Consider the following 114,289-nt stretch of genomic DNA (forward strand, 5'->3'; position numbering starts at 1 on the left):
CCTTTTATAAACCTTTTGATAGCAATTTTTGGAACAATTACATGCTTTTTAGGGGCATCTATAGCTTTGACTCAAATGGATTTGAAAAAAGGCTTGGCTTATAGCACTGTTTCGCAGCTTGGTTACATGATGCTCGCCATGGGCTGTGGCGCTCCTATTGCAGGAATGTTCCACTTAGTTACACATGCATTTTTTAAAGCAATGTTGTTTCTTGGTTCAGGTTCTGTAATTCATGCTATGGAGGAGGTTGTTGGACATGAACCGATTCTTGCTCAAGACATGAGGTTAATGGGAGGTTTGAGAAAAAAGATGCCGATTACATCGATCACTTTTTTGATTGGATGCATAGCAATTAGTGGTATTCCACCATTAGCAGGTTTTTGGAGCAAAGATGAAATTCTGGGGCAAGCATTCAATACTTTCCCAATACTTTGGATTGTTGGTTTTTTAACCGCAGGCATGACTGCTTTTTATATGTTTAGACTCTATTTCTTGACATTTGAAGGCAGCTTTAGAGGTCATAATGAAGAACTTCAAAACATTTTATTAGCTTCAGCAGGTAAGGAGAAAGACGAAGAAGAAATTCATGGTTTAGGAGATATTCATGAATCCTCATGGTCTATGACTACACCATTAATAGTCTTAGCAGTACCTTCTGTTTTAATTGGGTTCTTAGGAACTCCTTGGAATAGCACCTTTGCAAATTTACTTAATTCTGAAGAAGCTAAAGAAATGGCCAGTCATTTTAGCTGGAGTGAATTTCTGCCATTGGCTTTAGCTTCAGTTGCTATCTCAGCATGTGGAATTTCTTTGGCATTTTTCTCTTATTACTCTAAAAAAATCGATATTAATGCTTTATTTGCAGGCAGATTTCCAGCTTTAAATGCTTTCTTTGCCAATAAATGGTATTTAGATGATATAAATGAAAAGCTATTTGTACGAGGTAGTAGGAAACTGGCTCGTGAAGTGCTCGAGGTTGATGCAAAGGTTGTGGATGGGGTTGTTAACTTGACAGGTCTTTTAACTTTAGGAAGTGGTGAAGGTTTGAAGTATTTTGAAACCGGTAGAGCTCAGTTTTATGCGCTTATTGTTTTTGGAGGAGTAATTGCATTGGTTGCTCTTTTTGGAGTTCTTGGAAATTAAGTTGAAAAAATCATTTCTGTTGTGTGTGTCATCCCCTATCGATTGAGTGCGAGAGCTCTAAGTATTTCTACACTCCAAAAAGATTAGGGAAAATCATTCAGTGTTTGATTGCGAGCCAGTGTCATTGTTGATAACTATTCCTGGTCAAGTCCCAGAACCAATTGCTGCCGATTTTCCTTGGCTTAGCCTTTCAATTCTTTTCCCAATTGCAGGATCTCTTTTAGTACCTTTTATCCCTGATGAAGGCGAAGGTAAGCAAGTTCGTTGGTATGCGTTGTTTATTGCGCTAACAACTTTTTTAATAACTGTAGGGGCCTATTTAAAAGGTTTTGAGCCTGCTGAAGAAGGACTGCAGTTATCAGAAAGAGTGCCTTGGCTGCCTGATTTAGGACTTACATGGGCTGTTGGAGCAGATGGACTGTCAATGCCATTAATACTTCTAACGAGTTTTATTACTGCTTTAGCAGTTCTTGCAGCATGGCCTGTAAGTTTTAAACCTAAATTATTTTTCTTCTTGATTTTGGCCATGGATGGTGGCCAGATAGCTGTTTTTGCAGTGCAAGATATGCTTCTTTTCTTTTTAGCATGGGAGCTGGAATTGCTCCCGGTCTATCTATTGCTGGCCATATGGGGAGGAAAGAAAAGGCAATATGCTGCAACAAAATTCATCATTTATACGGCTGGAAGTTCTTTATTTATTCTTCTTGCAGGATTAGCAATGGGATTCTTTGGAGGAGGTGCTCCTAATTTTGAATTTACTCATTTAGCAAATCAACAATTTGGTACAGGATTCCAATTACTTTGTTATGGAGGGCTACTGATTGCGTTTGGTGTAAAACTTCCAATAGTTCCATTACATACCTGGCTACCAGATGCCCATGGCGAGGCCACTGCACCTGTTCATATGCTCTTAGCAGGGATTTTGTTGAAGATGGGAGGTTATGCACTTTTAAGATTCAATGCGCAACTTCTTCCTGCAGCTCATGCACAATTTGCACCATTATTAATTGTTCTAGGAGTCGTTAACATTATTTATGCAGCTCTTACGTCTTTTGCTCAAAGGAATTTAAAAAGGAAAATTGCATATAGTTCAATTAGTCATATGGGATTTGTTCTGATTGGAATAGGAAGTTTTAGTACGTTGGGTACAAGTGGGGCAATGCTGCAAATGATTAGTCATGGCTTAATTGGAGCAAGTTTATTTTTCTTAGTAGGTGCTACTTATGATCGGACTCATACTCTCCAACTTAATGAAATGGGTGGGGTTGGCCAAAAGATGCGCATTATGTTTGCACTTTGGACAGTTTGCTCTTTAGCTTCCTTGGCTTTGCCAGGAATGAGTGGTTTTGTTTCAGAATTAATGGTCTTTGCTGGCTTAGTTACTGATGAGGTTTATACATTGCCTTTTAGGATTGTAATAGCTGGTTTGGCTGCAATAGGAGTTATCTTAACTCCTATTTATTTGCTTTCCATGCTTAGAGAGATATTTTTTGGTCAAGAAAATGTTGATCTTTTAGCTAAAAGAGAGCTTGTTGATGCTGAACCAAGAGAAATTTATATAATAGGAAGTCTTCTTGTTCCCATTATTGGCATTGGTTTATATCCACGTATCATGACTGAAACTTATACAGCTTCTATAGATGGTCTTGTTGCTAGAGATAAACTTTCAATAGAAAGAGTTATTAATACTTCTAGTTCAGAATTTTCTAATCAAAATATATCGATATCTAATGGTCAAGCACCAAATTTGAATATATATAGCTCTTCTAAATAATTGATAAATTAGATATTATGTTATTTATATCTAAAGATGATTATGTAGAAATTGATTAGTCCTATCTAGATTATTTATTTAACAAAGGCTATTTCACAAAATTATTAAAGCCCTTTTTGCTAGAACTGGTTTTTATTTGGATGTATTTAACTCACCTAGTTTTTATTTTATTTAATTCTTTGTGATGTTTTTATGGCATTAACTCATTAGTCCCGGTAACTTTCTTGAAGAAGCTTTTATTCATTGCCTGCAGAAGGGCTTAAAACTACATCTAATAGTGCAGGAGCAAGGCTTGCAATACGTTTATTGCAAGATGCTGCTGAAAATGGAGATATTGATCCTTGGGATATTGATGTAATTCCTGTAATAGATGGATTTTTGGATCAGTTGCGTCAGAGGATTGACTTGCCCAAGAGGTGTTTATCTAATTCAGGTGGTACTTTTGAGAATGATTTGGCTGATAGCAGTGAAGCTTTTTTAGCAGCTTCGGTATTGGTTAGTTTAAAAGCAGAAGTTTTAGAGACTGACACTTTCCCTCCTGAAGCTGAAGATGAAGACACGTTTGATTTAGATTTCTCAGAGCAAGGATGGTTAGATCCGAGGCTAAATATCCCTAGAAATCCAGAGAGACATCTTTATCGTCGGCCAGTTGCACCCCCTCCTCTGAGAAGAGCAGTTTCTTTAGGAGAGCTAATTGAGCAGCTTGAGTCGATTGCAGAAACAATAGAGGCAGATGAATTGCTCAGCCGTAGAAGACGAAGGGATAAAAGGTTTAGTGAAAAACAAATTATTGAACAAGTAACATCTCTTGCTCATAGGGAAAAGTTACCTGAGACCACAGCAGCTTTAGGGGTGTTTTTAAATAATTGGGAGCAAGCATTAAATTGGGTTGACTTTGATGCTTTGGTTATTAATTGGGAAGATGTTGCATCTTCTGATTTAGATAGAGATCGTGTTGGTGTCTTTTGGGCGTTACTTTTTTTATCTTCACAAGGAAAGATAGAGCTGAAACAGGAAGGTTTTCTTTATGCCCCACTGCGATTAAGAAGAATTCTTGAGCCTGGAATGATTGCGCAATTGCCGTTAAATACCTCTGACGTGACAGCTTCTTCTCCGGCCGCAGCGTAGAAAGTGTTATAAATACTCTTGATTTGGCCTACTAACGCCTATGAAGGCGATGATACTGGCTGCAGGCAAGGGGACTCGAGTCCAGCCAATCACGCATGTGATTCCAAAGCCCATGATTCCAATCCTTCAGAAACCAGTAATGGAATTTCTGTTGGAACTTTTAAAGGAGCATGGATTTAAGGAAATCATGGTGAATGTTTCTCATTTAGCTGAAGAGATTGAAAATTATTTTCGTGATGGCCAAAGATTTGGTGTAGAGATTGCTTATAGTTTTGAAGGACGTATTGAAGATGGAGAATTAGTAGGCGATGCTTTGGGATCTGCAGGAGGCTTGAAAAAGATTCAGGATTTTCAGGAATTTTTTGACGATACTTTTGTTGTTCTTTGTGGGGATGCGTTGATTGATCTAGATCTTTCTGAGGCTGTTAAACGACATAAAGAAAAAGGTGCTTTGGCTACTCTAATTACAAAGAGTGTACCTAAAGATCAAGTTAGCAGTTACGGTGTTGTAGTTACTGATGAAGGCGATAGAGTTAAAGCCTTTCAAGAGAAACCATCTATAGATGAAGCTCTTAGTAATAATATTAATACAGGTATCTACCTATTTGAACCAGAGATATTTAAATATATACCTTCTAATAAACCATTTGATATAGGAGCAGATTTGTTCCCTAAATTGGTGCAAGTGGGAGCACCTTTTTTTGCGTTATCTATGGATTTTGAATGGGTAGATATTGGTAAAGTGCCTGATTATTGGAAAGCTATTAGAAGTGTACTATTAGGGGATGTTAGACAAGTGGAAATTCCTGGTAAAGAAGTTATGCCAGGTGTATTTGCAGGTTTAAATGTTGCTGCTAATTGGGATAAAATTAATATTGAAGGCCCGATTTATGTAGGAGGAATGACAAGGATTGAGGACGGATCTACAATAATAGGGCCTTCAATGATTGGACCTAGTTGTTATATATGTGAGGGAGCAACAATTGATAATTCAATTATTTTTGATTATTCTCGTATTGGCCCTGGTGTTCAACTATTAGAAAAGCTTGTTTTCGGTCGTTATTGCGTTGATAAGAATGGGGATCACCTGGATTTACAAGAAGCAGCTTTGGATTGGTTGATCACTGATGCGCGTAGACAGGACTTAGGTGAGCCCTCCCCTCAACAAAAGGCAATGGCAGAATTTTTGGGAACCGATCTTATTGGCTCGGGAGGCTGATTTTGGCCTGATTAAGGATTGCTGGAATATTATGCTCTGCTTTTATTGCCATTATATGAATTCCTTTTGCGATTCCAACAAAGCTTCTAGCTTGTTCTGCAGCAATTGTTATTCCTTCCAAATCTTGTTCTTTAGCTTGTTCTAATCTATTTAAAATTGACATAGGTATAGATGCACCTGGAACGACTTTGTTTATAAAATGAGCATTTTTGGCTGATTTCAATAAGAAAACTCCTGCCAAGACAGGCAGCTCAAGTGGTTCAGCAATCTCTTTGCAGAATTTTTCTAGGGTCTTAGGGTCCATTACCATTTGAGTTTGTATGAAACGAGCTCCTGCATTCTTTTTTCTTTCTAGTCTTTTTCTAAGGCTTTTAAAATTAGTTGAATTAGGGTCTGCAGCTGTTCCAAGAAATAGTTTTGTTGGCCCATTTGGTAGCAATCCAGACACTGGGTCTTCCCCGAGATTCAAAGAAGTGATTTGTTTTAAAAGTTGAACAGATTCGTAGTCATGGACAGGACGAGCATTGGGTTGATCTCCAACACGAACTGGATCCCCTGTTAGGCATAGAACATTTTTAATCCCTAATGCATGCGCACCAAGAATCTCAGCTTGGAGCGCAATACGGTTTTTGTCTCTACATGCTATTTGTAATATTGGCTCAATATTAGATTCTAAAAGTAATTTACAAACAGCTAGACTGTGCATTTTCATTATTGCTCTGCTGCCATCAGTGACATTGATTGCGTGCACAAATCCACTTAAACTCTTTGCAGCAGCAATGGTTTTAGAGGGGTCACCTCCTCTTGGAGGCATTACTTCAGCAGTGATGGTTATTTCACTTGCTTCTAGAGATTGTTGCAGAATGGAATTCAATTTTCTTATTAGAAAATTACTATTACTTATCAATGACCCTAGCTTGCGTAATATGAATTAAATAGGTTGTGATGGAGGGCATGTTTTCAGGAGATTTCTCCAATTCGGTTCAAATGTCTCTCTCAGCAAGAGAGATGGAGATTATTGAGCTAGTGGCTAGTGGATTAACTAATCAGGAGATTGCTCAAAAGTTAACTATTAGTAAGCGCACCGTTGATAACCACGTTAGTAATATGTTTACAAAAACAGGATCCAAAAATCGCGTAGCTCTTTTGAACTGGGCAATGGATCATGGAAAGATTTGTCGAGATGGTTTTAATTGTTGTTCTTTGCCTGATGAAGATGACCCTGAGCCGGTTTAGCTCGACGCTTTATCTCTAATTGCTTTGAATCTGGTAAATCCATTAAACAATAGTCTCCTAATCCAATATCAAGGAGTTCCGCATATGCCATGCAGGACTCTCTGTCTGAGCCTGTAAAACGGAGTATTCCGTCTATGTCATACAAACCATACAAAGCCAATTCTCCTGAATTATTAAGTGTTTTAGAAGGCCATCCAACGACGGACTTAAATATAAAGAGAATCTAAAGCAAATTCGGTTTTTTATCTAGTGGATTTGGAAGGTCAGCCGTTCTTTTTGAGACCAATCTGTTATTGGATACTGAGCAAGTGAGGCATTACTTAATTTTTTAATTCCTGTTACTTCTTGGCTGCACCAACTAGGTTGTTCGAATAATACCTTCTCTGAATTCAATTCCACCTCTGCAAGTACTAGTGGAAAATTGCTTCCTTCAAAGCAATCAACTACCCATGATCCAGGTCCAAAATTCAGAAAATAACGTTTTTTCTTTAATTTTTTTGAGATTAGATTCCACATGAAAACAGCATCTTCTAATGGAATGGAGTATTCGAATTCATGGGTTGACATTTTTCCTGCTAGGGCTTTTAGAGTTATTTGAGATTTCTTGCGATCAATCATTCTCATTCGCACAATCCATTCTTCAAAATTTGTCGAGAAATAACCTTGCTCTAATTCTTGACTTTGTTTTATAAAAGCTTTCCATTCATTTCCTTTAATAATGAAACGTCGCTCGATTTCAAGAGCCATTATTTTGGGGCCATTTTATTTTGATTATCAACTAAGCTTCCAGCCCAATGAAGTTTTTGCGTAAGTGTTCTGAAGTAAGAAGGGCTTTGTTCAAGGATTAACATTTGAGCATGATTTCTTGCCTTTTCGATGACGCATTGTTCTCCTTTTTGCATCAAAGCACTACTTACTCCATCTTGCCAAATATTGACTCTTTGATTCTTATTCCCCACTGGCTTAATGATTAGCCTAGAGCCTGCAGGGACCACAATAGGGCGGCTGGATAGGCTCATTGGACAAATTGCGCTAACAATGATGGCTTCTATACCAGGGTGAAGAATAGGCCCACCTGTAGCCATAGAATATGCGGTGGATCCAGTAGGTGTAGATAAAATAACTCCATCACCTCTATATATATCTACATCTTCGTCATCAATTTTAAGTTCAAGAGTGCATGTTGGGGAAATATCTTCACTGCATGAACGAAAATAAATATCATTTAATGCCCAAAAAAAGTTTTCTTTCTTACCTACATCATTAGTATCTAAATATGATTCTACACGTCCTTTCAGCATCATACGACTTTCAATTGCAAATTGATCTTCCTGAATCCTTGACCAAAGACTTTCATCTTTTAATAATTGACGATCATGCGTTAAAAAACCCAGGTTGCCTCCAACATTAAAACTTAATATTGGAACTTCATACATTGCTAGGTGTCGAGCTGCACCAAGCACTGTCCCATCTCCTCCAAGAACAATAACTAGTGTAGGAATTTGCTTGTTTGGGTTTAGAATATTGTTGCAAGTATTTAATAAAGGACCACTTTCAGCAGTAATAACTTTTATTCCTAAAGATTCAATATTTCTTGAACATAATAAAGCTTCTTCTTTTGCAGATTTGCTACCTGACTTATATATTACCCATATTAATTCAAGCTTCATTATTTTCTTGGGTTGCTTACCACTTCAATAAATTAAAACTTTCCATATCGACTGTTGTTCTATTTCTATATAGTGAAAGTAAAATAGCAAGGCCTACAGCTGCTTCTGCAGCTGCTACAGTAATTACAAAAACTGTAAACACTTGACCACGGATTAGATTCCCATCTATATACGATGAAAATGCCATTAGATTTATATTTACAGCATTCAACATCAGTTCTATGCTCATCAAAACTCTAACAGCATTCCTGCTATTAATTAGACCCCAAACACCAATGCAAAAAAGCATAGATGCAATTAATAAGTAAGCTTCTAAAGGAATAGGAACTGTATTTGGATTCATAAATAATAATCAATTTTGAAAAAATTCATTGATCACTCAGTTGATTGATCAATAAGAATAGCCTTGCTTTTGTTGTCTATAATATTGCCTGCTCTTTCACCAAGCTTCTCCTCTTCTGTAAGAAATACATCTCTTCTAGCTAATACTATTGCACCTATCATTGCCATTAACAAAAGTACAGAGGCTAATTCGAAAGGTAGTAGATAATCAGTAAATAAATGCTCGCCAATACGTTCTGTCGCTTCCTCTCCTATAGCTTGGGGACCTGGTGTTGCCCACTTTGTAGTTAAATTTACTCTAAACAAAAGAGCAAGAAGGCCAGCACAAACACATCCAGAGAAAAATCTTCTTATTTGCAATCCTGCTATAGGCTTTAGCTCTTCTCGCTTATTGACTAACATTATTGCGAAAAGAATGAGCACATTTACAGCACCTACATAAACCAATACTTGTGCTGCTGCAACAAAGCTTGCATTTAATAGAAGGTATAAACCTGCAACTGACATAAATACGCCACCAAGTAAAAAAGCTGAATACACAATATTCTCTATTAATACAACTCCTAGGCTTCCACTAATAATTACACTTGCAAGAATAAGAAAGCATATTTGCTCTGTACTATTCGCTATATTCATTTTGAATCTTTCTCTACTTTTAAAGAGTTAATATTAATATCTAAGTTATTATCTTCGCTTTTATTTGATTCTTTATTTTTCATCCAATCCATTATTTCGATTGGTAACTTACCTGCTCGTGAGCTATCTTTTGGCAATTCGTGTGGGTCCATAACTCCTTCTGGGAGATATCCAAGCTCTCTTAACGGCATTACTGATGGATCTGAAGTAACACTTGTTGGAAGTCTCCCTAAAGCTACATTGTCAAAATTAAGACTATGCCTATCAAATGCAGCGAGTTCATATTCTTCTGTCATAGATAGACAATTAGTTGGGCAATACTCCACACAATTTCCACAAAAAATACATACCCCAAAATCAATAGAGTAATTGCGAAGCTCTTTCTTTTTTGTTTCTTTATTCATTACCCAATCAACTACAGGAAGATTAATTGGGCACACTCTTACGCATACTTCGCAGGCTATGCATTTGTCGAATTCATAATGAATCCTTCCTCTATATCTTTCTGAAGGAATTAATTTTTCATATGGATATTGGACAGTTATAGGTCTTCTACGCATATGGTCAAAAGTTACTGCTAAGCCTTGTAATAGGTATTTGCCTGCACTTACTGCATCTTTACTGTAGTCAGCTATTTTTTGAAAAAAGGTACCCATTGGTGTGTTATCTAATTACTTGGTAAACCTAATGGTCAAATCTTACAGGGGTTTTGAGAGAAATAAGCGCCTTTATTTTTAAAAATGTAAATTGTCTTCAATTGCTAATTCCTTAAATTGATCTTATCCACCAAAGGCAAAAGGGAAGACTAGTTTTAATGCAGCTGTAAATAGCAAATTGACTAGTGAAATTGGCAATAAGAATTTCCAGCCTAGATCTAGTAATTGATCAATTCGCACTCTAGGAGTTGTCCATCTAAGTAATATTGCTAAGAAAACTAAAAGATATGTCTTAAATACTGTCATTACTATTCCTAATGAAGCAGTAATGATTTGAATGACAGGCGAATTGATTGATTGATGCAGAGTATTAGCTATTAATTCAACTGGTATGGGAAAACCCCAACCTCCTAAATAAAGAACTGAGACTAATAATGATGATAAAACTAGGTTAATGTAGCTTCCTAAATAAAATAACGCGAATTTCATACCTGCATATTCAGTTTGATATCCAGCTACTAATTCTTCTTCTGCTTCAGGAAGATCAAAAGGCAATCTTTCGCATTCTGCTAGAGCACATATCCAAAAAATTAAAAAGCCTACTGGTTGTCTCCATATATTCCAGCTCAAGAAACCAAGAGTATTTTGTTGATTAACAATGTCAATAGTGCTTAGCGAGTTACTCATCATCACGATTGCTAGAACTGCTAAAGCAAGTGGGATTTCATAACTTATTGATTGTGCTGCAGCTCTTAATCCGCCTAGAAGTGAATACTTGTTATTTGATGCATATCCACTCATCAATAGTCCAATAGGCTGAATACTACTTAATGCAATCCATAAAAAAATTCCTATGCCGACATTACTAATAAGTAAGTTTTGGCCAAAAGGAATAATTAACCAAGAAAGTATTACTGGAATTAAGACTAAAACTGGCCCAAGAGTGAAGAGCAGGTTATCAGCCTTGTCAGGAATAATGTCTTCCTTGACCAATAATTTCAAGCCATCCGCCATTGGTTGAAGAATGCCTAAAGCTCCTGCATACTCTGGCCCAATTCTTTGTTGAGCTGCCGCTGAGATTTTTCTTTCGAGCCATACGGTTACAAGTACCCCTATTAACGCCGCAGTTAACACTAAAAGCATTGGTAATGGCAACCAAAGCAAATGAGAAATGGTTGAAGATAAGCCCATATCTTGCAGAAGATGGTTGAAACTCACTTCAAGATCCAAGCCTGTATTCACTTCAGCAACTAAAACTGTTTTAAGAGTAGTGAACATTGAGGTTAATTAGGTAATTTTAATTTACTCGTATTAGTTTTTATTCCGTTCTTCTAATGCGCACCAAGCTCTGGTTTTCTTGCCAGTGTAAATTTGTGTTGGTCTGAAAATACGATTAGCACTTAGTTGTTCACGCCAATGGGCTAGCCAGCCAGCCACGCGCGAAATGGCAAAAATTGGAGTAAATAAATCTCTTGGGATTCCTAACTTTCGATATACCAGACCTGAGTAAAAGTCAACATTTGGATATATACCTCTTGGCCCTAGTAATGGAGAGGCTTCTTCTTCCACTGATCTAGCTACGTCATACATTTCATCTTTCCCAAATCTTGCAAATAGGTCTTCTGCAAATCCTTGCAAAAGTGTCGCTCTAGGATCTTTGACTTTATATTCCCTATGCCCAAAACCCATTATTTTGCTTTTCTGATCAATTGCTTGTTTTAAATAATTCCTAGCATTTTCAGGTGCGCCAATCTCTTCAAGCATTGCAATTACATCCTCATTTGCACCACCATGCAAAGGCCCAGCAAGGGTGCCAACAGCTGAAGCAACAACTGCATAGGGGTCAGTCAAAGTGCTTGCTGTAACTCGGGCACTAAATGTACTTGCATTTAAACTGTGTTCTGCATGAAGTATTAAGCATCTATCGAATACTCTGGCTGCGAGGGGGTCAGGTTCCCTTTCAGTCAACATATAAAGAAAGTTCGCTGAATAAGGTAAATCGTCTCGAGGTTGTATGGGATCTTGTCCTTTTCTGATCAGCTGAAAAGCTGCAACCATTGTTGGGATTTTTGCAATTAGCCTTACTACTGCATCGTAAATATATTGAGGGTTGTCAATGGCTCTTCTTGAATAAAATAGGCCTAGCGATGCAGCGCTTGATTGCAGGGCATCCATAGGATGGCCAGTCGCAGGGAAGCACTTCATCATGTCTCGAACTCTGAAGCTCAGTCTGCGATGCATTTGTATTGCATCTTCGAATTCCCTTAGTTGCTTTGAGCTTGGGAGATCTCCCCAGATGAGAAGATAAGTGGTTTCTAAAAAGCTGCTTTTAGCCGCTAACTCCGCAATTGAATAACCCCTATATTTCAGCTCTCCTTTAAGGCCATTAATGTCACAGATAGCTGATTGTGTAACGGGTACACCTTCGAGACCAGGCTTTAAAACCATGTTGCAGGGATCATTTTGATTGTCTATAGCCTTTTGCTCCAACTCGTGCTATTCATAAACATAACCGCAAAAGCAGTTCATTAATTCTGCGCATAATTTAAGTCAAGAACAATCTCCTAATCAATAGACAGCATTCCACGAACCTTTAATATTGAGTCTTCTGCTTCTTCTTCCCCAAGGGCTAAATTTAATCTGTTTATATTTGGGAGTGATGATTTGCTTGCAACTGTTTTTAGCAGTTGCCAAGGTTTCCAATGGTTCAATATTTTTTGAGAGGACCTTTGTCCAAGAGATAATTGTTGTTTGACAGTTATAAAATTATTGAATTCTGAGTTTTTTAATATATTACTTCTTTCTACTATTGATTTGGAATTATTTTCTTTGTCAAGCGAAGACAATGTATTAGTCCATAATAGTTTATTGGAATCTTTAGATAAAATTATCCCTATTTTAGGAGATAAAATATAACCATCTCCCCTTTTAATTGTCTCTAGCTTATTCCAGACTGTAATGTCTTTATCTTTGATATTAAGTGTTGATTTAACAAAATTTTGACTGATAAGAATTTGATCAACTATTGGAATTAGAGAAAAGTCTAGTGATTTTATTAACCATCCACTTTCTTTGTTAATTAAGACTAATTGCCCTTTACTTAATTCGATTAAGTTTGTAGCTATAGGAGATTCTAGATTAATAAGATATTGTCGTAATGCTTTTCCAATCAATAGAGAGTAAATATCAGAACTATTGTCATTTAAGATCTGTTGAGTATTATTTATTATTGCAATATCATTAGAATTATAGATCTCTTCTCCGAATAAATTTATTTCATTTTTATTCACAATCTCTTTTGATTCTAATTGTTCTTTGAATTTAAACTTGCTATCTATGTAAATATTTTTTCCTTTAGGAATAATTGAAGCTACAAACCCATTTAAATCTACTTTTTGAGCAATATTTTGAGGAACTTCTAAGAATGATTCCAATGCATCAGGTGATGCTATTATTAAAGCAATACCATTTTTAAGATTTTTTATTAGATCTTTTTTCTGATAATCACCTAGTTGGTTTTTAGTTGAATCTATAGACACATCTATTGCTTCTTGTAATATTTTCTTGTTAGAAGATATTAAAATTAAATTATTATTAAGCATAGCCATTGAGAGTTTTCTTCCTTCTATTTCTGATCCTGCAGCTTTCTCGTATAGAATTTCTTGACCTTGGTAAGACTCGTGCTCTATTTCAGCACCATTTATATTTTGATTTTCCCAATATTCATTTAAGAAGTTACTTGATTCATTAATATTTATTCCTTCAAATATTAAAATCCAACCTTTATTGATTCTATTTTCTTTAGAGTTGAAAATAGAAAAGCTAAAATCATTACTGACCCACTCTGATAAATCTTTATTGAAGTCTAAGCCTATTAAAGCAAATAAACCATCTCTAATCTCAATGCCTTCTTTACGAGCTTGGCTTTTTGACTTTTTAGAGGCTTCTGCTTCTATGTAATCAGGTATTTTATTAGGATTAATATTGAAATGAATCGTTAGATATGCATTGCTTGGAATATATTGTGCAGATTCTGGTAAATCTAATTCTTTTGTATCAAGAATTAATGACTCCTTTTGCTGAGTTTGATTTACTAATGTAACTGCAACTAAGCTTAGTATGGTTAGAGTTATAATTAGGCTGATAACGAAGGAACGTACCTTCATGTTTGTCAAAGAATTTCTTGGATTACCTTCTTTATAAGCGTTTAAATCTGGTCTGGCTTATCTAAAATAACGAAATGAATCACAAACTCCCTCAGACTATTTCACCTAAAGAGCTAAATCAATGGCTAAATGAGGACTCATTGAAGCCAATATTGATTGATGTTAGGGAATTAGAGGAATTATCAATTGCTGCTTTTTCTGAGGAAGTCTTGCATTTGCCATTAAGTGAGTTTGTTTCATGGTCGCAGTCCTTTACCAAGACTTTGTCATTGGATAAACCTATAGTGGCCATTTGTCATTCAGGGGTTCGAAGTTTGAACTTTGGTATTTGGTTGCTTGAACAGGATGGTCGATATCAAGTTTGGAATTTGCAAGGAGGTATAGATTCTTGGAGCCTTGAAGTGGATAATTCAGTACCTAGGTATTGATTTTCAAAAAGCAAACAAATGTCAATTTTTTGTCTTTAGTTTCTCTGCCACTGTATTTACATCTTTATCACCACGACCAGAGCAATTAATTACGATCTCTTTCCCCGATGAAAGTGTTGGGCAAAGCTTTTCTAAAAATGCAAGAGCATGCGCTGTCTCCAGGGCTGGAATAATTCCTTCTTTTTCGCTGAGCAATTGAAGAGCTGATAATGCTTCTTGGTCAGTTACAGCGGCATATTCAGCTCGACCTATTTCTTTGAGATAACTATGCTCTGGTCCTACTCCTGGATAGTCAAGTCCTGCACTAATGGAATGTGCTTCTTGAACTTGTCCATTGGAGTCTTGGAGAAGCAAGCTCATTGCCCCATGTAAAACTCCTATTCGGCCTTCTGTAATAGTTGCTGCATGGCGCCCTGTATGAACACCATCTCCTGCAGCTTCGACACCAATCATTCTTACTGATCGATCTTCTATAAAAGGGTGGAATAAGCCCATGGCATTTGATCCCCCTCCAACGCATGCTAGAAGGACATCAGGCGAACGCCCAAATGCTTCTAGACATTGCTTTTTAGCTTCTTCACCAATAACTGCATGGAAATCCCTTACAAGCATTGGGTAAGGATGCGGCCCAGCAACAGATCCGAGAATATAGTGAGTAGTCTCTACATTGGTAACCCAATCTCGAATAGCTTCACTTGTTGCATCTTTCAACGTTGCTGTCCCAGCCGTTACAGGTCGAACTTTTGCTCCAAGTAATTTCATTCGAAAAACATTTAATGATTGTCTTCTCATGTCTTCTTGTCCCATATAAATGATGCATTCCAGTCCAAACCGTGCGCATACAGTCGCTGTTGCTACTCCGTGCTGACCTGCTCCAGTTTCGGCAATTATTCGTTTTTTACCCATTCTTATCGCTAAAAGTGCTTGTCCTAGTGCGTTATTTATTTTGTGAGCTCCAGTGTGATTCAAATCCTCTCTTTTTAACCAAATCCTTGGACCTACTGTTCCCCTTTCATAATGCTTAGTCAGTCTTGTGGCTTCATATAAAGGCGTTTCTCTTCCAACATATGTTTTTAATAATTGCGTTAGCTCTTTTGTAAATGATTCGTCTTTCCATGCTGTTGCAGCTGCTTGTTCGAGTTCTGTTAAAGCTGGGATAAGAGTTTCGGGTACATATTGGCCCCCAAAACGACCAAATCGCCCATGAGCTGAGGGTCTTGCACTTAGCACAAGATCAGGATCCTGAGAGTTGGATGGAATTGTGCCAGTCACCTTATAAAGAGGGAAGATATTTAATAGATTAGAGACTTAGACGAAAATGCCTAAAGGAAATTGGAGAGAATTTGCAGAATTTGCACAAAATAATAATTTTCTTGAGAATCCCAGTATTCAAAACAAAACTGATAGAACTGTTCGTGTGCAAAGAACAAGAGGGGGGAAGGCGGGCAAGACAGTAACAGTTATCAAAGGACTCGACTTGACTGTTTCTGAGGCAAAAATGCTCTTGAAGCAACTTAAAACTATATGCGGAACTGGCGGTACTTTAAAAGAAGGAATTATGGAATTACAAGGGGATCAAGTCAAAACATCAATGGAGTTTTTAGCAAAAGAAGGTTTCTCTCCAAGGCAATCTGGGGGATGAATGGTTTAAATTGAAATCCACCTGCATGCAAAAATTGTGGTGAAATATTTAAAACCACTTAGAACGAAATGACTGCACAAGCATCTAATATTGTCTGGCATAAAGCATCAGTTGATCGTGAATCGATTGAGAAAGAAAGAGGCCATAAGAGTGTAATTATTTGGTTTACAGGACTGTCAGGTTCAGGCAAAAGCACATTAGCCAATGCTCTAAATGTTGCTTTGTTCAAAAAAGGCTTAGCTACTTATGTACTTGATGGAGATAATATTCGTCATGGTTTGTGTAATGATTTAGGTTTTTCAGATTCTGATAGAGAAGAGAACATTCGCCGTATTGGCGAGGTGGCGAAACTATTTCTTGATGCTGGAGTAATCGTGCTAACCGCATTTGTATCTCCTTTTCGCAGTGATCGAGAGAAGGCTAGAAAGTTAGTTAAAGAAAACGATTTTTTGGAAATATATTGTGCTGCAAATTTAGATATATGTGAGACAAGAGATACAAAGGGGCTTTATGCAAAAGCAAGAGCAGGAGAAATTAAGGATTTTACAGGAATATCTAGTCCTTATGAAGAACCTGAAAACCCTGATCTAAAAATCGATACTGGTTTAAAAGATATAGATCAATGTGTGGAAGAGGTGATCAGTAAACTCATTGAATTAAACTTAGTTAAATAGGTGGTTTTACATTTCTTCTAAATACTTTGATGCACCTAATTCGATTAGCTTTTTGTCTTTATGTATAACTTGATTATGTAGTTCTTTTCTATATTGGGAAATTTTAATTTTTAATTCTGGCTGAATCGTGCTTAATATCTGAGCTGCTAATAGACCAGCATTTAATCCACCATTGATCGCTACTGTTGCTACTGGGATCCCTGCAGGCATCTGAACAATGGAATATAAAGAGTCAATGCCTTTTAAGCATTTGCTTTGTATAGGGACCCCAATTACTGGAAGACTTGTAAGTGAAGCAACCATCCCTGGAAGATGCGCCGATCCACCAGCTCCTGCAATAATGACTTTTAAACCTTTCCCTTCGGCTTCACGAGCAAACGAGACCATTTTTAGTGGTGTTCGATGTGCTGAAAGTACTCTTGTCTCTACTTGGAGGTTAAACCCCTCTAAAACTTTAATAGCTGGCTCAAGGAAAGGTAAATCGGAATCACTTCCCATTATTACCGCCACTAATGTGTTTTGTTCAGCGTTTGCTGAAGGCACGTTTTGTTAAGCGAGGTTCAGTATTAATAATGACGAGATTTTTGAATTCGGCATTAGCTACTGAAGTAATTTATTCACATGCGTCATCTAATTAATATCCGATTACCAAGTTCATTACCTTTTTCTCTTAAAGAGAGTTTGTGGTGGATCAAAGTTGACGAAGACGGAAAGATTTTATCTCTTAACCCAATGTCCGATACAACACCTGTTAAGGGAGAAGATTGGTCTGGTGATTGGATAAGCCCAAGAGCTGTTGATCTTCAAATTAATGGTGGACTTGGATTATCTTTTGTAGATCTTGATATTCAGCAATTACCTAAGCTCATTGAATTGTTGGATTTTCTTTGGGCTGAAGGAGTAGAGGCGATTTCACCAACATTAGTAAGTTGCAGTATTAAAGCTTTACGCAATTCCTTAGATGTTTTTCGATTAGCTCGTCAACAAAGTAGTAGTAGTAGATGCAAACTTCTTGGAGCTCATCTAGAAGGCCCTTTTTTATCAAAGGATTTTAAAGGTGCTCATGATTCGAAACATATTTGTTTGCCAAGTTTGCTTGCTTTAGAAGAAAGAATTAGAGGTTTTGAAAAAGAAATCACTTTGGTTACCCTTGCTCCTGAATTGCCAGGGTCTTTAGAAGTAATAAGTAAATTGAGAGAGCTTGGAATTATTATTTCTTTAGGTCATTCTGCAGCTGATTCAGAAACTTCTAATTTAGCTTTTAAGTCAGGAGTGAGCATGATCACTCATATTTTCAATGCAATGCCTGGCCTTCATCACAGATTCCCAGGACCTATAGGAGAGGCTTTGTCTCATGGAGAGATTTCTTTGGGTTTAATTGCTGACGGGGTTCATGTACATCCAAATATTGCATCAATATTGCAAAAGTTAGCGTCCGATCAGATCTTTTTAGTTAGTGATGCATTAGCTCCTTACGGTTTATCTAAAAATCAATTTGACTGGGACAAAAGAGTTTTGCTTATTGAAGAAGGAATCTGCAGATTAGAAGAAGGTACATTGGCAGGAACAACCTTGCCGCTTTTAGATGGCTGTAAGCGATTTGCAAGATGGACCAAGCAACCCTCTGCTGCTATTTGGGCTGCAACGGTATCGCCTAGAATATTTTTACAAAAACGCAAAAATATTCACGAATTTTTCATTGGCCAATCCTTGCAGAAATTGTTGAGATGGCATTGTAATTTTGATTCTAATTCTCTTAATTGGAATATTGCTGAGTAGTATCTAAACCTATGAACTCTTTAATTCAATGCAGGTAGAAGGTTTGCAAAAACTTAAGGAGTCTGAAAAGGCTGAAGTTGCAACTTATTTCAACGGTACTGGGTTTGAACGGTGGAATCGCATTTATAGCAAAAGTGATGAAGTTAATAAGGTGCAAAAGAATATACGCATTGGTCATCAAAAAACTGTAGATGATGTTTTGACGTGGATTAAAGAAATTGGTGAGATAAGCGACATGAGTTTTTGTGATGCAGGTTGTGGAGTCGGAAGTCTATGTTTGCCTCTTGTTGCTTTAGGAGCAGGCTCTGTTTCTGCCAGCGATATATCTGAAGCAATGGTTGAAGAAACACAACGTAGAGCAAAAATTGGTGGCCTTGACTTAAATCGATTGAACTTTAAAATCTCTGATTTAGAAAGTTTGAATGGCTCTTTTGATACGGTTATTTGCTTAGATGTTTTTATTCACTATCCACAAAAAGCAGCCGAAGAAATGGTCCATCACTTATGTGGATTGAGCAAAAAAAGTTTGATTGTGAGTTTTGCTCCATATACACCTTTGTTGGCTTTATTAAAAACAATTGGTCAATTCTTTCCAGGCCCAAGTAAAACTACTCGAGCATATATTCTTAGGGAAAAAGGAATAATAAATGCTGCTAGAGCTTGTGGTTTTGAAGTTAAAAGAAGAAAACTGAATCAAGCGCCTTTTTATTTTTCACAATTAATTGAATTCGTCAAGAAATAATTATTAATAAATCAGTTTTCTAAGCTTATGTCACCAGATGGTTCTCAAGTGCATATCTGACTAATTCGGTTCTACTTGAAGTACCAGTTTTAATAAATAAACGACTTACATATTTCTCAACGTTACGAATAGATGTTTCTAGCTGTCTTGCTATTTCCTTATTCATTAGTCCTTCTGCTACTAGTTGAAGGACACTGGCTTCTCTTGGAGTAAAACTTGGGATAACAAGATCTTTCCTAGAGGAATTGGAATCATTTTGTGTAAGCATTGATTTGATTTCTGTTATTTGTTTAGCCATTTGGCCAACATCGGTATCTGCAAAACGAGCTGCCTCTGCTAGTAATCGTTCTTGTCTCTTGACAACATTTTTGACCCTTGCAACTAATTCATCTGGATCAAATGGTTTTGGTATGTAGTCATCTACTCCAGCTTGATAACCTTGGGTACGATCTATTGTCATTCCTTTTGCGGTAAGAAAAATTACTGGAGTTCCACCAAGTCTCTCGTCTTCACGTAACTGTCTGAGTAATTCATATCCATCGCATTGAGGCATCATGACATCAGTAATTACAACGTCCGGCATAAATTGTTTCGCTTTCTGCAAGCCATCTTCGCCATCAATAGCAGTTAAAACATCAAAGCCTTCATCGTTTAAATAGGCTTGCACAGCAGTTCTAATACCAGGCTCATCATCAACTAATAAGATGCGAGCTTTTGGTTGATCTTCTAGAGTTGATAGTTGTTGGTCATCCATGAAATTTCGTATTGAGATGTTTTAAGGTCTGTTGAAGCAATATCACTCAGGATATTGATCTTTTGGTGAGTTTCATGAATGAGTTAATGAAGACAACTCCATTATATTTTGATTATCAATCAACCACACCATGTTTGGACAAGGTTGTGGATGCAATGGTTCCTTATTGGTCTGAGTTTTGGGGGAATCCTTCTAGCCGTCAGAATCGCCTTGGACTTCATGCTTCAGCAGCTATAAGTCTTGCAAGGGATAAATTGGGATCTTTGCTTCAAGTATCTCCTCAGAGATTGATTTTTACTAGCGGAGCAACAGAAGCTAATAATTTAGCTTTGCTTGGCTATTCTCGAGCGAAAGCTCAAGAAACTGGTTCTACTGGCCATTTAATAACTATTTCAACTGAACATCGCTCTGTAATTGAGCCACTTAGACAATTGCGAAGAGAAGGTTTTCGAGTGACAGAATTAACGCCTAATGTAGATGGAATTATTTCTTTAGACGGTCTAAGTAAATCTTTTGAAGATGATACTTTTTTAGTAAGTGTAATGCTTGCAAATAATGAAATAGGTGTTTTACAGCCTATTAAGGAAATAGCTTCTTTATGTAAATCACGTGGAGTTATTTTTCATAGCGATGCTTCGCAGGGTTTTGGAAATTTACCTATTGAAATTGATAAACTACAAGTTGACTTTCTAAGTATTAGTGGGCATAAAATTTATGGACCAAAAGGAATAGGCTTATTAGTTTTAGGGAGTAACTCTATCAAAATTAAACCTTTACAATGGGGTGGAGATCAAGAAAATGGTATAAGAGCTGGTACTCTCCCAGTTCCTTTAGTTATAGGAATGGCTAAGGCAGCAGAAATTGCTATTGAAGAAATAGATTTGCAAGTTCCTAGGATTAGAAAACTTAGAGACAAACTTTGGCAAGGCTTAAGAGATGAAATTCCTGAATTAATGCTTAATGGTTCTTTTGATAAGCGATTACCCAATAACCTTAATTTTACGGTTATTGGTGTAAATGGAAGTCGTTTACATAAGAAATTAAGACCGTTAATTTCATGTAGTAGCGGTTCTGCATGTAGCAATGGTTCTCCTTCTCATGTATTGATGTCATTAGGAAGAACTATTAACGAAGCTGAAGCTTCATTACGTCTCAGCTTAGGACGCGCAACAACTTTGAATGATGTAGAAATGGCTATTGATATTATTTCCAATACAGTTAATTATTTACGAAAATAGTTTATTCATTTGGATTTCTTTTTTTTGCTAATCGAAGTTTTGCACTTCTGCTGCGAGGATTATTTAATTTTTCATTTGAATCTGCTTGGATAGGTTTTCGAGTGATTCTCTCGAGGCGTTCATCTGTAAGGAATGATTTTTTAACTAATCGATCCTCAAGAGAGTGAAAACTAATAACAGCAAATACACCGCCCGGTAAAAGCCAATTTGGTGCTTTTTGAAGTAAATGTTGCAGTGCATCTAATTCATTGTTAATAGCTATACGCAATGCTTGAAAAGTTCTAGTTGCAGGATGAATGCGTCCATTGCGCATTTTAGGTGGATAGCATCCTGCTATTGCATAAGCAAGAGCTGATGTACCTTCATAAGGACCGTTTGCTGATAAATCTTGTTTGATTCGTCTAGCAATTCTTCTAGAAAATTTTTCTTCTCCATATTTATAAATTAAATCAGCGAGAGCTTTTTCTTCTGTCTTTTCTAATAACTCATCAGCTTTTAGACCTTTCTTGGGATTCATTCGCATATCTAGAGGACCATTTAAACGAAAACTAAACCCTCTTTTCGCTTCATCAATTTGTGGACTACTCACACCTAGATCAGCTAATACAAAAGCAACTTCTTCTTGAGGAACAAAATCTGCAAAATTTGATGAAATAATTTCCGCCCTTGAACCAAAATGGAGAAGTTGCTTTGATGCTGCATCGATGGCGCTTGGGTCTTGATCTAACCCTGTGATATGAAGACTTGGAAAACCCTTAAGAATCAAGGCAGAATGCCCTCCTCCTCCAATTGTTGCATCAATAAGTTTTCCTTTAATTAGTAATTCTGAAGGAAGTTTGGCAATAGCTTCAAGCACTTGATTAACCAAAACAGGTGTGTGTTTGAATTTCGATGTGACAATCTTGGATTCTTCTTTCATGACTAGTTCCTAATATCTAAGTATTCCTTTATATGTTTGGCCCCATGTCGCAGCTGGAAACGCGAACGGAGCCAATGGTGGTGAATTTCGGTCCCCATCATCCTTCGATGCATGGTGTGCTGCGCTTAGTAGTCACACTAGATGGTGAAGATGTAATTGATTGTGAGCCAGTTATTGGATACCTACATCGTGGGATGGAGAAAATTGCTGAAAATCGAACAAATGTAATGTTTGTTCCATATGTAAGCCGGATGGATTATGCAGCGGGAATGTTTTATGAAGCAATAGTTGTAAATGCTCCAGAGCGGTTGGCCAATATTTCTATACCTAAGCGAGCAAGCTATATACGTGTATTAATGCTTGAACTTAACAGGATTGCTAATCATCTTCTTTGGTTAGGACCTTTTTTGGCTGATGTTGGTGCTCAAACTCCATTTTTTTATATTTTTCGAGAGCGTGAAATGATTTATGACCTTTGGGAAGCAGCGACAGGTCAACGTTTGATAAATAATAATTTCTTTCGGATTGGTGGTGTGGCTTGTGATTTGCCATGGGGATGGCTGGAAAAATGCAAGGATTTTTGTGATTGGTTTGGACCAAAAATTGATGAATATGAAAAATTAATTACCAATAATCCAATTTTTCGACGTCGAATCGAAGGCCTTGGTTCTATCTCTAAAGAGAAAGCGATTAATTGGAGTCTTTCTGGACCAATGTTGAGAGCATCTGGAGTGCCTTGGGATTTGAGGAAGGTTGATCATTATGAATGTTATGACGATTTTGATTGGAATATAGCGATTGCTGAGGAAGGTGATTGTTATGCGAGATATCGAGTACGAATTGAAGAGATGCGTCAATCTCTAAGGATCTTAAGACAAGCTTGTGAAATGATACCTGGGGGACCTACCGAAAATTTAGAGGCTTCTAGAATCGCGGAAGGAAAAAATAGCCCTTTCGCAGGTTTTGATTTTCAATATGTTGCAAAGAAAGTCGCTCCTACGTTCAAAATTCCTAATGGAGAGCTTTATACACGTTTAGAATCAGGGAAGGGGGAAATAGGTGTGTTTATCCAAGGTAATAATGATGTTACTCCTTGGAGATTTAAAATACGTGCTGCTGATTTAAATAACTTGCAAATTCTTCCTCATATTTTAAAAGGTGCAAAAGTAGCTGACATAATGGCAATTCTTGGTTCAATAGACGTCATTATGGGTTCAGTGGACCGCTGATTATTTTGCAATCTAAAACCCTACAAAACTGGTTGCACTTGCAACGTATTGTTCGTTTTGGTGATACAGACGCAGCAGGTGTTATCCATTTTCATCAGTTGTTGAGATGGTCTCATGAAGCTTGGGAAGAAAGCTTAGATAGATATGGACTCAAAGCAGTAGATGTATTCCCTTCTTCATTAGGCATATCAACTTCAACTTCAGTAGCTTTACCAATAGTGCATTGTGAAGCCGATTTTTTCTTGCCTATTGGAATAGGAGATAAGTTGAATGTTCAACTTGTACCAGTTAGATTAAATATAGGAAGTTTTGAAGTTCAATTTACATTTCAAAGAAGAGAGCAGAATGTTGCTGTGGCTTTAGTACGACATCGATCAATTGACTCAGATTCACGTCGCTTATGTGATCTCCCTGAAGGAATTGATAGATGGTTAGAAGCATCTTCTTTACATAGAGGTGTTAGTGCGATTTAGCTTGATTACCCAGGACTTCCATTTATTTATTTCCCATTTTCCTAATATATTTGTAGAAAGAGCAGGGCAGTGATACCAAGCACTTGGTCTTTCTATGGAAGACCACTCTTTGACAATTTGCTTAAGACTTGCAAATGATTTTTTTAGATCATGATCGTTCTGGGAGTTTTTTAGTCTAACTAATGCTATTAAGCGTTCTCCCCATTCTTCATCTTTAATAGTTGTCAGTAAAATTGCTTCAATAGCTATTTTTCTTTTAATTGCAGCATCTAGCAATCTAACTTGCAATTTTTCTGGAAAAATTATTTCCCCTCCAGAATTAATAGCTGTATCTTGTCTACCAATAATTTTGAGTTGCTGTACATGATTTTGAATTAATAACTCTGCCACATCTCCTGATTCCCACCATCCTTCTTCATTAGCAATTGAACTTATAGTTCCATCTGCTTTTATACATTTAGCCAGTCTTTGTGTACGTATTTGTAATGTATTCCCCGTCCCAAGCCGTAATTCTATGTCGTTTAATGGCTCTCCTGAAGAATTTTGACCCGTCAGGAAATCTTCTGGCGTTTGGATAGTTACCATAGCAGTTGTTTCTGTTGTTCCATAACAAGGTGCCAAACGAAGATTTAATGCTCTTGAGGCTTTTGCCAAGGCTTTTGAGATAGGAGCTCCTCCGACCCAAATAATTGAACATGATTGCAGCCAACGTACTCCAGCAGGACTTTTAATTAGTCGAGTTAGTTGAGTTGGTACTAATGATGTAATCCTTATAGCCTGATGATGACCCTTTAGAGAATTGCATTTTTCTTCTAATTGGCTTGGATTATGCATTGTTTTTGCTTCTATCCAGATGTGTTTAGCACCCCAACAACGACTTCTCCACCATGGAAGAAGTCCGCTTACATGATGTAGTGGTAAGGCATTGAGAATTTGACAATCAACAGGGTTTAACCCTTGCCCTTTTAGCCACTGACTTGTTGCAATTGCGGATTGATTTAGATGGCTCACATGATGTAGACATTGTTGATAACTTCCCGTACTGCCACCTCCCCTAATAATTATGCCTGGTCCTGGGGGTAATTCGGAGCTTATAAACTGCTCTGATTGGTTTTTGGTTTTTAATATGACCCAAGAACCTTTTTCGAATTCATCGGCTACTCGATTAGCGCATTCTTCGTGATTATGATCATTACAAATTATTGAAAAAAGATTACTCATGCAGCCTCCCAGACCAGTTGAGGGTTCTGACAAAAAAGAGGACCTTTTGGGCACCAACCTGGAGCTAGGCCAGGTTGGGTAGGAGTTAGGCCTCTGAGTTGCAATGCTGCAAAATGTTCAATCCAACGTTTTCCTATGCCGGTTTCAAAGGATGTACTGATAGATATATAGCTATTTTTTTCCTTGAACTCTTTGAGCAAAATACGAGGATCTCCTTCTATTAATGGTCGACGTATTTGCCAACCTGTCCATGATTTGCGTAAAGATGGGTTATATATCAAAGATTCATCTAAGGCAATAGGGAGCATTTGAGCTAATTCATTCATGCCTTCAATATCATCAACAGCGAGTGGCTGTTCGAGCCATTCAATCCTTGCCTCATTTTGCAATGCTTGAGCCCATTCATGAGCTTGAATACGGTTTAAACCCCCATTTGCGTCAATCCTTAGACGTGTATTCTCTGGGAGTAGAAACAGTATCTTTTTAAGTAGGTTTAGATCTGAGTCGCTTGATGTATTTCTGATTTTCCATTTAAAAGTTAATTCTTTTTGAGTTTCTTTATGTTTATCTAAAACTGACTGAAGAGTATTTAGCAGGATTGATTCTTCATTAGGCAACAACAATGCAGATGAAGTAACTGAAAGCCACTTGTTTTTGGAATCATTACCAATTAAGTAGTCTATCTCTGCTAAAGCGGCACCAATGGCAAAGGCAAGTGAACCTGGCCAATTAGGTATGCCTTCTTCTAATGTTTGACGAGAAGGTGAATTCCCTAACTTCTCAAGTATCTTTCCACAGATATTTAGTTCACTTAGATTGAGCGGAGCAATTTCACCCCAACCTAACCTTCCAGTTTTATTTTCTAGTTTTATAAGCCACCCTTCCTTTTTTTTTATAATTCCTTGAGATGTTCTAAGTGATCTCAAAAGATGAAATGAAAATGGCTTAAATCCTAGTTTTAAAGTCATAGCTATATTTAGTGTTGCAATTCGATTCCCAAGAAAGGAGCGAGAGCTAAACCAATGCTTAAACCAATGCCATTGAGAGCTTGAAAACGTAAAGCTAAAAATTTACTTTCGCTAATCAACTTAGGATGGTTGTGATGATCTGTAAGCAAACGAATTAATTTAATGGCAGGAGGTATCCCAATGCCTCCAAGCAATGCTGTGACTGGCCATTGGCCATACACAATAGGTATCCATTCCAAGCCAAGGCATAGCAAGATAAACCAAGGAACAATGGCAGCAGCTCGCCCAGTTCCAAGTCGAACTAACAATGTTTTTTTTCCGTGGGCAGCATCTTCGGAAACTTGATGAAAATTTGCGCAGAACAGTACTAATGTTGTCGCTACAGCAGGACCTGCTCCCAGTGATATTGCTGCTTTCCAAGGAATTGGATTGGTATGATTTACGTTAGTGGATAGTACTAATAGAGATGCTGCTGTCGCTAAGGGGCCAAAGGCAAGCCAGCACAAAGGCTCTCCTAATCCTTGATATCCAAGTCTAAAAGGAGGTCCTTGATACAAATATCCCAAAGCACAGCTCCCTATGACTAAGAAAAAAACAGCTTGGTGACTTCTACTAGCAAGAATTAGGATTAATATAAGTCCTAAAAACAATATGAAATAAGCAAGGTTGCGAATTAAGCGCCTTCGTCCAGTTAACACAACTATTGAGTGAAGTTTAAATTCATCAACTCCAGTTGTTGAATCAAAAAGGTCATTCGTGAGGTTTTCCCAAATTAAAAGCAAAATTGAAGCGATAAGAAAACCAACTAGTTGATCTAAACGAATGATTTCACCAGCGCCTTGCTTCCATCCTGCTGCCAAAATCACTGGCATAATTGCGACTGAATATAAAGGCCATTTAATTGCCTTTTTCCATAATTTTTTTCTTGGAATGCTGGAAGAATGAAGTGATGCAACAGCATTTTTGTCTTTCATAGGTTTTTGGTCTCCCCCTCCTAGTCTGAGTTACGGTTTATACATATGTTTAGTCTCCTTGATCATTGCCTAATTGTGTATGAAGGCCAATCTCACTTTCAGTGAAATCCTCCAAGCTTCTTTAAGGGGCTGGAATTCAAGGCGAGCTGATGAGTGTGTGTTAAGCCTTGCGTTGCCAATAGATACTATTGACCCGCTTAAGCAATTGAGTGTAATTGCAGATCAGCAAGAATTTAGCTTCTTATGGGATCAATCTCCAGGCCTTTCAATAGCTGCTGCTGGAAGATGTCAAAATCTCGAATTAATTGGACAAAGGCGATTTGAATTAGCCCAAAGGTTTAGTGATGAGACTCTGGGAAGAATCGTTGATATATCAGTTTCTGCTCCAAAACAAGCTAAACCAAGAATTTTGTTTGCATTTACTTTCTTTGAACAGATATCTGATGAAAAACGATTTGTTAAGACAACACCTGCTGTACAAGCAGTTCTCCCTCGCTGGCAGCTAAGTCGTCAAGCAGGTGTTAGCTGGTTACGCTTTAACTCGGTAGTTGCTCATGAGGCTGATGTTCGTAGATTTGTGGAAGAGTGTTGGTTGATGCGGGAAAATGTCAACAAACCTTTATTAACAGAACTTTCTTCAAAAACGAATATAGGTTTTGCGAAATCTCCATCTCAAGAATGGCAAAATAGCTATCGTTTAACTCTGGAAAAAGGTATTGAATTAGTCAATACTGGAGAGTTGCAAAAATTGGTTCTTGCTGTTAGGCAATCATTTTTACTTAGTGAACCTTTAGATCCTCTCGGAATGCTTGAGAGTTTGAGAAGATATCAAAGAGGTAGTTGCCGTTTCCTTTGGAAGCGTTCTGAGGATGAATCTTTCTTTGGGGCATCACCAGAACGCTTGCTAAGCATTAATAAAGAGAATTTGCAGACTGATGCGCTTGCAGGCACTGCAGGAGCAGATGAAAATGGATTGGATTTGCTTAAGTCTGAAAAGAATTTGAGAGAGCATGAATTAGTTGTTTCTTCGATTCAAAATCAATTGATAAATAAAGGGTTAGATCCTAGTCGGATTAGATCTCCTCGATTAGCTAGGCACGGTCATTTGATTCATTTGCATACACCAATTAAATCTTCTTGTAAAGGTTTTTCTCCTCTCCAGTTAGTCGAAATATTGCATCCAACCCCAGCGGTGGCTGGCTTACCAAGAAATAAATCAATCCAATGGCTGCGTACTCTTGAACCTTTTGATAGAGAAGGTTATGCAGCACCTATTGGATGGGTTGATTCTTCTGGAGATGCCGAATTTAGAGTTGCTATTAGATGTGCGTATACGAGGGGTAATAATTTGCATTTGATGGCTGGTGCAGGCCTAGTAAAAGGGTCAACTATAGAGGGAGAGTTACAAGAAGTAGGTTTGAAATTTGCCGTCCTTGCCAATCAGTTGGATTTGAATTTTGAATCTCAAGAGAAATTTGCCAGAAGACGTTCGATTACTTGATCAGCAAGGGGAATATTCATTAATTTTTCTACTTCTCGTACCCCTGTTGGACTAGTTACATTAATTTCGCTCAACATCCCACCAATGACATCAATCCCAACAAAAAAAAGACCTTCACTTTTGAGAGAAGGACCTAGCTCTTCACAGATTTCTTTTTCTCGCTTAGAGAGATTAGTTGCTTCAGCTTGACCTCCTAAAGCAAGATTGCTTCTGAAATCACCACATTTTGGTAGGCGATTGATAGCACCTAATGGTTCACCATTTACTAATAAAATGCGCTTGTCTCCTTCAATTACTTTTGGTAAAAACTTTTGCATCATTACAGGCATTTGTTCTTGTGATGTGACAAGTTCCAGTAATGCATCTAGTCCTAGGGCAGCATCAGCCACTCTAATAACACCTTGACCACCTTTACCCCCTAGCGGTTTTAAAACCACTTCTCCTTGTTCTTTTGCAAACTCTTTTAATTCATTAACTCTGCTAGCAACAAGGGTAGGAGCCATTAATTTGCTAAACCTTAGTGCGCCAAGCTTTTCATTCCAGGCTCTTAGAGATGCTGGTTTATTCAGAACAAGTACTCCAGCACGTTCTGCTACTTCTAGTAAATGTGTGGCATATAAAAAAGCTTCGTCCACTGGTGGATCTTTGCGCATCCAGATGCAATGAAATTCATTTAGAGAAAGATTTTGCGCTTCCCCAAGACTTTTCCATGGTTCAGGAACAATAGTTTTGGCTACCACTCTAGCTTTTGCACCTTTTGCTTGAAGATCTGCAGGAGTGCATACCCAAATGTCAAGAGAGGCTCTATGAGCTGCTTGCATTAATGCTGCTGATGAATCTTTTGCAGGATTAATAAGCTCAATCGGGTCAAGGATAAATAATTGTTTCATGTTATTTATTTGTTTTGATTAATCAGATTATCTAATTGATTACTTTCTTCAAGTGCATAAAGCTCATCACAACCTCCCACACTTTGATTGTTGATAAAAATTTGAGGAACGGTTGTCTTTCCCTTTGCTCTGATTGACATCTTTTCACGCTCTGCTTGGTTCCCATCTATTGGATATTCGTCATAATCAATTTTCTTGAGATCTAGAAGTGCTTTTGCACGGATACAAAAAGGGCAGTATTGCCAAGTGTAGATCTCAACTTTTGCCATGAGCTTTAGTGTGTTTGATGAATATCTTAAGGATGCTTGGTATGCTGAATATTTTCCAGTTGTTTTTAGTTTCTGATTGTGCAGGATCTTACAGAATTTAAAAGAAGTCTTTCTTTGTTGAGTGATCGCCTGAGCAATGCTCAGGACTGTCTTTGACGTACCGGTTTTAAATGCGCTTCAAGTTGATCTTGAACAAATAGCTGCTCAACCTGACTTTTGGAATGACCAGCAAAAGGCAAGAAAACAAATGCGTCAACTTGATGAAGTGAAAGATCAATTAACGAAATTAGCTAATTGGAATGCTGCAATTGAAGATGCGAAAGTTTCTTTAGAGCTATATGAATTGGAACCTGACAATGAAATGATAGAAGAAGCTCAAATTGGACTTTGTCAGTTAAAAACAGAGCTTGATCTGTGGGAACTCGAAAGATTGTTAAGTGGACCTTATGATAAAGAAGGAGCAGTTTTAGCAATAAACGCTGGAGCTGGCGGGACAGATGCGCAAGATTGGGCCCAAATGCTACTAAGAATGTATATGCGATGGGCTGAATCTCATGGAATGAAAGTCATACTCAGTGAACTTTCAGAAGGAGAAGAGGCAGGTATCAAAAGTGCGACAATTGAAATTGAAGGACGATATGCTTATGGGTATTTGCAAAATGAGAAAGGTACACATCGTTTAGTTAGAATTTCTCCTTTCAATGCCAATGGTAAACGCCAGACAAGTTTTGCAGGCATTGAGGTTATGCCTCAGCTTGAAGAGGATGTTCATCTTGAGATACCAGAGAAAGATTTAGAAGTAACTACAAGTCGGTCTGGAGGAGCTGGTGGTCAAAATGTTAACAAGGTAGAAACTGCAGTTCGTATTCTTCATATTCCAACAGGACTTGCTGTGCGTTGTACTCAAGAGCGCTCTCAACTTCAGAATAAAGAGAAAGCAATGGCATTACTTAAAGCTAAATTGATGATTATTGCCCAAGAGCAGCGAGCAGCAGAAATTGCTGATATTCGTGGTGACATAGTCGAAGCTGCCTGGGGAAACCAAATCCGCAATTATGTATTTCATCCTTATCAGATGGTCAAAGACCTTAGATCAGGTACAGAATCTAATGATGTCGAAAGTGTAATGAATGGAGATTTGGATTTATTTATTCAATCTCTTTTGTTGCAAGGTCTAGAAAATCAAGATAATGAAAGAGATAGTTGAATTTTATGACACAAGAACCTACTCCTAAAGTTACTTCACAAAAAAGGACTCCGCCTTCAAGCTTTATTAAATTAGCAATGAGAAATATGGTCAGAAAAGGCAGTCAAAGTATTCTTCATTTTGGATTAACTGCTATTGGACTCCTGATATTCATTATTTTGATTGCAGTCCTAGGTAGACCAGTAGTACCTCATTAATGCAGAACTTAAATGATTCTTCAATCTCAGTAGATCTAACGATTGACCTTTCGTTAAGTGGATTTACTTTTGATTTAATGAAAGATAGTATTGACTCTAAAATGATAGATCTGATAATGGATTGTGATACTTGGCGTAACTCTATTGTAAGTTGGTTTGACTGTATACTTATGCAGCCAAATTTGACATGCCCTCAGATAGTAAGAAAGAATAGATTTTTTAGTATGGGTTTATTATTTACTAATGATTTGTCTATTAGGCAAATGAACAAGGAGTGGAGAAAAAAGGATGAATCAACTGATGTCCTTTCGTTTCCAGCAATAGATGAACATATTGTTCTTCCTCCAAACCAATTTTTAGAGTTAGGGGACATTATTGTGTCAGTGGAAACTGCCTTTAAACAAGCAAAAATTCACAACCATTCTCTGATGCACGAATTAAGATGGTTGGTGAGTCATGGTTTTCTGCATTTATTAGGCTGGGACCATCCTTCTTCAGCAAGTCTGAATGAAATGTTGAGCTTTCAAGAACTGCTTCTAAAAACACCTAACGGTTCTCCTTTGAGAAATTCTATGCGTGATTATTGATGATTATTCCTAATACTGAGAATTCAAATACAGAGAAAATAGCTGATTTTTCTGCTCATATAAATAAGCCTTTTAGGAGGGGTTCTTGGAAGATTGCAAAAGACTTACCTTCTAGTTTTAAATATGCTTCTCAGGGTCTTGGTTATGCATTTCTCAGTCAAAGAAATTTCCGTATCCATGTTTTTATAGGTTTTTCAATTAGCGCACTTGGAGTTTGGTTGAATTTACCATTTACTGATCTTGCAATACTAGTACTTACTATTTGCGCTGTTCTTGTTCTTGAATTACTTAATACCTCCATCGAAGCTGTTGTTGACCTTGCAATAGGGAGGCGTTTTCATCCTCTTGCTCGTATAGCTAAGGATTGTGCTGCAGCTTCGGTCTTAGTTTGTTCAATTAGTGCTTTTGTAATTGCTTTGCTTCTACTCTTGCCTTCAATCTTACTCAAATTAGGACTTTAAAAATTTACGTATATGCTTTTAGTTATTGACAATTACGATAGTTTTACTTTTAACCTTGTGCAGTATTTTGGTGAATTGGCGTCAAAGCACTCAATTGCAAAAAATATTTTAGTCGAGCGCAATGATGCGATTTCTATATCTCAAATTAAGGATTTAGATCCACAAGCGATTGTTCTTTCTCCAGGGCCCGGCAATCCAGATCAATCAGGTGTTTGCTTGGAAGTCCTATCTGAATTTGCTGGTATTAAGCCTATTTTAGGGGTTTGTTTAGGTCATCAAGCTATTGCTCAAACTTTTGGTGGCAAAATAGTTAGAGCGAAAGAGCTCATGCATGGGAAAACATCCAAAGTATTTCATACTGGGGATCACTTGTTTGCAGGCATCCCAGTACCTCTTGTAGCCACTAGGTATCACAGCCTTATTGCTGATAGAGAATCCCTCCCGCAATGCCTTGAGATTACGGCGTGGCTAAAAGATGGCACAATTATGGGGCTTCGTCATAAACAATTCTCACATTTATATGGAGTTCAGTTCCATCCCGAAAGCGTCCTTACTGAAGCTGGACATCATTTGCTGAGTAATTTCTTAGGCTTGGCAGAATCTTCAAAAAACTGATCCTTCCCTTATTTATGACCCTTAATTTGTTTTCTCTTCAATCGATTCTTCAGAAAGGAATTCTATCTTTTGCAGTTCTGATTTCTTTTATATCGCCTACTATTGCGGAGGCTTTGGAGATTACAAGTTTTGGACATAGTGCATTATTAATTAAAGGAGGAGGTCATGCAGTGTTATTGAATCCCTTTAAAGCAGTTGGTTGTGCTGCAGGTTTAATTGAACCAAATGTAAATCCAGATATTATTCTTGCTAGTTCTGAGTTAGTTGATGAGGGCTCTTGGAATAAACAAGGTGTCTTTTTTGTGAAACCAGGCTCATATAGGATTAATGGTTTGAGATTAGAAGGTTTTTCAGCTTCACATGATCGGGTGGGAGGTAGACGGTTGGGATATGGAACATTCTGGCAATGGATGCAAGGTGGCTTGAATTTTGTTCATTTAGGTGGGATAGCTGGTCCTCTGAATGACCAAGATAAGCTTTTTTTGGGTAGACCTGATGTTTTGGTTATTGGTGTTGGTGGTGGTTCAAAGGTTTATAACGGCAAGGAGGCTGCTCAATTAGTTAATGAATTAAACCCCAAAATTGTTATTCCTGTTCAATATGTAAGAGGTACGGCTCCTAATAGTTGTGATCAAACTGGAATTCAGCCGTTTTTAGATGCAACACAAGGTATTGAAAGTAGACAAGTTGGTAGTACATATACTATCCCTAATACCCTTCCAGAGACGACTACAATTAATTTAATGCCTTGAATTTGTCTACATTTTTGTAGGTCTCCCAAAAACTTTTCATTTGAAGAGTAGTACCAATACTTACTCTCAGTGAGCCATGGATTAAAGGTTTGTTTTTCATATTTCTAACTAAGATTCCAGCTGATTTAAGAGATGTTTCAACATCATTGTGAGATTGATGTGTTGGCCATAGCAAGAAATAATTCCCTGCATCCATGTGATGTCTGACTTTATTAGCGCATAATCTTTTTTGAATCCAAATTCTTGCTTGTAATACTTCTGCAACATAATTGTCGACATATTCTTGATCTGTAAGAGCAGCAAAGGCTGCTGTGACTGCAAAGCTATTGATATCATACGGGCCGGTCACACGAGTAATTCGATCAATTACACCAGGATGTCCTATAGCAAATCCAATACGTAATCCTGCTAAACCAGATGTCTTTGAGAGTGACCTGAGAACAACAAGATTTGGTGTTTTTCTAAAATCAACAACTGGTAGAACGCTATCTCCTAAGAATGCTTCGTACAACTCATCGACAACGACTAAAGTTTTTGGTGACAAGTGAGCTAATTCAAGTATTTTTGTTGCTGATAGAGTTGTACCTGTTGGATTATTAGGGTTGCATATAATTAAAATCGTCGGCTTTAGCTTAATTAGTGAATTGCGAATTGCTTGTAAAGGGAATTTAAAATCTGAACCTTCATAGGAGATCTCAATGGCTTTCATACCCTGCATAGATGCACAAGGTTTGTAGTAGCCAAAGGTTGGAAGTGTTGTTAGATATTGCTTATTTCTATCTCCATAGGCATAGAAAATAGAGTGAATTGCAGAATCTACGCCATTGAATAGTCCTATTTGGTTAGGCTTAAGAAGACTGACAAAATAGGGCGAGTTAAGGTTATTTACAACAGCTTTCTGAAGACCAAGGTATTCAGGATATATAGAGATTTGTTCAGAAGTGATCTTTTTAATTGCATTTAGGACTTTAGGACTAGGTCCAATAGTATTTTCATTAAAATCAAGTCTAAGAAGATCTCTTCGTCCTTCTAGGGGGGCTGAATAAGGAGTCATCTGTTCGACTTCCAAACGTGCTGGTGGTATTTTGTTTAATGGCTTATTTTTAGAAGACTCCATTACATTCTCTCCAAAGTTGAAATGCCTAGTAGGTTTAACCCTTTCTTTAGGGTATCTCCAGTAAGTTGACATAGTGCCAATCGACATGATCTTGAGGGCTCTTCTGCTTTTAATACAGGTATTTGATCATAGAAGCGATTAAAAACTTGGCTCAGTTCAAATAAATAATTACAAAGACGGTTAGGCAATAATTCCTCTTCAACGGCAATAATTACTTCATCAAACTTTAAGAGCTCTCTAATTAATCTCCACTCTTGAGGCTCGCTAAAATTTAATTTGTTAACTGAAGAATGCAGATCCCCTCCTTTTCTGTTAATGCCAGCAATACGAACTACAGCATATAAAAGATACGGTGCTGTATTACCTTGTAATGCAAGCATACGATCAAAACTAAATTGATAGTTTGTAATTCTGTTTTGACTAAGGTCTGCATATTTAACTGCTGCAATGCCAATCGTATTTGAAACCTTTTCAATAAAGGCCTGGCTTTCTTTGCGATTCTCTTCATTAAGACGCCTTTCAATATCAAGTTTGGCTCGAGAAATTGCTTCGTCTAGAAGGTCTTTAAGGCGTACTGTTTCGCCTGAACGTGTTTTTAATTTTTTACCATCTTCTCCTTGGACTAGACCAAATGGTACATGCTCTATTCGAGATGATGAGGGCAACCATTTAGCACGTTTAGCCACTTGAAAAACTCCTGCAAAATGGTTTGCTTGCCCAGAATCAGTTACATATATGATTCGACCAGCACCATCACCATCTGGCTGGTCTTTTAGTCGATATCTAATAGCAGCTAAATCTGTTGTTGCATAATTAAAACCACCATCAGCTTTCTGAATAATTAATGGTAGTGGGTTTCCATCCTTGCCATTAATACCATTTAAAAATACACATTTTGCACCGTCATCTTCCACTAATAATCCTGATCTTGTCAGGTCGTCTATTACACCTTGTAAAAAAGGATTGTAAAAGGATTCGCCTCTTTCGGAAATTTCAATTTTTAGGCGATCGTATATTTTATTGAACTCTTTGCGAGATTGCTCACATAAGAGTTCCCAAGCCTTGAGACTTTCTTTGTTACCCCGCTGTAAGTTAACTACTTCATTGCGTGAGCATTGTTGAAAGTATTCATCTTCGTCAAAGCGTTGTTTTGCTTTCTTATAAAACTCTACTAAGTTTCCAAGATTTATAACATTAGCAGTTGTAAGTGCTTTGGGAGCAACTTCCTTAAGATGTGTGATTAGCATGCCAAATTGTGTTCCCCAATCGCCAACATGATTGAGACGAATAACCTTATAACCACGATAATTTAGAATTCGGGCAATTGAATCACCAATGATTGTGGAGCGTAGATGTCCCACATGCATTTCCTTAGCGATGTTTGGACTAGAAAAATCAACTATTACTGGTTTGAGCTTTTTTGTAATCTCATCATCATTAACAAGAGGTACTCCAAGAAGATCATCATTTAGCCGAGAGGTGATCTCATTAATAAGACAAGTATTTTGAAGAGTTAAGTTGATGAACCCAGGACCAGCTATTTCAGGTGGCAGGCAGATAGCTTTAAATACTTCATTGCTTTCCAGTTGCTTTATAAGAATTTCAGCAATTTGTCGCGGTGATTTTTTGATTATTCTCGCTAGTGCTAATGCACCATTAATTTGAAAATCTCCAAATTCAGGTTTAGTAGCAGCTACTAATTGAGGGTTTAAAAAATCACCAGATTCTTTTACTTGAGACGCTGCTTCAGGGAAAGCAGTGTTTAATGCGCGCTGTACTTGCTGATTTAATGATTTGTAGATGTTATACATTATTAATTAATTCACCTCTTGCTTATTGAAGCGCATACTAAAATCGATCCAAGTGCTCTGAGTAATAGGAGAACTGGTTGAAATTATGTCTACTCCAGTTGATGCAAAATCAAGTATTTTATTAGGATCAATCCCTGAGGCTTCAATTATCAATTCTTTCGAATTTTGTTTTGCTAACTCTCTTAATTGAGGGATGAGATTAGTTATTTCGTTTGGAGACATTTCATCGAGAAGTATTCCATCAGCTCCAGCAGAGACAGCTTCTTTTGCTTCTTGTGTTGTTTCAGCTTCGACAATAATTTTAGTTGTCCATGGAATATTAGACCTAAGAGTGTGAATAGATTGTTTTATCCCATGACTCCAAGCAATATGGTTTTCTTTAAGCATTGCTGCATCATCGAGCCCTAAGCGATGATTGATACCACCACCACATCTCACGGCATATTTTTCTAGTTGACGAAGACCAGGAGTTGTTTTCCGAGTATCTGCTAAAAGAATTCCTGTACCTTGAAGCTTGGAAACTAGTCTTTTTGTAGCAGTTGCGACTCCAGAGAGATGCATTGCTAAGTTTAGGGCTGTGCGCTCACCGGCGAGGAGTGAAGCTACCGGGCCATTCAAATCCATAATTTTTTCGCCAACCATCAATTTTGCACCTTCTCCTTTTTGTAAAGTTATTTCGATGGATGGATCAAGTCGCTGAAAAAGACATTTCACTATTTCACCACCACAAAAGATCCCTTCTTGTTTACTTACCCAGTGTGCATGAGCACGGTAATTTTCAACAGCTGATTGACTAAGATCACCTCTACCTAGGTCTTCATTAAGCCAGGTGTCTAAAAGATGATGGATATTGGGTGTGATTATATTCAAGATTCAATAGTGAGGAGACAAAGTTGAAATGAGAGTTGTTACTCCCAGGCAATGAATTGCTTGGGGAGTCCTATTGAAAGGAAAGTGAAATTGGATTTCCCAATAATAAGTTGTTTTATTTACCAATACAAAATCTTGAGAAAATTCTATCAAGCAATGCTTCAGTTACTTCTTCTCCTGTTAACTCACCTAATTTGTAGATAGCTTCTCTTAAATCAATGGTCCAGAAATCCCAAGCCAAGCTCTCAGCCGCTACTTTTTCTATTTGATCTAAAGCATTCACTGCAACTTTGACTAGGTCTAATTGCCTTTGGTTAAGTGCAACTTCTATACCTTCGAGTTCATTAGCACCAGCTAGTTTTAATAATTCTTGAATCAATTCTTTTTCTCCTTCCCCAGTGATTGCAGTCATAGTTGCATGTGGTTGAATATTGGTGGATTGGGATTTAAGATCAGCTTTATTCCCTATGATTAGAGTTGGAGTCCCTTTTGGTATTTTTTCTAAAAGGTTTTGGTCGTTTTTGTTCCAACCTTTACTAAGATCAAAGATCAGTACAACAATATCAGCAGTAAATAAAGTTTTTTGGCTTAGCGAAACTCCTATTTTTTCGATTTCATTATTAGTTTCTCGAATCCCAGCTGTATCGATCAGCGTTATTGGAACGCCTTCCAAAATAATTTCACTTTCCAAGAGGTCCCTTGTTGTTCCTGGTAAGTCTGTGACTATGGCGCGCTCGTGTTTGCTAAGTAGGTTTAATATAGAACTTTTGCCGACATTTGGTAGGCCTACCAAGGCTACTTTTAGGCCATTACGAATTAAAGAGCCTTGTTTTGCGTCATTAATTAGTTGCTTAAGTTCTGCGCGGATCAACATTAAATCAGTTAATAATTTCTTGGAGTTAAGTTTTGGTAGATCCTCTTCAAAATCAATGCGGGCTTCTATTTCACTAAGTTGATCCAGTAGCTTTTCTCTTAAGTAATTTATTTTATTAGTAATATCACCATCAATCCCGGCAATTGCAAGTTGAGCAGCTTTTTGACTTCTTGCATGAATTAAGTCATTAATAGCTTCAGCTTGCGTTATATCAAGTCTTCCATTGAGAACAGCTCTTTGACTAAATTCACCTGGGAAGGCCCTTCTAGTTTTAGGCTGCTTTAAAATTGCATCAAGAACTTGTTGCACAACTATCAGTCCACCATGGCAGTGGATTTCCACGACATCTTCACCTGTAAAACTTCTAGGTCCATCCATTATTAATATTAAAACTTCATCGATATTTTTTTTAGTACTTTTGTCTATGACATGTCCGTAAAGAATTTTATGACTGCTCCAAATTTTGTTGCTTGGGGTCCGAACAACATTTTTTACGACTTCTTTCGCTGAAGCTCCAGAGACTTTGACAATTGCAATTGCTCCTTGCCCTGGTGCAACAGCTGATGCTATTGCTGCAATGTTTTCTTCGGTTGAGAAAGCTAGGTCCATAAACTAATGATCAGATTGTTTTCTCTACGATCGACTTCATTCTCATGCGTTAGTTTAGTGTCTAATAGGTTATGAAATGATTCGAATCCTCCGTAACATAATTAAAAGGGTTAGAAGCCTTTCTCATTGGATTTGGAAACAAGAAGGTACTCCAGCCAAGAGAGCCCGGGGTGTAGCAATTGGCATTTTTAGTGGGTGTTTTCCGTTTTTCGGATTTCAGTCTCTGATTGGGATTTGTCTTGCAAGCCTGTTTAAGGCTAATCATTTACTTGCAATCATGGGGACTTGGATAAGCAACCCTTTTACATATATACCTTTGTATTGGATGAATTACAAAGTTGGATCATACTTTTTAGGCAGTGACGCTACAGTTCAAGTTTTGAGTAATGTTAAAGATGTTCAAATATGGCATCAAGGCTGGAATATTACCATGAGAATATTATTTGGATCAACAATTGTAGGGTTTTCCTCAGGTATAGTAATGGGTAGTTTATTTTACTTTCTTTCAAAAATAGTCACTAAGAAAAATATTTAAATTTAGCTTTATTCTTTAGGATATAATGTAAAGATAAAAATAGAATTTAGTCAATTGATGTTTCATTGATCCAAGCATGAAATGGAACCCAATCATTCTTTTCATCAATTGATTTCCAGATAGCTTCGATTTTAGACTTTACAGGTGTATTTAAGAGATTCCATCTGTACAGTCTTGATTTGATTGCGTTGATTTCATTTGGGACAAGACTTATCAATCTCTCTTGATTGTAGTGCCAAATGTCTCTCCAATTATTCCATTGTTTTCTTGGCGGCAATGGAAGATAATTTGCTAAGGGTTCTAAGGATGAGGTGTTTCTAGGCAGCCCATTATCATTAATTAATTGAGCAAGTTGGTTGAAAAAATCTCCATATGAAATGTCCCAATTTGAGAGCAATTGTAATGTTGCTTCTATAAGATCTTCAGTGTTATTGTTATTTGACTTCGTTGGATTAATATCTATTATTTCTTCAAGGTTTGCCGGAAATCCGAGACGTCGATTTAGACAAGCACGATAGTGAGAAGCATAGATTGTGAAAAAGTTATCTAATGTCTCTGCCATGGCTTCACGAGATATCAACATTGCCAGTGGTTCTTGCAGTAATTTCAGATTTTCATAGCATATCCTTGGTTGACGACCAAAAGAATACATTCCAGTTTGATCAAAATATGCAGCTGTAAAATTTGGGTCCCAGTCTTCAATGAATGCAAAAGGACCATAGTCAAAACTTTCTCCTGCTAGGGACATATTATCAGTATTCAAAACTCCATGGGTGAAGCCTGCTGACATCCATCCAGCTGCTAGTTTTGCAACACGGCTCACTAATTCTCTATAGAAAGCGATTAATTGAGCATCAGTATTTGCAGAACAGTCTGTCATAGATGTTGAATTTATTATATCTATATTTGGATAGTGATTTTTAATCACATACTTTAAAAGCTTTTCTAACCCTTTTGGATCACGTAGATATAGGAATCTTTCGCATGTCCCAAAACGTAAATGTGTTTGTGCTATGCGCACCATGACAGAACTGCGAGTAGGTGATGGCTCATCTCCTCTCCACAATTTTTCACCTGTTTCAATTAAAGATAATGTTCTACTGGTAGTTACTCCGAGCTTATGCAGAGCTTCGCCGGCAATGATTTCACGTATACCTCCTTTTAAAGTTAAGCGTCCATCACCTCCTCGGCTCCAAGGGGTTTGTCCTGACCCTTTCGTTCCTAAGTCTTGCAGCTTGCCATAAGTATCTCTTGTTTGACCATATAAAAAGCCTCGTCCATCACCTAAGAATGGATTGTAATTACCAAATTGATATCCATGATATCTCAACGCTAAGAAAGGAGCCCTCCCTTGAAACTTCCCATAGGCTTCAATAAAATTTTCATTAGTAATTGTCTCTGAGTCGATACCTAGTTGCTGTAAAACATAGTCATTCCTATACTGTAATACGTGTTTTGGAAAGACCGCGGCTTCTACAACATCCCAGTAGTCAGAACCTAATCCCTCAATAGAAGATTCAAAATTTAGAGATAGCAATTTATTTTGCAAGAAGATCCTTTTCTAGATTTAATAAGAAGTTGACCTTACTTAGAAGTTCATCTAATTAATTTATGCCTGTACGAGCAATGTCCAAAACATCTGCCATTGCACGAATTTTGTTTATAGTCATTGTGAGTTGATTGGAATTTTTTACTTCAACTTTAAGGTCAATACAGGCTGGTTTCCCGTAGGCAGTTTGAACACGTGCATCACTTACGTTAATTCCGCTATCAGAAAGGCGCATCAAAATGTCTTTTAGAACACCTACTCGATCAATTACTTCTATTCTCAGCTTTGCAGAGAACTTGGTTTCTTGCTGAATTGACTTTTCATTCCATTTCACAGTTAACTGTCTAGCAATAGGTATATTTTCGACATTTATACAATCTTGTCTATGAATAGTAATTCCATGATTTCCAAGTGCAACAGTCCCAAGAATGTCTTCACCTGGGAGAGGGCTACAACATCCTCCTAAGCGATAATCAAGGCCTTCTAGACCCATGATAGGAGATGCTTTTGTAGAAGTTTTGTTTGGAGATAATGTATCTCGACGATCAGATATATCTTGAGCAACTTTCGCATTTGTTTCAGGAGATACCTGATTCATATTTTGAAGACGTATTTCTTCTTGGAGACGATTGAGTATTTGATGAAGAGTAACTGCTCCAAAACCTAGAGCTGCAAGCAAATCATCAGTAGATTTTAAATTACACCGTGTAGCTACTTTAGTCATTGCCTCACTGTTCAGCAATGTGTCAAATCCCTGCCTGCCTAAATCACGTTCTAAAAGGTCTTTGCCTCGTTGAATGGTTTCATCACGATGACTAACTTTGTACCATTGTCTTATACGATTACGTGCGGTAGGCGTAGCTACAAAATTGAGCCAATCAAGACTTGGGTGAGCAGTATTGCTAGTTACAACCTCAACAAAATCGCCATTATTTAATGCTGTTGCTAATGGACATAATTTGTCATTGATGCGTACACCATGGCAATGATTCCCTATTTCAGAATGAATGCGATAAGCAAAGTCTATAGCTGTTGACCCTTTCCTAAGACCAACGACATCACCTTTTGGCGTAAAAACAAATACCTCTTCATCGAACAAATCTTCTTTTATAGAGGAAAGGTAGTCATTATGATCTGAGCTACCCTCTTCTTGTTGCCAATCAACTAGTTGACGGAGCCAGTTAAATCGTTCTGTATTTCCAGAAGCTGGAGACCCGCCTTCTTTATATTTCCAGTGCGCGGCTATACCAAATTCAGCTACTTGGTGCATTTCTTGAGTCCTTATTTGGACTTCAATAGGTCTATGTCGACCAATTACCGCTGTATGAAGAGACTGATAGCCGTTCGGCTTAGGTAGCCCAATATAATCTTTAAAACGCCCTGGGATAGGTCGAAAAGTATCATGTACAACTGCAAGTGCTCTATAACAAGTCTCTAGGTTTGGGACAATGATACGTAGTGCTGCAACGTCATAGATTTCATGAAACTCCTTATCTTGTTTCTCCATTTTGCTCCATATGCCAAAGAGATGCTTAGGACGGCCATCAATATTGCAATCGTTAAGACCAGCATTAATAAGACGATTTTTAAGTAATTCAATTGTCAGATGTAATCGCTTTTCTCTTTCACTGCGTTTGGTAGCTACTTCTTGTTGTATTTTTTTGTAGGATTCTGGCTCAAGTAATTTAAATGCAAGGTCTTCTAATTCCCATTTAAATCTTCCTATGCCAAGTCTATTTGCTAAAGGAGCATAGATTTCCCTAGTTTCCAAAGCAATTCGTTGTTGCTTCGCAGGTTGAAGTACCTCAATTGTTCTCATGTTGTGCAACCTATCTGCCAATTTGACAAGAACAACGCGAATATCCCTAGCCATTGCTAAGAACATTTTACGTAAGTTTTCAGCTTGAGCTTCAGTTCTGTTCGTGAAATGAATGCCTCCTAATTTAGTAACACCTTCAACTAGTCCTCTAACTTCACTTCCAAAATAAGCTTCTAGTTCTGGAAGTGTAATGCTTGTATCTTCAACAACATCGTGAAGGAAACCAGCCGCTATGACTGTAGGACTTGCTCCTATATCTCTCAACAGATCTGCGACAGCAATAGGATGACTTATGTATGGATCTCCACTTACACGAAATTGTCCTTTGTGAAGTCGAAATGCTAAATCGAAAGCTGATGCTAACAATGTGTCTGAATCAGCAGGACAAGATTCACCTATTGCATTAGGGGCTTGATCTATACAATTTTTCAACCAAACTGGTAGTGGTATAGCATAATCATCAGAACTACTAACTATTTCAGGCCTAAGCTGAGGTTCATCAGGCATGTCCGCATTCCAGGCTAGAGAAGCCTGTGTTTCATTAGATGCAGACGTGGCTTTAAACATCTGACCAAGTGCGTTAATTCATTTTATTCGTGCTTGAGCAGCCTTGCTAAAATTTATGAATTGTTCTCAAAAGGATGTCTTAAATATTAAAGATTTGAGTATCCGTTATGTAGATAGCAAAACATGGGTACTTGAAGGACTGAACTTGAAACTTGGGCGTGGAGAACGTCTTGCTCTAATTGGTAGTTCTGGGTCTGGCAAAAGTACTTTTGCAAAGGTTTTGTTACAGATCATTCCTTCAGGCAGTTTTTGTAGAGGAGAACTTCTTTTAAATGGGGTCGATCTTATGAGCTTGTCTCATAATGATTTAGAAAAGTTGAGAGGTGAAATGATCGGGTTGGTTTTTCAGGACCCTGGCTCAAGACTTAACCCATTAATGACCATTGGAGAACATCTTCTGGATACTCTGCGTGCTCATCAACCTGATCAATCTTCTTCGTGGATGAAAAATAGATCAGAAGAATTGTTGGAAAAGGTTGGGATTAATCCACTTCGCTTTGATGCTTATCCTCACGAATTTAGTGGAGGGATGCGTCAACGAGTTGCTATTGCTTTGGCCATAGCATTAAACCCACCTTTGATCATTGCTGATGAACCAACATCAAGTCTTGATGTTGCAATAGCTCATCAGATCATGGGTGAATTAAGTAATCTTTGTGATGAGATTGGGAGCTCTCTGTTATTAATAAGTCACGACTTGGCACTTGCTTCTAGATGGTGTCAAAAAATGGCTATCCTTGACGAAGGTAAAATTGTTGAAGAAGGATACACTCACAAAATATTAACTGCTCCTAAATCTCTTTTTGCTAATAGGTTGATAAATGCTGCTAGAGCCAGGGAAGATTTAATGCTTCTTTCTGAGCCAACTCAAGAAGTTGTTTTAGAAGTAGAAAGCTTACGTTGTTGGCATCCTGTAGGAGGTGTGCCATGGCGAGTGAACTGGTTAAAAGCTATTAATGAAGTTAGTTTTGTTTTGAAAGTAGGAGAAACTCTTGGGATTGTAGGAGTTTCAGGCTGTGGAAAAAGTACTTTATGTAGAGCTCTTTTAGGACTCTTGCCAACAAGGGGTGGGCAGGTGAAATTGCTTGGAAAAAATCTTGAAAATTTGAAAGGAAAAGCTTTGAAAGTCGCTAGACAATCAGTGCAAATGGTTTTTCAAGACCCTTTTGCTTCTTTAAATCCCAAGATGAATGTCTTGGAAACAGTTGCTGACCCTCTTTTGATTCATAATATAACTAGTCGAGTCGCTGCAAAAGAACGAGCCAGAGATCTCTTGAAACAAGTAGGGTTATTTCCAGTTGAAAACTTTCAGAAACGTTTCCCACATCAGCTTTCAGGAGGTCAGCAACAAAGAGTAGCTATTGCACGTGCACTTGCTCTAAATCCTAAAATCCTTCTTTGCGATGAAAGTGTCAGTATGTTAGATGCTGAGATTCAGGCGGATATATTAAATTTGTTACGTTCTTTGCAAGAGAAGCTTGGCTTGGCAATTATTTTTATTACGCACGATCTTTCTGTGGCAAGTTCGTTTTGCCATAGAGTAATTGTTTTAGATCAAGGAAGAATTGCAGAAGAAGGCCCTGCTGATCAAATAATTCGTAGCCCTAAGTCTGTTCTTGCTAGAAAATTAGTGAGTGCTTCTCCAAGAATAATTTCAATTAATTAGATGCTGTCAATTTATTTTCGCAAAACAGATAAAACATTTAGGAATGTATCTGGTAATGGGGCTTCAAAAAGGATATCTGTCTTAGATATTGGATGCTGTAATCCTAGTTGAATAGCATGTAAAACTTGACCTGTAAGCTTTGTGGGCAATTTTTTACAACGACTATATGTAGGGTCTCCAAGGATTGGGTGCCCAATATGCGCAGAATGAACACGTATCTGATGAGTTCGCCCAGTCTCTAACTTAAAGCTTAAGAGAGAGTAATCGCCCAGTCTTTCTTTAAGTTCCCAATGCGTACATGCATCTCTACCTGAACCATCATTAACTACTGCATACTTTTTTCTATCTATAGGATGACGACCAATTGGAGCAGATATTATACCTTTATCTCCATGTGGGACGCCATGCACCAAAGCTATATATCTCCTTGATGCGATCCTCTTTTGAATTTGCACTTGTAGATTGACTAATGCCTCTTGGCTTTTTGCAATTACAATACAACCTGTTGTGTCTTTATCAAGTCGATGAACTATGCCGGGCCGAAGCTTACCGTTAATACCTGGTAGATCAGTGCAGTGATGCAATAATCCGTTTACTAAGGTTCTGTCTTTATTCCCTGGTGCTGGATGTACTGTTAATCCTGCCGGCTTATTAATGACAATTATGTGGCTATCTTCAAAAATAATATCCAAGTGCATTTTTTGCGGCTTTAGATAAGGCAGTGGTTCCGGTGGAGGTACCCAAAGTTGAATTTCATCTCCTGTTCTGAGAGGGGTTTTTGATTTTCCTTGAATTCCATTCACAAGTACCAATCCATCTTCTATAAATTTTTGAATTCTTGCTCTGCTTTGTTCAGATCGTTGGCTAACGAGCCAACGATCCAGACGCATTGGTAATGGCTTCGGATAAATTAGTTTTACAAGTTCTCCTTCCCCTTTTCCAAAGGATTGCTTTTGATCTTCAGGCATTATGGAAGCTCAAGAGAGATTGTTCCAATTAATCTTTTGCGAAAATCATCTAATAGTCTTTGAGACATGCGATTGGTATTGCCGGAAGTATGATAATTAGCAGCATTCTCTAACCAGAGATGTACATTGTTATTACTCTCTTCCCAGCTGATTCCATAACGTTTTTCAAGAATTTGATTAGATGTTTCAAAATCACTTTCATTCTTGACCTGATTCAATATGTTTAAAAATTTAATTGCGACTGACTCTACATCATAGGAAGCTTGACCAATATCATCACATAGTGCGAGCTTTACAGCAGCTTCTTGATCTTCTAATTGTGGAGGTAAAACACCAGGTGCATCTAAAAGATCAAGTTGTTGACCAACACGTACCCATTGCAATGACTTTGTAACACCCGCACGTCTAGCACTCTTAACAACCTTTTTGTTAACCAGTCTATTTATTAGAGCTGATTTGCCAACATTTGGGAAGCCAAGAATGAGTGCTCTAACTGCTCGTTTACGCATGCCTCGTGATTCTCGACGATTATTTAAATCATTACCTAATTTGATAGCGGCTTCTTTTATTTTATTTGTACCATTACCGTCTTTAGCATTACACCACCATGCTTCTTGCCCATTTTCTTTAAACCAATTGTCCCAAGAGTTGAAGGCCTTTTGAGAAATCATATCTCTGCGGTTGATAACTAGTAGGTGCTTTTTATTTCGGATCCATTTATGAAGGCATGGGTGACCTGTGGCAAGAGGAATACGAGCATCTCTTACTTCGACAACAAGATCCACTTTTTCAAGACTTTTGCTTAGTTGTTGTTCCGCTTTTGCTATGTGGCCTGGGTACCACTGAATGATTTGAGTGCTCACGGCACTATGAAAACAGTGAACGAAGTATTCATGAAAAATTCCAAAACAACACTGTCAATTTTTTTTTGTATTTTTATCTTTGTAATATTGATCATGAGGTAGTAAATATGTAATGTTTTTTCACTCTACCGAGCACTAAAATTATTTAGTGGAGCGTGTTCTCTTTCATAGCTATTAAAAGGGATTCTTGCTAGGTAGATTTGATTCTAAATTTAATTTGTCAATTTCACCGCTTTTCTTCTGGGAGGTTTTGTTGCATTTAAAATTTTCGATTTCAATAAAATAATTTAACTTTATGTCCTTTATCAAATCGATAATTTTTTTTAATACTTATCATCCTGAGTCTTTTTTCTCAATTACAGCAAGGCTTGTCAAAAAATCGTTTTATGTCATATCAATGTTTTTGAGAGGCTAAGGCTATGGTCAGATGATTTGTCTGGCTGATTAGTTGATTATTTTTACTTGTCTCGGGGTAGCCTCACTGCGTTTTCATATTTCAAGGCAACTCATGGCAAAGCGTTCTCTCTCAAATCTCAGCGTAGAGGACCTATGCGGCAAGAGAGTTTTGGTCAGGGTTGACTTTAATGTCCCATTGAACGAAGAAGGTTCAATAACTGATGACACAAGGATTCGTGCGGCTTTACCAACTATTCAGCACTTAATTGAAAAAGAGGCCAGAGTCATTCTTTCCGCTCATTTTGGTAGGCCCAAAGGAAAGGTCAATGAAGATATGCGTCTCACTCCAGTTTCTCAAAGGTTGAGTGAATTATTAGGTAAAACCGTTGTCAAAACAGAAAGTTGTATTGGACCTGATGCAGAAAAAAAGGTACATGAAATGTCTAATGGTGATGTAGTTCTTCTTGAGAATGTTCGCTTTATCGGAGAAGAAGAAAAAAATGATTCAGAATTTGCAAAGAAATTAGCCTCTTTAGCTGAAGTTTATGTCAATGATGCTTTTGGTGCCGCTCACAGAGCTCATGCTTCAACTGAAGGCGTTACGAATTACCTAAGCCCAAGCGTTGCTGGTTATTTAATGGAGAAAGAGCTTAAGTATTTGCAAGGTGCTATTGATTCCCCTCAACGTCCTTTGGCAGCAATTGTTGGAGGATCTAAGGTCAGCAGTAAAATAGGTGTATTAGAATCTTTGATTGATAAATGTGACAAGGTCCTAATAGGTGGAGGAATGATCTTCACTTTTTATAAAGCTCGTGGATTATCTGTAGGCAAAAGTTTAGTTGAGGATGACAAGCTTGATCTTGCTAGAGCTCTTGAGAAAAAGGCAAAAGAAAAAGGAGTGCAATTATTATTACCCAGTGATGTTGTACTTGCCGACAATTTCTCTCCAGATGCTTCTAGTCAGATGGTTCAGATTGATTCCATTCCTGAAGGATGGATGGGCTTAGATATCGGAAAGGAATCAGTGAAATTATTTCAAGATGCTTTGGCTGATTGTAAGACTGTTATTTGGAATGGACCTATGGGTGTTTTTGAATTTGATAAATTTGCAAATGGTACAAACTCTATCTCAACTACATTGGCAGAATTAAGTGCAAAAGGTTGCTGCACAATTATTGGAGGAGGGGATTCTGTTGCTGCAGTAGAAAAGGCAGGACTTGCCTCTAAAATGTCTCATATTTCAACTGGTGGTGGAGCAAGTTTAGAATTATTGGAAGGCAAGGTCCTTCCAGGTGTTGCTGCTTTGGATGACGAAATTTGATTTATTTGGCTTTTGCTTGTCGATAGAACTATTTTGTAATTTTATGGAATTAAATCATCTTGCCTAGATACTACTCTTACCATCTTTGTTATAGATATGAGACCTTCAGAATGAGCTATTAACGCACCCCACCTTTGTTTACCTTCCTTCATAGGTGCTCTCACTGACTTGAATAAACCTCCTGATCCCATTGGATTAAGTTCTATATTTTCATCACCTTTAGCATTTAATTTCTCGTTTTTTATAAACATTAAAGCTCCTGCGATTAAGGAATTTTCTAGAGGCTTATCTAAGATAATATCAATATCGTAAGTGCTACCTGTTAATACTGAATCGGGAATCCCTATAGTTACTTTGATTTTCTTATTGCCACTTTTGAGGATCGAATAATCGCTAATTATTTCGCTTTTATTTATTCTCCCATTGTCTAGATTAATTGCTATTCTCTGCTTTGATTGTAAGCTGAATTTATTAGTTCCAGTTTCTTTATCTCCTTTTACTAGAATTTGGATTGAATGGCGATTATCTTTAAGATCTTTGCCTGGTGTTACAAGCCATTTTGCGTTAGGGAATGAAGTGATAAATTCTGTATATTTTTGATCAATGTCTTTCGCAATTTCTTTTGGAATAAGTTCATAAAATGCAGATTTATCGTTATTATTCAAGGTGTTTTGGAGTTTGGCACTAATTAGTGCAATTTCAGCATTTTGTCGTTGTCTTGAGATTTCAGTGCCTTGCGAAGAGTTGTAAGAGAATAGAGTTAATAGGATTACTAATCCTGAAGAAAAAGTATTTTTCAGTAATTTTTGCACCTCGGTCTTTCCTTAATTACCTATAACTTAATATATAGAGACTTTTTTTATGCCTAGGCTTCTTATAGCTGCCAGTGGTACAGGTGGGCATATATTCCCAGCTCTTTCAGTGGCAGAAGAATTGCCTGAGTCTTGGGACATAAGTTGGCTAGGAGTCCCAGAGCGGTTAGAGAACCAATTGGTACCAACTAAATATGATATGACAGTGATCCCTGTGGGAGGATTGCAGTCCAAAGGATTAAGAAAATATTTCCAATTACTTAAATTAATTCTTGCTATATTTTTTGTAATTTATTTAATTAAAAGAAAGCAGATTAAATTAGTGTTTACAACCGGTGGCTATATTGCGGCTCCTGCGATAATTGCATCAAAACTTTGTGGCATCAATGTCATTTTGCATGAGTCAAATTCTTATCCTGGAAAAGTAACTAGATTATTGGGCAAATTTTGTGATGAGGTGGCTCTGGGATTACCAATCGCAGCTGAAAAATTAAAACGTTGTAGAACGATAGTTACGGGTATGCCAGTAAGGAAATCATTCTCATTAAAAAATCCTTTGCCTATTTGGGTGCCAAAGGGACTAGAACCATTAATTGTGGTAATGGGCGGAAGTCAGGGAGCTGTTGGATTGAATCGCATGGTTAGAGAAAGTTTGCCGTGGTTGTTAAAGCAGGGATATAGGGTTGTTCACATTACTGGTAAATATGACAAGCCATCAAACATAAACCATAAGAACTTTGTAGAAAAATCGTTTACTGAGGAGATACCTGGACTTTTGCAGCATGCTGATTTAGCCATTAGTAGAGCAGGAGCAGGTGCATTAAGTGAGTTTGCAATATGTTCCCTCCCAGTAATTTTGGTGCCTTATCCATATTCGTCAGATCATCATCAAGATGCAAATGCTGCATATGCAGCTCAGTTTGGTGCTGCATTAATAGTTCATGAGGATAGGCTTGGGACTCATGTTTTAACTAGAGCCTTAGAGAACTTATTGGCAACAAATAGAATGTCGAGCAAATATAAATCTGATGATTTATTAAATAAAATGCGTATAGGGATGACTAAACTTGCAATTAAAGATGCTAATCAGCGGTTGATTAGCATTCTTCAAAGATATGTTTAAGAACTTGTTGCATTGCCTCAATAATTCGGCGATTATCAGATTTCTTTTGAAGACTGATACGTAACCAATTTTCTCCTAGGCCCTCAAAAGAGCTGCAGTCCCTTAGTAAGATGTTTTTCTTAGCTAGTCTTTCCCTAAATATTGCAAGTGATTGACTACTTTCTATTAGTTGAAAATTAGTTGATGATGGATGAGCAATGATTCCCTTAAGATTTTGCAAATTTGATTGAAGCCAAGGACCTTCTTCATTGATCCATTTATGCACTTGGTTAATTCGGTTATGTAGAATCTTTTCATCAGTCATTATCATTTTACCGATTGATATTGCTAAGCCATTGAGAGGCCATGGATCTCTCAATTCTTGCCATTGTTGCAATCGCTTGCTGGTACTAATGGCATACCCAATCCTTAAACCTGCGATCGAAAAGAGTTTTGTTAGGCTCCGAATAACAATTAAATTAGAGTAATTCTCTACTAATGGTATTAGCGACTCTTTTTCGCCATTTGGCACTAATGGCAGAAAAGCTTCGTCACAAATTACTAGGCTATGTGTTTTGAGTAATAATTCTAGGGAGTCTCGACTCCAGCATTGGCCAGTAGGATTATGTGGGTTTGTCACCCAAATTACATGCTTGCTTGGCTTTAAAGGAAATAATTGTGGTAACTTTGATGTCCATTTTAAAGGGAGTGGGGAATACAAGTATTTACCATTCCAGCATTTTAGAGCTCTTTTATAATCAGAAAAACCTGGTGATGGCAAAATGCTTAATCCATTTTGAGAAGCATCACGTCCAGCCCACGTGATTAATTCTGAAGCCCCATTGCCAGGCAAGACCATAGAAGGGTGAACTTTATGGTGTTTAGCGATTGCTTCTCTTAGAGCGGAGTGACTTCTGTCTGGATAGATTTTTAGGTCTAAATCTTTTAGAGCGTTAATTAGGCAACGATGTAGAGGTGAAGAAAGTGAAAAAGGGACTAAAGATGCACTTGCATCAATTAAAGAGCTTATGTGAACGCCCAATCTCTTTGCTTCTTGTTCGAGGTTTCCTCCGTGCTGAAGTGAATTTTGGTAATATATATGCTCGCTATAATTGTTTCTTAAATCCATGGCACGTTACTGCCTACAGCTTCTGAGATGTTTTTGAATCCATGACGATCTAATTGTAATACCAATCCCTCAAGGATTTTTGGTACCAATGCTGGGCCTTCAAAAATCCATCCTGTATATATCTGAATTAGAGATGCTCCTGCTGTAATACGCTCCCAAGCACTTTCAGGCGTATCTATGCCTCCAACTCCAATTAAGGTTAAGTCTGCCCCAGCATTTTTTCTTAGACGTTGGATGATTTCAATGGCTCTGCCGCGTAAAGGTCTACCACTGAGTCCACCATTTTCTTGACTGAGAGGATTCTTTGTTTGAGCTATAATTCGATTTTCTAATCCTAATCGATCTATACTTGTATTTACGGCTATTATCCCCGCTAATCCTTCTTCAAAGGCTACTGTGGTTAAGCTATCAATTGCAATATTATCTAGATCAGGAGCAATTTTTACTAATAAAGGTGGACAGGAAGGCAAGCGTCTTAATCGTTTGATTAACCTACGTAATGCTTTGGCATCTTGTAATTTTCTAAGATTTGGTGTGTTCGGTGAACTGACATTAATAACTGCATAATCAGCGAAAGATGAAAGTATTTCAAGAGAAGACGCATAATCTTCATGTGCTTGCTCAAGTGGAGTGACCTTAGATTTTCCTAAATTTAGGCCAATCAATGATGACCTGTTGCCAGGTGATTTGAGTTTTTGCCTTTCAAGAATATCTCTCATGGTGACAGCTCCATTGTTATTGAATCCCATTCGATTTAAAGCAGCCTTTTCTTTTGAAAGTCGAAAAAGTCTAGGCTTAGGATTTCCTTCTTGTGCATGCCACGTTACTGTTCCTAGTTCTGCAAACCCAAACCCAAAGTTGTTCCAGATGCCTGCTGCAATCCCATTTTTGTCAAAACCTGCTGCTAGACCTAGAGGGTTCTTAAAATGACAACCGAATATTTTTTGTTCTAGTCTTGGGTCTTTGCGGTTAAGTTCTATTTCTAACTGAGTTAATGCTTGTGATATCCCAGGCCAATTTCTATAAAGAGATGCTTGTCTAAGGCTATTAAGTGCAAGTTGAGTTAGTTGCTCTGCGTCAACTCCTTCATCTTTTGCAAGTATTGGTTTAAAAAATTTCTTGTACAGTGATTCGCTGGAGAATATGTTAGGCCATGATCTATTTTTCATTTTGGATATGATGATCACATTGAAGTTGTATCGCAATTTTTTTTGAAAAGCTCACGGCAATATCGTCGACTCTTTCATTATCAGGATCTCCACTATGTCCCTTTACATATTCAAGCCTAACGTTAGCTAGTCGATATTGATCCAATGCCTCCCACAGATCTTGATTGAGAACTTGTTTCCCAGATGCTGTTCTCCACCCTTTCTTTTTCCAACCTTTTATCCATGTTTCAAAGCCATCAATAAGATATTTACTATCTGTACGGATTCTGAGGTGTGGATCTCTATCAAAATCTCTTAGTTTTTTCAAAACTTCTAAAGCAGCTGTTAGTTCCATTCGATTATTTGTTGTGTTAGTTTCAAATCCCCCAAATTCTTGAACACTTCCATCTTCAAATCGTATAAGAGCTCCCCATCCTCCTGGCCCTGGATTCCCACTACATGCTCCATCGGTTGCGGCAGCAATTATTCGACCATGTTTTTTAGTCATTTTAAAAAAAGAGCCGGCCATTTAGACCGGCATTTAAAGAGTTCAAAATTCTGGTTTCATGAATAATAGACAGAATTTATTTTAGAGTTACTTTCCCTCCTACTGCTTCTATAGCTTTCTTGAGTGCTTCTGCGTCCTCTTTAGAAGCACCTTCTTTAATAGTCTTTGGAGCAGCTTCAACCATTGCTTTTGCATCTCCTAGGCCTAGCCCAGTAGCATTACGCACTTCTTTAAGGACTTTAATTTTGGCGGAAGCGTCAAAGCTTTCAAGTACAACATCAAATTCGGTTTTTTCTTCTGCAGCAGCTTCACCGCCACCAGTAGCGGCTCCTGGGGCTGCCATGACCACACCGGCAGATGCGGCGGCAGATACACCAAATGCCTCTTCTATTTGCTTTACAAGCTCAGAGGCTTCAAGCAGTGAAAGGCTTTTCAATGAATCGAGAATCTCGTCTGTTTTTTTAGACATGATTGGAATACAACAGTATTTAGGGAGAAAAAGAGTTAGTCGAAGAGTATGTGAGGTATTCAGCTTTCACTGTTCTCAGCATGTTGTTTAAGTGATCTAGCTAGACCAGAAGGAATTTCATTAACACCAACTGCAATTTTTGTAGTGATGGAATTTAATGCACCAGCAATTTGTGCCATAAGTGCTTCTTTAGAAGGTAGAGCAGCAATTGCTTTGATTTCATCTTGAGTAAGAAGCTTGCCTTCATATAGGCCGCCCTTTGTCTCAGATTTTTTGGTTTCCTTTTGGAAAGCTTGGACTGCTTTAAGGGCACTGCCCACATCGCCTTTTACAAGAACAAATGCGTTGGTGCCATTTAATAAGGATTCAAGGCCTGACCAAGTGGCATCTCCATTAATAGCTTTGCGCATCAAGGTGTTTTTAGTTACCTTGCAAATGCCACTGCTTTGCTCAAGACGAGAACGCAGATCAGACATTTCTTTAATGGATAGGCCCTGGTAATCCAGAACTAAAGCCATATCAGCTTTATCGAGGAGGCCTTTAATCTCTTCGACAATTTGTTTTTTGCTCTCCAGCGTGCGGCCCATAGGGTTGGATCGAATCGGGGGAAGAAGCCGGACATACGGCCGAATTGATCTCTTAAAATAAGAGACGAGGGCCGCTGTCGATTCAATCCAAATTTGGAAAATCTTTGCGTTAACCTCGGCAGGATTTCTATTAATTTTTCTAAATTAAGAAATTTAGAAAAAAAATACCTGCTGTCTATGGCCGGGCGCATGCCCGTTTGGCGTTAACCAATAGATTAAAGATACATCAAAGAGGTGACTATTCTTCCTTGCTGTCTTGTAAAGCAGCAATATCAATTTCTACAGAAGGTCCCATAGTCGAAGTTATATAAAGACTTTTCCAATAACGTCCTTTGGCTCCGCTTGGCTTATTTCTATCAATTGCTTCGTGTAATACCTTTAAATTTTCCAATAAATCTTCTGGAGAAAAGCTGGCTTTGCCAAATCGAACATGAACAATTCCTGCTCGATCAGCTCTAAACTCTAATTTTCCAGCTTTGAATTCTTTTATTGAACTTATAAGGTCAGTAGTTACTGTTCCAGCCTTGGGATTGGGCATCAACCCTCTAGGGCCAAGAACTCTTCCCAATTTAGCCACCTTGGGCATCATGTCAGGAGTAGAAATCAGGAGATCGAAGTTCATTTCACCTTTGCTAATTGAATCAATAAGTTCTTCTTCTCCTGCTAAATCAGCCCCTGCAGAATTTGCTTCGGCAACTTTTTCACCTTTGGCGATAACGGCAATACGTACTTTCTGGCCAGTTCCCTTGGGTAGGGAAACTGTTGTCCTTATTTGTTGATCTGTATATTTAGGATCAATTCCTAAGCGGATATGCGCTTCGATAGTTTCATCAAACTTTGCGTTTGCGTTTTCCTTGACTAATTGAATTGCCTCGAGTGGGGCATATGACTTGTCTTCCACTTTCGCGGAAAGACTTTTCATTCGTTTGGAGATTTTTGTCATAAGGTTTTGGGGTTCGTGCGACAAACATGTCTCCCCCGTAAATAAATGTTTTTAAGGTGTTTACTTTAAAAAGTAAATTAACAAAGAGAATTAATCACTAACGGAAACACCCATATTGCGAGCGGTCCCTGCAATTACTTTCATTGCTGATTCAATATTATTGCAATTGAGATCAGGTAACTTTGTTTTAGCGATTTCTTCAAGCTGAGCACGGTTAATGCTACCCGCTTGACCTTTAGCCGAATCTCCTGACCCTTTTGCAATTCCTGCAGCTTTAGTTATTAAGACTGATGCGGGAGGAGTTTTGGTGATAAAAGTAAAACTTCTATCTTCAAAAACTGAGATTTCGACAGGAATAACAAATCCTGCCTTGTCTTGAGTCCTGGCGTTGTATTCTTTGCAGAACGCCATAATGTTAACCCCATGTTGGCCAAGGGCAGGCCCAACTGGGGGCGCTGGATTAGCTTTGCCAGCCTGAAGGGCTAGTTTGATCACAGCTGTAATTTTCTTTGCCATCTTCTTGAAAAGGATTAATTAAAAATTGCCTTGGGAAAGGAAGAGTTTAATTGAAAAGGTTTTTGCAAACCTACTTCTTTGTATGCCCATGCATGCTCAAAAATTATGAATGGGTGATGAATCAGTTAATTCTGTTTACTGATTTGAGAGAATTCCAGTTCTACTGGAGTTTCTCTTCCAAAAATGGAAAGAAGAGCTTTTAACTTGTTCCTTTCTCCAGAAACTTCTATAACTTCTCCTTGGAAATCTTTAAAAGGCCCTGCAGTTACTAGAATTTGATCGCCTTCTGATAAATCAAGTTTAACCACAGTTTTCTTCTCAGCAGCACGCTTGAAGATTCGATTGACCTCTTGTCTACTTAGTGGTCTTGGCTTTATATGTCCTCTACCTCTTCCAGTAATTCGCCGATCTTCAGCTCCTACAAAGTTAATAACATTAGGAGTACTCCTAACTGCCATCATTGTATCTTCATCAAGGATCATTCGAACTAGAACATATCCAGGAAAAACTTTTTCTTCCGTAGATTGCCTACTTCCATCTTTTTTTAGTTTTACAGCAGGGGTTTGTGGAATTTCGATCTCAAGAATTCTATTGCTTACACCTAGAGTTACAGCCCTTTGTTCTAAAGTTGCCTTTACTTTTTTTTCGCAGCTAGATGCAACCTGAATAGCGTACCAGCGAGCTATAGAGGTTTTTGCGATGAGGGTACTCTCCTCTCCTTGAGATGGAGCAGGGGGATCCATCACCGGACTAGATTCTTGGGGTGTGGGATCAATCTCTGACACGTTTTAAATTAAATTAGTGAAATAAACAATGTTGAATTTTTGTGATTCAACGGAAGATTTGTGATGCGCCCCAACCATAAAAACGGCTGACTGCCGCAATTGACGCTGCAGATAGCGTGACCATTAATATAACTGCTATCGATTCACTAAATAATTGCTGGCGACTAGGCCAAACAACTAGTTTTAGCTCATCAACAGTAGAAGGTAGAAAACCTTTTTTTGTGGAAGGCTGCTCTTCACTTTCTGGTGGGATTGAATTTGGGGTTTCTTGAGGAGTTGAACTTGTCACTCTTTATAAGCCTAAGGCTAGGAATGCCCATGCGTAGCACATTGGCAGTTATCTATTTAATAGATTAATAGATAAGTTCACTTTTAGTTTTCTGGGAAGAATTCTAATGAACTTGCATTGTCTTGAGAAGTTGTTACGCGTATTGCTTTTGATCCAATGAATTTATCTTCTAACAATTTTGTTGCTAAGGGATTTTCTAGGCGTCGTCTCAGGATTCTTCGCAAAGGTCTTGCTCCATATTCAGGTTCGTATGCCTCTAAAGCAAGAGTTTCGATAGTAGTTTTGTCAATAATCAATTCGAGGTTTTGCTCTGCTAATAATTCTGATAACTCAGTTAATTGAAGTTGAATAATTTGCTTCAAGTTTTCTGTGGTAAGAGGACTGAAACGAATAACTTCATCAATACGATTTAAAAATTCAGGACGAAAATGTTTACTTAATGCTTCATCAATACTTTGGTTGAGATTTTCTTCTATTTCATTGTTATTGAGAGTTTTATCTTTTGATAGCTTTGCGCTTTCTAGAATTTTTCGACTTGCTAGATTGCTTGTCATTACAACAACTGTATGACGAAAATCAATTGTTCTACCTTGTGAATCAGTTAAACGACCATCATCGAGTACTTGTAAAAGAATATTAAAGACATCAGGATGAGCTTTTTCCACTTCATCTAATAAAAGAACGGAATATGGACGCCTTCTAATATATTCAGTTAATTGTCCACCTTGCTCATACCCTACATATCCTGGTGGTGCTCCAATTAATCTTGCAACTGCATTTCGTTCCATAAATTCACTCATATCAAGCCGTACTAATGCTTCCTGTTCATCAAACAATGAAGCTGCAAGAGTTTTAGCAAGTTCTGTTTTTCCTACTCCTGTTGGTCCTAGGAAAAGAAAAGATCCAATAGGACGACGACTATCTTTCATTCCAGCACGAGCTCTTTTTATAGCTGCTGCAACTGCATCAACTGCTTCACTTTGTCCAATAACTTTGGTTGATAATTCCTTATCTAAATCCAGTAACTTTTGCTTTTCTCCAGCAAGAACTTTGTTGACTGGTATTCCCGTCCATCGAGCCACTACATCTCCGATATCTTCCGGTTCAACCTGATCTTTAATTAGTAATTGCCCGCTGTCTTTCAACTCATTGAGTTCATCATAAATAGAGCTGATCTTTCTTTCTAAATGATGCAATTCATCGAATTGAAGTCTAGCGGCTTCTTCTAGCTCTCCTTGTTGTTGAGCTTCTTCAACAGATTCTTTAATGTATTTTTCTTGCTGTGATAGATCTCTTAGTTCTTCTAATATTGACTTTTCTTGACTCCATTGTTGCATCAACTCTTCTAGCTTTTTAGTTGAGAGATCTTTTTCTCTATTAATTTCTTCAATATTTATCAAGGGATCAACTCCCTTATCATTTAATAAAATATTTTCTAATTGTTTAAGACCCAATTCTGTTTCTTCTATTATTTTAGGCTTAGAGGTTGATTCCATTTTTATTTGAGCTGCTGCTTCATCAATTAAATCAATTGCTTTATCTGGTAAACATCTATCACTAATATATCTGTCGGCTAAACGGTTTGCTGTTATTAATGCTTCATCACTTATTTTTACTTCATGGTGAGTTTCATAACGTTCTTTAATCCCTCTTAAAATCTCTACACTTAAATCAATCGAAGGCTCTTTAATTAGAACTTTTTGAAACCTTCTATTAAGTGCCTGATCTTTCTCAATAGTGCGACGATAGTTGTCTGGTGTTGTAGCGCCAATGCATCTAATTTCACCATTAGCTAGAACAGGCTTTAATAGGTTCCCAGCATCTGTGCTTGAACGTTCAGTATTTAAAATAGTGTCCAATTCATCAATAAATAAAACTACCCCTGCATTTGGATCGCTTGCTTCTTTTAGAACTGATCGAAGACGTTCTTCAAATTGCCCTCGAAATTTTGTACCAGCAATTAATGCTCCTATGTCTAGTGAGATAAGTTTTAAGCCTTTAATAGAATCCGGCACTTCTTCCTTGACAATTCTTTGAGCCAATAATTCTGCTATCGCTGTTTTACCGACGCCAGGAGAGCCAATTAAAACAGGGTTATTTTTGCCTCTTCGAGATAAAACTTTAATTGCAAGTTGAATTTCCATGTCTCTACCAATCACTGGATCAAGCTTGCCTTCTTTGGCAGCTAAAGTCAGATCATTTCCATAGATATCCAGTGCAGTAGATTTTTCCTCAATACTTAACTCATTGCCACTATTTAGAACTAAAGCTTCATTATTAAGTTCTATTTGTTCACTTTTAGGTGGTAAATTTTCATGATTATTTGATTTATATCCATTATAACTTGATTCTGAACCTATTCTTTTTGACTTTGCTTTTTTTGTTTGCTTGGGTATCTTTTTAAGTTCACCTTCTAGTATTTCACTTGTTAAACCAAGTTGTTTAAAAAGATTAGTTCCAATTCGATTATCACGCGCTATTGCAATAAGTAAGTGTGATATTTCAATGAATTTGGAGCCCCATCTTCCTCGAAAGGTATTTGCAGAATCAAGAAGAATCTCTAGGTCTTCTCCTATAAATAATTGTTCTGAATTTGACAATTCAATGTTTGCAAGAAATCCTTCTAGCTCATCTAGTACTTCTACATTGTCGATGGGCAGTGCATTGACAATATTTGCGTACTTTCTATTTGAAAATAAAACTTGAATAATGTGCTCTGTGTCTAAATATTCATGTCTCCATCTACGTGCTTCAGATTCACCTTCAAGTAAAAGAAGCCATGCTTCATCACTAAAACTATCAGGCGATGTAGTAAGACTTTGTTGAGCGAATGTAGATTTTCCCGTTTGATATGTCATATGAATCAATCTTTAATCTCTCGAGATGAAATATCAATCAATTCAATTTTGTAGCCATTTGGGTCTTCGATGAAAGCAATAATTGTTTGCCCATGCTTCATAGGACCGGGCTCCCTAGTAACTCTCCCCCCATTATTTCTAATGTTCATGCAGGTCTTATATATGTTCTTAACCCCTATAGCAATATGGCCAAAGCCATCTCCTAATTGATAATTGTTTTTGTCCCAGTTGTGAGTTAGTTCAAGGACAGAATGTTCGCTTTCTGCTCCATATCCTACAAAGGCTAGTGTGAAGCGACCTGAAGGATAATCTTTTTGTCTTAAAAGCCTCATGCCCAATATTTGGGTGTAAAAGCAAATCGATTCTTCAAGATCTTTTACACGAAGCATAGTATGAAGTAATTGCATGTTTTATAGCCTATTTGGACTCTAAACTATCTCGATTTTGATTTGTTTTTCAGGTTTTGAAAAAGCTTGTCAAATGCCAGAAACCAAAAAAACTAAGTTAATCGTCCCTAGAGCTCATAAGATCTTAAGAAGTTTAATTTTAAAAAGTGATTGATTCCCTTGATTTGGTTATTGATAGCATCTTTGCAAGAGAAGTGCTTGATTCAAGGGGAAACCCTACAGTTGAAGCTGAGGTATTGCTTGAAGGCGGAGCAAAAGGCAGAGCAATTGTTCCCAGTGGAGCAAGTACTGGTGCCTATGAGGCGCATGAATTAAGGGATGGTGGAACTCGCTACATGGGAAAGGGTGTTCTCAGAGTCGTAGAACATATAGAAGACCGCATAGCACCTTCCCTTTGTGGTTTATCTGCTTCGGATCAAGTAAATGTTGATCAAATAATGCGAGAGCTTGATGGTACTGAAAATAAAGAAAATTTAGGAGCAAATGCCATCTTGGCAGTCAGTATTGCAACAGCACGCTCTGCTGCTAATGCTTTTGGGATGCCTTTGTATCGTTATTTAGGTAATCCAATGTCTTCACTATTACCAGTCCCATTAATGAATGTGATTAATGGAGGAGCTCATGCTGCCAATAATCTTGATTTTCAAGAATTTATGTTGGTGCCTCATGGTGCTGAGAGCTTTCGCGAAGCTCTCAGAATGGGTGCAGAAGTTTTTCATACACTTAAGAAGCTTCTTTCAGATAAGGGTTTATCTACTGCAGTTGGAGATGAAGGAGGCTTTGCACCTGACCTTGAAAATAATAACGCTGCTGGAGACCTACTTGTTCAAGCAATTGAAAAAGCTGGATTTCGTCCAGGAGAAGAGATTTCTTTGGCTTTAGATGTTGCAAGCACTGAATTTTTTAAAAATGGCTTGTATCACTTTGGTGAGGGAAAATTCTCAAGTGAAAAGATGGTAGAAGAATTGAAAAAGTTAGTTAATTTATATCCAATTATTTCAATAGAAGATGGTTTGTCGGAAGATGATTGGTCAGGCTGGGAATTATTAACAAAAGAATTAGGAAATAAGGTCCAACTAGTTGGGGATGATTTGTTTGTCACAAATACAAAACGATTGCGCCAAGGAATAGATAGGAGTATTGCAAATTCTATATTAATTAAAGTCAATCAGATTGGTACTTTGACTGAGACACTAGAAGCAATAGATCTATCTCATCGTATGGGATATACAAGTATTATTAGTCATAGAAGTGGTGAAACTGAAGATACTACAATCGCTGATCTAGCAGTGGCAACAAGAGCTGGTCAAATCAAAACAGGCTCATTGAGTAGGAGTGAGAGAGTAGCTAAATACAATCAACTTCTTCGAATTGAAGATCAATTAGGTGCTCAGGCTGTCTACGCAGGATCTGTTGGATTAGGGCCTAGAGGTTTATCTAAATAACAGGTTTTCTATTATTTTATTTTAGTAATGGTGACTGTTATTTATTGCCTTTAATCCTTTCAATATTTTCATCCCTTCTTATTTTTATTTGTATCTTTAACCAATTTATTGAAATGGGTAGAGCGATAACTATAGGAATTATTGAGAAAAAAGATTTGTTGCTAGAGCCTAAAAGAGCAGCAGATATTCCAAGACATCCCAACAAGATTGATTGAGACATTGATTGCTGAGCACTAATCATTCTACGAAGTTGTCGGTCTGATTCACCCAGCCTTATTTGTAATTGAAGGTCCCCTTGTTCTAGCCTTTCTAGATTTTCATCTAAACGTTTGGGAAGACCTACCGCTTTAGTACCTAGTTCTCCAAATTGTCTACCAATTTCATTAATAAGGTCATTGGGATTAGAGTTGTTTGAATTCATTATTGTGATTAGGTATGGCTTTGTAATGGCTATTAAATTAAAGCTTGGATCAAGGCTTCTTCCTACCCCTTCAAAAGTAGAAAGCGCTCTCATCACAAAAATTAGTTCAACTGGCAACCTAAAAGGTTGTCCATAAACTAATTCATAAAGATCTACAGATAATTTTTCTATGACATCTTTGTCAAAAGGAGGAGTTAATCTTTCTTTTAGCATAATTCTTACAAGCCTTCGAACAGGGCCTAAATCAATTTCTTGCGCAAGCAATCCAGCCTCTTGTAATGCTTGAATTAATTTCGTTGCATCTTGAAGAGCAGCCGCACGAACCATGCTTCCAAGTTTGTTTCTAAGTCGATCAGAAATCATTCCCATCATTCCAAAGTCATAAAAGATGAGAGATCCATCAGATGAAACAGCAAGATTTCCTGGATGAGGGTCTGCATGGAAAAAACCATATTCAATTAATTGCTTTAAATAACTTGAAGCTCCTAGTTCTGCAATTTTGGAAGGGTTTACTCCGCTTTTTATAATTGCTGCTTGATCATTTATTTTTATTCCTGGGAGATAGTCTAAGCAAAGAACTTTTTGTGTACTTAGCTCCCAGATAACGCCGGGTATTTTGATATTTGGTTCATCAAGAAATTGTTGGCGAAATCTTGCTGCATATTGCGCTTCAATTCTAAAGTCAAGTTCTTTTAATAAGACTCTTTTGCATTCTTTGGCTATTGAAATCCAGTCCTTGCCTTTACTAAATGATTTATTCCTTTGAAGTAAGGCAGCTACTTTTTGCATTACTTCAAGATCAAGTCTGAAAAAGGCTTCCAAACCAGGACGTTGAATTTTCAAAACAATTTTACGGCCACTACTTAGGCAGGCTCGGTGTACTTGGGCTATTGATGCTGCAGCAATAGGAATTTCTTCAAGGTCGACAATTTCTTTACAACGTGCGCCTAGTTCTTTTTCTACAATTTCCTGAGCATCCTCAAAACTAAAAGGAGGAACTTTGTCTTGTAAACCTGCTAGTTCAGTGACCCAATCTCTAGGTAATACATCTGGTCTGGCAGAGATTAGTTGCCCCAGCTTTATAAAAGCTGAACCTAGATGTAGCAATTCTTTGGTAAGCCATTGAGCTCTAGCTTTTTGCCTAGATTTTTGTTTTTCAATTGTGAATCCACCTATATATGACCAGTCTTGAGAGTCGAACCATAAATAGGATAACAATGTAAAAACTGATCTCCATATCCGTAATGCACGAAAATATCTTTTGATTATTTGTAGAACTGATTTACAATTTATCAATTGATTTCCTCGATTTTTTTAGTTAACTTTGCAACTTTGGCTCTAAGTTTATCTACCCTATTTTGTGAAGTTACTGAGTTATCTTGTGGGAAAGGAATTTCTTCATTATCTATATCTTCATCATTATCAAGCCTATCAGCTTCACTAGAAATCTCTTTTTGTAAAAGGTCCCATTCTTCTTTAAAACGATCTGGGGCTTCTTGCATGAAAATTGCTGCTTTTGAAACAGAAGCCATAAATCCACTACCAAGGCGAGCTTTTAAGCGATTAAAAGTAGCTCTGAGGATGGTTTCAGAGGTGGGCATTAATTTGCTAACTCTAAACTAGACTTTATAAGATTTTGCTTTGATTATGGCTTTGGGAGCCTTTTAAAAAGCTTCTTCAATATTTCTTCTGCTTCATAGGATTGAACTTTTAACGGATCTGAGGGCTCCCTGGAGTTGTTAGGTATGGAAGGTTGCTGAACTAATTGCAATGGGTATTCAGAGTTGTTTGAGAGCTCTTTTGGTTCTGTTTTAGAGATTGTTTGGTTTGGGGAAGTTGAATTTGATTGTTCAATTGCTGCGGTATTGAATTCATTGCTTGAGTTTTGATGATCCGTGTGAAAGAAACTTTTATTTGGAGCTTGAACAGCAGTTTGACTGGACGTTCTTTCCTCAGAATTTACATTTTTGCTGAGCTTGTCTTCTAAAACTGCACTTTCTCTGTTTCTAGTGAGCTCTAATTTGTTAGCAGCTATAGGCAACTGTGAGTTGCTTTGGTTTTCTATTGAGACTTCTTTATTTGCTGATTGGATTTTACTTTTGCTGATTAGGATTTTATGAGTCGTTACATATCCAGTTGCAAGGCAGCCTCCAGTTACAAATGGTAAAACCCAAAAATTTATAATTTTCTTAAGGTTGCCTTTATTTGCCATGTTTTGTGCGATAGAGCAAAACTTTAAATCTATAGCGATAGTTTATTGACTCTAAGACTGATAATCGTTGGTTTAATCAATCTTTTCTAGTCCTAAAGATAGTTCTTTTTATTTCTCTTATTAGATTCATGATTAATGTAATCCCTCTAAAATTTTCATTTTTATTCGAGATTGCTTGTGAAGCATTCCCAATATTTTTTTTCCGAGTCTTATATGCTGCTCTAGTAAGCGTTCAATTATTGAAGGAGAGCAAAAAATCTTGGAAACAATTGAAGCTGATGTTGTGATAGTTGGTGGAGGACCTGCTGGTTGCAGCTGCGCTCTTTACTCTTCAAGAGCAGATCTCAAAACAGTCATTCTAGATAAGAATCCTGCAGTAGGAGCACTTGCTATAACTCATCAAATTGCTAATTATCCTGGAGTTCCAACTGATATTAGTGGAGAGGACTTGTTGAATTTGATGAGAGATCAGTGTATTCAATATGGTACTGATTACAGAAGAGCCCAAGTTTTTGGAGTTGATGTAAATGGAGATTGGAAAACTGTTTATACGCCTGAGGGAACTTTTAAAGGACGTGCGCTTGTCCTAGCTAGTGGCGCCATGGGTAGACCAGCTTCTTTTAAAGGTGAAGCAGAGTTCTTAGGTAGAGGAGTTAGTTATTGTGCAACTTGTGATGGAGCATTCTATAAAGGAAGAGAAGTGGCTGTTGTGGGTGTTAATAAAGAGGCCATTGAAGAAGCACAAGTCCTTACAAAGTTTGCTTCTATTGTTCATTGGATTACTTCAAGTGACCCTAAGCAAGAAGATGTTCATGCGCAGACTTTAATAAACGAGCCAAATGTCCGTCATTGGAGCCGGACAAGGCTACTTCAGATTGAAGGCGCTGATGCAGGAGTGACTGGAATTACTGTGAAGAATCGGATCCAAGAAGACAAACAATTATTACCAGTTGAAGGAGTATTTGTTTATATGGCTGGTTCAAAACCTATTACAGATTTCTTGGGCGATCAAATTGCATTAAAAGAAGATGGCGGAGTAGTTGTTGATGATTTCATGTCAACTACTTCAGAAGGCGTCTGGGCGATAGGCGACATTAGGAACACACCTTTTAAACAGGCAGTTGTTGCTGCTTCTGATGGATGTATTGCGGCGATGGCTATAGATAGATTTTTAAATAGTCGTAAATCTATTCGTGTGGACTGGGTACATTCATAGATATAGAAAGGGGTTAATTTCAAGTAGGTTTATATAGGTTTTACTTGAATATTTTTTATAATTCCGTTGCTTCAGAAACATATGCTACTCCTCCATAATAGCTAAGTATAGATCTTACATTTACTCTGATTTTATTAATAATTTCATCATCACAAAAAACTATTACATGCGCATTTGCACCAAGCCCTGAGAATTCCATATCTTCTGAGACTATTGTTTCAGGCCCCCTACCTGTGGCATGTTTCATAACTGTATAACCTGGCACACCAGCGGATTCAAGAACTTTGACAATTGCGTCTAATTCCCTTTCGCTGAAAATAAGGTCTAATCGCTTCATTTATCTAACCTGCAGAGGGAATAATGTTATTAACAAGACCCATATATAAAGGGATGCCTATAACAATATTAAAAGGGAATGTTAATCCTAGGGTAGTAGAAATGTAATAACTTGCTTTAGCTTCAGGTACTGTCATCCTCATAGCTGCTGGAACAGCAAGATAAGAGGCACTAGCGCAAAGGACTGCGAATAAAAGAGCATTACCTGGTCCTAGCATTAATGCTTTGGCAACAAAAACACCTAAGAAGGCATTGAAAAGAGGAATTAGTACTGCAAAGAAAATTAGAAATGAGCCTGCTTTTTTTAGACCGGGTAATCGCTGAGCAGCAACAATTCCCATATCGAGTAGAAAGAAGCATTCTGCTCCATAGAAGAGTTTTCCAGTAAAAGGTTGCATTTTTTCTACGCCAATAGGGTTATGCGCAGCAGTTAAGAAACCAATTAGAAGACTACCTAGAAGTAAATAAACAGATCCATTTAGGAGAGACTCTCTTATAATCGTGCTCCATTTCATTTCTCTAGAGTCAGGTCTATTCTTTGTTCCTGCTATTTTTACTAGTAATAATCCAACAATAATTGCGGGTGATTCCATTAGCGCAAGTGCTGCAACCATAAATCCATCAAAATGAATATTTTGACTTTCTAAAAAGCTTTCAGCAGTAATAAATGTAACTGCACTAATTGAGCCATAGGCTGCTGCAATTGCAGCAGAATTAAATACATCTAATTTTAATCTCAGAATTCCAAAACAAATAAGTGGAATTAAAAGAGACATTGCTATGGCTGAACAGACTGTAGGTAAGACTTGGCCTCCAAATCCACTCTTCTCCAGTTCCATTCCTCCTTTAAATCCAATTGCAAGAAGAAGATATAAAGAAAATAGTTTTGGAAGAGGAGCAGGTATCTCAAGGTCTGAACGTAATACCACAGCAACTATTCCTAGAAAAAAGAAAAGTACAGGCGGTGTTAAAACATTCTGTAGTACAAGATTAGCCTCCATAATTATCTAGTAAATATTACTTTTAAACGTTTTTAAGCTCATTAATTGCTGCTTGAAGAGCTTCTTTTCTAGTGTCTATAAGTCCTTGGACTCCAAATTTCGATAGTCTATCTTTAACTTTGCCTGTTGCTCCAGCAACATAAGCTTTTCTTGAATTAATACGAGCTTCTTGAATCATATCTTCAATAGCAAGTGTTGCAGTAACTCCTAATCGTGGGACATCAGTAATATCTAAAATTAAGACCTTATAATTTCTAATCAGCATCATTCTTTCTGTAATACCTTTTGCTGCTCCAAAACTAAGTGGTCCTTTAAGCCTAAATAACATTACTTCTCCTGAACAATCTTCAAGTAGCTTTTGTTCGTCTTCAGGAAGTGGTAAGTCTTTATTAGATGCCTGTAGTGGATTATCAGCATCCATTCCTTCTAACTGTGTTTCAGTAATTGAGTCAATTGTCAGCATATTTGCTACAAAAACACCTACTAAAACCGCCCAGATTAAATCCCAAAAAACAGTCATGAATAAGACTCCATGCATCACACTGGCCGTCTTTAAAGAAAGCCTATGAGCCCTTAAAAGGAATCCCCAATCAATAATATCTAGACCAACTTTTATAAGAATTCCTGCAAGAAGGGCTGTCGGAATTTTTTCAGCGAGAGGCCCTGCCCCAATCAAAACGATCAAAAGGACTATTGAATGGACCATCCCTGATAAAGGGGTTGATCCACCTGATTTAACATTAATGACTGTTCCCATTGTTGCACCAGCACCTGGTAGTCCTGAAAACAATCCAGCTACAGCATTTCCTATTCCTTGTCCTATTAATTCTCGGTCTGAATTATGCCTAGTTTGAGAAATATTGTCTGCTACAAGTGATGTAAGTAAAGAGTCAATTGCCCCTAAAACTGCAAGCACAAGACCAGCCTTAAGAATTATTGGTAAGTATTTATTAAAGCTAGGGATACTAAGAGATGGAACTCCTTCAGGGATTTCACCAATTCGATCTATTGCAGTATCACCAAATAGAGCAATTGAAAGAGGAGTAACTATTAAGAGGGCTAAGAGGGGAGATGGTACCCATTGACTTACTCGTCTTGGAGTTAAGAAAACTATTGCAAGGGTCATTATTGCAACTGAGATTGCTGCACCATTAGGTTGGAAATTTGAAAAAACTGTTGTCAGTGATTCAATTACTCCACCCCTTGTGGTGATTCCAAGAAGTGGTCCTATTTGTAGGGCAATAATAATGACACCTATTCCAGACATGAAGCCCGAAACAACTGAGTAAGGAACAAGCGTTATGTATTTACCAAGTCTTAAAAATCCAAATAAAATCTGAAATAAACCCCCAATAACAACTGCTGCCATAACAAGGGGAAGAATTTGTTCCGCAGAAAGATCTCTAGGGACTCCAACAGCTGCAAGGCTTGCAACTACCCCTGCCACTGTTACACTCATTGGCCCTGTAGGGCCGCTAACTTGAGCCGGTGTTCCTCCAAATAAAGCGGCAAGGAAACCAACAACTACGGCTCCATAAAGGCCATAAATTGCCCCACCAGGTCCAAGAGCAGCATTTCCAAAAGCTAGTGCTAGTGGTAAGGCAACAACTGCTGCTGTCAGACCACCTAAGACATCACCTCTAACATTCTTTAGGTGAAAACCATGAATTAGGGCCACTTACTAGACTCCCTACGTCAAATAACTCGAATCAGCCTATCTTGCTGAGGTCCCTAGTGCTATGTTTTTACTAGATTGAAAGCCAAAAATTGTATTATTTATTGCAAAAATCTCAATATTTTAGGAACAAAAAGTAGTGAAATCAGACTGTTCATATTATATAAAGCTTTACGATCATTAAAGATTGCATTTGTTTTGACCATATGGAACTCACTTATCGGCCACGACGTCTTCGTAGAACTACAGCTTTAAGAAGCATGGTTCAAGAACATAGTGTTCATGCTTCAGATTTTATTTACCCTTTATTTATTCATGAGGGAGCTGAAGTACAACCAATAGGAGCAATGCCTGGGGCAAATCGTTGGACTCTAGATACTGTGGTTGGTGAGGTCACAAGAGCTTGGAATTTAGGTGTTAGATGTGTTGTGTTATTTCCTAAAATTGATGAAGAACTGAAGACAGAAGAAGGAGAAGAGTGTTTTAACGAAAAGGGCTTGATACCAAGAGCAATTAGACGATTGAAAACAGAATTGCCTGAGATGGCAATAATGACTGATGTTGCTTTAGATCCATATTCATTAGATGGACATGATGGAATTGTTAGTTCAGAAGGAGTTGTTTTAAATGATGAGACAGTGAGCCAACTTTGTAAGCAGGCAATTGTGCAAGCTGCTGCTGGGGCTGATTTGATTGGTCCAAGTGACATGATGGATGGTCGTGTTGGCGCTATTCGAGAAGCTTTAGATGAAGAAGGATATGAAAATGTAGGGATAATTAGTTACACAGCAAAATATTCTTCTGCTTATTACGGTCCTTTTAGAGAGGCACTTGATTCTGCTCCAAGGGCTATTAATAATTCCAAACCTATACCTAAAGATAAAAATACTTATCAAATGAACCCTGCTAATGCTCGCGAGGCTATTACGGAGGCCCAGCTTGATGAACAAGAAGGATCGGATATCTTAATGGTTAAACCTGGTTTAGCTTATTTAGATATTATTTACCGTTTAAGGCAAGAATCTGAATTACCTATTGCTGCTTATAACGTTAGTGGTGAATATTCAATGATTAAGGCAGCAGCTTTACAGGGTTGGATTGATGAAAAATCAGTCGTATTGGAAACTTTATTGAGTTTTAAGAGAGCTGGCGCTGATTTAATATTGACTTATCATGCCTGTGATGCGGCTGAATGGTTAAATGATAAATAGTATTAATTTGAGCTAAATTTTTCATATACTTAATTGAAGCAAGGTTCAGAATGGCACAAAATTCTGTTGAAGAAAGTATTACCAATGTTAAAAGACTTGGCCATGTAGCTATACGTGTACAAGATGTCGATAGAGCTAAAGCCTTTTACATTCGTCTAGGTATGCAACTTGTTTGGGATGATCAAGACTGGTGCTATTTAGAGGCAGGACCTAGTCGTGATGGTCTTGCTTTGTTGGGCCCAGGATACAAAGCAGCAGGCCCTCACTTTGCTTTTCACTTTAATAAGAAGAGTGAGGTGGAAAAGGCGCATGCAGAATTACTTGAATCCGGCGTTCAAGTTGGTTCTTTACATTCTCACCGAGATGGCACTGCGTCGTTTTATCTAAAAGATCCTGAAGGTAATTGGTTGGAAATGCTGTATCACCCTCCAGAAGGTATTCCTTCCAATCAATGAGAATGTGAGCAATGCTTGAATGAGTTATCAATACAGTGATTCTGAATCATGTGTTGCCGATATTGCATGTGATGAAACACTTGATTTGTTGGAGTGGCCCAGGCTTTGTGAACAGCTTGCTTCATTTGCAAGTACTTCTCAGGGTCAAAAAAAATGTAAAACTTGTTCAATTCCAGATGATATAAAAACGACTCGAAGGTATCTTTCAGAAACTATAGAAATAGGATCTATAGACGAAGAAATAGAAGGAGGCATAAGTTTTCTTGGAGTCAATTATCTAGATCAGATTCTGCTGCGTTCTTCAAAAGGGGGAGTTCTTTCTGGATTGGAGTTGTTATCAGTCGCAGAAACATTAAAAGCCGCTCGTCGCTTGAGACGTCAAATTTATGATCCATTGAGTAGACCAATTATCTCGTCATTACTCTCTGATTTGGCTACCTTGCCTGAATTGCAGAGACTTATCGAATTTGGATTAGAAGAAGGAGGCCGAGTAGCCGATAGAGCTAGTGAGAAATTATCTGAATTGCGTAGACAGGTTTATATTTTACGAATTGAGAGAAGAGATCTATTAAAAGATTTGATAAGGAAATGTAATTCATTTCTTCAAGACACTGTGATTGCTGAACGCTATAACCGACCTGTCTTAGCTTTAAAGTCGGGTGCAATTGATCAACTCTTAGGAACTATTCATGACAACTCTGCATCAGGCAATACAGTTTTTCTAGAACCTAAAGCAGTTATCCCACTAGGGAATCGTATTGAAGAGTTTGAGGCAAAGATTCTTGTAGAAGAGCAGAGATTATTAGCTTATTGGAGTGAGGAGGTTGGAACGAATTTTCAGGTTTTAGAAAGTCTTTCTCAAATTTTGTTGCGCTTAGAGTTTGCCTTGGCGCGTGCGCGTTATAGCAATTGGTTGGGAGGTGTTGCGCCTCAAATAAGAGATGAAGAGGACGCTCCATTCATTATTCAAGAATTCCGTCACCCACTACTTATTTGGCAAGAGCATTATGAACAAGGTGATGTGGTTATTCCAATCAGTTTTGAAGTTTCATCAGATTTGAGGGTAGTTGCTATTACTGGCCCCAATACAGGAGGGAAGACAGTCACTTTGAAAAGTATTGGGTTGGCAATTCTTATGACTAAGCTTGGATTGTTTTTACCATGCGTGGGAGAACCGTCGTTGCCTTGGTGTAATCAGGTTTTGGCAGATATAGGCGATGAGCAGTCACTTCAGCAGAATCTATCAACATTTAGTGGTCATGTTGTTCGGATTATTCGTATTCTCGATGCGATAGCTATTAGATCTGGACCATCAATAATATTACTGGATGAATTAGGAGCTGGTACTGATCCAACTGAAGGAACTGCATTAGCTATTGCTTTGTTAAAGACATTTGCTGATAGAGCAAGGTTGACTATTGCAACTACACATTTTGGTGAACTAAAGGCTCTTAAATATCATGATTCGCGATTTGAAAATGCTTCTGTTGGATTTGATAGTGAAACTATTAGACCTACATATCATTTGCAATGGGGAATTCCAGGAAAAAGTAATGCTTTGGCAATCGCACGTAGATTAGGACTAGATCATTTAGTTGCTAATAGGGCTCAAGATCTTATTGGAAGTAATGGTGTTGATAATGTAAATCAAGTGATACAAGGGTTAGAGGAACAGAGACAAAGACAACAGGATGCCGCAGAAGAGGCTGCGGCACTTTTAGCTCGCACGGAGATGCTTCATGATGAGCTAATGAGTAGATGGCACAAGCAATGTCAACAATCGGAAGATTTTCAGGAAAGAGGGCGTAAGGAATTAGAGATTTCTATTCGTGAAGGACAAGTAGAGGTCAGAGAATTAATTCGGCGTTTGCGTGATCGATCAGCAGATGGTGAAATTGCTAGAAAAACTGGCCAAAGATTAAGACGCATAGAAAATATTCACCGTCAGCAAAAATCATTTAAGAATGAAAGAGCTTGGTCTCCAAAAGCGGGAGATCGAGTGAGGTTGATCTCTATAGGTAAAGCAGGGGAAGTTATCTCAGTATCAGCAGATGGTAGGCAACTTACGGTTATGTGCGGCTTGTTTCGAAGTATTGTTGACTTGCATGCGGTGGAGAGTCTTGATGGACAAAAACCAAATCTTCCAGACTCTGTAGTAAATATAAAAACAACTACTCCTTTAAGCAATTCTGCAAATATTAGGACTAAACGCAATACAGTTGATGTTAGAGGCCTAAGGGTTCATGAAGCAGAATCTGTGATTGAAGAAAAACTACGAAATATGGTTGGTCCTTTGTGGGTTGTTCATGGAATTGGAACCGGTAGATTAAAAAAAGGACTTACTGAGTGGTTAGATAATTTGGATTATGTTGAAAAAATAACCACTGCCGAACAAGTTGATGGAGGAGCAGGTTGCAGTATTATTTGGTTGAAGTGATGAGTTCTTTGATCTCAGTTTAGAAGTTGCGGGTAATGATCAACAGATTTTTACTTCATGCTTTGCTGTATCTAGTCTCTTGGCTTTAGGTTTGATAATCCTTATAGCTACTATTTTGCTGTGCAGTTTATTGATCAAGCACGCATAACAGTCAAGGCAGGACGTGGCGGTGATGGAATTGTAGCTTTTCGAAGAGAGAAGTATGTTCCTGCAGGAGGTCCTTCAGGAGGTGATGGTGGCAATGGTGGAAATGTTGTTTTCCAAGCCGATTCAAACTTACAAACTTTGTTGGACTTTAAATTTAAGCAAATAATTCTTGCTGAGAATGGTCGGAGAGGAGGGCCTAATAAATGCACTGGTGCTTCTGGAAATAATATTGTTCTTAAAGTCCCTTGTGGAACAGAGGTTAGACATCTGGAAACCGGAATTATCTTTGGCGATTTGACTATTGATGGAGAGTCTCTTGTAGTTGCCTTTGGTGGTATCGGAGGACTTGGAAATGCTCATTATTTAAGTAATAGAAACCGTGCTCCTGAAAAATTTACGGAGGGGAAGGATGGTGAAGAGTGGTTATTGCATCTTGAATTGAAATTATTGGCAGAAGTTGGAATTATTGGCTTGCCTAATGCAGGTAAAAGTACATTGATTTCAGTGCTTTCATCTGCCAGGCCAAAAATTGCTGATTATCCTTTCACAACTTTGATCCCAAACCTTGGGGTTGTTCGTAAGCCAAGTGGAGATGGAACGGTATTCGCTGATATCCCAGGCTTAATAGAAGGAGCAGCCGAAGGAATTGGATTAGGTCACGAATTTTTAAGGCATATAGAAAGAACAAGACTCTTGATTCATCTTGTTGATGCATCTGCTTTAAATCCTTTAGAAGATATTGAAATTGTTGAAAATGAACTTTCTGCGTATGGTCATTCACTGATTGATCGTCCAAGGATTTTGGTTCTGAATAAAAAAGAGTTGTTGGATGCAAAAAACTTGAAAAAGTTGGAAAGAAAATTGAATCAGGGATCCATTTCCGAAGTAATATCAATTTCTGCGATTATGAGTAATGGGTTAGATATTCTCCTCAATAAAATTTGGTCTAAATTAGAAATTTAATATTATTTATATGTTTGAGAGCAAATTAATGCTTGTCTATACCCAAAGAATTGGCCATAAATAGTATGAGGCAGTTTTACTTATGACTTTTTACACTTGTTTCGATGACCAAGGTGACATCATTGCTCGTTGTCAAACATCTCAAGACATAGAAGTTTTGAGACGCATGGGTCGTCCTATTAAAGAAGTTAAAATGATGAGAAATGAAGAATCTGTTGTTTGTTCACTTACAGGTAGCCCATCAGATTTCAATATGGATTATTGAATAACAATTTTCCTGAAATTATTTAGACAAAAAAAGTGGGCTATTACAGCCCACTTTTTTAATCATCGTAGACTAGGCACTCTGGCTCGTCTGGGTTTGCATCACAAAATAACTCCAATGCGTTTGGGTCATGCTTGTCTTTAGGATGATGTTCTTTGTATTCCTCAAGTGAGTGCAGTTCTTCTTCAAGATGCCTGACTTTCGGATTATTTCCTTCTGCTTTTGCAGAAAGAATCTCTGTTTGATCTTTTTGGATGTGTTCGTCGATTGATTTCATTGGTTCTTTACTTAAGCCTTCTCGGTCGACCTACCCACATTAAATAATTTGAGCAAATATGCCACGTATTTTTCCCATACTTGGTTTTGTTTACAACATTTTTGAAGGGAAAGGGTATCTATAGCTACGTTTTAAGCATTTTAAGTTTGTGTTTGATAATCAATATCTTTTTCAGATTCACGAATTCAATCAATTGCTGTTCTTATTTAGACAGTTTGAGTACTTCTTTGGTTGTTCAGATGATCAAAAACACTTTTGTCTCCAATATCCGCCGCTGCATCCATTCCAAATTTTCGCAATGCCAGAATTACTAACAGAATAGCTGAAATACATTGCAATAACATGACCGTCTCATTGTTGAGTATTCCCAGTAAATGTCCTCCTAGGCTGATTGGTAACAAAAAAGTTAGACCTATGGCTTCTGGTCTACGGAAGCAAAAAAATTCTTTAAAGCCTAAGCCTGTAAGAGCAGCAAAATAAGGTCCAATTAATAATGTCAATATTGGCTTAGAGGCAATATCAGATAACATGTCTTGAGAGTTTCCTTTCAAAATCAATATTCCAATACCTAAAGTTCCGATTCCCCATAAAATTTGAAGAGTTTGGTGTAGTAAACGAATATATATGTGAATCCATTTAAGGGCATAACCTAGAGAAGCAGTCATTGGTATAAACCAAAACCAAGCATGTTCTGAACCAATGAGTAACCAATGAACTAATCCAATTGAGAATGATAGTCCACAAATCAAGAGAGCTATCCGGTATTTCTTTACTTCTATTTGATCACTAGATGTGATTTTATAGCTTCCATAAATTCCTTGGAATTCAGTTTCTAAAGGCTTGTCCATGGTTTTAAGATGATTGAAATGTTATTAGCTCATGCAGAGTTAATTATTTCTTGGATATTAGGTCCTAGAGGAACAATATTGCTTGGATTAAGTGGGAAAAGTGCACCAAAATAGTCATTGCGCCAATTTTTGGAATCACAAGTTTTTGATACTTTAGGGAGATTGAAAAAATTTTTTCTCCACTGTAAAAGATTTGGGAATTTAGTTAGAGGTGATTGATTGCAGCGAAATAATGGAGCATAAACAGATTCCCAACGAATCATTGTTGGGAATAATCTTATGTCAGCAATAGTTAATTTTTCTCCACATAACCAAGGCCCCTTTATGGATAGATTTTTTTCTACTATTTTAAGAGAATTGAATAAGGTTTTGCATGCTTCTTCATAGGATCTTTGATTTCTCGCAAAACCACATTTATATACACCGTTATTTACTGAATCTTGTAGCAATTCTTGCCAATCCTTAATTTCTTCATGTAGTTCCTTTGGATAAAAGTTGGGAGTACTTTCTTCGGTTGGCCATATATTTAGCGTTTCTACAAGTTGAGCACTTTCATTGCCAAGTAGTTCTGGGGTTTTTTTATTATTTGGTTTTGGATCTACAAGAACTGGAACTGTTGCCCTATGAGTTGGTGGGGCATTGCAAAGCTTATAGATTTCTAAAACAGATTTACACCCCTTCCATGAAGGGTCAATTTTCCATAGTCCAGCTTTAGGATTAGGTTTAGCAATTAGTATGTTCAAGCTTTTATTGAGATCCTTAAGTTCATAGAGCAACCATGTCCTATGTGCCCATGGACAGCTTCGTGCTACTACAAGCAAAGGGAAATCCTCTGAAGATCTATTGAGAAGGTCCTCAGCTTTAGGTGGCTTTGAATCGAGTGCTTGACTTTGCGTGCGAGTGTAGTTTCCTTCTGCATCTGCAGGAGCCAGACCATTCATTAGTTGATTCCATTGCCATTTCCAACCCATTCGAGCGGATGCAACTATTGCTGGAGGTATTGACATGCAAAATATTTTGTAGATATTTTCAGATGTAGCGAACAATTTTGATATTCCTTGATGTCTGGCATACAAGTGCTATTGGTTGCAGGTACTCATGGTAATGAAATAAATGCGCCTTGGCTTTTTGAACAATGGAAGCAAAAAGATTCTTTAATTAATACACATAACATTAATATTCAAACTGTTATCGGTAATCCTGTAGCACTAGAGCAAGGTAAAAGATATGTAGATAGAGATTTAAATAGAAGTTTCAGAAAAGATCTTTTGCTGTCTTCAGATCTTAATGCCGCAGAGCACTTTCGTGCTTTGGAACTCGTTAGCGAATATGGACCAAATGGCAATAATCCATGTCAAATAGCAATTGATTTTCATAGCACTACATCTTCGATGGGATCTAGTCTTGTGGTCTATGGGCGACGTCCAGCTGATTTAGCAATAGTCTCACTAATTCAAAATCACCTTGGCCTCCCAATTTATTTGCATGAAGGTGATAATGCTCAGTCAGGGTTTTTAGTTGAATCTTGGCCTTGTGGCTTTGTGGTTGAAGTAGGTCCTGTGCCCCAGGGTTTACTGCATTTTCAAATTATTAATCAGACTTTGTTGACGTTAGATTCGTGTTTAAAAGAAATTTCTAATGTAATTAATTCCAAAACTGTTTACCCAGAGCAGTTAATAGTTCATAGACATTTGAAAAATATTGATTTCCCTAGAGATTCCTCAGGGGTACCTTCTTCACTAGTGCATAAAGATATTCAAGGTAGAGATTGGTACCCAATAAAGAATGGTCATCCTTTGTTTGAAAGTTTAAGCGGTGATCTGACACTACTATTAGAGGGGGGCTTAGAAGAGGAGTTTGTTCCAGTATTTATTAATGAGGCTGCCTATGCTGAGAAAAATATTGCAATGAGTCTAACCAAGAAGGAAATGTGGGACGTTCAAAAGGATTGGATAAATGACTTGTCCAAATTATTGAATCCTTAAGGAAATGATTTAAAAAGAACAAAATATATTGTCTTAATAACAACTTCTTGGTTCAGTACGCAGTTTTGCAAACTTTCATCTAAACTCCTCTTGGCGGATAATATTCGCTCTTACATAATGTCCCGTTTGGGATTTTTTTCACGTCCTCATGACCACCATTAGGCAGCAGCGTTCTTCGTTGCTAAAAGGTTGGCCGCAGTTCTGTGAGTGGGTTACATCCACTGATAACCGAATTTATGTCGGTTGGTTCGGTGTATTGATGATTCCTTGCCTTCTAGCGGCAGCTATTTGTTTTGTAGTTGCGTTTATTGCAGCTCCTCCAGTTGATATTGACGGCATTCGTGAGCCTGTAGCAGGATCTTTCCTTTATGGGAACAACATCATTTCAGGTGCTGTAGTTCCTTCTAGTAATGCAATAGGTCTTCACTTCTACCCAATTTGGGAAGCTGCAACACTCGATGAGTGGCTTTATAACGGCGGTCCTTACCAGCTTGTTATTTTCCACTTCCTTATTGGTATTTGCGGTTGGATGGGTCGTCAATGGGAACTTTCATACCGATTAGGTATGCGCCCATGGATCTGTGTTGCTTATTCAGCTCCTGTATCAGCTGCTTTTGCAGTATTCCTTGTTTACCCATTTGGTCAGGGTTCTTTCTCTGATGGAATGCCTCTAGGGATATCAGGAACATTTAACTTTATGTTTGTGTTCCAAGCAGAGCACAACATACTTATGCATCCTTTCCATATGGCAGGAGTTGCAGGTATGTTTGGCGGAAGCTTGTTTTCAGCTATGCATGGTTCTTTGGTGACTTCTTCACTTATTCGTGAAACCACCGAGACTGAGTCTCAGAACTATGGTTATAAGTTTGGACAAGAGGAAGAGACCTATAACATCGTTGCAGCTCATGGCTACTTCGGTCGCTTAATCTTCCAATATGCGAGTTTTAATAACAGCCGCAGTCTTCACTTCTTCTTAGCAATTTTCCCTGTTGTATGTGTTTGGCTAACCTCTATGGGCATTTGCACCATGGCGTTTAACCTTAACGGCTTCAACTTTAATCAGTCCGTCGTTGACGCAAATGGCAAGGTTGTTCCTACTTGGGGAGATGTACTTAACCGTGCGAACCTAGGCATGGAAGTTATGCACGAGCGTAATGCTCATAATTTCCCTCTTGACCTAGCAGCTGCTGAATCCACCTCTGTGGCTTTAGTTGCTCCTTCAATTGGTTGATTTACAAACCTAAGTTGAACAAAAACTTAAATTTATAAGTTTTGATAACCCCTCTTAATTATTTAAGAGGGGTTTTTTTTGGAAAGAATTATTTTTTGCTGTTAAATGAGTAATGATTGATTAGTCTTTTTGAAATAACCTCCTAGTTTTTCTGGAGTTTAAGAAATTTATGGGAAGTAGTTTTGGCGATTTATTTCGAGTAAGCACATTTGGTGAATCACATGGTGGTTCAGTTGGAGTGATTGTAGAAGGGTGTCCCCCAAGACTTGAAATAGATCTTGAAAAAATACAAGAAGAGCTTGATAGAAGAAGGCCAGGACAAAGTAAAATCACCACTCCTCGCAAAGAATTAGACCAAGTAGAGATTTTAAGCGGAATAGCTAATAGAGAAACGCTTGGTACTCCAATAGCCATGATTGTTAGGAACAGAGATCAACGGCCAAGTGATTATAAAGAGATGAAAAATATTTTCAGGCCCTCTCATGCAGATGGTACTTATCATTTGAAATATGGAATTCAAGCTCCGAGTGGAGGAGGTAGGGCTTCCGCTAGAGAAACGATAGGTCGAGTTGCCGCAGGCGCAATAGCTAAACAGCTTCTTCAAAAGGTTCAAAATACTCAAATACTTGCTTGGGTTAAGCGTATTCACAATATTGAAGCTGAAATCGATATTAATACCATTGGTTTTGCAGATATTGAATCCAATATTGTGCGTTGCCCAAATCAAGATGTTGCGAAGCTAATGATTCAAAGAATTGAGGAAATAAGCAGAGATGGTGATTCTTGTGGCGGTCTTATTGAATGTGTGGTTAGGAATGTCCCTGCAGGTCTTGGGATGCCTGTTTTTGACAAATTAGAAGCTGATCTTTCTAAAGCTTTGATGTCTCTCCCAGCAACTAAAGGGTTTGAAGTTGGCTCTGGCTTTAGAGGCACATTCCTTAAGGGAAGTGAGCACAATGATGCATTTATCGCAGGAGATAAAAACCGCTTAAGAACAGCTACTAATAATTCTGGTGGGATTCAAGGTGGTATTAGTAATGGCGAGCCAATAATCCTTAGAGTTGGATTTAAACCTACAGCTACGATTCGCAAAGATCAGCAAACAATTGATTCAGAAGGGAAACAAATAACTCTTGCTTCAAAAGGTAGACATGATCCCTGTGTTTTGCCTAGAGCAGTCCCAATGGTTGAAGCTATGGTTTCGATTGTTTTAGCTGATCATCTTTTACGACAAAGAGGCCAATGTAGCCTTTGGTAGTTATTAATTAGTGGAAAAATTAGGGGTTGCTTTTAACCATTCTGCCAGCTGGGGGTCTACAGATTCTTTTTGTATTAACTCTCTTCCAACTGCGATAGCGCCATACCCTTGTTCTAACCAACTGTTTATATTGATGATTGACATTCCTCCTGCAGCTATAACAAATGGCAAAGGATTAATTGAAGCCTTTATTTGATTTAGGTAATTTATTCCTATAACTGAGGCAGGGAATAGCTTGATTATTCGATATCCAAAGTTTTTTGCTTGTTGAATATCTGAAGGAGATAAGACACCAGGCACTAAAGCTTGACCCAATGCTTTAGCTCTCTTTTGAAGTTCAATATCCCAACAAGGTGACATTGCATAATTAAATCCAAGTTTTGTAATTAACTCTAAGGAGTTTGAATTAGTAATAGATGCAGCTCCAAATGATATTTCTTTAAATTCTTTTTTTATTTCTTGTATGAATTTAATCCAGTTTTTGTGAGAAGACCAAGCAATTTCAATATTTCTAACTCCTAAAGATTGCAGTGTTTTTATTAAAGTTAAAAATGATTTGATTTCAAGATTATCAAGATCGTCTTCAGTGATTCGCAAGACAATTAATAAAGGCTGATAAGTTAAAGATGCAATTAATTCATCTTGTTTTTGTTGCCATATTTCGGATGAGCTAGATTTAAATATATTCAGCAACTTTCACTTTACGCTTGATTAACAGTTGTTGTAGATCTTCAGAATCAACAGTTTCTTTTTCAATAAGCATTTCAGCGAGTTCATCAAGTACAGATCTATTTTCAAGCAGTGCTTTGGTTGCTCGTTTATAGGCAATATCAACTAAACAAGATACTTCATCGTCAATGGTTGCAGCCGTATCTTCTGAGAAATCTCTTTCTGCTGCAATATCACGACCGAGAAACATTCCTCCTTGAGAACGACCTAATGCCACCGGGCCTAATTTTTCACTCATGCCAAAACGTGTGACCATTTGTCTTGCTACTTGTGCAACTTGTTTTAAGTCATTAGAAGCTCCAGTGGTGACTTCATCTTCTCCATAGACAATTTCTTCTGCTACTCGCCCACCTAGAGCTACTGCCATTTGGTTTTGAAGATATGACCTTGAATAGAGACCAGATTCCATTCTTTCTTCGCTGGGAGTGAAAAAAGTTAATCCACCGGCTTGACCTCTTGGGATAATCGATATTTTTTGGACTGGATCATAGTCTGGCATAACTGCTCCAACGAGAGCGTGACCAGCTTCGTGATAAGCAACAAGTTCTTTTCGTTTGTTACTCATTACGCGATCTTTTTTCTCAGGGCCTGCCATTACTCGTTCAATAGCATCGCTAATCTCTATATTGCTTACTTCTGTATGTTCTCTTCTAGCAGCAAGAATTGCAGATTCATTGAGTAAATTAGCTAAATCTGCCCCTGTGAACCCTGGAGTCCTTCTTGCGACTTGATCAAGGTCAACATCTTTCGACAAAGTTTTTTCTCTAGCGTGTACTTTTAATATTTGGAGACGCCCTAAATAGTCAGGTCTATCAACAACAACTTGTCTATCAAAACGTCCAGGTCTTAATAAAGCAGAGTCAAGAACATCTGGTCTATTTGTAGCAGCAACAATAATAATTCCTGTATTGCCTTCAAATCCATCCATTTCAGTAAGCAATTGATTAAGAGTTTGCTCTCTTTCATCATTGCCTCCTCCTAAGCCAGCCCCTCTTTGACGTCCAACAGCATCAATTTCATCAATAAATACTATGCAAGGTGCATTCTTTTTTGCTTGTTCAAAAAGATCTCGTACTCTGCTGGCACCAACACCTACAAACATTTCTACAAACTCAGAGCCTGATATTGAGAAAAATGGGACTGCTGCTTCCCCTGCAACGGCCTTAGCTAAAAGTGTTTTTCCTGTTCCTGGAGGCCCTACAAGCAGTACCCCTTTTGGGATCTTGGCTCCTACTGCAGTAAATCGATCAGGATTCTTTAAGAAATCAACTACTTCAGCTAATTCTAATTTTGCTCCTTCTATACCCGCGACATCTCCAAAAGTGACTTGTGTAGACGGTTCCATTTGAAGGCGAGCTTTGCTTTTGCCAAAACTCATGGCTGGATTACCTCCTCCAGCTCCGCCTTGAGAACGTCTGAATAGAAAGAATAGGCCTCCTAATAGAAGTATTGGAAAAAGTAAACTGCTTGCAGCTTGCTGCCAAGGGTTTGCTTGTTGAGGAGGTTGAACAGCAATATCGACATCATGTTCAGTAAGTAGTTGTAAGAGATCATTATCTGGGGCAAGATTTACTGCTGCTCTGCCTCCATCATTCTCAATGATCTGAGCAGTTCCATTGTCAGGAGAAATGAAAACCCTACTAATTTGATTCTCTTGTACTGCCTCAATAAAATCGCTATATCGAAGGGTTCTAGATTCTTGAGATTGATTTGGCCTGTCTAAGAAAGCAGTCCCGACAAAGATCACTAATACAACGATTAGGAAGTAGAGAGCTATGTTTCGCCAGCGTTTGTTCAAGGTTCGTTACTCGTGATGAAGCAATGTTAATAGGATTAGGTGCTTTCTGTTAGCCACCTCGTAGTACTTCAACCACACTACGAAATGCAAACCACTCTGGTATCTCTTCATTATTGCGAAGCATTTTCCTGAATTGAGTGCCACTAAGCTTTTTGATATGCAAACCACAACTCTGAGCATGGTCAGCAGTTACGTACCCTTCCTCCTCGGTATAAACAAGGTTTAAAGAAGGAACAGTTTGCATTTCTAATTCTGATGCGCATGCTTTCGCAAATTCTTGAGCATCATAAGGACCATAAAAATCCTCACCAGTTAATTGTGACTTACACCCTGCCATGTCACGACCAATTATGAAATGCGAACACCCATAGTTTCTACGAATAATCATGTGTTGAAGAGCTTCGCGTGGACCAGCCATGTGCATGGAATATGGTAGATATGCCCATCTGATCATTGGATTTTTCACTTCAGCTGCTAAACGTTCGTAAGTTGCAAAACGAATTGAGCCTGGGATATCGTCTTGTTGAGTGGGACCGCATGTTGGATGAACTAGTACCACGGCTCCTTTACTTACATTTTCTGCATGAAGAGCCTGAGTAAATAGTTCATAATGTGCACGATGAATAGGGTTCCTGCATTGAAAGGCAACTACATCTTGATTGTGTGGGAGTTCTTTTCTTACCTCTGAAGGAGTTTTACAAGGAAATATTCTTTTAGGAAGTTCTAACCCTTCTAATTTTCCTGCTAAATAGAATTTTTTTCTTTCGATTGCGATCATCTTGACTGCAGGATGCTCTAATGAGGTTGTCCCATAGCAGCCTTTAGCTTCAAGTACCTTATCTGGTAACCACTTGTCCTCAATGGTCAAAACTGCTAAAGATTGGTTCTTATAACAAAGAAGAACTTTATCCCCTATTTTCAAGTCTTCACGATCGGTATCTAGAACAATAGGTAGACCAAATAATTTCCCATCTGCTGTTCTATTGCTATTAACTACAGAGTCATAATCTTTTTGATTCATGAATCCTTGAAGAGGGGAGAACCCTCCAATCAAAAGTAGTTCAATATCACAAGCATTACGGTCAGAGCAATCTATCTTTTTAGAAGCACTTTGCTTTATTGCTTCTTGTGAATTAGATGGGACCATTAAGTTCTGGAGAGTTCCTCCATATGGCTCTATTACTTCAGTTCTGGAATTGGTCAATGATTGATTAGAGGTCATTAGGAATATATAGATGGATTCCGAGAGATTCTCCCAGATAAGGAGTCTAAAAACTAGAGTATGAGATTGAAAAACAAAAAAAAGGGGCCTTAAGACCCCTTTTTTTTGTATGGTCTCTTTTAAAAGATCAAATACCTAAATACCTGTTTCAGGCTTTGCGACCATATAGTTCGCCAATGATTTTGACGTCAACTGGCTCTTTAGATCCAAGATCATTATCTGATGGTTGGATTGCAACAAAAGATCCTGCAAATTCTGCTGTATCAGAATCAACACTATCAATTGCAAGGGTTATTACACCTTTGCCATCAAGGTCTCTTTTGATGTTTTCTTTTGCAAGTTCTTCATCATCACCGCCTAAGGCAACAAGACCTTGTGCATATTCAACACCTGTGTCTTTAGCGCGGCTTTTAGGATCTAAGAAATCACCTGTGCGATAGCTAGGTGTATAAGTAGTTCCTGAGGCTTCAGCTCCTGGAGCTATTGACTTTCCTTTAAAATCAACTGCCATTTGCTTAGCAGAGAATACGAAAGGAAATTCTTCTCCATTTGGAGCAAGAACAGTAATCAATTGAAAGTCAATACCACCTTGTTCTTTAAAGGTGCTTCCAGAAACATCACCATAGACTTGCTCAACGGTTGTGTTGTTTCTTGGGCTGATAATTTTTGCTGGTACGAATTCAGCTTTTGATCTTCTTGATTTAGCAACCTTTACATACACCTCTGTTGGGTGCATGCAAATATCAGTTAGTCCTCCATCAATACTGAGTGATCCTTGAGATCCAGCAGAGACGGTTGGGCAATCATTTGCTTTGCCGGTATTAACAACATCGGCAAACCTTGAATTACCTCTTTCTCCGGATGCAGAGACACTACTTGGGGCAGCTATAAAGGTGAGACAGAAAGCAAGCACCAGGGCTAGCAAAGGACGAAATCTCATGGGTGGGAAGCCTAAAGGCCAAATGAACGCGGTATAAAAACCGCCCAATTACTCAGTTGGGAGCTTACAGGGGGAAATGCGCGTTATGTATGCCCTTTTGCAGCTCTAAACAACCCGTAGCTTATCTAAATACTTAAAAAGAAGCAGCATGTCTCGAGATCTCTTCCAGTGCAGTTCTTTTGGATGAATTGCCCCTTTTTGGGACTTTGAGAAATTTTCTATTTGTTTTTTAATTTGTTTATTAAAACACTTTTTAATTCATCTAATAATTGGTGCGCTACGGATAATTTGGAGCCAATTTTGATTTCATTGATTGCTTCTTCAGGGCCTAGTAACCACCCACCGTTCGAATCGGATTCGAACCCTTGATTGCTTCTGTCAATAGGATTAGCCATTAATAAATCGCACTTCTTTTGCTTTTTTTTGAGCATTGCCAGCTCTTTAATTTTTTCATCATTGCCTGTTAATGCTGTGAACCCTAGGAAAACCTGATTGTTTTTTCTATTGGCAATTAATTTTGAAAGTAGGTCTGGAACAATCTCAAACCTATCTTTCATTGATTTAAATAGCTCTTCTTTGCTGAGTTTAATGTTTTTGGTATTAACTAAAGGTTTTAAATCAGCTATTGCCGCTGTCATGGCAATGGCATCTGCTGAGCTTTGAAGATCTTCCAATATTGAGTACATTTCATTGGAGTTTCTAACTGCAAAGGTCTGTAAGCCCTCAAGAAGTGCTGCTTCTACTTGGATTGGGCCATGGATTAAATCAACTGTTGCACCACGAAACCTTGCTGCCTGGCCAATGAGAACTCCCATTTTTCCAGTACTGCGATTTGTTAGATACCTAGCTCTATCAATATCTTCAATTGTTGGACCTGCAGTTACTAAAAGTTTGAGGTTGCTCCAGTCCTTGTGGAGGGCTGAATTTGCTCTAAATTGAATAATTGCACTTTCAATTGCTAGCTGGATCAATAAAGGATCTGCCATTCGACCATCCCCAATTCGATCGCAAGCAAGGAGGCCTTCTGCGGGAGTTAAAGGAATTACGTTTGGGAAATTTTTTAGGGTTTCCCAATTATTTTTAATTGATGAATTGTTCCACATCGCCGTATTCATTGCTGCGGCTGCAATTACAGGTTTTTCTGAAGCTAAAAGTATACTTGCAGCCAAGCCTTCGCTAAGACCATGTACCCATCTGGATAGGGACGATGCACTTAAAGGGGCGACTGCTATTAGATCTGCCCATTCTGAAAGTGAGATATGTAATGGTCTTGGTTCTCTTCTATTCCATTGATCTTCGTCTTGGTAGCAAGCGTTTCTACTAAGAGTTGATAAAGACAGAGGACTGACTAACTTTGAAGCACTTGGTGATACAACGCAACGCACCTCTGCGCCGGTTTTAATTAAATTACTTACTAGAAGTGGGATCTTCACTGCCGCAATGCTTCCAGTAGTAATTACAAGGATTTTTTTTCCATTTAAGTTGTTATTCACTTTAGTCTTCATCAAAAGGTTCTTGATCCATTAAATGATGATAATCAAGAGTTAATTCTGGCCGATGAATAGCCAGAGCTCTTAAAAGATGCCAGTCATTTAAACCTTCAAATGGAGTTGGGTAATCGTCTTGCTCAAGTCTTTCTGCCAGTTCTGCAGTTGACTCATCATCAAATGCGTATAAAAGATCTTGTGTAATCTTCTGATAAGAGGAGTAAGGCATCATATCGCTCTGAGATAATAGTTCTATTGGTCTATTAAGAATTCATTCCTCATAAGTATTATCTCATTCTAAAAGGATCTTTGCTGAAGCATTGAGCTTGATTTTGCTGCAGATCAAATTTTGTTGCTCTATTCATTTAATTATGGCAGCCATCTAATTGTTGTTTGATGTTGAGTTTATGTTCAATTCCTTGGTTGTACCTGCTAGAAAGATATTAATGAAGTAAAAGAAACTATTAATGGTCACAGTTTTTTATGTCTCAGTCAAAAAGAGAGCAAGTCGTTAGTCATCTTAGATACATCAGACAAGAGCTTCGAGAAATGAATCAAGGCGTTTTAGATGATGGATTGTTACCTGAGCCAGGTGAAATCAGAGGTGTAATGGCACAAATGGAAGCATTACATGAATTGCTAGAAGGTAAATCGAAAACCAAGACAAAGGGCCTAGATGCTTAATTTATCAAAAGATATATAAAATATTTCCAATGATTATTTTGTCTGATACCAATCATTACTAAATATCTATTTAATATCTAAAATGAAATATCAATCTACAAGTTTAAATCGTAATATAATAAATTTGATTATGCGTCTAGAGGTTTGGAGTGATAACCCATGGCGGAGATATTCAATGTTAATTATTATTTTTTTATCTGCATTTTTATTCGGAAGTTCAATAGGTATGATTAATGGTGTATTAGCTTTAATGGATCCAATAGGAGCATTTTTCACTGTTACACTAATTGAAGTTCTTGTGCGCTTTAGAAAAGTAAATGTTCAAAAGAAAGGTTCTTCTATTTCTTTGTCAATACTTGATAGTTTCCGTATGGGATTTATTTATGGTTTGTTTACAGAGGGGTTTAAGTTGTTTTAGTAACGTTTATTTTTTATTATTAATTTTTATCTGCCGAAAGAAGATATAAAAGTGCCATTCTGATAGGTATTCCATTAGAAACTTGATTCTCAATTAAAGAAATCGAATTATCTTCAAGTAATTCGCTGCTCATTTCAATTCCTCTATTAACAGGACCAGGATGTAATACCGGCACATGTTTCCCACACCATTTCAAACTTTCGTGAGTTATTCCATATTCATTATGATACTTATCTAAATTGCTAAGTAAGTTCTCACTCATTCTTTCCTTTTGAAGTCTTAATGTAATAACAGCATCTGTATCAGTTAAAGCTTCTTTTAGACATCTGGAAATTGTAACTTTACCTCGATTCTTTATAGGATCTTTCTTTTGACCGGAGGGAGGGGCTTCTACAAATTTTGCAAAATCATCTGGTAATAGTGAAGGTGGTCCACAAAGGACCACATTTGCTCCACAGGCAGTAAGACTCCATAAATTTGAGCGTGCAACTCGAGAATGAAGAATGTCTCCAACTATCGCAATTCTCTTTCCTGCAATATTCCTAGGCGAAGGACTCTCTTTATTAAAAAATTGAGTCAATGTAAACAAGTCGAGAAGTCCTTGGCTGGGATGGCTATGAAGCCCATCCCCTCCATTGAGAATGGAAACATTTTTCTTTTTTTGATCAAGAGATTTTGCAAGCTGCTCTGGAACTCCAGTGCCACCATGACGGACAACCAGTACGTGAGCTCCCATTGCGACGTAAGTCATTACAGTATCTAAAGGGGTTTCCCCTTTAATTAATGAGCTATTAGAAGGAGCAAATGATTGAACATCCGCAGAAAGCCGTTTGGCAGCAAGTTCGAAACTACTTCTAGTTCTTGTACTGGGTTCGAAAAATAAAGTGGCAATTAAGCGACCTTGTAAAGCAGGTAATTTTCTTGAGCCAGATCTAGGAATTGTTTTAAACCGATTGGCAAGTTCAACAACAGTCTGATAGTCCTCAATTGAGAAGGAGGATAAGTCAAGAATATGTTTGTGGCTCCAGTTGCTCATGGACCTTCTTTAGAGCTTGGTTTCCATGCGTCTAAAAGAGAAGGACATCGATCCCCTTTAGCGCGCTTGCTAACACTGCGACTGTTTTGCAAATACCATCGCCAAGGTAAATCTTTTGCTTTTGATATTCCGATTCTCTTTGTTTGAATAATTGAGTTCATCTTTGAGCCTGAAAGGCCTTTGTCTATCCATAATCCATTCTCTACTGAGATTAGTGAATTGTCATGACTTCTGTTCAATCCAAATCTATTTGCCAATAATCCAGGCCCAGCTGCAATGCGTTCATTTTCATTAGGTATAGCTATTGCTCTAAGCAGAACACCATTTGCATAATCTTTTTTATGAGTAACAATATTGACGCAGTAATATGATCCATAAGTTAGATAAACATACAAACGACCAGGATTTCCAAAAAGAGTTTTATTCTTCGAGGTTTTTCTTGTGAAACCATGACAAGCAGGTTCTGATTGTGAATATGCTTCTGTCTCGACAATTGCTCCCCAAAGTAATTTCTTGTTGGATTCTCGTTTAACTAGCAAACAACCAATTAAATCAGGCGCTACCTCTTCAGATGGCCTGCAGAAAAAGTTAATTGGAAGAGATGAAATGGCTATTTGATGTTTTTGAAATTGATATGGCCAAGTTTTTTTATCTAACATTATTTCTAAAGCTATAAGTAATTCATCAAAATATATTGAATTAATCTCAAGTAAGGAAATGTCTAATAAAAACAAACTTGATTTACCAACATCACTTTCAAAGAATTCTTCTATGCGCTTAGATCTTTGGACATGGAAGGAAGTAGAGAAATACCTCGTTAATTGTAAAGGTATTATTTTACCCATTGGTTCAACTGAGCAGCATGGCCCTACGGGCGCAATAGGTACTGATGCAATGACTGCAGAGGCTGTCGCAAGAGAAGTAGGTATTAGAACAGGTGTCCTTGTTACTCCGACGCAGCCTTATGGAATGGCAGAACATCATTTGGGCTTTCCAGGAACTATGAGCCTGAGATCTTCTACTTTGCAGAAATTAATTCATGACCTTTTGATTTCTCTTGTAATGCACGGGTTTCAAAGGATTTTTATTATTAATGGACATGGAGGGAATATTGCGTCGATTAAAGCAGCTTTTTCTGAGGTTTATAACACTGCATCTTCTAGGCATTTACCAGTAGCTAAATCATTACGGTTTAAATTGGCTAATTGGTTTATGTCTCCTGAGGTTTTTCGTCAAGCACGAGCTTTATATGGTGAAAGAGAAGGCCAGCATGCGACTCCTAGTGAAATAGCTTTAACTCTTCATTTAGAACCAAGCCTTTTAGCTAAGCAATCAGAACTACCTGATCCAGCCCCTGCTGGGCCAATATATACTTATAAGGACTTTCGCCAGAGATACCCTGACGGCAGGATGGGCTCTGATCCATTCTTGGCAAAGGCTGAAGATGGTGAAATGTTTTTAGATAAAGCTGCTTCAGCTTTAAGTAACGATTTAATTGATTTTCTTAAAGAAACATGACCAGAATTTCTTCGGATGATGTTCGTAAGGTTTCTAAGCTTGCTCGGTTAGAGATTTCTGAGGAACATGTTGAAACATATGCGAATCAACTGGAAGAAATTTTGGAATATATTGCTCAACTTGAGAAAATTGATACTAAAAATATTCCACCTACGACAAGAGCTGTGGAAGTTGTTAATGTGTTAAGAGAAGATATTGTAGATAAATCAAATGTTCGAGACAAAATATTAGATTTAGCTCCTAATAGAGAGGGACAATTTTATAGGGTTCCTAAGATTTTGGCTGAATAAATTAATCAATTTTATCTGGGATGATTGCAGTTTTATGAAGAATATAAAGCCATTTTCTTCTCAATTTTTTCGTTGGGATTAAGTTCGCTAGAGGCCTCATTTTACTCCTACTTTTTTTGTGACTTCTTATTCCTAAAATAATGTCATAAAGGAAATTAAAACTATCTTTTTTTGATTCAAAAATACCCATTCTTTGTGGTGACCCTTTCTGATCTAAAAGTGGTTTAGTTGCTTCATAAGCTGGCTTATATTCAAACCAAGGAATTGAAGGCCATAAATGATGAACTAGATGATAATTTTGGCCCATTATCAGTATATTCATTACTCGACTTGGATATACCCTTGAATTCTTCCATTTATTGCGAGCCATAAATGGGCGATGAGGGAGGTAGTCAAAGAATATTCCAAGAGTAACTCCAACCATTAGTGCTGGACCAAACCAAAGGTTATAAATTACGTTCATGAAATTAAAATGAACACCAGCTAAAACAATTGTTATGAAAATGGATCGCTCTAGGCCCCATTGCATTAGTTCATATTTCCTCCAGAGTTTCCTTTGAAAAAAGAAATATTCATGATAAAAAAACCTTGGAGCAATTAACCAGACTGGGCCAAAAGTACTGACTATATGATCAGGGTCATTCTTGGGATCATTGACATGAGAGTGATGTTGAAGATGGACTCTAGTGAAAACTGGAAAACTAAAACCTAATAATATTGCTGCGCCATGACCCATAGCCTGATTTATCCATTTATTAGGATGAGCTGCTTTGTGACAGGCATCATGGATAACAGTCCCTTCCATATGAAGAGAAAGGAATGCAAGCCCAACTAGTACAGGAAGTGGCCATACCCCTTTATACCATTGCCATATAGAGAGAAATGCTATTGCATAACCACCAATAAATAAGCCTAAAGTGGGATTGAAAAAATTAGGTGGATCTAGATAATCTTTAATGCGCTTTTGCCAAAAACTTGACGATTGGAATTTGGGGGGTAAATCATTATGAATAGTTGTATTTAAGGTATTTGTCATTGCATTTTTGAATTACAACTTAGGAACAAACTCATACCTATTTGTTTTAGTAATTAATGCCCACCGGGAGACTTGAACTCCCACGACCTAAGTCACGGGTACCTAAAACCCGCGCGTCTACCAATTCCGCCAGATGGGCCAATGGTTGATAGCGTAGCTGATAGTGAGTTTTTCATAGGGGAAATATATAAATAAGCTTATTTATAGAAATGGAAGAAGCAATGGTTATTTGCGAACTAATAAGGCCAAAGCTCATTTGCGCGTCCTTCTTGTATAGCTAGATATTTTTTTCAGAAGCCAGAATGGGCTTATTCCTAAACTTTAGACAAAATAAGTACATATAAGCTTGCTCAAAAATTATGTTGGCAGTTGTTATTGGTGATTTTTCTATAATCCTAGGCCTAGCGATCTTGCTATTACCACTTCTAATTACTGAATTAAGTCGGCCCAAGGATTCCTTCTGGGGAGCATTGACAATGATTTTGGGATTAGTCCTTATTACAAGTAAAGAGAGGCTTAGCGGATCGCCAATGCTTGCGGTCCTGTTTAGTTCATTAATTATTTTTAGACTATTGTTAGAGGTGTCACAAAATCGATGGCAGCAACTGACATTGGAAGAAAAAGCTGGAATAAAGTCTTTTAGTCTTTGGAACAATAGAATATCTCAGATCATTGCTGTTTTTGGAAGATTGGGCTCTATTGTTCTTGCAATATCTGATCTTTTTAAAGGTAAGCCGAAACCAAGTTCAATTGGTAAAAAGTGGGTTAGGCCAGAAACCAATAATAAAAGTGCAGGTTCAGACTCAAAGCAGCTTGCTTCTTTAGAGGGTAATATTGATGACAAGAATTTCGCTTCAGATCAGATTTCAACTCTTGCTTCAGGGAATACACCTTCCGACGCTTCATAAGCTTCTCTAATTAATTTTCATTGTGAATCACGAGAAAACAAACGACGGTAATAATCGTCCTTCCTACAAAGAATCTCTTAATCTCTTAAAAACAAGCTTCAGCATGCGAGCTAATGCAATTGTTCGCGAGCCTGAACTTCAGCAATTTTGGAAAGAAAAAGGAATTGATTTTGAGCTTGGCTTAGCCAACAAAGGTTCTACTTTTACGCTGCATGATGGACCTCCTTATGCAAATGGAAATCTTCATATGGGACATGCTCTCAACAAGATTCTAAAAGACATAATTAACAAGTATCAAATTCTTAAAGGAAGCAAAGTTCGTTTTGTGCCTGGATGGGATTGCCATGGATTGCCTATTGAATTACAGGTCCTCAAAACTCTTGATAGAAAAGAGCGTGAAGATTTAACTCCGATCAAATTGAGGAAAAAAGCTGCTGCATATGCTCACAAGCAGATTGCTCTTCAAAAAGATGGGTTTCGTCGATGGGGAATTTGGGCTGATTGGGATAACCCTTATTTAACTCTTCAAAAAGAATATGAAGCTGCTCAGATTAAATTGTTTGGAGAGATGGCTTTCAAGGGGTATATCTATAGAGGTCTTAAGCCAGTACATTGGAGTCCAAGTTCTAGAACAGCTTTAGCAGAAGCAGAGTTGGAATACCCAGAAGGTCATACAAGTCCAAGCATTTATGTTGCTTTTAGTGTTGTTAAACTTCCAAACCTTTTGCAAGAGTCTTTAAGTAAACAAGGCTTGGCACTACCAGTGCATGAAGATGGGTTAAGTAATAAGTTAAAAGTAGCTATATGGACAACAACTCCTTGGACTTTACCTGCCAATATGGCAGTAGCTGTTAATGAGAATATTGATTATATTATTGCAAAAGATAATTCTGAAAAGTTACTAATTATAGCCTCAGATCTTCGTGAAATAGTCAGTGAAGAAATTGGATCACCTTTAGAAAAGGTTGCAATAGTAAAAGGCAAAATGTTAGATGGAGTTTTATACAAACACCCTTTATTTGATAGCTTAAATCCATTTGTGTTAGGAGGAAATTATATTACAACCGAGTCTGGTACGGGAATAGTTCATACAGCGCCAGGTCATGGTGTTGATGACTTTAACACTGGAATGAAGTACAAGCTTCCTATAATATGCCCTGTTGATGAAAAGGGTTTCTTTACTTCTGAAGCAGGTGATTTTGAGGGCTTAAATGTTTTAAAAGATGCTAATACTAAGATTATTAATGCTTTAAAAGAATCTGGTTGCTTGTTAAAGGAAAAACCCTATATACATAAATATCCATATGACTGGAGAACAAAAAAACCAACTATTTTTCGTGCTACAGAACAGTGGTTTGCATCAGTTGAAGGATTTAGAAATGATGCCTTAAATTCTATTGAAAAGGTAGAATGGTTACCACAATCAGGTAAAAAGCGCATTAAATCAATGGTTGAGGATAGAGGTGATTGGTGTATTTCTAGGCAGCGTAATTGGGGCGTCCCTATACCGGTTTTTTATTCAAAGGAAGGGTCAAAAGTTCTTTTAAATGAAGCTACTATTAAACATATATATAACTTGTTTGTGAAGTATGGAGCAGATGCTTGGTGGGAGTTGCCGATATCAGAACTTCTTCCCAGCAATTATTCATCAGAAGCTCATAAGTGGGAAAAAGGAAAAGATACGATGGATGTTTGGTTTGACTCTGGATCTAGTTGGACATCAGTAATTTCTAAATCAGATGAACTTAATTATCCGGCTGATCTTTATTTAGAAGGTTCAGATCAACATCGAGGTTGGTTCCAGTCTTCATTACTTACTTCTGTTGCAGTAAATAGTCATGCTCCATACTTAAAAGTCCTTACTCATGGCTTTGCATTAGATGAAAATGGTCGAAAAATGAGCAAATCATTAGGTAACATTATTGATCCTTGGAAAATTATAAATGGTGGAAATAATAAGAAATTGGAACCAGCTTATGGTGCAGATGTCCTTAGGCTTTGGGTAAGCTCTGTTGATTATTCAGTAGATGTACCAATTGGGAATAACATTTTAAGTCAATTGTCAGATGTTTATAGGAAAGTAAGAAATACCGCACGTTATCTTTTAGGTAATTTGCATGATTTTGACCCAGCTAAAGATGGATTGGATATAGGAGATTTACCTATTTTAGATCGTTGGATGCTTAATAGGACAGCTGATGTTGTTGATGAGATTTCAATAGCATTTGAAAGATATGAGTTCTCAAAGTTCTTTCAGCTATTGCAGAGCTTCTGTGTAGTTGATTTATCTAATTTTTATTTAGATATAGCTAAAGATAGGCTATATGTTAGTGCCCCAAATGATTTTAGGAGGAGATCATGCCAATATGTTTTATCTCTAATTGTAGAGCGCCTTGCTGGAGTTATTTCTCCAGTTTTAAGTCATACAGCAGAAGATATTTGGCAGAATATCCCTTATAAACTAAATGAAGAGTCTGTATTTCAAAGGTACTGGCCTAAAGTTCCAGATTCTTGGAGAGATTCTTCTTTCAATAAACCAATCAATCAAATTAGAGAATTAAGAACTTCTGTCAACCGTGCTTTAGAAGATTGTAGAACTAGACAAGAATTAGGATCTTCTCTTGAGGCTTCTGTTCGCATTTCTCCAATTAATGAATCACTTCAAAATTCTCTTACATTTCTTCAGGAAAATGGTCACAATTCTGTTGATAATTTATTTGATTGGTTAATTGTTTCTAAAGTTCAAATAGGAGGAGAGCCATGGGCTGAGGTATTATTTACTAAAGAAGATGATATTGGTGTTATTGAAATAGCAAAATCTAGAGGAGCTAAATGTGAAAGATGTTGGCATTATGAATTGGATATTGGTCAATACGAAAGGCATCCATTACTATGTGGTAGATGCGTTGATATTATTGAACGAATAGATTAAATCATGATCAATAAAATAAATTATTTTTTATATCTTTATCAATCATTATTTTAAGTTAATCTAAAAATCTCCTGCGATTCTACCTTGCTTAGGCAGGCGTATAATAGCCCATTGTATAAAACCCACTATATAAATAATTAAAGCTAAATAACCTATAAAAGCGGACAAGGCTTCTGTCCAATTGGCTCCAAATAAAAAGTTAAAAATACTCCTTATGATTTGATTTAAACCTGATGGAGCTTCTCTCCAGTAATTACAATTTTGACTATTGATATTATTAACGCATTCTAAACTTATAAATGAAAGTGTTATATAAAAGCAACTATAGAAACTTAGTGACCATCGCCATGCTTTTAATACTAATGCTATGGTTTTATGTCGAGGAAATTCATTTATTTCTTCATTTAAATCTATCCAAAACCATATTGAGGTAAGAATTAGTAATGGTGAAAGAAAAGATGTTAAGTAACCAATAGGCCTATTGCCAATCAATAGAAGCATGCTTATAAACATTAGACTTGCAACCTTCCAATAAATTGACAAGAGCCTAACGATGGGAGATTCTTTTTTCATCGAAGCCCAAATAAAAATTACTAATGGAAGCCCAAATGCAAAAGTGGCTCCTAGTCTGTATGAAAGCCAGACGAGAGTGCTGTATGAGATTTCTGTCACAAAAAGAACTTTCAATTTAGTTATTATTAATCTATACCACTATTATTTGCTATGAAGCTAAGGACTTTTAATAAGCTCTAAATAGTGCGACAACATGTAAACCCCTTAAGCCACTTTTTTCAGCTTCATAATGAGCTGCCTAGGCCTGAGGATTTATTTGAAAGTATTGATTTACCTATTCATTTAGATATTGGTTGCGCAAGAGGTAAGTTTTTAATTGATATGGCAGCTGATAATGCCCAATGGAACTTTCTTGGAGTTGAAATTAGAGAGCCTCTAGTATTTGCGGCTGAAAAAGAAAGAATTGAATTAGGTCTTACTAATTTGAGATTTTTCTTTTGTAATGCAAATATAAGCTTAGAAAAATGGTTTCTTAGTTTAGAAAATGGACAATTAAAAAGAGTTTCTATTCAATTTCCAGATCCTTGGTTTAAAAAGCGTCACAGGAAGAGGAGAGTATTAAATCAGTCTTTTCTATTTCTTTTGGCACAAAGTCTTGATATTGGATCGGAATTATTTATTCAATCTGATGTAATAAGTGTTATGGATGAAATGACTGAGATTATTGAGCTTAGTCATTTTTTTGATCGGCATAGTAAATACTCTGAATCTAATTTAAATGCTAATCCTTTTAAATTTTGTACTGAACGCGAGAAATATGCAATTCATCAAGGAGTAAAAGTATATCGTCAATTATATTTTAGGAATAGTACAGGAATTTTATAGCTAATTTATTTATTAGTAAATAATCTATATTTGTATTGACTTAGTATCTAGTTGATTTAATTGAATTCTTCCAAAGCTATTTTTGCAATCTTAGTTGTCAATGACTCGACTAATAATTTATCTATTGATTCGACCATGACTCTTACTAATGGCTCTGTTCCACTTTTCCTGATAAATACTCTTCCTTCTTTCCCAAGATCTAATTCGGCTTCCGCTATTGATAAACGAAACTTTTCAGATTTGTTTAAATAATTTTGAGTTATATGCTTAGCTATAGGAACACTAATTAGCTTTTGTGGATAAGGCTTGAAGCTTTGATCACGCCATTCTGAAAGAAGAATTCCTTTGCGATTACATATACTTGAGAGCTGTATTGCAGCTAAAAGTCCATCTCCACATAAGTCGTTAAGTGTAGATAAAATGTGACCTGATTGCTCTCCTCCAAGACTAGCTTTATTTGTTAACATAGCCTTATGAACATGCTGGTCACCTACAGGAGTTCTTGTTAGCTTCCCACCTCTATTTAGCCATGCTTTTTCTAAACCTAAGTTAGACATTACAGTTGTGACTAGCCTTTGCTCAGGAAGCATATTTTTATCTTGAAGAGATGATCCCCATAAATACAGAGAATGGTCTCCATCGATTACTCGGCCTTTTCCATCTATTGCAATCATTCGATCAGCATCTCCATCAAATGCAAAACCCATTTGAGCGTTTGATTCAAGAACAACTTTTTTAATATGCTCAAGGTGTGTTGAACCGCAATTAACATTTATCTTTTCACCATCTGGAATCGCATTTATGCTTATTACGTTGGCTCCTAAAGCTTTAAATAGTTTTTCTCCGCATGAAGATGCAGATCCCCAGCATAAATCTAGAACAATTGGTATATCAATTAAACTTTCTTTATCTACGGTGTTTAAAAGACTATTTTTATAATCTTTTAAAAGGTCATTACGATTAATACAATTATCTTTGTCTTTACAAATAGGAATCAGTACTTTTCTTTTTAGTTTGTTATCGATAAAGATTTGCTTTTCTAAAGATATTTTTTCACCAGTTTTGTCAAAAATCTTTATTCCATTGTCTTCAGGAGGATTGTGACTTGCTGAGATCATAAGACCTCCAGAAGCATTGTACTTTTTGATCAGATGAGATACTGCAGGCGTAGGGCATAACCCTAGTAACCATATTTCTCTATTCTTTGTAGCTAATCCATGAGCCAAAGCAGAAGCAATTCTTTCGCTACTTGCTCTTGAATCTTGACCTATAAGAATGGGTCCTTCTCCAAGAAGAACATGATTGCACCAATAACCAATCTGAGAAACCAATGAATTAGTTAAAAATGTTTGCGATTTGCCTCGTATTCCATCAGTGCCAAAAAAACTAAGAGCTTGCTCATCATTTAAATCACCAACATGACTGATTGTGTTGGTGGACATTGGAAAATAAATTTCAAATTTATTGAAAGATAGCTTACATGGCAACATTTCAAACGCAAGCTATTCTGAAAATGACTGAGTACTTGTAAGAAATTTTTGCTTTGTGGAAAGCCCTTCTTTGATTGAATTAACAAAGATTCAAAGAATTTATTTGTTGATTGCTTCTTTTGTATTGGCTTGTTTCCTTTTTTTGCTCAGAGGTGGACTTGGACTTAATTCAGAAAAGTCTTTGAATATTCTTGCACTTAGCTCACTTCAGCCAGAGGTAGCGCTAAATAATGGTCATCCTACTATTTTTGAGTTTTATGCTGATTGGTGTGAGGCCTGTCAAGAGATGGCACCTTCTATAAAAAGTATTAAAGAAAAATATCAGGATCAGATTGATATAGTTTTATTAAATGTTGATAATGAAAAGTGGTTAGACCTTATAGAAAAATATGAAGTGAATGGAATACCACAATTAAACTTATTTGATCAGTTTGGTGTCATTAAAGGTCAATCAATAGGTTTGAAAAATATTGATCAAATTGATCAGATAGCAAATTCATTACTAAACAACGAGCAACTTCCAGTTTTTCCTGGAATTAATAATTTGGATGGTAAGAATATTGCAATATCGCCTCTTAAAGAGGATATTATTGTTAGTAAAATTAGCCCTAGAAGTCATAGTTAAGACTCTATCCAGCCCAACGCTTCAGAAACTTTAGGAAATTGCAAAGTAAATATTTTCTTACATTCTTTTGCAATAATTAGATGTTCTTTTTGAGTGCCATGACCAGATCTAAGATTTATATAGTGTAGCCATGATCTGCAAGAACCTGTCATGTAGATCCTTGTGGGTGTTGCTAGCGGTAGAATAAACCTAGCAGATTCTTTCGCAACTCCTTTATCAAGCATTTCTTGATACAAGTCTAAGGAATTTTTGAATTGTAATTTAATTTTTTCCCGAAAATCATTAGCAATATCTTCATCTAAATCGGAAGTTGAGTTTTGTCTGTTTTTGCTATCTTGCCTTCTTAACTCAGGTATAGGTATCTCACCCAGTTGTGTACTATCTGCATACCTTTGAGAGAATTCTTGGAAAGTAAATGACCTATGACGGAGTATTTGTGCAGCAATTGCGCGATTAGTTTCTATTTGTAGAGTCATATAGGCTTGCTCGAAAACACTCCAATGCTCGTTATTTATGCAATATTTAATTAATTTCCCAAACTCTTCATTTGCTTGATTCTTAGGATTACTTACTCTGGCAATATAGGCCATAGTTTTCTCAGCATCTGGAGTAGCTGTGACCAGATGAACATTATTCATAATTAAACCTTTGCAAGAGTAACTTTTTCAGGCTGATCTTGATATTTCCCTTTTCTATCTCTATAAGTTGTCCCACAAGGATCACCTTCAAAAAATAATAATTGGCAAATTCCTTCATTTGCATATATTCGACAATCTGCACCTGAACTATTACTGAATTCAAGGGTTAAATGTCCTTCCCAACTCGCTTCTGCTGGAGTGGTGTTAACAATAATTCCCAATCTTGCATAAGTGCTTTTCCCAAGACAAATAACTGTGATATTTGGTGGCACTTTCATTTTTTCTAAAGCCACTCCTAGTCCATATGAATGTGCTGGGAGTATAAAATAATCCCCATCTTCATCATGGTGAAGAGGAGTTGCTTCTAAATTATCAGGATTAAATTTTTTAGGATTCATTATTGTCCCAGGAACATGCCGAAATATAAGGAACTCTTTAGATGAAAGACGTAGGTCATATCCATAAGAGGAACATCCGAAACTAAGTACAGGCTTCTCTTTTATCTGAGGATCGAGGTGTCTAACAAGATTTGGTTGAAAAGGCTGGAGCATGCCTGCCTCTGATTGTTTAATAATCCAACGATCATTTTTAAGCATTATTTAGAGCACCTCAATTGAGTGACTTGATCGGCCATTGAAAAAACTCTAGTTGGTATTGATGGCCCTGTGAGAATTACATCTATAGAGTCATGGCGATTTTCTAATGAATGAATTAAATCTGTTTCTGTAAGGAAACCGTATTCGATAGCCAATCCAATTTCGTCAAGCACCAATTTGTCTAAAGAATTATTGATCAAGTGCTCTTTACATATTTTCCAGATTTCTTCAATGGCTGTTTTGGTTTTAGTTGATTCTTCTGATAGATCTGCTTGCGAATTTGGATTTTTTTGTATACAGCCATAGATATTCGGTCTAATCCATTCAAGATTCCCGCATAGGCTTGTCGAGTTGATTGGACCTTGAGCTACTCCTCCCTTTAAGAATTGAGCTATTACAACCTTGCTTCCTAATCCAGCGGAACGAAGTGCTTCACTAAGTACGGCTGAAAAGCTTCCTCTATATGGAGAAGCATAAACCTGTAATTGTCCTTGCGAAGAAATGATTTGAAGTCTTGGCTTGGACGAAATTGAACTAATGGGGCCTATACCGTATTGCTCTCTCGTCGAGTAATCATTTGTTGAGCTAGGACTTGCTGACATGAACGTCTGAAAAACTTTGCTTTAACGAATCTGCTTTAAATCTAGCGGGACTTGGAAGGTTCACAACTACTTTTACACTATCTATAGCGTTTGCCCTCCCCATTGCGCGTGTTGTTTCAGTAAAACTTTGATTATTTAGATTTTTTTTTGAAATAAAAATTACTACATACGCATTCTTTAAGCGCAAAAAGTCATTTTTGATACAAGAGGTTTTAGCTTCACTTCTTATCGTCCTTTGAATTGGTTTGCAAGATGACAGGTTCTGCTAACTCATTCAGCCGTTACCCGAGCCAATCATTAGGGATGCAATCGCAAAATCAGTTAAATCCAAATACTCAAGTTAAAAAGACATTATTGGATGTCATTAGAGGTCTTGATGGAGCCTCTAATGAAGCAGTAGAGAGATCGAAGACGATCTTTTTCCCCGGGGACCCTGCTGAGAGGGTTTATTTAATACGTAGAGGAGCTGTTCGACTCACAAGGGTTTATGAATCTGGTGAAGAAATTACTGTGGCTTTATTACGAGAAAATAGTTTGTTTGGGGTTCTTTCCTTGTTGACTTGCCATAGATCAGACCGCTTTTATCATGCAGTTGCTTTTACAAGAGTGGAGATGAGTTCAGCTCCTGCTGGCTCAGTTAGAAATGCTATCGAAGCCGATAGTGGGGTTGGGCTACTTCTCCTTCAAGGTTTATCGAGCAGGATTCTACAAACAGAAACAATGATTGAGACTTTGACTCATAGGGATATGTCATCTCGCTTAGTTAGTTTCCTGCTAGTTCTTTGTAGGGACTTTGGAGTAGCAAGTGATAAAGGAATTACTATTGACCTCCGATTATCCCATCAATCGATAGCAGAAGCTATTGGTTCCACACGAGTCACTATTACAAGACTTCTTGGGGATTTAAGAAATTTAGGTTTATTGCAGATAGATCGAAAGAAGATAACGGTATTTGATCCAATTGCTCTTGCTAAACGTTTTAACTAAAACAACCATTTATTGAGGAGTTCTATTACCTTTGTGTTAGTACTTAATTAATACTTTTAGAAGTGACAGGTTGGATGCTCCTCATTGTTTTGCTTCTTTTGGGAGGAGTATTATCTACACTTGGAGATTTGTTAGGAACTAGAATAGGGAAGGCTCGACTAAGTATTTTTAAATTAAGACCTCGAAGAACTGCTGTATTAATAACAATTCTTACTGGGAGTTTTATTAGTGCTATTTCATTAAGTCTAATGATTTTAGTTAGCCGTGAGTTAAGAGTAGGCTTATTTCAATTGGATGATATTCAGGCTAGGTTAAAGGAAAGTAGACAAGCTTTAGTTCCTTTAAAACAGCAAAGAGAAGCGCTTGAATTAAAAATTAAAAAAGCAGAGACAGAGCTGGTCAAATTAGGTAAGGATTTGTTTGCATTTCGTAAAGGAGAAGTTGTAATTACTAGTGGTGAAAGTCTTGCAACTGTGATGATTAAATTACAAAAAGACTCGAATGTAAAAGAAGAAATAGAGAATATATTAAGAAAAGCAAATTTCAATGCATTTATAAAAGTAAGTCCTGGGGAAAAGCCAAATAGAAGAATTGTTCTAGTGAGACGAGATCACATAGCTCGTTTAGAGGAAATTATTTCCGATAAAAAAGAATGGATTGTTAACATTCGTTCTGCAGGAAATATTTTGCTCGGAGAAAGCTATGTTTATGCATTTCCAGAAGTTCTTCTTAACAAGAATATTGTTCGAAAAGGCGAAGTGATAGCAAGTATAAATATAAGAAATTATAAAATATCTAAGAATTCACTTGAAAAGCAAATTAAGATTCTATTAGCATCAACATTAGCTGAAGTAAAAAGAAGAGGTTCACTGGTTTCAGAAATTCAAGTAGATTCTGAATCTATTAGGAACCTATTAGCTCAATTAGACTCGCAAGAAAAAGGTATTATAAAGTTAGAAGCTATTTCTCAAGTTAATAGTGATACAGCTCAGAGGGTCTTGGTTGTTTTAAACGCAACTAGAATTTCTAATAATACCTAATCATAATTAATCAATATGAGAAAAGTAATTTCGATTGATCCTGGGCATAAAAAATGTGGTATTTTACTTGCAGATGTAGAAGGATTATTTGTAATTGATGGTAAAACAGTTATTAATTCTTCAGTAATTAAATTAATTGAGGATTGGAGAGAAAAATATATTATTGACCTTATTATTATTGGTAATGGAACTACTAGTAGATATTGGCAGGGAAAATTTATTGATAATGAGATTGGTCCAATTGAGCTTGTAGATGAAAGAATGACCACATTATTGGCTAGGTCAAGATATTTAGAACTTTGTCCTCCAAAATTTATTTTCAGATGGATACCAAAGACATTGATACCACCCCCTGCAAATTTAGATGCTGTTGTTGCATTGATTTTGATTGAAAATTATTTCGGTAAAAAACTAGAGTGGAAATCGCCTGTGGAGCTTAGAATTTGGCCCTAATAGTGAAATTGTAATCTCCACCTGGTTCAAGATAATAATCAGTTTTTACTAGAAAGCGTAAAAGTGCATCTTTAATCAATGCTCTACCTAGAGGAGGTTCTACTAAGAGTTCACCATTACTAAACTTCCAATTAAATTGCCAGTTGAATTCCCCAGCAGAAACTTCACCGGCCATACACTTGGTAGCAAAATTTTGACTAAAAACTCTTAGATGTGCTGTGGTACTTGGCTTTTGATGCATTTAATTACCCGTCTGTTGCTGTTAAAGATGAATTTAGAAAAGATGTACCTTTGACCAGTCCATACTGTTCTATTACTTCCAATCCTTTTATTACTTTGTCTAGGACCTTTGTTATGACTTTACTCTCTGCTTGATCAAATTTCCCAAGGACATGAGGTATGGTTTTTTGTTTCCGATCACCCTGATTTATAGATGGTGGACCAATGCCAATTCTCAATCTACAAAAGTCCTGGCTGCCAAGATGCTTAATGATATCTTTTAATCCGTTGTGACCTCCTGAGCCTCCTCCTTCACGAAAGCGTAATTTGCCTAAAGGTAGGTCCATATCATCTACGAAAATCAATATCTGATTAATTTCTAAATCAAACCATTTAATTGCTGCAGAGATTGAACGACCACTTTCATTCATATATGTATTGGGCATTAATAGTTTTCTTTTATTAGCTCCAATTTCAATATTTGCGATATGGCCAAAAATTTTTTTATTCATAGCGAATTGGACGGATTCTTTCTTTGCGAGTCTTTCTAGAGCCATAAACCCAACGTTGTGCCGAGTGCTTGTATATTTTGAGCCAGGATTGCCTAGGCCAGCTAATAACTGGAAATTACCTGAACTCATCTGATATATAGAAAGTGAGTTGATTTAATTATATTTTTTATTTTGCTGAGGTGAATTTTCTTTATGTTTTAGCTCATGCTGATTGCCTTGGTCAGTCTTATCAGAAGCTGAAACTGCTTTCTGAAGCTCATTTTCAAATTCAGAAGATGCTTTTTGCAAACTCCTCAGTGTTTTTCCTAGACCTCTTCCTAGTGCTGGAAGCTTTTTTGGCCCAAAAATAAAAAGCGCAATAGCAGCTATGACTGCAATTTCAGGCAGACCTATCCCAAAGATATTCATCAGCTAAACCACTAAGCCTTACTTTCTATGACTTAGTTAACTCCGTTCCAATCAACAGAAAAACCTTGTAAGAGTAGTGATTGGTTATAAATTTGCAAAAGAATCACTAGAAAAACCAGTAGCAAAACTCCTACAAATGCCATTACTGGCACTGCTCCCCAGCCTGCTACAACCTTACCTTGGCCTGAATTACCAATGGATTTAAGCAGAGAGCCCACAGCGGTTTTTTGTCCCATTTTGAGTTTCGTGCCTCAGTTAATGAAGAATTCCCGATATTGTATGAGAAATACAGGCTAACATTGCCAACCTGTAGAAACATTTGATGGAAACTTCATCTCCAGCACTCTCAATCGCGATAACAATCTTGATTGTTTTACTAGGTTTGACAGCCTTTGGCGTATATACAGCCTTTGGTCCTCCTAATAGAGCATTAGATGATCCATGGGATGATCATGACGATTAAAAATCTGGGCCAAATTGTGTTTTGTTAAGCTCATCAGCATAGAAACATTTCAATCAAAGGTAATAATTGGGGCAATTAGGGCACAACTGCCCATAAGATACATTTGTTTCATAGATGAATTAGCTAGTCATGCTTGCCTTAAAGATTTCCGTATACACGGTCGTCTTCTTCTTCGTTGGTGTTTTCCTCTTCGGTTTCTTGGCTAGTGACCCAACAAGAACCCCAGCGAGAAAGGACTTAGAAAGCCCTCAAGACTGAGAAATTAGTCTTGGCTTCTAATCAGAACCAATACTGGCGCTAATTAGGCCAGTATTATTAGGTTTATGCAATTTTATTGTTCGTCGGCAAATCTATTTTGACGACGAAAACGTCTTTTGTGCTGCTTACAGGATGTATATCTGTAAGTTGCATATTGTTTATCCCAATAGAGGTTAGTAGTGCCTCTACAAGAGATCCTGCTAATTTTTTCAGTAAAAAAGAAATATTTAGTGATCAGGGAGAAAGAAATCAAACAATTTTTCAGATAAATGATGCTGCCATTGATAAACAATTTAAGACTGTCTCTAGTTTGGAAAATAAGAAGACTTTAAATGAGGCCCCTTTTCTTGAGCTTGAGATTATTGCAGACAGTCAATATTGGGAGGGAGACAACCTTTTTGTTGCTGAAGGTAATGTAAAGGCATTGCTTGAGAACGCTATTCTTCAGGCAGATAAAATACAGATTAACAAGTCTAAGAAAATTATTCTTGCGACTGGAAATGTTAGTTTTAGGAAAGGTTCACAGTATTTTTCTGCCAATAGATTTGAATATGATTTAGTGAATAAATTAGGTACAATGAACGATGTTTATGGAGTCATTGATGTTAAATTAATTCCTAAAGATTTAAATCTCTACAAATCAAAAGGTAAAAAAGAAAACTCTATTTCTGCAGAAGATAATCAATTGCGTGAAATAAAGTTAGAAGACGGATTTATCATACAAGGTGGTTTTTCTTCGGAGATGGAAAATATTGAGAAGTCTAAATTAGAGAATAACTCTATAAATAAATGGCGAATAAAGGCATCTAAAATTTTACTTGAAAATGATTTATGGAAGGCTCAAAAGGTTAGCTTTACTAATGATCCATTTAATCCAGCACAGACTAAAATTGATTCATATGAAGTTGAAGTAAAAGTCATAAAAGATGTTGAAAAAAAAGTAATAATCACTGCTAAAAAAAGTTATCTTATAGTAGAAGATAAATTTAAACTTCCTATAGGGAATAGAAAGTTTGTATCCGGTAAAGAAAAAGAGAAGAATTGGGTATTGGGTTTTGATGGTACTAATAAGGATGGATTATTTATTGGAAGACAACTTAGGCCTATTCAATTAAGTGATAGTTATAAATTATTTATGCAGCCTCAGTATTTAATTCAGCGCTCTATAAAAGGTGAAACAGATGCATATCCAGTTAGAGGAGGCACGATTCTAAGCAAGAAAGTTTCAGCTTCAACAAACTACTCAGATCTCTTTGGATTAGAGGCTCAATTACAGGGAAGTATTTTAAATTGGGATAATAATTTTGAAGCTGATATCTCAACTTTTAATAATGAAAGGTTTGCAAATGGTGCTAGATATTCAGGTGATTTTAAGAAAAAGTTTAATTTTGCTAAAGTTAAGGATTTAGAAGCTGTATTATTTGGACTGTATCGTTATCAGATTTGGAATGGAAGTTTAGGGAGTAGTGATATCTATACTGCATATGGGGCAAGAATAGATAAAGAAGGTAAATGGGCTAATAAGAAAAAAAAATTTGAATACAATGTGAGTACAAGTTTTGGAACATATCAAGGTGAGAATTTAGCTAAAACTGGTTTAATTGAGTTACTTAGGGTTGGGATTATATCAGAATTTGATATTAAATACCCTCTAAATATATATAATAATAAAGATAAGAATCGCAATAAAATTACTGTTTATTCTCCTAGACCAATTGAACCAGGATTTTCTATAGATACAAATATTATTTCATCTTATTTTAATTATGAAAATGGTAATAATCAAAGTTCATTCGAAATTGGCCTAGGTCCTAGTTTAACTATTGGCAGTTTTACCAGAAATTATTTAGATTACACTAAGTTATCACTAATGCCTTCTATAACATTTAAAGGAGGAGATAGTCCCTTCGCGTTTGATAATATAAATGATTTAGCAAAGCTTAAAGTAAATCTTAGTCAGCAACTTATAGGACCAATTGTTATAAAAAATATTTATCACGTCAATATAGATTCAGATTCTTCTAATTATGGAAAAACAATAAGTTGGAAATCAGGGATCATTCTACAGAGAAGATCTTACGAAATTGGACTCTCATATGACTTTAAAAATCAGTCAGGTGGATTTAATTTTCGCTTGAATGGATTTAACTATAAAGGCAATCCATTATCATTTTAAAAGTTAGAGATAACTATTATCAATTATCTCTAGCCTTACTCTGATTTAAAGTTATTTAAGTAAGGAAGTTTCTTGATCTTCAGATCAATAGCATTTATTTTATTAAGCAGTGATGAAGTTACATCCCATTCTCCTGAGAGAAGCATTTCTAATGCTTCTGGCTCTAATTGTATGGGCATAAACTTATCTTTAAAATAGAGTCTTTTATCGTTAATATTAAATTCAAATTCCATATTAGGAGTATTTTCTATTGCTTCTATAACTAGTCTTATATTGTTTTCTGAGATAGTTGCACACGGTATTCCAATTGATAAGCAATTTCCATAAAATATTTCAGCGAAGCTTTGGCCAATGATTCCTCGAATTCCCCATCTCATCAATGCCTGAGGCGCATGCTCTCTACTAGAACCACAGCCAAAATTGTTTCCCACTACAAGAATTGACGCATTTTTATTATTACTTTGATCAAAAGGGTGTGAGCCTGTCGCTTCGATCCGATCATCTGCAAAAACTTGATTGGCTAGAGCTTCAAAGTCTATGCATTTTAGAAAACGAGCGGGGATAATTCGATCAGTATCAATGTCATTGCCTTTTAGATAAATACATGTGCCTGTTATTGACTTAATTTGCCCTGCAGGGAATTTAGAGTATGTAGTCATGAATTTGTCGATGGATTGAAAGAATTTTCTAGTGAAGTAGTTTCCGTACGTCTGTTATTGATCCTGTCACTGCTGCTGCTGCAACCATTGCGGGGCTCATTAATAAAGTTCGACCTTGAGCAGAACCTTGCCTGCCTTTGAAGTTTCTATTGCTGGAGCTAGCACTGATTTGATTTCTCTCTAGTTTATCTGGATTCATTGCGAGACACATTGAACAACCAGGCTTACGCCATTCGAAGCCTGCTTTTTCAAAAATAGTATCTAACCCTTGAGATTCAGCATCTTGGGCCACTTTCTCTGAGCCTGGTACTACAAATGCTTTAACACCTTTTGCTACTTGCCGGTTTTTTGCTATTTCGGCAGCCTTCTCAAGGTCGCTTAATCTACCATTAGTGCAACTTCCTATAAAACATACATCTATAGGTATTCCTTCGATAGAACTGCCTGGTTTTAGATCCATATATTTATAAGCCTCTAAAGCAATTTGTTGATCGTTTTTATCTAAGGATTCTGGAGTGGGAATGGAGGCATCAATAGCTATTGACTGCCCTGGAGTAATTCCCCAAGTTACAGTTGGAGCAATTAGAGAAGCGTTGAATCTCACTTCATCGTCATAGATTGCGCTTTTTGAACTAGCAAGCGATTCCCACCAAAGAATTGCTTTTTCCCATTCTTTTCCTTTTGGTGAATAGGGCCGCCCTTTTAAATAGTTAAATGTTGTTTTATCAGGATTGATATAGCCGCATCTTGCACCACCTTCAATAGCCATATTGCAGATGGTCATTCTTTCTTCCATCGAGAGACCATCTATTGCAGGCCCAGCAAATTCATAGGCATAACCAACACCATCTTTGACGCCAAGTTTTTGAATTACATGAAGGATAAGATCTTTTGCGAATACACCTTTTTGAAGATATCCATCAAACCAGATGCGTTTCACTTTCAATTTCTTCATTGCCAAGGTTTGACTGGCAAGAACATCTCGAACTTGGCTGGTTCCTATTCCAAATGCAATAGAACCAAAAGCTCCATGTGTTGAGGTGTGAGAGTCGCCACAAGCGATAGTCATGCCTGGTTGCGTCAAACCTGTTTCTGGAGCTATTACATGAACTATTCCTTGATTGCCTGAACCAATTTTAAAAAACTTTATTGAGTGTTTTAAGCAGTTTAATTCAAGAGTCCTCAGCATTTGCTCAGCCAGAGAATCGGGAAAAGGTCTATTTTGACTAGTTGTAGGGACAATATGATCGACTGTTGCAATTGTTCTTTCAGGACAATGCACTGATAATCCCTTTTCATTTAACGCAGAAAAAGCTTGGGGACTTGTGACTTCATGAATTAGATGCAAGCCTACAAAAAGCTGTGTTGAGCCTCCAGGGATTTCAGCTACCCTGTGAAGGTCCCAAATCTTGTCATAGAGTGTTTCTGAGCTCAAGAATTTGCCTTGTGTGCCTAGAGATTAGCTTCGTCTGAGAAGAAATAATCGTAGTTGATCCAATGCTCTTACAACACTCAATTTTTGAATTTCTTCTCTTGCTCGATAAGAACCAAAGTTTTCTTGAATGGATTCGTTTACATTTGGACCTGCAATAAAAATCTCAACTCGCCCTATAGGTTTATTTAATGTGCTTCCACTTGGCCCAGCAATACCGCTTATCGCAATAGACCAATCAGTGTTGAAAATTTTGAGAATCCCTAATGCCATTTCTTTGGCAACAGGTTGTGAGACGGCTCCATGTTTTTTTATTAGTTCTATCGGAACTCCTAAAACGTTTTCTTTAATAGAGTTGTTATAAGCAACTATTCCACCAAGGAATACTTCTGATGCACCTGGAGTACCTGTAAATGCAGCAGCTAAATTTCCTCCAGTACAAGATTCAGCAAGAGAAATTGTTTCTCCTCGCTTGCTTAATAAACCAATAACAATTTCAGACAATGTTTCATCGTTTTTAGCAAAACATTTTAAACCAAATCTCTTAAGTAATTCGACCTCTATAGGCTCTATTAAGCGCTTTGCTTCGGAAGTCGTTTTAGCTTGCGCAGTTAGTCTTAACTTAACTTCCCCTAAAGATGCGTAAGGGGCGATAGTTGGATTTTTATTGTCAAGTAGATCTACAATATTCTCCGCAAGAAAAGATTCAGAAATACCAGCAAATTTAAGTGTCTTACTAGTAAGAGATTTTCTTTCAGGAAAGTTCACATTCAGCCAAGGCTTTGCAGTTTCTATCCACATTTGTTTCATTTCAGCAGGTACTCCTGGCAATGAAATTATTGTAAAATCAACTATGGGAGTCCAAATTATTCCAGGTGCAGTACCTGATTTATTTGGAATTATTTCTGCTCCTTCTGGTAATAATGCTTGTTTAAAATTATTTTCAGACACATGCGAGTGTGAGTTTAATTTTCTTTTTATATCTTTCAAAATATCATTATTTTTAGTTAGCTTGACATTAAAAGCTGATGCAATTGTTTCTATAGTTAAATCATCAGGTGTGGGTCCTAAACCTCCTGTTGTTATCAATACTCTACTTCTTCTTGATGCTTCTAAAATAATTCTCAAAAGGCGTTGTGAATTATCGCCTACAACACTTTGTAGATAATGTGGTAAGCCAATAAAAGCCAATTGCTCGGCTAACCACTTTGCATTGCTATTTAATATGTTGCCAAGTAATAGTTCACTACCAATGCAAAGAATTTCAACACTTTGGTTTTTATTAATGTAAGAAGACAACTTTTTTTATTGATTTGAATTGTAAAGGGGGAAACGATTACATAGATCTATTACTTTTGCTTTGCATTGTTCTTTGATTGATAAATCCTCTGGATTTAAAAGACAATCTGCTATTACATCAGCCACTTCTATAAACGCTTTTTCAGTAAACCCTCTTGTGGTCAAAGCAGCAGTTCCTAGTCTTAATCCACTAGTGACAAAAGGTGATTCAGGGTCAAAAGGGACAGTATTTTTATTAGCTGTAATGTTGACTTCACTAATTAGAGAATCTGCTTTTTTCCCTGTCATCTCAATACTTCTTAGATCCAGTAGAACAATATGATTGTCAGTTCCTTCACTTACGATTGATATCCCTCTTTCTTGAATCCTTTTTGCTAAGGCTTTAGCATTTGAAATTACTTGAAAAGTATAAGTTTTAAATTCTGGTTTCAGTGCTTCTCCAAAGGCAACTGCTTTTGCAGCAATAACATGTTCCAAAGGCCCTCCTTGATTTCCTGGGAAAACAGCTTTATCAAATCTTTTCCCAAATTCTTTGTCTCTGCATAGGATTAGTCCCCCTCTAGGACCTCTAAGAGTTTTGTGGGTAGTCGTTGTAACTACATCACAATATGGAACAGGGTTGGGGTGGGCTCCACATGCAACGAGTCCAGCAATATGAGCTATGTCTGCCAGTAAATATGCATCTATTTCATCAGCTATGCTTCGAAAGGCTTTAAAATCAATGGTCCTAGGATAAGCAGAAAATCCACAGATGATTAATTTTGGTCGATTTTTTAGGGCAACTTGCCTTATCTGTTCAAAGTTCAAAACCTTTGTAGTTTGATCTACACCGTAATGAATAGCGTTAAACCATTTGCCGCTTACGTTTACAGGAGAACCATGAGTTAAATGACCACCATGTGAGAGGTCCATCCCCATTATTGTGTCTCCAGGGTTTAATAGAGCAAGAAACACTGCAAAATTTGCTTGAGCACCACTATGAGGTTGAACATTGGCCCACTCTGCATTGAAAAGTGTTTGTGCTCGAGTGATTGCTAATTGTTCAATGGCATCAATATGCTCGCAGCCCCCGTAATAACGCTTATTAGGAAGACCTTCTGCATATTTGTTAGTTAAGACAGATCCTTGAGCTTCCATTACTGCCTCAGAAGCAAAGTTCTCACTAGCAATTAGCTCTAAATGTGTTTGTTGCCGTAAGAGCTCTTGATTAATTAAAAAAGAAATATCTGGATCTGTATTTCGGAGATCTGAATTAATCGTATGCAATTTAATATTCTCCTATGTGTAGTGTCACTGTTGGGATAGTAAATAAAAGATGGCCATGATTAAGAAAAATGCGTCTTAATTTCCTTTTTGTGTGTTGATCTTATTAAAAAGTTGAAAAACGCGCCTGGAGAGATTCGAACTCCCGACCCTCTGATCCGTAGTCAGATGCTCTAATCCGCTGAGCTACAGGCGCACAAGGTTAAGCGGAAACTTTGATATCCACTTATCCAACTATAGGATGGCGTGAGAATTACATCAAAACAAAATTCAATGCCTCTTAGGTGGTATGGCAATGGAGATCCCACTGATCCCATTTATTTGCATTTCTCTCGAATAGTTAATTTCACTATTCATGCAATGGCATTTGCAGCTGTAAATAGTGGTTTATGGCTAGTTCATCAGATTCGTGATGTATGGCCTAATCTCCAATGGATTACTGGTTTATGGCTTGTGGGTTTAATGGTTCATTTGACATTTGTCATTATTCGCAGACCTTCTTCGACGAATCACTCTCCTTTAGAAGAGTGATTGTGTGATCTAATTGCTTCAACAATTCTTATGAGTCTTGATTCAACCCAATTGCAGGAATTAGAACTCTTGATTGCGGATCGCATATATATACAAGTTGAGAATTGGCATCTTTATTTAGGTGATGCAGGCTTGTCAAAGCCTTTGGCTATTGAATGCCAAGCTCATCTTGATAATGGAGCTAACATTGCTGCTCGCAAGGCATGCGAAGGAGTTCAAGTCTTACTTGGTGGAGGCAACACAAAATTGCCTTTATCGAGATTAATTTCTTCTGGCCAATTTTTCGAATTAGAAGAGATTTTACAAAACTACTGCCCTTAAGACTTTTCTGATTCTTATAGATAGCTAAAAATTTTTTAATTCTGTATATTTTACTTAAAATAAATATTTATTTGCTATATAGAAAATTTAATTTACTTTTAAAAATTCTTACCATTTCACTCACTTCTTTTATGCCTAGTAAATTAGAAAGAATACAGAACAACAACAGGCTCATAAAAATTGAAACTAAGAGTTGAATTAATTGCCATGAATTATTATAAGACAATAATGGAAGAGAATTGATTTTACTTGCTACTAATCCAGAAAATAATCCGCATAAAAAAAGTTTTGATAAATCAACAAGCCATTCTTTTAAAGGAAGTAAAGTGATTTTAGCTTTTAGCTTTAATAAAAGTATTGAGCAAGTTAATATATTTACTCCAACTGTTGCAAGAACAAGCCCATTTGCTCCAAGATTAATTGTTAATTGGTCCCCCCACGGAGTTGGTCCCCCAATGAGAAACCAGTCTAAAAACGCATTAAGGGCTATTCCTATAGTCGATATCTTGAAAGGCGTATCTCCATCACTAAAAGCATAAAAAACTCTAACTAATAAATCTCTTATTAAATAAGCTGGCATGCCAATTCCATAGCAAACTAATAAACCTGAAACTAGTTGAATAGCCTCATTATTAAATACTCCTCTCCCAAAAATAGTTTCTGTAATTGTTTTACTTAGAGCTATAAATATTGCACCTAGGCAAATCATGCTAGCTGATGAAAATATGAAACCTTGCCTTATTCTCATTATTAAATCTTTTTGATTTTCATCAAGTGTTAGTTTCGCAAAAGTTGGCAATAATGGTAACAAGAGTGCATTTGAAACCAGGCCTAAAGGAGCTTGAACTAAAAAGTTTGCATAACTTAAGCCTGCTGCGGCTCCTAAAATATTAGAAGCGAAAAATAAATCTGTAAAAACATTGACCTGCAACATTCCAGAAGCAAAGGTCGCTGGAAGAATAATCTTCCAAACTTCTTTAACACCAGAATTTCTCCAGTCAAAAATAAATTTAAATTTGAAAAGTTTTTCCTTTTTTAATAAAGGAATTTGTATAACCCATTGAATAATTGCTCCTATTAGTGTCGCTTGGGCTAGAATTATCCCACCTAACATTTCTATATAATTTGAATTAACTTGTAGGTTTTTATATGCCCAAAAAATACTAACACCAATTATTAATGCTAGACTTGATATTATTGGAGATATAGAGGGAATAAAGAATTTATCTCTTGCATTTAATGAACCAAAACCTATTCCAATTAAACCTGCAAATAAAGTAATTGGGGACATTATCTTTAATTGTTTAACTGCGATTAAGTGAGTTGAGTTGTCTAAACCTGGTCCTACTAATTGTATTATTGAATCTGCTCCTAAAAATAAAAAGCCACTAATTAAAATGAAGACAAAAATAATTGATGTGTTAATAGAACCCATAATATATTCACCTTCTTTTTGACTTCTTCTGCTTAAAACTGTTACTACTGCATTGTGTAAGGGACCATTAATGCCGCCTATAAGAATTAAGAAAAAACCAGGCAGAATGTAGGCATAATTGAATGCGTCATATGCAGCCCCAACTCCAAAAACCCCAGCTATTAAAACTTGCCTTGCCAGACCGCCAGTCTTGCTTAGTACTGTTCCTAAACTGATTAGCATTGAAATGCTCTTTAGAGAACGTTTCATGCTTTGTGCCTAATAGATCTCATGGATTTTTAAGAACTTTTTAAATAGATTCATTCAATATATTCAGCAGAGATCTGTTTCTCATGATCGGCAAAACCATTACCAACTTTTCTCCGCTTACGGAAGGCATATTACTGAAAAGATATAAACGTTTTCTTGCAGATGTGGAGCTTGACACTGGGGAAGTAGTAACTGCACATTGTGCGAATACAGGACCCATGAAAGGTGTATTACATGTTGGCGGACGTGTCAGATTAAGACACTCTCCTTCACCTTCTAGGAAGTTAAGTTGGTCTTGGGAACAAGCTCAGGTTCCTTCTGGTCAATCTTTTTCTTGGGTTGGAGTTAATACTGCTTTACCTAATAAGTTGGTTAGGCTTGCAATTGAGGCAGGTTGCTTAAAGCAAGAGTTAGGTGAGATTTTTGAAATTAAAAATGAAGTGACGTATGGGGTTGCAAGGAAAAGTCGAATTGATTTGCTATTAACTCCTCATTTCAACAATTCAGATTCTCGTAAGATTTTTGTAGAAATTAAAAATACAACTTGGGCTAAAGGGTCTACAGCTGTTTTCCCTGACACAGTTACAACAAGAGGACAAAAGCATTTGCAAGAAATGATTAATGAAGTGCCTTCTTCACGAGCGGTCTTGGTTCCTTGCATTAGCAGAAATGATATTGAAGTATTTGTTCCTGGTGATTCAGCTGATGCTAAGTATGGCGATCTTTTTAGATTGGCTCTGAATGCAGGAGTAGAAGTAATACCTTGCGCTTTTGATTTTCATTTGGATTGCATCACTTGGGAAGGCACTAAACCATTCCTTAAAGGAGAAAATTTTTGATTCTTTA

123 protein-coding genes and 2 tRNA genes (2 of these 125 only partly in view) are annotated in these 114,289 nt (G+C 37.3%); 52 read left to right on the top strand and 73 right to left on the bottom strand.

The window, feature by feature from the left end:
• The 4 genes from PRO_RS00865 to PRO_RS00880 form a co-directional block, all read left to right on the top strand.
• Positions 1-1,143, top strand: the 3' portion of a protein-coding gene (locus tag PRO_RS00865) for an NAD(P)H-quinone oxidoreductase subunit 5 (protein WP_011124327.1). 861 nt of this gene lie to the left of the window's left edge; 1,143 of the gene's 2,004 nt are visible here — the last part of the coding sequence; its start codon lies off the left edge, out of view; the stop codon is at positions 1,141-1,143.
• A 118-nt stretch (positions 1,144-1,261) separates the two neighbouring features.
• Positions 1,262-2,917, top strand: coding sequence for an NAD(P)H-quinone oxidoreductase subunit 4 (locus PRO_RS00870; RefSeq protein ID WP_413315926.1), 1,656 nt, complete (start codon positions 1,262-1,264; stop codon positions 2,915-2,917).
• A 243-nt stretch (positions 2,918-3,160) separates the two neighbouring features.
• Positions 3,161-4,045 carry a segregation/condensation protein A gene (locus PRO_RS00875; RefSeq protein ID WP_011124329.1) on the top strand — a complete coding sequence of 295 codons (885 nt, stop codon included), beginning with the start codon at positions 3,161-3,163 and terminating at the stop codon, positions 4,043-4,045.
• Between the two features lie 40 nt (positions 4,046-4,085).
• Positions 4,086-5,264, top strand: a complete 1,179-nt coding sequence (locus PRO_RS00880; RefSeq protein WP_036892127.1) for a nucleotidyltransferase family protein — start codon at positions 4,086-4,088, stop codon at positions 5,262-5,264.
• Here PRO_RS00880 and PRO_RS00885 read toward each other — a convergent pair.
• On the bottom strand, positions 5,245-6,138 hold the full coding sequence (locus PRO_RS00885) for a methylenetetrahydrofolate reductase (protein WP_011124331.1): 894 nt from the start codon (positions 6,136-6,138) through the stop codon (positions 5,245-5,247). The genes PRO_RS00880 and PRO_RS00885 overlap by 20 nt on opposite strands.
• A gap of 80 nt (positions 6,139-6,218) precedes the next feature.
• On the opposite strand from PRO_RS00885, the gene PRO_RS00890 reads away from it, so the two are divergent.
• Both PRO_RS00890 and PRO_RS00895 read left to right on the top strand, forming a co-directional pair.
• Positions 6,219-6,500, top strand: a complete 282-nt coding sequence (locus PRO_RS00890; RefSeq protein ID WP_011124332.1) for a helix-turn-helix domain-containing protein — start codon at positions 6,219-6,221, stop codon at positions 6,498-6,500.
• 89 nt (positions 6,501-6,589) lie between these two features.
• Entirely contained in the window at positions 6,590-6,727 is a 138-nt protein-coding gene (locus tag PRO_RS00895; RefSeq protein ID WP_164923198.1) for a hypothetical protein, read from the top strand.
• A 19-nt stretch (positions 6,728-6,746) separates the two neighbouring features.
• Here the strand turns inward: PRO_RS00895 and PRO_RS00900 are convergent, their stop codons facing one another.
• From PRO_RS00900 to PRO_RS00935, 8 genes are all read right to left on the bottom strand, one after another.
• On the bottom strand, positions 6,747-7,247 hold the full coding sequence (locus PRO_RS00900) for a CYTH domain-containing protein (RefSeq protein WP_011124334.1): 501 nt from the start codon (positions 7,245-7,247) through the stop codon (positions 6,747-6,749).
• Complete coding sequence (locus tag PRO_RS00905) at positions 7,247-8,170, bottom strand: NAD(+) kinase (protein WP_011124335.1); 924 nt, start codon at positions 8,168-8,170, stop codon at positions 7,247-7,249. Before PRO_RS00905 ends, PRO_RS00900 begins: the two co-directional genes overlap by 1 nt.
• A gap of 16 nt (positions 8,171-8,186) precedes the next feature.
• Complete coding sequence (nuoK, locus tag PRO_RS00910; RefSeq protein WP_011124336.1) at positions 8,187-8,513, bottom strand: NADH-quinone oxidoreductase subunit NuoK; 327 nt, start codon at positions 8,511-8,513, stop codon at positions 8,187-8,189.
• A 32-nt stretch (positions 8,514-8,545) separates the two neighbouring features.
• Entirely contained in the window at positions 8,546-9,148 is a 603-nt protein-coding gene (locus PRO_RS00915) for an NADH-quinone oxidoreductase subunit J (protein WP_011124337.1), read from the bottom strand.
• Entirely contained in the window at positions 9,145-9,804 is a 660-nt protein-coding gene (gene ndhI, locus PRO_RS00920; protein ID WP_011124338.1) for an NAD(P)H-quinone oxidoreductase subunit I, read from the bottom strand. Before ndhI ends, PRO_RS00915 begins: the two co-directional genes overlap by 4 nt.
• 123 nt (positions 9,805-9,927) lie before the next feature.
• The gene (gene nuoH, locus PRO_RS00925) at positions 9,928-11,046 is read right to left on the bottom strand and encodes an NADH-quinone oxidoreductase subunit NuoH (RefSeq protein ID WP_193328865.1); all 1,119 of its coding nucleotides are present in this window, start codon (positions 11,044-11,046) and stop codon (positions 9,928-9,930) included.
• 69 nt (positions 11,047-11,115) lie between these two features.
• The gene (locus PRO_RS00930) at positions 11,116-12,252 is read right to left on the bottom strand and encodes a citrate synthase (protein ID WP_036892129.1); all 1,137 of its coding nucleotides are present in this window, start codon (positions 12,250-12,252) and stop codon (positions 11,116-11,118) included.
• A gap of 116 nt (positions 12,253-12,368) precedes the next feature.
• Entirely contained in the window at positions 12,369-13,970 is a 1,602-nt protein-coding gene (locus PRO_RS00935; RefSeq protein ID WP_011124341.1) for a DUF3352 domain-containing protein, read from the bottom strand.
• A 74-nt stretch (positions 13,971-14,044) separates the two neighbouring features.
• On the opposite strand from PRO_RS00935, the gene PRO_RS00940 reads away from it, so the two are divergent.
• The gene (locus PRO_RS00940; RefSeq protein ID WP_011124342.1) at positions 14,045-14,398 is read left to right on the top strand and encodes a rhodanese-like domain-containing protein; all 354 of its coding nucleotides are present in this window, start codon (positions 14,045-14,047) and stop codon (positions 14,396-14,398) included.
• 21 nt (positions 14,399-14,419) lie between these two features.
• Here the strand turns inward: PRO_RS00940 and trpB are convergent, their stop codons facing one another.
• A complete protein-coding gene (gene trpB, locus PRO_RS00945; RefSeq protein WP_011124343.1) occupies positions 14,420-15,670 on the bottom strand; it encodes a tryptophan synthase subunit beta in 1,251 nt (416 codons plus the stop codon).
• A gap of 46 nt (positions 15,671-15,716) precedes the next feature.
• Here trpB and PRO_RS00950 point away from each other — a divergent pair, with 46 nt between their 5' ends.
• Positions 15,717-16,040, top strand: coding sequence for a translation initiation factor (locus tag PRO_RS00950; protein ID WP_011124344.1), 324 nt, complete (start codon positions 15,717-15,719; stop codon positions 16,038-16,040).
• Positions 16,041-16,108: 68 nt separating this feature from the next.
• The gene (gene cysC / locus PRO_RS00955) at positions 16,109-16,714 is read left to right on the top strand and encodes an adenylyl-sulfate kinase (RefSeq protein WP_011124345.1); all 606 of its coding nucleotides are present in this window, start codon (positions 16,109-16,111) and stop codon (positions 16,712-16,714) included.
• A 6-nt stretch (positions 16,715-16,720) separates the two neighbouring features.
• On the opposite strand, the gene purE is transcribed toward cysC, so the two are convergent.
• Positions 16,721-17,212: a 5-(carboxyamino)imidazole ribonucleotide mutase gene (purE, locus tag PRO_RS00960; RefSeq protein WP_011124346.1), complete on the bottom strand. Its 492-nt coding sequence runs from the start codon at positions 17,210-17,212 to the stop codon at positions 16,721-16,723.
• A gap of 123 nt (positions 17,213-17,335) precedes the next feature.
• Here purE and PRO_RS00965 point away from each other — a divergent pair, with 123 nt between their 5' ends.
• Complete coding sequence (locus PRO_RS00965) at positions 17,336-18,493, top strand: N-acetylglucosamine-6-phosphate deacetylase (RefSeq protein WP_011124347.1); 1,158 nt, start codon at positions 17,336-17,338, stop codon at positions 18,491-18,493.
• A 28-nt stretch (positions 18,494-18,521) separates the two neighbouring features.
• Positions 18,522-19,235 (top strand): magnesium protoporphyrin IX methyltransferase, encoded by a 714-nt coding sequence (gene bchM / locus PRO_RS00970; RefSeq protein WP_011124348.1) that lies wholly within the window; start codon positions 18,522-18,524, stop codon positions 19,233-19,235.
• Between the two features lie 25 nt (positions 19,236-19,260).
• Here the strand turns inward: bchM and PRO_RS00975 are convergent, their stop codons facing one another.
• Entirely contained in the window at positions 19,261-19,989 is a 729-nt protein-coding gene (locus PRO_RS00975) for a response regulator transcription factor (protein ID WP_011124349.1), read from the bottom strand.
• An 86-nt stretch (positions 19,990-20,075) separates the two neighbouring features.
• On the opposite strand from PRO_RS00975, the gene PRO_RS00980 reads away from it, so the two are divergent.
• On the top strand, positions 20,076-21,227 hold the full coding sequence (locus PRO_RS00980) for a cysteine desulfurase family protein (RefSeq protein WP_011124350.1): 1,152 nt from the start codon (positions 20,076-20,078) through the stop codon (positions 21,225-21,227).
• A 1-nt stretch (position 21,228) separates the two neighbouring features.
• On the opposite strand, the gene rsmH is transcribed toward PRO_RS00980, so the two are convergent.
• Positions 21,229-22,146, bottom strand: coding sequence for a 16S rRNA (cytosine(1402)-N(4))-methyltransferase RsmH (gene rsmH / locus PRO_RS00985; protein ID WP_011124351.1), 918 nt, complete (start codon positions 22,144-22,146; stop codon positions 21,229-21,231).
• A 44-nt stretch (positions 22,147-22,190) separates the two neighbouring features.
• On the opposite strand from rsmH, the gene PRO_RS00990 reads away from it, so the two are divergent.
• On the top strand, positions 22,191-23,375 hold the full coding sequence (locus PRO_RS00990; protein WP_011124352.1) for an NAD(P)H-quinone oxidoreductase subunit H: 1,185 nt from the start codon (positions 22,191-22,193) through the stop codon (positions 23,373-23,375).
• A 5-nt stretch (positions 23,376-23,380) separates the two neighbouring features.
• The gene (locus PRO_RS00995) at positions 23,381-23,848 is read left to right on the top strand and encodes a thioesterase family protein (RefSeq protein ID WP_011124353.1); all 468 of its coding nucleotides are present in this window, start codon (positions 23,381-23,383) and stop codon (positions 23,846-23,848) included.
• Here PRO_RS00995 and PRO_RS01000 read toward each other — a convergent pair.
• From PRO_RS01000 to menA, 3 genes are read right to left on the bottom strand one after another with little or no spacing between them, the layout of a single operon-like run.
• Entirely contained in the window at positions 23,822-25,069 is a 1,248-nt protein-coding gene (locus PRO_RS01000) for an AMP-binding protein (RefSeq protein ID WP_011124354.1), read from the bottom strand. The genes PRO_RS00995 and PRO_RS01000 overlap by 27 nt on opposite strands.
• Positions 25,066-26,037 (bottom strand): o-succinylbenzoate synthase, encoded by a 972-nt coding sequence (locus PRO_RS01005; protein ID WP_011124355.1) that lies wholly within the window; start codon positions 26,035-26,037, stop codon positions 25,066-25,068. Before PRO_RS01005 ends, PRO_RS01000 begins: the two co-directional genes overlap by 4 nt.
• A gap of 8 nt (positions 26,038-26,045) precedes the next feature.
• A complete protein-coding gene (gene menA, locus PRO_RS01010; protein ID WP_011124356.1) occupies positions 26,046-27,011 on the bottom strand; it encodes a 2-carboxy-1,4-naphthoquinone phytyltransferase in 966 nt (321 codons plus the stop codon).
• A gap of 79 nt (positions 27,012-27,090) precedes the next feature.
• On the opposite strand from menA, the gene PRO_RS01015 reads away from it, so the two are divergent.
• The gene (locus tag PRO_RS01015; protein WP_011124357.1) at positions 27,091-28,512 is read left to right on the top strand and encodes an isochorismate synthase; all 1,422 of its coding nucleotides are present in this window, start codon (positions 27,091-27,093) and stop codon (positions 28,510-28,512) included.
• Here PRO_RS01015 and gshB read toward each other — a convergent pair.
• Both gshB and grxC read right to left on the bottom strand, forming a co-directional pair.
• On the bottom strand, positions 28,476-29,402 hold the full coding sequence (gene gshB / locus PRO_RS01020; protein WP_011124358.1) for a glutathione synthase: 927 nt from the start codon (positions 29,400-29,402) through the stop codon (positions 28,476-28,478). The genes PRO_RS01015 and gshB overlap by 37 nt on opposite strands.
• 5 nt (positions 29,403-29,407) lie before the next feature.
• Positions 29,408-29,671, bottom strand: a complete 264-nt coding sequence (gene grxC / locus PRO_RS01025; protein ID WP_011124359.1) for a glutaredoxin 3 — start codon at positions 29,669-29,671, stop codon at positions 29,408-29,410.
• Between the two features lie 78 nt (positions 29,672-29,749).
• Between grxC and prfB the strand changes: the two genes are divergently transcribed.
• The 6 genes from prfB (at position 29,750) to PRO_RS01055 (ending at position 33,490) form a co-directional block, all read left to right on the top strand.
• A protein-coding gene (prfB, locus tag PRO_RS01030) for a peptide chain release factor 2 (RefSeq protein ID WP_152557459.1) occupies positions 29,750-30,878 on the top strand; the annotation gives its coding sequence in 2 pieces (ribosomal slippage) (positions 29,750-29,824 and positions 29,826-30,878; 1,128 coding nt in all).
• Positions 30,879-30,883: 5 nt separating this feature from the next.
• Positions 30,884-31,075 (top strand): DUF3285 domain-containing protein, encoded by a 192-nt coding sequence (locus PRO_RS01035; protein ID WP_011124361.1) that lies wholly within the window; start codon positions 30,884-30,886, stop codon positions 31,073-31,075.
• Complete coding sequence (gene ybeY, locus PRO_RS01040) at positions 31,075-31,662, top strand: rRNA maturation RNase YbeY (protein ID WP_011124362.1); 588 nt, start codon at positions 31,075-31,077, stop codon at positions 31,660-31,662. The genes PRO_RS01035 and ybeY overlap by 1 nt, the downstream gene beginning before the upstream one ends.
• On the top strand, positions 31,662-32,123 hold the full coding sequence (locus PRO_RS01045; protein WP_011124363.1) for a diacylglycerol kinase family protein: 462 nt from the start codon (positions 31,662-31,664) through the stop codon (positions 32,121-32,123). The genes ybeY and PRO_RS01045 overlap by 1 nt, the downstream gene beginning before the upstream one ends.
• 12 nt (positions 32,124-32,135) lie before the next feature.
• A complete protein-coding gene (locus PRO_RS01050; protein ID WP_011124364.1) occupies positions 32,136-32,738 on the top strand; it encodes an anthranilate synthase component II in 603 nt (200 codons plus the stop codon).
• A 14-nt stretch (positions 32,739-32,752) separates the two neighbouring features.
• Positions 32,753-33,490 carry an MBL fold metallo-hydrolase gene (locus PRO_RS01055; protein ID WP_011124365.1) on the top strand — a complete coding sequence of 246 codons (738 nt, stop codon included), beginning with the start codon at positions 32,753-32,755 and terminating at the stop codon, positions 33,488-33,490.
• On the opposite strand, the gene PRO_RS01060 is transcribed toward PRO_RS01055, so the two are convergent.
• The 4 genes from PRO_RS01060 to mnmE all read right to left on the bottom strand — a co-directional run bounded on the left by PRO_RS01060 (position 33,474) and on the right by mnmE (position 38,771).
• Complete coding sequence (locus PRO_RS01060; protein ID WP_011124366.1) at positions 33,474-34,607, bottom strand: pyridoxal phosphate-dependent aminotransferase; 1,134 nt, start codon at positions 34,605-34,607, stop codon at positions 33,474-33,476. The genes PRO_RS01055 and PRO_RS01060 overlap by 17 nt on opposite strands.
• A complete protein-coding gene (gene argS / locus PRO_RS01065) occupies positions 34,607-36,418 on the bottom strand; it encodes an arginine--tRNA ligase (protein WP_011124367.1) in 1,812 nt (603 codons plus the stop codon). Before argS ends, PRO_RS01060 begins: the two co-directional genes overlap by 1 nt.
• A 6-nt stretch (positions 36,419-36,424) precedes the next feature.
• The gene (gene nadC / locus PRO_RS01070) at positions 36,425-37,288 is read right to left on the bottom strand and encodes a carboxylating nicotinate-nucleotide diphosphorylase (protein ID WP_011124368.1); all 864 of its coding nucleotides are present in this window, start codon (positions 37,286-37,288) and stop codon (positions 36,425-36,427) included.
• A gap of 115 nt (positions 37,289-37,403) precedes the next feature.
• On the bottom strand, positions 37,404-38,771 hold the full coding sequence (gene mnmE, locus PRO_RS01075; protein WP_011124369.1) for a tRNA uridine-5-carboxymethylaminomethyl(34) synthesis GTPase MnmE: 1,368 nt from the start codon (positions 38,769-38,771) through the stop codon (positions 37,404-37,406).
• A gap of 76 nt (positions 38,772-38,847) precedes the next feature.
• Here mnmE and PRO_RS01080 point away from each other — a divergent pair, with 76 nt between their 5' ends.
• Complete coding sequence (locus PRO_RS01080) at positions 38,848-39,306, top strand: DUF2062 domain-containing protein (protein ID WP_011124370.1); 459 nt, start codon at positions 38,848-38,850, stop codon at positions 39,304-39,306.
• A 46-nt stretch (positions 39,307-39,352) separates the two neighbouring features.
• Here PRO_RS01080 and PRO_RS01085 read toward each other — a convergent pair whose 3' ends face one another.
• Positions 39,353-40,855 carry a protein adenylyltransferase SelO gene (locus PRO_RS01085; RefSeq protein ID WP_011124371.1) on the bottom strand — a complete coding sequence of 501 codons (1,503 nt, stop codon included), beginning with the start codon at positions 40,853-40,855 and terminating at the stop codon, positions 39,353-39,355.
• A gap of 55 nt (positions 40,856-40,910) precedes the next feature.
• Complete coding sequence (locus tag PRO_RS01090) at positions 40,911-43,181, bottom strand: RelA/SpoT family protein (RefSeq protein WP_413357429.1); 2,271 nt, start codon at positions 43,179-43,181, stop codon at positions 40,911-40,913.
• A gap of 115 nt (positions 43,182-43,296) precedes the next feature.
• Between PRO_RS01090 and PRO_RS01095 the strand changes: the two genes are divergently transcribed.
• Positions 43,297-44,907: an ABC transporter ATP-binding protein gene (locus tag PRO_RS01095; protein WP_052039710.1), complete on the top strand. Its 1,611-nt coding sequence runs from the start codon at positions 43,297-43,299 to the stop codon at positions 44,905-44,907.
• Between the two features lie 11 nt (positions 44,908-44,918).
• Here the strand turns inward: PRO_RS01095 and PRO_RS01100 are convergent, their stop codons facing one another.
• Together PRO_RS01100 and ylqF are read right to left on the bottom strand one after the other, a co-directional pair.
• Positions 44,919-45,875: an RluA family pseudouridine synthase gene (locus PRO_RS01100; RefSeq protein WP_011124374.1), complete on the bottom strand. Its 957-nt coding sequence runs from the start codon at positions 45,873-45,875 to the stop codon at positions 44,919-44,921.
• Positions 45,875-46,738: a ribosome biogenesis GTPase YlqF gene (gene ylqF, locus PRO_RS01105; protein WP_011124375.1), complete on the bottom strand. Its 864-nt coding sequence runs from the start codon at positions 46,736-46,738 to the stop codon at positions 45,875-45,877. The genes PRO_RS01100 and ylqF overlap by 1 nt, the downstream gene beginning before the upstream one ends.
• A gap of 508 nt (positions 46,739-47,246) precedes the next feature.
• On the opposite strand from ylqF, the gene PRO_RS01110 reads away from it, so the two are divergent.
• Positions 47,247-48,455 carry a phosphoglycerate kinase gene (locus PRO_RS01110; protein ID WP_011124376.1) on the top strand — a complete coding sequence of 403 codons (1,209 nt, stop codon included), beginning with the start codon at positions 47,247-47,249 and terminating at the stop codon, positions 48,453-48,455.
• A gap of 41 nt (positions 48,456-48,496) precedes the next feature.
• Here PRO_RS01110 and PRO_RS01115 read toward each other — a convergent pair whose 3' ends face one another.
• Complete coding sequence (locus PRO_RS01115; RefSeq protein WP_011124377.1) at positions 48,497-49,267, bottom strand: hypothetical protein; 771 nt, start codon at positions 49,265-49,267, stop codon at positions 48,497-48,499.
• Positions 49,268-49,316: 49 nt separating this feature from the next.
• Here PRO_RS01115 and murG point away from each other — a divergent pair, with 49 nt between their 5' ends.
• Positions 49,317-50,390: an undecaprenyldiphospho-muramoylpentapeptide beta-N-acetylglucosaminyltransferase gene (murG, locus tag PRO_RS01120; RefSeq protein ID WP_011124378.1), complete on the top strand. Its 1,074-nt coding sequence runs from the start codon at positions 49,317-49,319 to the stop codon at positions 50,388-50,390.
• On the opposite strand, the gene PRO_RS01125 is transcribed toward murG, so the two are convergent.
• From PRO_RS01125 to gloA, 11 genes are all read right to left on the bottom strand, one after another.
• The gene (locus PRO_RS01125) at positions 50,365-51,498 is read right to left on the bottom strand and encodes a pyridoxal phosphate-dependent aminotransferase (RefSeq protein WP_011124379.1); all 1,134 of its coding nucleotides are present in this window, start codon (positions 51,496-51,498) and stop codon (positions 50,365-50,367) included. The genes murG and PRO_RS01125 overlap by 26 nt on opposite strands.
• Positions 51,489-52,667, bottom strand: coding sequence for a quinone-dependent dihydroorotate dehydrogenase (locus PRO_RS01130; RefSeq protein ID WP_011124380.1), 1,179 nt, complete (start codon positions 52,665-52,667; stop codon positions 51,489-51,491). The genes PRO_RS01125 and PRO_RS01130 overlap by 10 nt, the downstream gene beginning before the upstream one ends.
• Positions 52,657-53,154 (bottom strand): ribonuclease HI, encoded by a 498-nt coding sequence (gene rnhA, locus PRO_RS01135; RefSeq protein ID WP_011124381.1) that lies wholly within the window; start codon positions 53,152-53,154, stop codon positions 52,657-52,659. The genes PRO_RS01130 and rnhA overlap by 11 nt, the downstream gene beginning before the upstream one ends.
• A gap of 76 nt (positions 53,155-53,230) precedes the next feature.
• The gene (rplL, locus tag PRO_RS01140; protein WP_011124382.1) at positions 53,231-53,623 is read right to left on the bottom strand and encodes a 50S ribosomal protein L7/L12; all 393 of its coding nucleotides are present in this window, start codon (positions 53,621-53,623) and stop codon (positions 53,231-53,233) included.
• 59 nt (positions 53,624-53,682) lie between these two features.
• Positions 53,683-54,210, bottom strand: a complete 528-nt coding sequence (gene rplJ / locus PRO_RS01145; RefSeq protein ID WP_011124383.1) for a 50S ribosomal protein L10 — start codon at positions 54,208-54,210, stop codon at positions 53,683-53,685.
• A 238-nt stretch (positions 54,211-54,448) separates the two neighbouring features.
• Entirely contained in the window at positions 54,449-55,153 is a 705-nt protein-coding gene (rplA, locus tag PRO_RS01150; protein WP_011124384.1) for a 50S ribosomal protein L1, read from the bottom strand.
• A gap of 90 nt (positions 55,154-55,243) precedes the next feature.
• Positions 55,244-55,669 carry a 50S ribosomal protein L11 gene (rplK, locus tag PRO_RS01155; RefSeq protein WP_011124385.1) on the bottom strand — a complete coding sequence of 142 codons (426 nt, stop codon included), beginning with the start codon at positions 55,667-55,669 and terminating at the stop codon, positions 55,244-55,246.
• A gap of 125 nt (positions 55,670-55,794) precedes the next feature.
• A complete protein-coding gene (nusG, locus tag PRO_RS01160) occupies positions 55,795-56,412 on the bottom strand; it encodes a transcription termination/antitermination protein NusG (RefSeq protein ID WP_164923257.1) in 618 nt (205 codons plus the stop codon).
• Between the two features lie 88 nt (positions 56,413-56,500).
• Positions 56,501-56,743, bottom strand: a complete 243-nt coding sequence (gene secE, locus PRO_RS01165) for a preprotein translocase subunit SecE (protein ID WP_011124387.1) — start codon at positions 56,741-56,743, stop codon at positions 56,501-56,503.
• Between the two features lie 83 nt (positions 56,744-56,826).
• On the bottom strand, positions 56,827-59,601 hold the full coding sequence (locus tag PRO_RS01170; protein ID WP_011124388.1) for an ATP-dependent Clp protease ATP-binding subunit: 2,775 nt from the start codon (positions 59,599-59,601) through the stop codon (positions 56,827-56,829).
• 5 nt (positions 59,602-59,606) lie between these two features.
• Entirely contained in the window at positions 59,607-60,008 is a 402-nt protein-coding gene (gloA, locus tag PRO_RS01175) for a lactoylglutathione lyase (protein ID WP_011124389.1), read from the bottom strand.
• Positions 60,009-60,154: 146 nt separating this feature from the next.
• Here gloA and eno point away from each other — a divergent pair, with 146 nt between their 5' ends.
• Positions 60,155-61,453, top strand: a complete 1,299-nt coding sequence (eno, locus tag PRO_RS01180) for a phosphopyruvate hydratase (RefSeq protein WP_011124390.1) — start codon at positions 60,155-60,157, stop codon at positions 61,451-61,453.
• 37 nt (positions 61,454-61,490) lie between these two features.
• Here the strand turns inward: eno and PRO_RS01185 are convergent, their stop codons facing one another.
• The 3 genes from PRO_RS01185 to PRO_RS01195 are packed head-to-tail and all read right to left on the bottom strand — an operon-like array spanning position 61,491 to position 64,086.
• A complete protein-coding gene (locus PRO_RS01185) occupies positions 61,491-63,170 on the bottom strand; it encodes an ABC1 kinase family protein (protein ID WP_011124391.1) in 1,680 nt (559 codons plus the stop codon).
• On the bottom strand, positions 63,167-63,475 hold the full coding sequence (locus PRO_RS01190) for a hypothetical protein (RefSeq protein ID WP_011124392.1): 309 nt from the start codon (positions 63,473-63,475) through the stop codon (positions 63,167-63,169). The genes PRO_RS01185 and PRO_RS01190 overlap by 4 nt, the downstream gene beginning before the upstream one ends.
• Positions 63,476-63,519: 44 nt before the next feature.
• Positions 63,520-64,086, bottom strand: a complete 567-nt coding sequence (locus PRO_RS01195; RefSeq protein WP_011124393.1) for a hypothetical protein — start codon at positions 64,084-64,086, stop codon at positions 63,520-63,522.
• 259 nt (positions 64,087-64,345) lie between these two features.
• Here PRO_RS01195 and PRO_RS01200 point away from each other — a divergent pair, with 259 nt between their 5' ends.
• Entirely contained in the window at positions 64,346-65,302 is a 957-nt protein-coding gene (locus PRO_RS01200) for an NAD(P)/FAD-dependent oxidoreductase (protein ID WP_011124394.1), read from the top strand.
• A gap of 55 nt (positions 65,303-65,357) precedes the next feature.
• Here PRO_RS01200 and PRO_RS01205 read toward each other — a convergent pair whose 3' ends face one another.
• From PRO_RS01205 to PRO_RS01215, 3 genes are read right to left on the bottom strand one after another with little or no spacing between them, the layout of a single operon-like run.
• Positions 65,358-65,639 carry a P-II family nitrogen regulator gene (locus PRO_RS01205; RefSeq protein ID WP_011124395.1) on the bottom strand — a complete coding sequence of 94 codons (282 nt, stop codon included), beginning with the start codon at positions 65,637-65,639 and terminating at the stop codon, positions 65,358-65,360.
• A gap of 4 nt (positions 65,640-65,643) precedes the next feature.
• Entirely contained in the window at positions 65,644-66,639 is a 996-nt protein-coding gene (locus PRO_RS01210; RefSeq protein WP_011124396.1) for a sodium-dependent bicarbonate transport family permease, read from the bottom strand.
• A gap of 22 nt (positions 66,640-66,661) precedes the next feature.
• Entirely contained in the window at positions 66,662-68,317 is a 1,656-nt protein-coding gene (locus tag PRO_RS01215; protein WP_011124397.1) for a SulP family inorganic anion transporter, read from the bottom strand.
• Positions 68,318-68,520: 203 nt separating this feature from the next.
• On the opposite strand from PRO_RS01215, the gene hemB reads away from it, so the two are divergent.
• From hemB to PRO_RS01240, 5 genes are all read left to right on the top strand, one after another.
• Positions 68,521-69,525: a porphobilinogen synthase gene (hemB, locus tag PRO_RS01220; protein ID WP_011124398.1), complete on the top strand. Its 1,005-nt coding sequence runs from the start codon at positions 68,521-68,523 to the stop codon at positions 69,523-69,525.
• A 50-nt stretch (positions 69,526-69,575) separates the two neighbouring features.
• Positions 69,576-69,980 (top strand): VOC family protein, encoded by a 405-nt coding sequence (locus tag PRO_RS01225; RefSeq protein WP_011124399.1) that lies wholly within the window; start codon positions 69,576-69,578, stop codon positions 69,978-69,980.
• 19 nt (positions 69,981-69,999) lie between these two features.
• Positions 70,000-72,417 (top strand): endonuclease MutS2, encoded by a 2,418-nt coding sequence (locus PRO_RS01230; protein WP_011124400.1) that lies wholly within the window; start codon positions 70,000-70,002, stop codon positions 72,415-72,417.
• A 120-nt stretch (positions 72,418-72,537) separates the two neighbouring features.
• On the top strand, positions 72,538-73,527 hold the full coding sequence (gene obgE / locus PRO_RS01235) for an Obg family GTPase CgtA (RefSeq protein WP_011124401.1): 990 nt from the start codon (positions 72,538-72,540) through the stop codon (positions 73,525-73,527).
• A gap of 82 nt (positions 73,528-73,609) precedes the next feature.
• Entirely contained in the window at positions 73,610-73,792 is a 183-nt protein-coding gene (locus tag PRO_RS01240; protein WP_011124402.1) for a hypothetical protein, read from the top strand.
• A 58-nt stretch (positions 73,793-73,850) separates the two neighbouring features.
• Here PRO_RS01240 and PRO_RS01245 read toward each other — a convergent pair whose 3' ends face one another.
• The 3 genes from PRO_RS01245 to PRO_RS01255 form a co-directional block, all read right to left on the bottom strand.
• On the bottom strand, positions 73,851-74,069 hold the full coding sequence (locus PRO_RS01245; protein WP_011124403.1) for a CP12 domain-containing protein: 219 nt from the start codon (positions 74,067-74,069) through the stop codon (positions 73,851-73,853).
• A gap of 206 nt (positions 74,070-74,275) precedes the next feature.
• Positions 74,276-74,917 carry a DUF2301 domain-containing membrane protein gene (locus tag PRO_RS01250; protein ID WP_011124404.1) on the bottom strand — a complete coding sequence of 214 codons (642 nt, stop codon included), beginning with the start codon at positions 74,915-74,917 and terminating at the stop codon, positions 74,276-74,278.
• A gap of 29 nt (positions 74,918-74,946) precedes the next feature.
• A complete protein-coding gene (locus tag PRO_RS01255; protein ID WP_011124405.1) occupies positions 74,947-75,924 on the bottom strand; it encodes a glutathione S-transferase family protein in 978 nt (325 codons plus the stop codon).
• 54 nt (positions 75,925-75,978) lie between these two features.
• Here PRO_RS01255 and PRO_RS01260 point away from each other — a divergent pair, with 54 nt between their 5' ends.
• The 3 genes from PRO_RS01260 to aroC all read left to right on the top strand — a co-directional run bounded on the left by PRO_RS01260 (position 75,979) and on the right by aroC (position 79,391).
• Positions 75,979-76,902, top strand: a complete 924-nt coding sequence (locus tag PRO_RS01260) for an aspartoacylase (protein ID WP_011124406.1) — start codon at positions 75,979-75,981, stop codon at positions 76,900-76,902.
• Positions 76,903-77,050: 148 nt separating this feature from the next.
• The gene (psbA, locus tag PRO_RS01265) at positions 77,051-78,133 is read left to right on the top strand and encodes a photosystem II q(b) protein (RefSeq protein ID WP_011124407.1); all 1,083 of its coding nucleotides are present in this window, start codon (positions 77,051-77,053) and stop codon (positions 78,131-78,133) included.
• A 169-nt stretch (positions 78,134-78,302) separates the two neighbouring features.
• The gene (aroC, locus tag PRO_RS01270; protein WP_011124408.1) at positions 78,303-79,391 is read left to right on the top strand and encodes a chorismate synthase; all 1,089 of its coding nucleotides are present in this window, start codon (positions 78,303-78,305) and stop codon (positions 79,389-79,391) included.
• Between the two features lie 3 nt (positions 79,392-79,394).
• On the opposite strand, the gene PRO_RS01275 is transcribed toward aroC, so the two are convergent.
• The 6 genes from PRO_RS01275 to isiD all read right to left on the bottom strand — a co-directional run bounded on the left by PRO_RS01275 (position 79,395) and on the right by isiD (position 85,799).
• On the bottom strand, positions 79,395-80,084 hold the full coding sequence (locus tag PRO_RS01275; protein WP_011124409.1) for a bifunctional 4-hydroxy-2-oxoglutarate aldolase/2-dehydro-3-deoxy-phosphogluconate aldolase: 690 nt from the start codon (positions 80,082-80,084) through the stop codon (positions 79,395-79,397).
• On the bottom strand, positions 80,068-81,918 hold the full coding sequence (gene ftsH / locus PRO_RS01280) for an ATP-dependent zinc metalloprotease FtsH (protein WP_036892144.1): 1,851 nt from the start codon (positions 81,916-81,918) through the stop codon (positions 80,068-80,070). The genes PRO_RS01275 and ftsH overlap by 17 nt, the downstream gene beginning before the upstream one ends.
• Positions 81,919-81,967: 49 nt before the next feature.
• A complete protein-coding gene (gene sat, locus PRO_RS01285) occupies positions 81,968-83,140 on the bottom strand; it encodes a sulfate adenylyltransferase (RefSeq protein ID WP_011124411.1) in 1,173 nt (390 codons plus the stop codon).
• A gap of 148 nt (positions 83,141-83,288) precedes the next feature.
• The gene (locus PRO_RS01290; RefSeq protein ID WP_011124412.1) at positions 83,289-84,080 is read right to left on the bottom strand and encodes a photosystem II manganese-stabilizing polypeptide; all 792 of its coding nucleotides are present in this window, start codon (positions 84,078-84,080) and stop codon (positions 83,289-83,291) included.
• Positions 84,081-84,298: 218 nt separating this feature from the next.
• A complete protein-coding gene (gene coaBC, locus PRO_RS01295) occupies positions 84,299-85,585 on the bottom strand; it encodes a bifunctional phosphopantothenoylcysteine decarboxylase/phosphopantothenate--cysteine ligase CoaBC (protein ID WP_011124413.1) in 1,287 nt (428 codons plus the stop codon).
• Complete coding sequence (gene isiD, locus PRO_RS01300; protein WP_011124414.1) at positions 85,575-85,799, bottom strand: protein IsiD; 225 nt, start codon at positions 85,797-85,799, stop codon at positions 85,575-85,577. The genes coaBC and isiD overlap by 11 nt, the downstream gene beginning before the upstream one ends.
• Positions 85,800-86,050: 251 nt before the next feature.
• Here isiD and PRO_RS01305 point away from each other — a divergent pair, with 251 nt between their 5' ends.
• A complete protein-coding gene (locus PRO_RS01305) occupies positions 86,051-86,251 on the top strand; it encodes a hypothetical protein (RefSeq protein ID WP_011124415.1) in 201 nt (66 codons plus the stop codon).
• Positions 86,252-86,381: 130 nt separating this feature from the next.
• Complete coding sequence (locus tag PRO_RS01310; protein WP_225866395.1) at positions 86,382-86,669, top strand: DUF565 domain-containing protein; 288 nt, start codon at positions 86,382-86,384, stop codon at positions 86,667-86,669.
• A 19-nt stretch (positions 86,670-86,688) separates the two neighbouring features.
• Here the strand turns inward: PRO_RS01310 and PRO_RS01315 are convergent, their stop codons facing one another.
• The gene (locus tag PRO_RS01315) at positions 86,689-87,705 is read right to left on the bottom strand and encodes an aspartate carbamoyltransferase catalytic subunit (RefSeq protein ID WP_011124417.1); all 1,017 of its coding nucleotides are present in this window, start codon (positions 87,703-87,705) and stop codon (positions 86,689-86,691) included.
• A complete protein-coding gene (locus PRO_RS01320; protein WP_225866396.1) occupies positions 87,702-88,439 on the bottom strand; it encodes a DNA-3-methyladenine glycosylase in 738 nt (245 codons plus the stop codon). Before PRO_RS01320 ends, PRO_RS01315 begins: the two co-directional genes overlap by 4 nt.
• Here PRO_RS01320 and PRO_RS01325 point away from each other — a divergent pair.
• Both PRO_RS01325 and gatC read left to right on the top strand, forming a co-directional pair.
• A complete protein-coding gene (locus PRO_RS01325) occupies positions 88,423-89,223 on the top strand; it encodes a creatininase family protein (protein WP_011124419.1) in 801 nt (266 codons plus the stop codon). The two genes, PRO_RS01320 and PRO_RS01325, sit on opposite strands and share 17 nt — an antisense overlap.
• Positions 89,220-89,513, top strand: coding sequence for an Asp-tRNA(Asn)/Glu-tRNA(Gln) amidotransferase subunit GatC (gene gatC / locus PRO_RS01330; protein ID WP_011124420.1), 294 nt, complete (start codon positions 89,220-89,222; stop codon positions 89,511-89,513). The genes PRO_RS01325 and gatC overlap by 4 nt, the downstream gene beginning before the upstream one ends.
• A gap of 1 nt (position 89,514) precedes the next feature.
• Here gatC and crtR read toward each other — a convergent pair whose 3' ends face one another.
• Together crtR and PRO_RS01340 are read right to left on the bottom strand one after the other, a co-directional pair.
• Positions 89,515-90,549 (bottom strand): beta-carotene hydroxylase, encoded by a 1,035-nt coding sequence (gene crtR / locus PRO_RS01335; RefSeq protein WP_011124421.1) that lies wholly within the window; start codon positions 90,547-90,549, stop codon positions 89,515-89,517.
• A 57-nt stretch (positions 90,550-90,606) separates the two neighbouring features.
• Positions 90,607-90,688, bottom strand: a tRNA-Leu gene (locus PRO_RS01340).
• A 220-nt stretch (positions 90,689-90,908) separates the two neighbouring features.
• Here PRO_RS01340 and PRO_RS01345 point away from each other — a divergent pair.
• Complete coding sequence (locus tag PRO_RS01345; RefSeq protein WP_011124422.1) at positions 90,909-91,457, top strand: Ycf66 family protein; 549 nt, start codon at positions 90,909-90,911, stop codon at positions 91,455-91,457.
• A 22-nt stretch (positions 91,458-91,479) separates the two neighbouring features.
• A complete protein-coding gene (ileS, locus tag PRO_RS01350; RefSeq protein ID WP_011124423.1) occupies positions 91,480-94,389 on the top strand; it encodes an isoleucine--tRNA ligase in 2,910 nt (969 codons plus the stop codon).
• A 60-nt stretch (positions 94,390-94,449) separates the two neighbouring features.
• Here ileS and PRO_RS01355 read toward each other — a convergent pair whose 3' ends face one another.
• Positions 94,450-95,061: a DUF3177 family protein gene (locus PRO_RS01355; protein ID WP_036892147.1), complete on the bottom strand. Its 612-nt coding sequence runs from the start codon at positions 95,059-95,061 to the stop codon at positions 94,450-94,452.
• Positions 95,062-95,145: 84 nt separating this feature from the next.
• On the opposite strand from PRO_RS01355, the gene trmB reads away from it, so the two are divergent.
• Entirely contained in the window at positions 95,146-95,787 is a 642-nt protein-coding gene (gene trmB, locus PRO_RS01360) for a tRNA (guanosine(46)-N7)-methyltransferase TrmB (protein ID WP_011124425.1), read from the top strand.
• 56 nt (positions 95,788-95,843) lie between these two features.
• Here the strand turns inward: trmB and PRO_RS01365 are convergent, their stop codons facing one another.
• Positions 95,844-97,229, bottom strand: coding sequence for a phosphoglucosamine mutase (locus PRO_RS01365; RefSeq protein WP_011124426.1), 1,386 nt, complete (start codon positions 97,227-97,229; stop codon positions 95,844-95,846).
• A 103-nt stretch (positions 97,230-97,332) separates the two neighbouring features.
• Between PRO_RS01365 and PRO_RS01370 the strand changes: the two genes are divergently transcribed.
• Positions 97,333-97,902, top strand: a complete 570-nt coding sequence (locus tag PRO_RS01370; protein ID WP_011124427.1) for a thioredoxin family protein — start codon at positions 97,333-97,335, stop codon at positions 97,900-97,902.
• On the opposite strand, the gene thyX is transcribed toward PRO_RS01370, so the two are convergent.
• The 3 genes from thyX to PRO_RS01385 are packed head-to-tail and all read right to left on the bottom strand — an operon-like array spanning position 97,899 to position 99,738.
• A complete protein-coding gene (gene thyX, locus PRO_RS01375; protein ID WP_011124428.1) occupies positions 97,899-98,540 on the bottom strand; it encodes an FAD-dependent thymidylate synthase in 642 nt (213 codons plus the stop codon). The two genes, PRO_RS01370 and thyX, sit on opposite strands and share 4 nt — an antisense overlap.
• Before the next feature lie 2 nt (positions 98,541-98,542).
• Entirely contained in the window at positions 98,543-99,136 is a 594-nt protein-coding gene (dcd, locus tag PRO_RS01380) for a dCTP deaminase (protein ID WP_011124429.1), read from the bottom strand.
• Complete coding sequence (locus PRO_RS01385; RefSeq protein WP_011124430.1) at positions 99,136-99,738, bottom strand: cob(I)yrinic acid a,c-diamide adenosyltransferase; 603 nt, start codon at positions 99,736-99,738, stop codon at positions 99,136-99,138. Before PRO_RS01385 ends, dcd begins: the two co-directional genes overlap by 1 nt.
• A gap of 303 nt (positions 99,739-100,041) precedes the next feature.
• On the opposite strand from PRO_RS01385, the gene ntcA reads away from it, so the two are divergent.
• The 3 genes from ntcA (at position 100,042) to PRO_RS01400 (ending at position 102,218) form a co-directional block, all read left to right on the top strand.
• On the top strand, positions 100,042-100,725 hold the full coding sequence (gene ntcA, locus PRO_RS01390; protein WP_225866410.1) for a global nitrogen regulator NtcA: 684 nt from the start codon (positions 100,042-100,044) through the stop codon (positions 100,723-100,725).
• Positions 100,726-100,787: 62 nt separating this feature from the next.
• Positions 100,788-101,765: a DUF3084 domain-containing protein gene (locus tag PRO_RS01395; RefSeq protein WP_011124433.1), complete on the top strand. Its 978-nt coding sequence runs from the start codon at positions 100,788-100,790 to the stop codon at positions 101,763-101,765.
• Positions 101,766-101,780: 15 nt separating this feature from the next.
• The gene (locus PRO_RS01400) at positions 101,781-102,218 is read left to right on the top strand and encodes a hypothetical protein (protein ID WP_011124434.1); all 438 of its coding nucleotides are present in this window, start codon (positions 101,781-101,783) and stop codon (positions 102,216-102,218) included.
• Here PRO_RS01400 and PRO_RS01405 read toward each other — a convergent pair.
• From PRO_RS01405 to psbH, 4 genes are read right to left on the bottom strand one after another with little or no spacing between them, the layout of a single operon-like run.
• Complete coding sequence (locus PRO_RS01405; protein ID WP_011124435.1) at positions 102,202-102,459, bottom strand: DUF3146 family protein; 258 nt, start codon at positions 102,457-102,459, stop codon at positions 102,202-102,204. The two genes, PRO_RS01400 and PRO_RS01405, sit on opposite strands and share 17 nt — an antisense overlap.
• 4 nt (positions 102,460-102,463) lie before the next feature.
• Positions 102,464-103,078: an aminoacyl-tRNA hydrolase gene (pth, locus tag PRO_RS01410; RefSeq protein ID WP_011124436.1), complete on the bottom strand. Its 615-nt coding sequence runs from the start codon at positions 103,076-103,078 to the stop codon at positions 102,464-102,466.
• 24 nt (positions 103,079-103,102) lie between these two features.
• Positions 103,103-103,357 (bottom strand): TatA/E family twin arginine-targeting protein translocase, encoded by a 255-nt coding sequence (locus tag PRO_RS01415; RefSeq protein ID WP_011124437.1) that lies wholly within the window; start codon positions 103,355-103,357, stop codon positions 103,103-103,105.
• Between the two features lie 32 nt (positions 103,358-103,389).
• Positions 103,390-103,593 carry a photosystem II reaction center phosphoprotein PsbH gene (psbH, locus tag PRO_RS01420; RefSeq protein ID WP_011124438.1) on the bottom strand — a complete coding sequence of 68 codons (204 nt, stop codon included), beginning with the start codon at positions 103,591-103,593 and terminating at the stop codon, positions 103,390-103,392.
• 86 nt (positions 103,594-103,679) lie between these two features.
• Between psbH and psbN the strand changes: the two genes are divergently transcribed.
• From psbN to PRO_RS01435, 3 genes are all read left to right on the top strand, one after another.
• Entirely contained in the window at positions 103,680-103,820 is a 141-nt protein-coding gene (psbN, locus tag PRO_RS01425; RefSeq protein WP_011124439.1) for a photosystem II reaction center protein PsbN, read from the top strand.
• 129 nt (positions 103,821-103,949) lie between these two features.
• Positions 103,950-104,078: a photosystem II reaction center protein I gene (locus PRO_RS01430; RefSeq protein ID WP_011124440.1), complete on the top strand. Its 129-nt coding sequence runs from the start codon at positions 103,950-103,952 to the stop codon at positions 104,076-104,078.
• 97 nt (positions 104,079-104,175) lie between these two features.
• Positions 104,176-106,254 carry a DUF3769 domain-containing protein gene (locus PRO_RS01435; protein WP_164923199.1) on the top strand — a complete coding sequence of 693 codons (2,079 nt, stop codon included), beginning with the start codon at positions 104,176-104,178 and terminating at the stop codon, positions 106,252-106,254.
• A 35-nt stretch (positions 106,255-106,289) separates the two neighbouring features.
• Here the strand turns inward: PRO_RS01435 and PRO_RS01440 are convergent, their stop codons facing one another.
• The 5 genes from PRO_RS01440 to PRO_RS01460 all read right to left on the bottom strand — a co-directional run bounded on the left by PRO_RS01440 (position 106,290) and on the right by PRO_RS01460 (position 111,103).
• Complete coding sequence (locus PRO_RS01440; protein ID WP_011124442.1) at positions 106,290-106,913, bottom strand: 3-isopropylmalate dehydratase small subunit; 624 nt, start codon at positions 106,911-106,913, stop codon at positions 106,290-106,292.
• A gap of 28 nt (positions 106,914-106,941) precedes the next feature.
• Positions 106,942-108,348, bottom strand: coding sequence for a 3-isopropylmalate dehydratase large subunit (gene leuC, locus PRO_RS01445; protein ID WP_011124443.1), 1,407 nt, complete (start codon positions 108,346-108,348; stop codon positions 106,942-106,944).
• Positions 108,349-108,372: 24 nt separating this feature from the next.
• A complete protein-coding gene (locus PRO_RS01450; RefSeq protein WP_011124444.1) occupies positions 108,373-109,644 on the bottom strand; it encodes a competence/damage-inducible protein A in 1,272 nt (423 codons plus the stop codon).
• Between the two features lie 6 nt (positions 109,645-109,650).
• Positions 109,651-110,910: a serine hydroxymethyltransferase gene (gene glyA / locus PRO_RS01455; RefSeq protein ID WP_011124445.1), complete on the bottom strand. Its 1,260-nt coding sequence runs from the start codon at positions 110,908-110,910 to the stop codon at positions 109,651-109,653.
• A 119-nt stretch (positions 110,911-111,029) separates the two neighbouring features.
• Positions 111,030-111,103: transfer RNA gene (locus PRO_RS01460), tRNA-Arg, on the bottom strand.
• A gap of 77 nt (positions 111,104-111,180) precedes the next feature.
• Here PRO_RS01460 and PRO_RS01465 point away from each other — a divergent pair.
• Positions 111,181-111,438 (top strand): 2TM domain-containing protein, encoded by a 258-nt coding sequence (locus PRO_RS01465; protein WP_011124446.1) that lies wholly within the window; start codon positions 111,181-111,183, stop codon positions 111,436-111,438.
• A 30-nt stretch (positions 111,439-111,468) separates the two neighbouring features.
• Positions 111,469-111,759: a DUF3181 family protein gene (locus PRO_RS01470; RefSeq protein WP_011124447.1), complete on the top strand. Its 291-nt coding sequence runs from the start codon at positions 111,469-111,471 to the stop codon at positions 111,757-111,759.
• A gap of 67 nt (positions 111,760-111,826) precedes the next feature.
• Here PRO_RS01470 and murJ read toward each other — a convergent pair whose 3' ends face one another.
• Positions 111,827-113,443, bottom strand: coding sequence for a murein biosynthesis integral membrane protein MurJ (gene murJ, locus PRO_RS01475; protein WP_011124448.1), 1,617 nt, complete (start codon positions 113,441-113,443; stop codon positions 111,827-111,829).
• 83 nt (positions 113,444-113,526) lie between these two features.
• Between murJ and sfsA the strand changes: the two genes are divergently transcribed.
• Positions 113,527-114,282, top strand: coding sequence for a DNA/RNA nuclease SfsA (sfsA, locus tag PRO_RS01480; RefSeq protein ID WP_011124449.1), 756 nt, complete (start codon positions 113,527-113,529; stop codon positions 114,280-114,282).
• A gap of 4 nt (positions 114,283-114,286) precedes the next feature.
• On the opposite strand, the gene PRO_RS01485 is transcribed toward sfsA, so the two are convergent.
• On the bottom strand, positions 114,287-114,289 hold the 3' end of the coding sequence (locus PRO_RS01485) for a hypothetical protein (protein WP_164923200.1). 144 nt of this gene lie beyond the right edge of the window; 3 of the gene's 147 nt are visible here — the last part of the coding sequence; the start codon falls outside the window, past its right edge; the stop codon is at positions 114,287-114,289.

The sequence above is a fragment of the Prochlorococcus marinus subsp. marinus str. CCMP1375 genome (assembly GCF_000007925.1).
Lineage (GTDB): Bacteria > Cyanobacteriota > Cyanobacteriia > PCC-6307 > Cyanobiaceae > Prochlorococcus_E > Prochlorococcus_E marinus.

Excerpts from the sequence above, each read along its gene's own strand:
- PRO_RS00880 (WP_036892127.1), top strand. The coding sequence starts at position 4,086 with ATGAAGGCGATGATACTGGCTGCAGGCAAGGGGACTCGAGTCCAGCCA.
- PRO_RS00890 (WP_011124332.1), top strand. The coding sequence starts at position 6,219 with ATGTTTTCAGGAGATTTCTCCAATTCGGTTCAAATGTCTCTCTCAGCA.
- PRO_RS00895 (WP_164923198.1), top strand. The coding sequence starts at position 6,590 with ATGCAGGACTCTCTGTCTGAGCCTGTAAAACGGAGTATTCCGTCTATG.
- PRO_RS00900 (WP_011124334.1), bottom strand. The coding sequence starts at position 7,247 with ATGGCTCTTGAAATCGAGCGACGTTTCATTATTAAAGGAAATGAATGG.
- PRO_RS00905 (WP_011124335.1), bottom strand. The coding sequence starts at position 8,170 with ATGAAGCTTGAATTAATATGGGTAATATATAAGTCAGGTAGCAAATCT.
- nuoK (WP_011124336.1), bottom strand. The coding sequence starts at position 8,513 with ATGAATCCAAATACAGTTCCTATTCCTTTAGAAGCTTACTTATTAATT.
- PRO_RS00915 (WP_011124337.1), bottom strand. The coding sequence starts at position 9,148 with ATGAATATAGCGAATAGTACAGAGCAAATATGCTTTCTTATTCTTGCA.
- ndhI (WP_011124338.1), bottom strand. The coding sequence starts at position 9,804 with ATGGGTACCTTTTTTCAAAAAATAGCTGACTACAGTAAAGATGCAGTA.
- PRO_RS00930 (WP_036892129.1), bottom strand. The coding sequence starts at position 12,252 with ATGGTTTTAAAGCCTGGTCTCGAAGGTGTACCCGTTACACAATCAGCT.
- PRO_RS00935 (WP_011124341.1), bottom strand. The coding sequence starts at position 13,970 with ATGAAGGTACGTTCCTTCGTTATCAGCCTAATTATAACTCTAACCATA.
- PRO_RS00940 (WP_011124342.1), top strand. The coding sequence starts at position 14,045 with ATGAATCACAAACTCCCTCAGACTATTTCACCTAAAGAGCTAAATCAA.
- PRO_RS00950 (WP_011124344.1), top strand. The coding sequence starts at position 15,717 with ATGCCTAAAGGAAATTGGAGAGAATTTGCAGAATTTGCACAAAATAAT.
- cysC (WP_011124345.1), top strand. The coding sequence starts at position 16,109 with ATGACTGCACAAGCATCTAATATTGTCTGGCATAAAGCATCAGTTGAT.
- purE (WP_011124346.1), bottom strand. The coding sequence starts at position 17,212 with ATGGGAAGTGATTCCGATTTACCTTTCCTTGAGCCAGCTATTAAAGTT.
- PRO_RS00965 (WP_011124347.1), top strand. The coding sequence starts at position 17,336 with ATGCGTCATCTAATTAATATCCGATTACCAAGTTCATTACCTTTTTCT.
- bchM (WP_011124348.1), top strand. The coding sequence starts at position 18,522 with ATGCAGGTAGAAGGTTTGCAAAAACTTAAGGAGTCTGAAAAGGCTGAA.
- PRO_RS00975 (WP_011124349.1), bottom strand. The coding sequence starts at position 19,989 with ATGGATGACCAACAACTATCAACTCTAGAAGATCAACCAAAAGCTCGC.
- PRO_RS00980 (WP_011124350.1), top strand. The coding sequence starts at position 20,076 with ATGAAGACAACTCCATTATATTTTGATTATCAATCAACCACACCATGT.
- rsmH (WP_011124351.1), bottom strand. The coding sequence starts at position 22,146 with ATGAAAGAAGAATCCAAGATTGTCACATCGAAATTCAAACACACACCT.
- PRO_RS00990 (WP_011124352.1), top strand. The coding sequence starts at position 22,191 with ATGTCGCAGCTGGAAACGCGAACGGAGCCAATGGTGGTGAATTTCGGT.
- PRO_RS01000 (WP_011124354.1), bottom strand. The coding sequence starts at position 25,069 with ATGAGTAATCTTTTTTCAATAATTTGTAATGATCATAATCACGAAGAA.
- PRO_RS01005 (WP_011124355.1), bottom strand. The coding sequence starts at position 26,037 with ATGACTTTAAAACTAGGATTTAAGCCATTTTCATTTCATCTTTTGAGA.
- menA (WP_011124356.1), bottom strand. The coding sequence starts at position 27,011 with ATGAAAGACAAAAATGCTGTTGCATCACTTCATTCTTCCAGCATTCCA.
- PRO_RS01015 (WP_011124357.1), top strand. The coding sequence starts at position 27,091 with ATGAAGGCCAATCTCACTTTCAGTGAAATCCTCCAAGCTTCTTTAAGG.
- gshB (WP_011124358.1), bottom strand. The coding sequence starts at position 29,402 with ATGAAACAATTATTTATCCTTGACCCGATTGAGCTTATTAATCCTGCA.
- grxC (WP_011124359.1), bottom strand. The coding sequence starts at position 29,671 with ATGGCAAAAGTTGAGATCTACACTTGGCAATACTGCCCTTTTTGTATC.
- PRO_RS01035 (WP_011124361.1), top strand. The coding sequence starts at position 30,884 with ATGACACAAGAACCTACTCCTAAAGTTACTTCACAAAAAAGGACTCCG.
- ybeY (WP_011124362.1), top strand. The coding sequence starts at position 31,075 with ATGCAGAACTTAAATGATTCTTCAATCTCAGTAGATCTAACGATTGAC.
- PRO_RS01045 (WP_011124363.1), top strand. The coding sequence starts at position 31,662 with ATGATTATTCCTAATACTGAGAATTCAAATACAGAGAAAATAGCTGAT.
- PRO_RS01050 (WP_011124364.1), top strand. The coding sequence starts at position 32,136 with ATGCTTTTAGTTATTGACAATTACGATAGTTTTACTTTTAACCTTGTG.
- PRO_RS01055 (WP_011124365.1), top strand. The coding sequence starts at position 32,753 with ATGACCCTTAATTTGTTTTCTCTTCAATCGATTCTTCAGAAAGGAATT.
- PRO_RS01060 (WP_011124366.1), bottom strand. The coding sequence starts at position 34,607 with ATGGAGTCTTCTAAAAATAAGCCATTAAACAAAATACCACCAGCACGT.
- argS (WP_011124367.1), bottom strand. The coding sequence starts at position 36,418 with ATGTATAACATCTACAAATCATTAAATCAGCAAGTACAGCGCGCATTA.
- mnmE (WP_011124369.1), bottom strand. The coding sequence starts at position 38,771 with ATGGACCTAGCTTTCTCAACCGAAGAAAACATTGCAGCAATAGCATCA.
- PRO_RS01080 (WP_011124370.1), top strand. The coding sequence starts at position 38,848 with ATGATTCGAATCCTCCGTAACATAATTAAAAGGGTTAGAAGCCTTTCT.
- PRO_RS01090 (WP_413357429.1), bottom strand. The coding sequence starts at position 43,181 with ATGCCTGATGAACCTCAGCTTAGGCCTGAAATAGTTAGTAGTTCTGAT.
- PRO_RS01095 (WP_052039710.1), top strand. The coding sequence starts at position 43,297 with ATGAATTGTTCTCAAAAGGATGTCTTAAATATTAAAGATTTGAGTATC.
- PRO_RS01100 (WP_011124374.1), bottom strand. The coding sequence starts at position 45,875 with ATGCCTGAAGATCAAAAGCAATCCTTTGGAAAAGGGGAAGGAGAACTT.
- PRO_RS01110 (WP_011124376.1), top strand. The coding sequence starts at position 47,247 with ATGGCAAAGCGTTCTCTCTCAAATCTCAGCGTAGAGGACCTATGCGGC.
- murG (WP_011124378.1), top strand. The coding sequence starts at position 49,317 with ATGCCTAGGCTTCTTATAGCTGCCAGTGGTACAGGTGGGCATATATTC.
- PRO_RS01125 (WP_011124379.1), bottom strand. The coding sequence starts at position 51,498 with ATGGATTTAAGAAACAATTATAGCGAGCATATATATTACCAAAATTCA.
- PRO_RS01130 (WP_011124380.1), bottom strand. The coding sequence starts at position 52,667 with ATGAAAAATAGATCATGGCCTAACATATTCTCCAGCGAATCACTGTAC.
- rnhA (WP_011124381.1), bottom strand. The coding sequence starts at position 53,154 with ATGACTAAAAAACATGGTCGAATAATTGCTGCCGCAACCGATGGAGCA.
- rplL (WP_011124382.1), bottom strand. The coding sequence starts at position 53,623 with ATGTCTAAAAAAACAGACGAGATTCTCGATTCATTGAAAAGCCTTTCA.
- rplJ (WP_011124383.1), bottom strand. The coding sequence starts at position 54,210 with ATGGGCCGCACGCTGGAGAGCAAAAAACAAATTGTCGAAGAGATTAAA.
- rplA (WP_011124384.1), bottom strand. The coding sequence starts at position 55,153 with ATGACAAAAATCTCCAAACGAATGAAAAGTCTTTCCGCGAAAGTGGAA.
- rplK (WP_011124385.1), bottom strand. The coding sequence starts at position 55,669 with ATGGCAAAGAAAATTACAGCTGTGATCAAACTAGCCCTTCAGGCTGGC.
- nusG (WP_164923257.1), bottom strand. The coding sequence starts at position 56,412 with ATGGATCCCCCTGCTCCATCTCAAGGAGAGGAGAGTACCCTCATCGCA.
- PRO_RS01170 (WP_011124388.1), bottom strand. The coding sequence starts at position 59,601 with ATGACATATCAAACGGGAAAATCTACATTCGCTCAACAAAGTCTTACT.
- gloA (WP_011124389.1), bottom strand. The coding sequence starts at position 60,008 with ATGCAATTACTTCATACTATGCTTCGTGTAAAAGATCTTGAAGAATCG.
- PRO_RS01190 (WP_011124392.1), bottom strand. The coding sequence starts at position 63,475 with ATGCCCACCTCTGAAACCATCCTCAGAGCTACTTTTAATCGCTTAAAA.
- PRO_RS01195 (WP_011124393.1), bottom strand. The coding sequence starts at position 64,086 with ATGGCAAATAAAGGCAACCTTAAGAAAATTATAAATTTTTGGGTTTTA.
- PRO_RS01205 (WP_011124395.1), bottom strand. The coding sequence starts at position 65,639 with ATGAAGCGATTAGACCTTATTTTCAGCGAAAGGGAATTAGACGCAATT.
- PRO_RS01210 (WP_011124396.1), bottom strand. The coding sequence starts at position 66,639 with ATGGAGGCTAATCTTGTACTACAGAATGTTTTAACACCGCCTGTACTT.
- hemB (WP_011124398.1), top strand. The coding sequence starts at position 68,521 with ATGGAACTCACTTATCGGCCACGACGTCTTCGTAGAACTACAGCTTTA.
- PRO_RS01225 (WP_011124399.1), top strand. The coding sequence starts at position 69,576 with ATGGCACAAAATTCTGTTGAAGAAAGTATTACCAATGTTAAAAGACTT.
- PRO_RS01230 (WP_011124400.1), top strand. The coding sequence starts at position 70,000 with ATGAGTTATCAATACAGTGATTCTGAATCATGTGTTGCCGATATTGCA.
- PRO_RS01240 (WP_011124402.1), top strand. The coding sequence starts at position 73,610 with ATGACTTTTTACACTTGTTTCGATGACCAAGGTGACATCATTGCTCGT.
- PRO_RS01245 (WP_011124403.1), bottom strand. The coding sequence starts at position 74,069 with ATGAAATCAATCGACGAACACATCCAAAAAGATCAAACAGAGATTCTT.
- PRO_RS01250 (WP_011124404.1), bottom strand. The coding sequence starts at position 74,917 with ATGGACAAGCCTTTAGAAACTGAATTCCAAGGAATTTATGGAAGCTAT.
- PRO_RS01255 (WP_011124405.1), bottom strand. The coding sequence starts at position 75,924 with ATGTCAATACCTCCAGCAATAGTTGCATCCGCTCGAATGGGTTGGAAA.
- PRO_RS01260 (WP_011124406.1), top strand. The coding sequence starts at position 75,979 with ATGTCTGGCATACAAGTGCTATTGGTTGCAGGTACTCATGGTAATGAA.
- psbA (WP_011124407.1), top strand. The coding sequence starts at position 77,051 with ATGACCACCATTAGGCAGCAGCGTTCTTCGTTGCTAAAAGGTTGGCCG.
- aroC (WP_011124408.1), top strand. The coding sequence starts at position 78,303 with ATGGGAAGTAGTTTTGGCGATTTATTTCGAGTAAGCACATTTGGTGAA.
- sat (WP_011124411.1), bottom strand. The coding sequence starts at position 83,140 with ATGACCTCTAATCAATCATTGACCAATTCCAGAACTGAAGTAATAGAG.
- PRO_RS01290 (WP_011124412.1), bottom strand. The coding sequence starts at position 84,080 with ATGAGATTTCGTCCTTTGCTAGCCCTGGTGCTTGCTTTCTGTCTCACC.
- coaBC (WP_011124413.1), bottom strand. The coding sequence starts at position 85,585 with ATGAAGACTAAAGTGAATAACAACTTAAATGGAAAAAAAATCCTTGTA.
- isiD (WP_011124414.1), bottom strand. The coding sequence starts at position 85,799 with ATGATGCCTTACTCCTCTTATCAGAAGATTACACAAGATCTTTTATAC.
- PRO_RS01305 (WP_011124415.1), top strand. The coding sequence starts at position 86,051 with ATGTCTCAGTCAAAAAGAGAGCAAGTCGTTAGTCATCTTAGATACATC.
- PRO_RS01310 (WP_225866395.1), top strand. The coding sequence starts at position 86,382 with ATGCGTCTAGAGGTTTGGAGTGATAACCCATGGCGGAGATATTCAATG.
- PRO_RS01315 (WP_011124417.1), bottom strand. The coding sequence starts at position 87,705 with ATGAGCAACTGGAGCCACAAACATATTCTTGACTTATCCTCCTTCTCA.
- PRO_RS01325 (WP_011124419.1), top strand. The coding sequence starts at position 88,423 with ATGTCTAATAAAAACAAACTTGATTTACCAACATCACTTTCAAAGAAT.
- gatC (WP_011124420.1), top strand. The coding sequence starts at position 89,220 with ATGACCAGAATTTCTTCGGATGATGTTCGTAAGGTTTCTAAGCTTGCT.
- crtR (WP_011124421.1), bottom strand. The coding sequence starts at position 90,549 with ATGACAAATACCTTAAATACAACTATTCATAATGATTTACCCCCCAAA.
- PRO_RS01345 (WP_011124422.1), top strand. The coding sequence starts at position 90,909 with ATGTTGGCAGTTGTTATTGGTGATTTTTCTATAATCCTAGGCCTAGCG.
- PRO_RS01365 (WP_011124426.1), bottom strand. The coding sequence starts at position 97,229 with ATGTCCACCAACACAATCAGTCATGTTGGTGATTTAAATGATGAGCAA.
- thyX (WP_011124428.1), bottom strand. The coding sequence starts at position 98,540 with ATGAATAATGTTCATCTGGTCACAGCTACTCCAGATGCTGAGAAAACT.
- dcd (WP_011124429.1), bottom strand. The coding sequence starts at position 99,136 with ATGCTTAAAAATGATCGTTGGATTATTAAACAATCAGAGGCAGGCATG.
- PRO_RS01385 (WP_011124430.1), bottom strand. The coding sequence starts at position 99,738 with ATGTCAGCAAGTCCTAGCTCAACAAATGATTACTCGACGAGAGAGCAA.
- ntcA (WP_225866410.1), top strand. The coding sequence starts at position 100,042 with ATGCAATCGCAAAATCAGTTAAATCCAAATACTCAAGTTAAAAAGACA.
- PRO_RS01400 (WP_011124434.1), top strand. The coding sequence starts at position 101,781 with ATGAGAAAAGTAATTTCGATTGATCCTGGGCATAAAAAATGTGGTATT.
- PRO_RS01405 (WP_011124435.1), bottom strand. The coding sequence starts at position 102,459 with ATGCATCAAAAGCCAAGTACCACAGCACATCTAAGAGTTTTTAGTCAA.
- pth (WP_011124436.1), bottom strand. The coding sequence starts at position 103,078 with ATGAGTTCAGGTAATTTCCAGTTATTAGCTGGCCTAGGCAATCCTGGC.
- PRO_RS01415 (WP_011124437.1), bottom strand. The coding sequence starts at position 103,357 with ATGAATATCTTTGGGATAGGTCTGCCTGAAATTGCAGTCATAGCTGCT.
- psbH (WP_011124438.1), bottom strand. The coding sequence starts at position 103,593 with ATGGGACAAAAAACCGCTGTGGGCTCTCTGCTTAAATCCATTGGTAAT.
- psbN (WP_011124439.1), top strand. The coding sequence starts at position 103,680 with ATGGAAACTTCATCTCCAGCACTCTCAATCGCGATAACAATCTTGATT.
- PRO_RS01430 (WP_011124440.1), top strand. The coding sequence starts at position 103,950 with ATGCTTGCCTTAAAGATTTCCGTATACACGGTCGTCTTCTTCTTCGTT.
- PRO_RS01440 (WP_011124442.1), bottom strand. The coding sequence starts at position 106,913 with ATGACTACATACTCTAAATTCCCTGCAGGGCAAATTAAGTCAATAACA.
- PRO_RS01465 (WP_011124446.1), top strand. The coding sequence starts at position 111,181 with ATGCCTCTTAGGTGGTATGGCAATGGAGATCCCACTGATCCCATTTAT.
- PRO_RS01470 (WP_011124447.1), top strand. The coding sequence starts at position 111,469 with ATGAGTCTTGATTCAACCCAATTGCAGGAATTAGAACTCTTGATTGCG.
- murJ (WP_011124448.1), bottom strand. The coding sequence starts at position 113,443 with ATGAAACGTTCTCTAAAGAGCATTTCAATGCTAATCAGTTTAGGAACA.
- sfsA (WP_011124449.1), top strand. The coding sequence starts at position 113,527 with ATGATCGGCAAAACCATTACCAACTTTTCTCCGCTTACGGAAGGCATA.